116 protein-coding genes (2 of these 116 only partly in view) are annotated in these 110353 nt (G+C 72.2%); 58 read left to right on the top strand and 58 right to left on the bottom strand.

What is annotated here, in order from left to right; all coding sequences use genetic code 11:
- Both BM288_RS14450 and BM288_RS14445 read right to left on the bottom strand, forming a co-directional pair.
- On the bottom strand, window positions 1–94 hold the 5' end (the start) of the coding sequence (locus BM288_RS14450; protein WP_177220279.1) for an RES family NAD+ phosphorylase. It extends 452 nt beyond the left edge of the window; 94 of the gene's 546 nt are visible here — the first part of the coding sequence; the start codon lies at window positions 92–94; its stop codon lies beyond the left edge, outside the window.
- Window positions 94–459 carry a hypothetical protein gene (locus BM288_RS14445; protein WP_177220278.1) on the bottom strand — a complete coding sequence of 122 codons (366 nt, stop codon included), beginning with the start codon at window positions 457–459 and terminating at the stop codon, window positions 94–96. Before BM288_RS14445 ends, BM288_RS14450 begins: the two co-directional genes overlap by 1 nt.
- Before the next feature lie 98 nt (window positions 460–557).
- On the opposite strand from BM288_RS14445, the gene BM288_RS06305 reads away from it, so the two are divergent.
- Together BM288_RS06305 and BM288_RS06300 are read left to right on the top strand one after the other, a co-directional pair.
- Window positions 558–1097 carry a type 1 glutamine amidotransferase domain-containing protein gene (locus tag BM288_RS06305; protein WP_092917008.1) on the top strand — a complete coding sequence of 180 codons (540 nt, stop codon included), beginning with the start codon at window positions 558–560 and terminating at the stop codon, window positions 1095–1097.
- 28 nt (window positions 1098–1125) lie between these two features.
- Window positions 1126–1614 carry a pyridoxamine 5'-phosphate oxidase family protein gene (locus BM288_RS06300; protein WP_092917006.1) on the top strand — a complete coding sequence of 163 codons (489 nt, stop codon included), beginning with the start codon at window positions 1126–1128 and terminating at the stop codon, window positions 1612–1614.
- Between the two features lie 16 nt (window positions 1615–1630).
- Here the strand turns inward: BM288_RS06300 and BM288_RS06295 are convergent, their stop codons facing one another.
- Window positions 1631–2650: an LLM class flavin-dependent oxidoreductase gene (locus BM288_RS06295; protein ID WP_092917004.1), complete on the bottom strand. Its 1020-nt coding sequence runs from the start codon at window positions 2648–2650 to the stop codon at window positions 1631–1633.
- Between the two features lie 214 nt (window positions 2651–2864).
- Here BM288_RS06295 and BM288_RS06290 point away from each other — a divergent pair, with 214 nt between their 5' ends.
- The 5 genes from BM288_RS06290 to BM288_RS06270 all read left to right on the top strand — a co-directional run bounded on the left by BM288_RS06290 (window position 2865) and on the right by BM288_RS06270 (window position 9561).
- Window positions 2865–4382 carry a dicarboxylate/amino acid:cation symporter gene (locus BM288_RS06290; RefSeq protein ID WP_092917002.1) on the top strand — a complete coding sequence of 506 codons (1518 nt, stop codon included), beginning with the start codon at window positions 2865–2867 and terminating at the stop codon, window positions 4380–4382.
- Between the two features lie 262 nt (window positions 4383–4644).
- Window positions 4645–5082, top strand: coding sequence for an iron chaperone (locus tag BM288_RS06285; RefSeq protein WP_092917000.1), 438 nt, complete (start codon window positions 4645–4647; stop codon window positions 5080–5082).
- A 191-nt stretch (window positions 5083–5273) separates the two neighbouring features.
- On the top strand, window positions 5274–7877 hold the full coding sequence (locus tag BM288_RS06280; protein ID WP_092917772.1) for an ATP-dependent Clp protease ATP-binding subunit: 2604 nt from the start codon (window positions 5274–5276) through the stop codon (window positions 7875–7877).
- Window positions 7878–7973: 96 nt separating this feature from the next.
- Window positions 7974–8978 carry an NAD(P)/FAD-dependent oxidoreductase gene (locus BM288_RS06275; RefSeq protein ID WP_092916998.1) on the top strand — a complete coding sequence of 335 codons (1005 nt, stop codon included), beginning with the start codon at window positions 7974–7976 and terminating at the stop codon, window positions 8976–8978.
- Window positions 8971–9561 carry a uridine kinase family protein gene (locus BM288_RS06270; RefSeq protein ID WP_318255370.1) on the top strand — a complete coding sequence of 197 codons (591 nt, stop codon included), beginning with the start codon at window positions 8971–8973 and terminating at the stop codon, window positions 9559–9561. Before BM288_RS06275 ends, BM288_RS06270 begins: the two co-directional genes overlap by 8 nt.
- Here BM288_RS06270 and BM288_RS06265 read toward each other — a convergent pair.
- The 8 genes from BM288_RS06265 to paaA form a co-directional block, all read right to left on the bottom strand.
- Window positions 9546–10247: a DUF805 domain-containing protein gene (locus BM288_RS06265; protein WP_092916996.1), complete on the bottom strand. Its 702-nt coding sequence runs from the start codon at window positions 10245–10247 to the stop codon at window positions 9546–9548. The two genes, BM288_RS06270 and BM288_RS06265, sit on opposite strands and share 16 nt — an antisense overlap.
- A gap of 96 nt (window positions 10248–10343) precedes the next feature.
- Window positions 10344–11084: a maleylpyruvate isomerase family mycothiol-dependent enzyme gene (locus BM288_RS06260; RefSeq protein ID WP_092916994.1), complete on the bottom strand. Its 741-nt coding sequence runs from the start codon at window positions 11082–11084 to the stop codon at window positions 10344–10346.
- A gap of 40 nt (window positions 11085–11124) precedes the next feature.
- Window positions 11125–11898, bottom strand: a complete 774-nt coding sequence (locus BM288_RS06255; protein WP_092916992.1) for an enoyl-CoA hydratase/isomerase family protein — start codon at window positions 11896–11898, stop codon at window positions 11125–11127.
- Between the two features lie 36 nt (window positions 11899–11934).
- Window positions 11935–13083, bottom strand: coding sequence for a 1,2-phenylacetyl-CoA epoxidase subunit PaaE (paaE, locus tag BM288_RS06250; protein ID WP_318255424.1), 1149 nt, complete (start codon window positions 13081–13083; stop codon window positions 11935–11937).
- Between the two features lie 11 nt (window positions 13084–13094).
- Window positions 13095–13613: a 1,2-phenylacetyl-CoA epoxidase subunit PaaD gene (gene paaD, locus BM288_RS06245; RefSeq protein ID WP_092917766.1), complete on the bottom strand. Its 519-nt coding sequence runs from the start codon at window positions 13611–13613 to the stop codon at window positions 13095–13097.
- A 50-nt stretch (window positions 13614–13663) separates the two neighbouring features.
- Window positions 13664–14488: a 1,2-phenylacetyl-CoA epoxidase subunit PaaC gene (paaC, locus tag BM288_RS06240; protein WP_092917764.1), complete on the bottom strand. Its 825-nt coding sequence runs from the start codon at window positions 14486–14488 to the stop codon at window positions 13664–13666.
- Window positions 14489–14613: 125 nt separating this feature from the next.
- Entirely contained in the window at window positions 14614–14919 is a 306-nt protein-coding gene (paaB, locus tag BM288_RS06235; protein WP_092917762.1) for a 1,2-phenylacetyl-CoA epoxidase subunit PaaB, read from the bottom strand.
- Window positions 14920–14998: 79 nt separating this feature from the next.
- Entirely contained in the window at window positions 14999–16003 is a 1005-nt protein-coding gene (gene paaA / locus BM288_RS06230; protein WP_092916990.1) for a 1,2-phenylacetyl-CoA epoxidase subunit PaaA, read from the bottom strand.
- Window positions 16004–16128: 125 nt separating this feature from the next.
- Here paaA and paaI point away from each other — a divergent pair, with 125 nt between their 5' ends.
- From paaI to BM288_RS06210, 4 genes are all read left to right on the top strand, one after another.
- On the top strand, window positions 16129–16575 hold the full coding sequence (paaI, locus tag BM288_RS06225; RefSeq protein ID WP_318255369.1) for a hydroxyphenylacetyl-CoA thioesterase PaaI: 447 nt from the start codon (window positions 16129–16131) through the stop codon (window positions 16573–16575).
- A complete protein-coding gene (gene paaK, locus BM288_RS06220) occupies window positions 16572–17912 on the top strand; it encodes a phenylacetate--CoA ligase PaaK (RefSeq protein ID WP_092916988.1) in 1341 nt (446 codons plus the stop codon). The genes paaI and paaK overlap by 4 nt, the downstream gene beginning before the upstream one ends.
- Window positions 17913–18003: 91 nt before the next feature.
- Window positions 18004–18618 carry a TetR/AcrR family transcriptional regulator gene (locus BM288_RS06215; protein WP_092916986.1) on the top strand — a complete coding sequence of 205 codons (615 nt, stop codon included), beginning with the start codon at window positions 18004–18006 and terminating at the stop codon, window positions 18616–18618.
- A 250-nt stretch (window positions 18619–18868) separates the two neighbouring features.
- Window positions 18869–19558, top strand: a complete 690-nt coding sequence (locus BM288_RS06210) for a transglycosylase family protein (protein WP_092916984.1) — start codon at window positions 18869–18871, stop codon at window positions 19556–19558.
- A 136-nt stretch (window positions 19559–19694) separates the two neighbouring features.
- On the opposite strand, the gene BM288_RS06205 is transcribed toward BM288_RS06210, so the two are convergent.
- The 6 genes from BM288_RS06205 to BM288_RS14440 all read right to left on the bottom strand — a co-directional run bounded on the left by BM288_RS06205 (window position 19695) and on the right by BM288_RS14440 (window position 25643).
- Entirely contained in the window at window positions 19695–20093 is a 399-nt protein-coding gene (locus BM288_RS06205) for a nuclear transport factor 2 family protein (protein ID WP_092916982.1), read from the bottom strand.
- An 80-nt stretch (window positions 20094–20173) separates the two neighbouring features.
- On the bottom strand, window positions 20174–22249 hold the full coding sequence (gene paaZ, locus BM288_RS06200; protein ID WP_092917758.1) for a phenylacetic acid degradation bifunctional protein PaaZ: 2076 nt from the start codon (window positions 22247–22249) through the stop codon (window positions 20174–20176).
- Window positions 22250–22268: 19 nt separating this feature from the next.
- Entirely contained in the window at window positions 22269–23162 is an 894-nt protein-coding gene (locus tag BM288_RS06195) for a 3-hydroxyacyl-CoA dehydrogenase family protein (protein ID WP_092916980.1), read from the bottom strand.
- Window positions 23159–23896, bottom strand: coding sequence for an enoyl-CoA hydratase/isomerase family protein (locus tag BM288_RS06190; RefSeq protein ID WP_092916978.1), 738 nt, complete (start codon window positions 23894–23896; stop codon window positions 23159–23161). Before BM288_RS06190 ends, BM288_RS06195 begins: the two co-directional genes overlap by 4 nt.
- A 94-nt stretch (window positions 23897–23990) precedes the next feature.
- On the bottom strand, window positions 23991–25175 hold the full coding sequence (locus tag BM288_RS06185) for a thiolase family protein (protein ID WP_092916976.1): 1185 nt from the start codon (window positions 25173–25175) through the stop codon (window positions 23991–23993).
- 318 nt (window positions 25176–25493) lie between these two features.
- Window positions 25494–25643: a hypothetical protein gene (locus BM288_RS14440; protein WP_177220277.1), complete on the bottom strand. Its 150-nt coding sequence runs from the start codon at window positions 25641–25643 to the stop codon at window positions 25494–25496.
- Window positions 25644–25812: 169 nt separating this feature from the next.
- On the opposite strand from BM288_RS14440, the gene BM288_RS06180 reads away from it, so the two are divergent.
- From BM288_RS06180 to lepB, 5 genes are all read left to right on the top strand, one after another.
- On the top strand, window positions 25813–26337 hold the full coding sequence (locus BM288_RS06180; RefSeq protein WP_092916974.1) for a DinB family protein: 525 nt from the start codon (window positions 25813–25815) through the stop codon (window positions 26335–26337).
- A complete protein-coding gene (locus BM288_RS06175) occupies window positions 26338–27159 on the top strand; it encodes an HAD-IIB family hydrolase (RefSeq protein WP_318255368.1) in 822 nt (273 codons plus the stop codon).
- 170 nt (window positions 27160–27329) lie between these two features.
- Window positions 27330–27911: a hypothetical protein gene (locus BM288_RS06170; RefSeq protein ID WP_092916972.1), complete on the top strand. Its 582-nt coding sequence runs from the start codon at window positions 27330–27332 to the stop codon at window positions 27909–27911.
- A 50-nt stretch (window positions 27912–27961) separates the two neighbouring features.
- Window positions 27962–29572: a multicopper oxidase family protein gene (locus BM288_RS06165; protein WP_092916970.1), complete on the top strand. Its 1611-nt coding sequence runs from the start codon at window positions 27962–27964 to the stop codon at window positions 29570–29572.
- Window positions 29554–30051 (top strand): signal peptidase I, encoded by a 498-nt coding sequence (gene lepB / locus BM288_RS06160; RefSeq protein WP_092916968.1) that lies wholly within the window; start codon window positions 29554–29556, stop codon window positions 30049–30051. The genes BM288_RS06165 and lepB overlap by 19 nt, the downstream gene beginning before the upstream one ends.
- 10 nt (window positions 30052–30061) lie before the next feature.
- Here the strand turns inward: lepB and BM288_RS06155 are convergent, their stop codons facing one another.
- From BM288_RS06155 to BM288_RS06145, 3 genes are all read right to left on the bottom strand, one after another.
- The gene (locus tag BM288_RS06155; RefSeq protein WP_092916966.1) at window positions 30062–31219 is read right to left on the bottom strand and encodes an acyl-CoA dehydrogenase family protein; all 1158 of its coding nucleotides are present in this window, start codon (window positions 31217–31219) and stop codon (window positions 30062–30064) included.
- 105 nt (window positions 31220–31324) lie between these two features.
- The gene (locus tag BM288_RS06150; protein WP_092916964.1) at window positions 31325–31729 is read right to left on the bottom strand and encodes a type II toxin-antitoxin system VapC family toxin; all 405 of its coding nucleotides are present in this window, start codon (window positions 31727–31729) and stop codon (window positions 31325–31327) included.
- Window position 31730: 1 nt separating this feature from the next.
- Window positions 31731–31961, bottom strand: a complete 231-nt coding sequence (locus BM288_RS06145) for a hypothetical protein (RefSeq protein ID WP_092916962.1) — start codon at window positions 31959–31961, stop codon at window positions 31731–31733.
- 85 nt (window positions 31962–32046) lie between these two features.
- On the opposite strand from BM288_RS06145, the gene BM288_RS06140 reads away from it, so the two are divergent.
- A complete protein-coding gene (locus tag BM288_RS06140) occupies window positions 32047–33135 on the top strand; it encodes a C45 family autoproteolytic acyltransferase/hydrolase (RefSeq protein ID WP_092916960.1) in 1089 nt (362 codons plus the stop codon).
- A 62-nt stretch (window positions 33136–33197) separates the two neighbouring features.
- On the opposite strand, the gene BM288_RS06135 is transcribed toward BM288_RS06140, so the two are convergent.
- Entirely contained in the window at window positions 33198–35696 is a 2499-nt protein-coding gene (locus BM288_RS06135; protein ID WP_318255367.1) for an ATP-dependent DNA ligase, read from the bottom strand.
- A gap of 1 nt (window position 35697) precedes the next feature.
- Window positions 35698–36687 carry a non-homologous end joining protein Ku gene (gene ku / locus BM288_RS06130; RefSeq protein ID WP_318255366.1) on the bottom strand — a complete coding sequence of 330 codons (990 nt, stop codon included), beginning with the start codon at window positions 36685–36687 and terminating at the stop codon, window positions 35698–35700.
- Between the two features lie 84 nt (window positions 36688–36771).
- Between ku and BM288_RS06125 the strand changes: the two genes are divergently transcribed.
- Complete coding sequence (locus BM288_RS06125) at window positions 36772–37881, top strand: carboxylate-amine ligase (RefSeq protein WP_092916956.1); 1110 nt, start codon at window positions 36772–36774, stop codon at window positions 37879–37881.
- A gap of 53 nt (window positions 37882–37934) precedes the next feature.
- Here BM288_RS06125 and BM288_RS06120 read toward each other — a convergent pair whose 3' ends face one another.
- The 3 genes from BM288_RS06120 to BM288_RS06110 are packed head-to-tail and all read right to left on the bottom strand — an operon-like array spanning window position 37935 to window position 43912.
- Window positions 37935–38594: a dienelactone hydrolase family protein gene (locus BM288_RS06120; RefSeq protein ID WP_092916954.1), complete on the bottom strand. Its 660-nt coding sequence runs from the start codon at window positions 38592–38594 to the stop codon at window positions 37935–37937.
- Between the two features lie 27 nt (window positions 38595–38621).
- Entirely contained in the window at window positions 38622–41279 is a 2658-nt protein-coding gene (locus BM288_RS06115; protein WP_177220276.1) for an ATP-binding protein, read from the bottom strand.
- Window positions 41276–43912, bottom strand: a complete 2637-nt coding sequence (locus BM288_RS06110; RefSeq protein WP_318255365.1) for an ATP-binding protein — start codon at window positions 43910–43912, stop codon at window positions 41276–41278. Before BM288_RS06110 ends, BM288_RS06115 begins: the two co-directional genes overlap by 4 nt.
- Window positions 43913–44004: 92 nt before the next feature.
- On the opposite strand from BM288_RS06110, the gene BM288_RS06105 reads away from it, so the two are divergent.
- Complete coding sequence (locus BM288_RS06105) at window positions 44005–44850, top strand: DUF1206 domain-containing protein (RefSeq protein WP_092916948.1); 846 nt, start codon at window positions 44005–44007, stop codon at window positions 44848–44850.
- Window positions 44851–44891: 41 nt separating this feature from the next.
- Entirely contained in the window at window positions 44892–45737 is an 846-nt protein-coding gene (locus tag BM288_RS06100; protein WP_092916946.1) for a DUF1206 domain-containing protein, read from the top strand.
- Window positions 45738–45743: 6 nt separating this feature from the next.
- Here the strand turns inward: BM288_RS06100 and BM288_RS06095 are convergent, their stop codons facing one another.
- Entirely contained in the window at window positions 45744–46184 is a 441-nt protein-coding gene (locus tag BM288_RS06095; RefSeq protein ID WP_143103047.1) for a hypothetical protein, read from the bottom strand.
- A 158-nt stretch (window positions 46185–46342) separates the two neighbouring features.
- Between BM288_RS06095 and dcd the strand changes: the two genes are divergently transcribed.
- Window positions 46343–46936, top strand: coding sequence for a dCTP deaminase (gene dcd / locus BM288_RS06090; protein WP_092917754.1), 594 nt, complete (start codon window positions 46343–46345; stop codon window positions 46934–46936).
- A 3-nt stretch (window positions 46937–46939) separates the two neighbouring features.
- Entirely contained in the window at window positions 46940–47836 is an 897-nt protein-coding gene (locus BM288_RS06085) for a hypothetical protein (protein WP_092916942.1), read from the top strand.
- Window positions 47837–48056: 220 nt separating this feature from the next.
- On the opposite strand, the gene BM288_RS06080 is transcribed toward BM288_RS06085, so the two are convergent.
- The 3 genes from BM288_RS06080 to BM288_RS06070 all read right to left on the bottom strand — a co-directional run bounded on the left by BM288_RS06080 (window position 48057) and on the right by BM288_RS06070 (window position 52011).
- Window positions 48057–48275, bottom strand: coding sequence for a hypothetical protein (locus tag BM288_RS06080; protein WP_092916940.1), 219 nt, complete (start codon window positions 48273–48275; stop codon window positions 48057–48059).
- Window positions 48276–48519: 244 nt separating this feature from the next.
- Window positions 48520–51426 carry a helix-turn-helix transcriptional regulator gene (locus tag BM288_RS06075; RefSeq protein ID WP_177220274.1) on the bottom strand — a complete coding sequence of 969 codons (2907 nt, stop codon included), beginning with the start codon at window positions 51424–51426 and terminating at the stop codon, window positions 48520–48522.
- A 162-nt stretch (window positions 51427–51588) separates the two neighbouring features.
- Entirely contained in the window at window positions 51589–52011 is a 423-nt protein-coding gene (locus tag BM288_RS06070; RefSeq protein WP_143103046.1) for a hypothetical protein, read from the bottom strand.
- A gap of 119 nt (window positions 52012–52130) precedes the next feature.
- On the opposite strand from BM288_RS06070, the gene BM288_RS14610 reads away from it, so the two are divergent.
- Both BM288_RS14610 and BM288_RS06060 read left to right on the top strand, forming a co-directional pair.
- The gene (locus tag BM288_RS14610; RefSeq protein ID WP_318255364.1) at window positions 52131–52700 is read left to right on the top strand and encodes a MarR family winged helix-turn-helix transcriptional regulator; all 570 of its coding nucleotides are present in this window, start codon (window positions 52131–52133) and stop codon (window positions 52698–52700) included.
- 86 nt (window positions 52701–52786) lie between these two features.
- Entirely contained in the window at window positions 52787–53269 is a 483-nt protein-coding gene (locus BM288_RS06060; protein ID WP_092916934.1) for a nucleoside deaminase, read from the top strand.
- Between the two features lie 15 nt (window positions 53270–53284).
- Here BM288_RS06060 and BM288_RS06055 read toward each other — a convergent pair whose 3' ends face one another.
- Together BM288_RS06055 and BM288_RS06050 are read right to left on the bottom strand one after the other, a co-directional pair.
- Window positions 53285–54748 (bottom strand): MFS transporter, encoded by a 1464-nt coding sequence (locus tag BM288_RS06055; protein ID WP_092916932.1) that lies wholly within the window; start codon window positions 54746–54748, stop codon window positions 53285–53287.
- A gap of 61 nt (window positions 54749–54809) precedes the next feature.
- A complete protein-coding gene (locus tag BM288_RS06050) occupies window positions 54810–55349 on the bottom strand; it encodes an NUDIX domain-containing protein (RefSeq protein WP_092916930.1) in 540 nt (179 codons plus the stop codon).
- Between the two features lie 288 nt (window positions 55350–55637).
- Between BM288_RS06050 and dnaK the strand changes: the two genes are divergently transcribed.
- The 8 genes from dnaK to BM288_RS06010 are packed head-to-tail and all read left to right on the top strand — an operon-like array spanning window position 55638 to window position 63266.
- Entirely contained in the window at window positions 55638–57503 is a 1866-nt protein-coding gene (gene dnaK / locus BM288_RS06045; protein ID WP_092916928.1) for a molecular chaperone DnaK, read from the top strand.
- 2 nt (window positions 57504–57505) lie between these two features.
- Window positions 57506–58255, top strand: a complete 750-nt coding sequence (locus BM288_RS06040; protein ID WP_092916926.1) for a nucleotide exchange factor GrpE — start codon at window positions 57506–57508, stop codon at window positions 58253–58255.
- A 51-nt stretch (window positions 58256–58306) separates the two neighbouring features.
- Window positions 58307–59269 carry a DnaJ C-terminal domain-containing protein gene (locus tag BM288_RS06035; protein ID WP_092916924.1) on the top strand — a complete coding sequence of 321 codons (963 nt, stop codon included), beginning with the start codon at window positions 58307–58309 and terminating at the stop codon, window positions 59267–59269.
- Entirely contained in the window at window positions 59269–59703 is a 435-nt protein-coding gene (locus tag BM288_RS06030) for a heat shock protein transcriptional repressor HspR (RefSeq protein ID WP_092916922.1), read from the top strand. The genes BM288_RS06035 and BM288_RS06030 overlap by 1 nt, the downstream gene beginning before the upstream one ends.
- 47 nt (window positions 59704–59750) lie before the next feature.
- Entirely contained in the window at window positions 59751–60599 is an 849-nt protein-coding gene (locus BM288_RS06025) for a hypothetical protein (protein ID WP_143103045.1), read from the top strand.
- A 9-nt stretch (window positions 60600–60608) separates the two neighbouring features.
- Complete coding sequence (locus BM288_RS06020; RefSeq protein ID WP_143103044.1) at window positions 60609–61967, top strand: hypothetical protein; 1359 nt, start codon at window positions 60609–60611, stop codon at window positions 61965–61967.
- Window positions 61964–62569, top strand: coding sequence for a hypothetical protein (locus BM288_RS06015; RefSeq protein ID WP_143103043.1), 606 nt, complete (start codon window positions 61964–61966; stop codon window positions 62567–62569). Before BM288_RS06020 ends, BM288_RS06015 begins: the two co-directional genes overlap by 4 nt.
- 34 nt (window positions 62570–62603) lie before the next feature.
- On the top strand, window positions 62604–63266 hold the full coding sequence (locus BM288_RS06010) for a dihydrofolate reductase family protein (protein WP_092916913.1): 663 nt from the start codon (window positions 62604–62606) through the stop codon (window positions 63264–63266).
- Between the two features lie 64 nt (window positions 63267–63330).
- Here BM288_RS06010 and BM288_RS06005 read toward each other — a convergent pair whose 3' ends face one another.
- Entirely contained in the window at window positions 63331–63813 is a 483-nt protein-coding gene (locus BM288_RS06005) for an Hsp20/alpha crystallin family protein (RefSeq protein WP_092916911.1), read from the bottom strand.
- A 265-nt stretch (window positions 63814–64078) separates the two neighbouring features.
- Here BM288_RS06005 and BM288_RS06000 point away from each other — a divergent pair, with 265 nt between their 5' ends.
- Window positions 64079–64822: an ABC transporter ATP-binding protein gene (locus BM288_RS06000; RefSeq protein ID WP_092916909.1), complete on the top strand. Its 744-nt coding sequence runs from the start codon at window positions 64079–64081 to the stop codon at window positions 64820–64822.
- Complete coding sequence (locus BM288_RS05995; RefSeq protein ID WP_092916906.1) at window positions 64819–66111, top strand: ABC transporter permease; 1293 nt, start codon at window positions 64819–64821, stop codon at window positions 66109–66111. Before BM288_RS06000 ends, BM288_RS05995 begins: the two co-directional genes overlap by 4 nt.
- 75 nt (window positions 66112–66186) lie before the next feature.
- On the opposite strand, the gene BM288_RS05990 is transcribed toward BM288_RS05995, so the two are convergent.
- Window positions 66187–66798, bottom strand: a complete 612-nt coding sequence (locus BM288_RS05990) for a uridine kinase family protein (protein ID WP_092916904.1) — start codon at window positions 66796–66798, stop codon at window positions 66187–66189.
- A gap of 64 nt (window positions 66799–66862) precedes the next feature.
- On the opposite strand from BM288_RS05990, the gene BM288_RS05985 reads away from it, so the two are divergent.
- The gene (locus BM288_RS05985; protein WP_092916902.1) at window positions 66863–67411 is read left to right on the top strand and encodes a hypothetical protein; all 549 of its coding nucleotides are present in this window, start codon (window positions 66863–66865) and stop codon (window positions 67409–67411) included.
- Window positions 67412–67481: 70 nt separating this feature from the next.
- Here BM288_RS05985 and BM288_RS05980 read toward each other — a convergent pair whose 3' ends face one another.
- The 4 genes from BM288_RS05980 to BM288_RS05965 all read right to left on the bottom strand — a co-directional run bounded on the left by BM288_RS05980 (window position 67482) and on the right by BM288_RS05965 (window position 70842).
- The gene (locus tag BM288_RS05980; RefSeq protein ID WP_092916900.1) at window positions 67482–68261 is read right to left on the bottom strand and encodes an alpha/beta fold hydrolase; all 780 of its coding nucleotides are present in this window, start codon (window positions 68259–68261) and stop codon (window positions 67482–67484) included.
- Between the two features lie 10 nt (window positions 68262–68271).
- Complete coding sequence (locus BM288_RS05975; RefSeq protein WP_092917750.1) at window positions 68272–68907, bottom strand: Pr6Pr family membrane protein; 636 nt, start codon at window positions 68905–68907, stop codon at window positions 68272–68274.
- A gap of 205 nt (window positions 68908–69112) precedes the next feature.
- Window positions 69113–69835, bottom strand: coding sequence for a Pr6Pr family membrane protein (locus tag BM288_RS05970; RefSeq protein ID WP_177220273.1), 723 nt, complete (start codon window positions 69833–69835; stop codon window positions 69113–69115).
- A gap of 164 nt (window positions 69836–69999) precedes the next feature.
- Window positions 70000–70842, bottom strand: a complete 843-nt coding sequence (locus tag BM288_RS05965) for a hypothetical protein (protein WP_092916899.1) — start codon at window positions 70840–70842, stop codon at window positions 70000–70002.
- 230 nt (window positions 70843–71072) lie between these two features.
- On the opposite strand from BM288_RS05965, the gene BM288_RS05960 reads away from it, so the two are divergent.
- From BM288_RS05960 to BM288_RS05920, 9 genes are all read left to right on the top strand, one after another.
- Entirely contained in the window at window positions 71073–73325 is a 2253-nt protein-coding gene (locus tag BM288_RS05960; protein ID WP_092916897.1) for an ATP-dependent Clp protease ATP-binding subunit, read from the top strand.
- A 196-nt stretch (window positions 73326–73521) separates the two neighbouring features.
- Complete coding sequence (locus BM288_RS05955; protein WP_092916895.1) at window positions 73522–74496, top strand: tripartite tricarboxylate transporter substrate binding protein; 975 nt, start codon at window positions 73522–73524, stop codon at window positions 74494–74496.
- A 5-nt stretch (window positions 74497–74501) separates the two neighbouring features.
- Window positions 74502–75011 carry a tripartite tricarboxylate transporter TctB family protein gene (locus BM288_RS05950; protein WP_177220272.1) on the top strand — a complete coding sequence of 170 codons (510 nt, stop codon included), beginning with the start codon at window positions 74502–74504 and terminating at the stop codon, window positions 75009–75011.
- A complete protein-coding gene (locus BM288_RS05945) occupies window positions 75008–76513 on the top strand; it encodes a tripartite tricarboxylate transporter permease (protein WP_092916891.1) in 1506 nt (501 codons plus the stop codon). The genes BM288_RS05950 and BM288_RS05945 overlap by 4 nt, the downstream gene beginning before the upstream one ends.
- Window positions 76488–77435, top strand: coding sequence for a sugar kinase (locus BM288_RS05940; protein WP_318255362.1), 948 nt, complete (start codon window positions 76488–76490; stop codon window positions 77433–77435). Before BM288_RS05945 ends, BM288_RS05940 begins: the two co-directional genes overlap by 26 nt.
- A 4-nt stretch (window positions 77436–77439) precedes the next feature.
- Window positions 77440–78183 carry an IclR family transcriptional regulator gene (locus BM288_RS05935; RefSeq protein ID WP_092916889.1) on the top strand — a complete coding sequence of 248 codons (744 nt, stop codon included), beginning with the start codon at window positions 77440–77442 and terminating at the stop codon, window positions 78181–78183.
- Complete coding sequence (locus BM288_RS05930) at window positions 78171–78800, top strand: bifunctional 4-hydroxy-2-oxoglutarate aldolase/2-dehydro-3-deoxy-phosphogluconate aldolase (protein ID WP_092916886.1); 630 nt, start codon at window positions 78171–78173, stop codon at window positions 78798–78800. Before BM288_RS05935 ends, BM288_RS05930 begins: the two co-directional genes overlap by 13 nt.
- A gap of 8 nt (window positions 78801–78808) precedes the next feature.
- Complete coding sequence (gene mgrA, locus BM288_RS05925; RefSeq protein WP_092916884.1) at window positions 78809–79861, top strand: L-glyceraldehyde 3-phosphate reductase; 1053 nt, start codon at window positions 78809–78811, stop codon at window positions 79859–79861.
- Between the two features lie 11 nt (window positions 79862–79872).
- Window positions 79873–80352 carry a heme-degrading domain-containing protein gene (locus BM288_RS05920; RefSeq protein WP_092917746.1) on the top strand — a complete coding sequence of 160 codons (480 nt, stop codon included), beginning with the start codon at window positions 79873–79875 and terminating at the stop codon, window positions 80350–80352.
- 124 nt (window positions 80353–80476) lie between these two features.
- On the opposite strand, the gene BM288_RS05915 is transcribed toward BM288_RS05920, so the two are convergent.
- On the bottom strand, window positions 80477–80728 hold the full coding sequence (locus BM288_RS05915; protein WP_092916882.1) for a hypothetical protein: 252 nt from the start codon (window positions 80726–80728) through the stop codon (window positions 80477–80479).
- Window positions 80729–80862: 134 nt separating this feature from the next.
- Here BM288_RS05915 and BM288_RS05910 point away from each other — a divergent pair, with 134 nt between their 5' ends.
- Together BM288_RS05910 and map are read left to right on the top strand one after the other, a co-directional pair.
- Window positions 80863–82269, top strand: coding sequence for a sugar porter family MFS transporter (locus tag BM288_RS05910; RefSeq protein ID WP_092916880.1), 1407 nt, complete (start codon window positions 80863–80865; stop codon window positions 82267–82269).
- Window positions 82270–82300: 31 nt separating this feature from the next.
- Window positions 82301–83098, top strand: coding sequence for a type I methionyl aminopeptidase (map, locus tag BM288_RS05905; protein WP_092916878.1), 798 nt, complete (start codon window positions 82301–82303; stop codon window positions 83096–83098).
- A gap of 21 nt (window positions 83099–83119) precedes the next feature.
- Here the strand turns inward: map and BM288_RS05900 are convergent, their stop codons facing one another.
- Both BM288_RS05900 and BM288_RS05895 read right to left on the bottom strand, forming a co-directional pair.
- Window positions 83120–83563, bottom strand: a complete 444-nt coding sequence (locus BM288_RS05900) for a hypothetical protein (RefSeq protein ID WP_092916876.1) — start codon at window positions 83561–83563, stop codon at window positions 83120–83122.
- Window positions 83564–83636: 73 nt separating this feature from the next.
- Window positions 83637–84965, bottom strand: a complete 1329-nt coding sequence (locus BM288_RS05895) for a cytochrome P450 (protein WP_092916874.1) — start codon at window positions 84963–84965, stop codon at window positions 83637–83639.
- Window positions 84966–85377: 412 nt separating this feature from the next.
- Here BM288_RS05895 and BM288_RS05890 point away from each other — a divergent pair, with 412 nt between their 5' ends.
- A complete protein-coding gene (locus tag BM288_RS05890) occupies window positions 85378–87030 on the top strand; it encodes a DEAD/DEAH box helicase (RefSeq protein ID WP_177220271.1) in 1653 nt (550 codons plus the stop codon).
- A gap of 183 nt (window positions 87031–87213) precedes the next feature.
- Here BM288_RS05890 and BM288_RS05885 read toward each other — a convergent pair whose 3' ends face one another.
- On the bottom strand, window positions 87214–88248 hold the full coding sequence (locus BM288_RS05885; RefSeq protein WP_177220270.1) for an ROK family protein: 1035 nt from the start codon (window positions 88246–88248) through the stop codon (window positions 87214–87216).
- Window positions 88249–88305: 57 nt separating this feature from the next.
- On the opposite strand from BM288_RS05885, the gene BM288_RS14605 reads away from it, so the two are divergent.
- The gene (locus tag BM288_RS14605; RefSeq protein ID WP_318255361.1) at window positions 88306–89493 is read left to right on the top strand and encodes a pyroglutamyl-peptidase I family protein; all 1188 of its coding nucleotides are present in this window, start codon (window positions 88306–88308) and stop codon (window positions 89491–89493) included.
- Window position 89494: 1 nt separating this feature from the next.
- Here the strand turns inward: BM288_RS14605 and BM288_RS05875 are convergent, their stop codons facing one another.
- The 5 genes from BM288_RS05875 to BM288_RS05860 all read right to left on the bottom strand — a co-directional run bounded on the left by BM288_RS05875 (window position 89495) and on the right by BM288_RS05860 (window position 92163).
- A complete protein-coding gene (locus tag BM288_RS05875; RefSeq protein WP_092916872.1) occupies window positions 89495–90178 on the bottom strand; it encodes a YdeI/OmpD-associated family protein in 684 nt (227 codons plus the stop codon).
- A gap of 39 nt (window positions 90179–90217) precedes the next feature.
- Entirely contained in the window at window positions 90218–90541 is a 324-nt protein-coding gene (locus tag BM288_RS05870) for a transcriptional regulator (RefSeq protein WP_092916870.1), read from the bottom strand.
- Window positions 90538–90672 (bottom strand): hypothetical protein, encoded by a 135-nt coding sequence (locus tag BM288_RS14600; protein ID WP_318255360.1) that lies wholly within the window; start codon window positions 90670–90672, stop codon window positions 90538–90540. Before BM288_RS14600 ends, BM288_RS05870 begins: the two co-directional genes overlap by 4 nt.
- Window positions 90669–91037 carry a hypothetical protein gene (locus BM288_RS05865; RefSeq protein ID WP_092916868.1) on the bottom strand — a complete coding sequence of 123 codons (369 nt, stop codon included), beginning with the start codon at window positions 91035–91037 and terminating at the stop codon, window positions 90669–90671. The genes BM288_RS14600 and BM288_RS05865 overlap by 4 nt, the downstream gene beginning before the upstream one ends.
- 61 nt (window positions 91038–91098) lie before the next feature.
- Window positions 91099–92163 (bottom strand): threonine aldolase family protein, encoded by a 1065-nt coding sequence (locus tag BM288_RS05860; protein WP_092916866.1) that lies wholly within the window; start codon window positions 92161–92163, stop codon window positions 91099–91101.
- A 156-nt stretch (window positions 92164–92319) separates the two neighbouring features.
- Between BM288_RS05860 and BM288_RS05855 the strand changes: the two genes are divergently transcribed.
- The gene (locus tag BM288_RS05855; protein WP_092916864.1) at window positions 92320–92622 is read left to right on the top strand and encodes a hypothetical protein; all 303 of its coding nucleotides are present in this window, start codon (window positions 92320–92322) and stop codon (window positions 92620–92622) included.
- A 127-nt stretch (window positions 92623–92749) separates the two neighbouring features.
- Window positions 92750–93097 (top strand): hypothetical protein, encoded by a 348-nt coding sequence (locus tag BM288_RS05850; protein ID WP_092916862.1) that lies wholly within the window; start codon window positions 92750–92752, stop codon window positions 93095–93097.
- An 82-nt stretch (window positions 93098–93179) separates the two neighbouring features.
- Here the strand turns inward: BM288_RS05850 and BM288_RS05845 are convergent, their stop codons facing one another.
- The 3 genes from BM288_RS05845 to BM288_RS05835 are packed head-to-tail and all read right to left on the bottom strand — an operon-like array spanning window position 93180 to window position 95184.
- Entirely contained in the window at window positions 93180–93899 is a 720-nt protein-coding gene (locus BM288_RS05845; protein ID WP_092916860.1) for a hypothetical protein, read from the bottom strand.
- A gap of 11 nt (window positions 93900–93910) precedes the next feature.
- The gene (locus tag BM288_RS05840; protein ID WP_092916858.1) at window positions 93911–94828 is read right to left on the bottom strand and encodes an ABC transporter ATP-binding protein; all 918 of its coding nucleotides are present in this window, start codon (window positions 94826–94828) and stop codon (window positions 93911–93913) included.
- On the bottom strand, window positions 94825–95184 hold the full coding sequence (locus BM288_RS05835; protein WP_092916856.1) for a GntR family transcriptional regulator: 360 nt from the start codon (window positions 95182–95184) through the stop codon (window positions 94825–94827). Before BM288_RS05835 ends, BM288_RS05840 begins: the two co-directional genes overlap by 4 nt.
- 165 nt (window positions 95185–95349) lie before the next feature.
- Here BM288_RS05835 and BM288_RS05830 point away from each other — a divergent pair, with 165 nt between their 5' ends.
- The gene (locus tag BM288_RS05830) at window positions 95350–96738 is read left to right on the top strand and encodes an MFS transporter (protein WP_092917740.1); all 1389 of its coding nucleotides are present in this window, start codon (window positions 95350–95352) and stop codon (window positions 96736–96738) included.
- Window positions 96716–98227: a pyridoxal phosphate-dependent decarboxylase family protein gene (locus BM288_RS05825; RefSeq protein ID WP_092916854.1), complete on the top strand. Its 1512-nt coding sequence runs from the start codon at window positions 96716–96718 to the stop codon at window positions 98225–98227. The genes BM288_RS05830 and BM288_RS05825 overlap by 23 nt, the downstream gene beginning before the upstream one ends.
- A gap of 427 nt (window positions 98228–98654) precedes the next feature.
- Here BM288_RS05825 and BM288_RS05820 read toward each other — a convergent pair whose 3' ends face one another.
- Window positions 98655–99788, bottom strand: coding sequence for an ABC transporter permease (locus tag BM288_RS05820; RefSeq protein WP_092916852.1), 1134 nt, complete (start codon window positions 99786–99788; stop codon window positions 98655–98657).
- Window positions 99785–100666, bottom strand: coding sequence for an ABC transporter ATP-binding protein (locus tag BM288_RS05815; RefSeq protein ID WP_092916850.1), 882 nt, complete (start codon window positions 100664–100666; stop codon window positions 99785–99787). The genes BM288_RS05820 and BM288_RS05815 overlap by 4 nt, the downstream gene beginning before the upstream one ends.
- Window positions 100667–100791: 125 nt before the next feature.
- On the opposite strand from BM288_RS05815, the gene BM288_RS05810 reads away from it, so the two are divergent.
- Entirely contained in the window at window positions 100792–101469 is a 678-nt protein-coding gene (locus BM288_RS05810) for a hypothetical protein (protein WP_143103041.1), read from the top strand.
- 42 nt (window positions 101470–101511) lie between these two features.
- On the opposite strand, the gene BM288_RS05805 is transcribed toward BM288_RS05810, so the two are convergent.
- From BM288_RS05805 to BM288_RS05785, 5 genes are all read right to left on the bottom strand, one after another.
- Window positions 101512–101958: an SRPBCC family protein gene (locus BM288_RS05805; RefSeq protein WP_092916846.1), complete on the bottom strand. Its 447-nt coding sequence runs from the start codon at window positions 101956–101958 to the stop codon at window positions 101512–101514.
- On the bottom strand, window positions 101955–102386 hold the full coding sequence (locus BM288_RS05800) for an ArsR/SmtB family transcription factor (RefSeq protein ID WP_092916844.1): 432 nt from the start codon (window positions 102384–102386) through the stop codon (window positions 101955–101957). Before BM288_RS05800 ends, BM288_RS05805 begins: the two co-directional genes overlap by 4 nt.
- Window positions 102387–102461: 75 nt before the next feature.
- Window positions 102462–103049 carry a GNAT family N-acetyltransferase gene (locus BM288_RS05795; RefSeq protein ID WP_092916842.1) on the bottom strand — a complete coding sequence of 196 codons (588 nt, stop codon included), beginning with the start codon at window positions 103047–103049 and terminating at the stop codon, window positions 102462–102464.
- Between the two features lie 565 nt (window positions 103050–103614).
- On the bottom strand, window positions 103615–103797 hold the full coding sequence (locus tag BM288_RS05790) for a hypothetical protein (protein ID WP_092916840.1): 183 nt from the start codon (window positions 103795–103797) through the stop codon (window positions 103615–103617).
- A 137-nt stretch (window positions 103798–103934) separates the two neighbouring features.
- Window positions 103935–104285, bottom strand: coding sequence for an ArsR/SmtB family transcription factor (locus BM288_RS05785; protein WP_092916838.1), 351 nt, complete (start codon window positions 104283–104285; stop codon window positions 103935–103937).
- 234 nt (window positions 104286–104519) lie between these two features.
- Here BM288_RS05785 and BM288_RS05780 point away from each other — a divergent pair, with 234 nt between their 5' ends.
- From BM288_RS05780 to BM288_RS05765, 4 genes are all read left to right on the top strand, one after another.
- Window positions 104520–104936 carry an arsenate reductase ArsC gene (locus BM288_RS05780; RefSeq protein ID WP_092917738.1) on the top strand — a complete coding sequence of 139 codons (417 nt, stop codon included), beginning with the start codon at window positions 104520–104522 and terminating at the stop codon, window positions 104934–104936.
- Window positions 104937–104981: 45 nt separating this feature from the next.
- The gene (locus BM288_RS05775; protein ID WP_092916836.1) at window positions 104982–106064 is read left to right on the top strand and encodes a tellurite resistance/C4-dicarboxylate transporter family protein; all 1083 of its coding nucleotides are present in this window, start codon (window positions 104982–104984) and stop codon (window positions 106062–106064) included.
- Window positions 106065–106226: 162 nt separating this feature from the next.
- Complete coding sequence (locus tag BM288_RS05770; protein WP_092916834.1) at window positions 106227–106703, top strand: DUF2975 domain-containing protein; 477 nt, start codon at window positions 106227–106229, stop codon at window positions 106701–106703.
- Window positions 106703–106912 carry a helix-turn-helix domain-containing protein gene (locus BM288_RS05765; RefSeq protein WP_092916832.1) on the top strand — a complete coding sequence of 70 codons (210 nt, stop codon included), beginning with the start codon at window positions 106703–106705 and terminating at the stop codon, window positions 106910–106912. The genes BM288_RS05770 and BM288_RS05765 overlap by 1 nt, the downstream gene beginning before the upstream one ends.
- Window positions 106913–107003: 91 nt before the next feature.
- On the opposite strand, the gene BM288_RS05760 is transcribed toward BM288_RS05765, so the two are convergent.
- Entirely contained in the window at window positions 107004–107762 is a 759-nt protein-coding gene (locus BM288_RS05760) for a response regulator (protein WP_092916830.1), read from the bottom strand.
- Between the two features lie 104 nt (window positions 107763–107866).
- Between BM288_RS05760 and BM288_RS05755 the strand changes: the two genes are divergently transcribed.
- Window positions 107867–109588, top strand: a complete 1722-nt coding sequence (locus BM288_RS05755; RefSeq protein WP_092916828.1) for a cell wall-binding repeat-containing protein — start codon at window positions 107867–107869, stop codon at window positions 109586–109588.
- A 97-nt stretch (window positions 109589–109685) separates the two neighbouring features.
- Here the strand turns inward: BM288_RS05755 and BM288_RS05750 are convergent, their stop codons facing one another.
- Window positions 109686–110353: the 3' portion of a sensor histidine kinase gene (locus tag BM288_RS05750; protein WP_143103040.1), read on the bottom strand. Its footprint extends 562 nt past the window's final position; 668 of the gene's 1230 nt are visible here — the last part of the coding sequence; the start codon falls outside the window, past its right edge — the gene reads right to left on this strand; its stop codon occupies window positions 109686–109688.

Genomic DNA, 110353 nt, shown 5'->3' with positions numbered 1-110353 from the left:
CGGAGCCCTGCAGCGAACGCGCGACGAAGAGCGGATGGCCGGGCTCGCCGGCCGCCGCACCGCCGTCGAAGGGGAAGATGCGGAAGGCGCGCATCAGGCGTAGACGCCGGCCAGCTCGCCCTCGAGCGCGGCGAGGACGTCGGAGGCGCGTCCGGCGCGCAGGCACTCCTTGGGGCTCGCGCCCGCGAGGAACGCGTTGCTCCCGTCGAGCCAGTCTTGGAAGACCTCGGCCGGCCAGACGCGCACGAACTTCGTCGCGACCAGCGCGACGTCGTCGACCAGGCGCTGCGTGGCGGCGCTGGGCCGGCCTTGGTGCTTGAGCCACCGGGTCGGCTGCGACCGGTGGACGCCCGCCAGCAGCGCGAACGCTGCCGGTGAGCCGAGGCTGGCGACCGCGATGCGGAGGCGTGCGTCCTCGCTCTCGCGCACCGCGGCGTCGAGATCGAGCTGCATCGTCATGCAGCCAGGATACCGCGCGCAACAAATACGTTGCAAGAGCGATGATCAGGTGCAGCGAGTACCGTCGCCGGCGAACCCACAAGCAGAGGAGGTCAGCCATGACTGACATCACCGGCAAGAAGGTCGCGTTCGTGCTCACGGACGGCTACGAGGACTCCGAGCTCACCAGCCCCTGGGAGGCGGTGCAAGGCGCCGGCGGCAAGCCCGCGCTCATCTCGCCGAAGGACGGTTCGGTGGAGGGCAAGAAGGGCCACACGCAGACCGTGGACGCCGCGCCCGCGGACGTCGACGCATCCGCCTTCGACGCACTCGTGCTGCCCGGCGGCGTGGTGAACGCCGATCACCTGCGGATGGATGCGGATGCGGTGGCGCTCGTGCGCGGGTTCGTCGAGGCGGGCAAGCCGATCGGTGTGATCTGCCACGGCGCGTGGATCCTGATCGAGGCCGGCGCCGTCGAGGGGCGCACGATCACCAGCTACCCGAGCCTGAAGACGGATCTCGTCAATGCGGGCGCGAACTGGGTCGATCAGGAGGTCGCGACCGACAACGGGCTGGTCTCCAGCCGCACCCCCGACGACCTGCCGGCGTTCAACGCGAAGATCGTGGAGGAGTTCGCCGAGGGCGTCCACGGCGGCTGACGTCGGTGGCCGGCGCTAGCCTCGCCGCATGCGCGAGACCGATGCCGAGCTTGAGCACCTGCAGCGCCTGATCGACGCGTCCCACGCGGGCGGCACCAGCCACCTGCGCGAGATCATCAGCGGCGATCACGTGATGGATGCGCGTGCCGTGGTGGCGGCACTCGATGGCATGCGGGTGCTGAGCCTCGCCACCGTGACCGCTGCGGGTGAGCCCCGGGTGAGCGCCGTCGACGGGCACTTCCTGCACGGGGCGTGGACCTTCGGCACCGACGGCAGGGCCGCGAAGGCGCGCCACATCGCGGCGCGGTCGGCGGTGAGCGCCGCCCACGTCGACGGCGAGCGCATCGGCGTCTTCTGCCACGGGCGGGCGGTGCGGCTGACGCAGGATTCCGCCACGTGGGACGAGACGATCGCACACTGGAGCAGCCACTACGGGTCGGATCCGACGAGCTGGGGCGACGATGTGCGGATGTACCGGATCGAACCGCACTGGCTCGTCGGCTACCGCGGGGCTTGAGGCGACGAGGGGCGCATCAGTCGCGCCAGCCGAGCGCGCCGGCCAGGGCGCCGAGCGAGGCCAGCAGGTGCGCGTTGTAGTCGTAGCCGAGCTGGCTCGGCAGCGCGAACAGCACCGTGTCCGCCTCCTGCACCGCCTCGTCGGCGAGCAGGCGACGGGCGACATGCTCGGGCTCGCCCGCGTAGGTCGGGCCGCTGCGGGCCGCCCCGCCGTCGAGGTGGCCGACGCCGTCCCGCTGCTCGTCGGCGAGGCCGAAGTAGCGGCGGTCGTCGTCATTCACGATCGGGAAGGCGCTGCGCGTGACGGCCGTGCGCGGCTCGAGCGCGTGCCCCGCCGCGGCGTAGGCGTCGCGATAGGCGCGCACCTGCTCGGCCTGCTGCACGTGGAAGGGGCGGCCGTCATCCTGCAGCAGCAGCGTGGAGGAGAGCAGGTGGTAGCCGTGCTCGGCCGCCCACAGCCCGCTCGCGTGGTTGCCCGCGCCCCACCAGAGGCGATCGGCGAGACCGGGCGAGCGCGGCTCGACCGGCAGGTCGGGACGCTGGCCGAGCTGCATCGCGCGAGCCGAGCGCGCCTGCGGTTCACCCCGCAGCGCCCGGCGCACGTGCGCGGCGCGGTCGCGCGCCAGATCCGACCAATTCGCCCCGTCCGGCAGCGGCAGCCCGAAGCGCTCCTGGCCGTCAGCGGCGCGCTCGGGCGAGCCGCGCGAGATGCCCAGCTGCAGCCGGCCGCCGGTGATGAGGTCGGTGGCGCTCGCGATCTCGGTCATCGCCAGCGGCTGTTCGTAGCGCAGGTCGATCACGCCGGTGCCGAGCTCGAGCGTGGACGTGCGCGCCCCCATCGCGGCCAGCAGCGGGTACGGGGTGGCGAGCGACTGGTCGAAGTGGTGCACGCGCACCCAGGCGCCGTCCAGCCCCGCCTCCTCGGCCGCGACCGCCAGGTCGACGTGCATGCGCAGCGAGTCGCCGGCGGTCGGCACGCGCGAGCCGGGCACGTCGCGGTAGTGCCCGAAGGAGAGGAAGCCGATCCGTTTGCGCATGGTCGGTGGAACGGCCCCGCGCGCGCCGGCATTCCGCTGTGCGGGCGCGGGTCACGTTCACCGCCCTGCTGATCGGCCTTCGCGCGCGCCGATCGGCCGTCGGGCTCCATCGAATGTGACGAATCGTGTCGATATGGATGCAATGAGGCGTGATGGGAGGTATAACTGAATGAGCAACCGGGCGACGTGGCCCGGACACCCACCCACCGCATCCATGAGGAGCATTGTGTCCGCGACCACACAGCGCGCACCCGCGCGCGCACCGAAGAGCCGAGCCCGTACGCTGCTGGGCTCGTTCGGCTTCCAGATCACGCTCGCCCTCGTGCTGGGCGTCGTGCTCGGCCTCATCGCCCGCCAGATCGGCCCCGGCGCTGAGGATGCCCCGAACGCGCTCGCCGCGACGCTCGCCACGATCGGCTCGAGCTACGTGGCGCTGCTGAAGACCGCGGTCGTGCCGCTCATCCTGACGGCGATCATCGCCTCGATCGCGCAGCTGCGGAAGGTGCAGAACGCAGCGCGCCTCGCCGGTCAGACGCTGCTGTGGTTCGCGATCACCGCGGCCATCGCGGTCTCGATCGGCATCACGCTCGGCACCACGCTGCAGCCGGGCTCGCGCGTCGACACCGGCGCGCTCGAGACCGCTGAGCCCAGCCGCGTCGGCGGCTGGTGGGACTTCCTGATCGGCCTGGTGCCGCAGAACTTCCTCGGCCTGACCGTCTCGACCCGCGCATCCGACTCTGGTGACATCACCGCATCGGTCGGCTTCAACGTGCTGCAGGTGATCGTGATCGCCGCCGCCATCGGCATCGCCGCGCTCAAGCTCGGCAAGAAGGCCGAGCCCTTCCTCGACTTCACGCAGTCGGCGCTGAAGGTCATCCAGAAGGTGCTGTGGTGGATCATCCGGATCGCCCCGATCGGCACGGTCGGCCTGCTCGGCAACGCGGTCGTGCAGTACGGCTGGGAGAAGCTCGGCACGCTCGCCTGGTTCGTGGCCGCCATCTACCTCGGCCTCGCGCTCGTGCTGTTCGTCGTCTACCCGGTGCTCATCAAGACGCACGGGCTGTCGATCCGCAAGTACTTCTCGGGCGTCTGGCCCGCCGTGCAGCTCGCCTTCGTGAGCCGCTCGTCGATGGGCACGCTGCCGCTGACGCAGCGGGTGACCGAGCGCAACCTGGGCGTGCCGCGCGAGTACGCATCGTTCGCGGTGCCCTTCGGCTCGACCACCAAGATGGATGGCTGCGCCGCGATCTACCCGGCCATCGCCGCCATCTTCGTCGCGCAGTTCTTCGGCATCGAGCTCACGCTCATCCAGTACGTGCTGATCGCGTTCGTCTCGATCGTCGGCTCGGCCGCCACCGCCGGCACGACGGGCGCCACCGTCATGCTGACGCTGACGCTGTCGACGCTCGGCCTGCCGCTCGAGGGCGTCGGCCTGCTGCTCGCCGTCGACCCGATCGTCGACATGGGCCGCACGGCGATCAACGTCGCGGGCCAGGCACTGGTGCCGACCATCGTCGCCAAGCGGGAGGGCATCCTCGACCTCGGCCTCTACAACGCCGAGCGCGGCGACGTGCCCTTCGCGGACGACGCCGACGACCTCGACGAGGCGGCGCCCGCGGCGCCGACCGGTGCGAGTGCGTCAGGCGGTGCGGATGCCTCGGCCGACTCGGGCGCGGACGACCAGCCCGGCGCGGGTCGCGACGAGCGCCGGGAGCCGGTACCGGTCGCCTGACGCGGGTGGGCCGCCTGGCGCGGCCCACCGCATCCGCCCTTGGACCCCTTCGGAATCCGCGGACCCGTTCGATCGGGACCGCAGATCTCGGAGGGGTCCAGCGTTGGTTCGGGCATCTCGCGGCATTGTTCGGGCATCGCTCCGGCATCGCGCAGGATCGGAGAAGCGCGAGCAGGGCGCACGCGGCATGATCGATGGCAGCACACAGCGCGACCCACGCGTCGACGCGCGGCGCGCACACCCGACGAGAGGAACGGCACCCATGGCTGACGACGACGGCAAGCTCTCCGACTTCGAGAAGCAGGCGCTCAAGGAGCGCACCGCCGAGCTGCGCAAGCAGGCCGGCCGCAAGGGCGGCAGCAAGAAGGAGAAGGACCTGCAGGACGTGCTCGACACGATCGCCGGCCTGCCCGAGCCCGACAAGCAGATCGCCCAGATGATCCACGAGGTGGTCACCGAGGTCGCCCCCGAGCTCGACCCGAAGACCTGGTACGGCTTCCCCGCCTACGCGCGCGACGGCAAGGTGCTGGTGTTCTACCAGCAGGCCTCGAAGTTCGACGCCCGCTACGGCACGCTCGGCTTCCAGGACAACGCGGCGCTCGACGACGGCGACATGTGGGCGGTCTCGTACGCGATCGTGAACGTGACGGATGCGGTGCGCGAGCAGGTGGCGAAGCTCGTCAGGAACGCGGCCGGCTGAGCCGTCGGCGCCCCAGCGCGACCGCCGACCCGTCAGGACGTCATCCGACCGGACCATCCGGCCGTCGCCGCCTCTGTCGGGTTGCCGGCGCGGCGCGCTCGCCCTCGGCGAACGGGAATGCGCTCGCGGTCGGAGTGTTCTAACTTGAGTCAGAGACACTCAAGTTTGGAACGACCACGAGGGGTATGCACATGGCAGCCATCTACGGACCGGTCGGCGACGGATCGTTCGACGACCTCATCGCGCGACTGATGCAGCAGGGCGGGCGCACGCCCGCAGCGCGCTCGATCGACGTGTCGAGGCTGATCTCGCGCCGCACCGGATCGGTGATGGCCAGCGCGCTCGAGTACGCCCGCGAGCACAAGCACCCAGAGGTCGACGCGCTGCACCTGCTGCACGCGCTGCTCGAGCTGCCCGAGTTCGCCGCCGGGCTCCAGGGCGCCGGCGCCGACGTCGACCAGCTGCGCGAGACCATCGCCGATCGCCTGCCGGCCGAGGGCACGACGGAGGTCTCCGGGCCCCCGAGCCTCACCGCATCCGCTCAACGAGCACTGCGCGATGCCTACCAGCTGGCGCGCGCCAACGGCTCGAGCTACATCGAGCCGCAGCACCTGTTCTTCGCGTTCCTGCTGGCCGGCGACAGCGCCGCCGGCGCCGTGCTGCAGGAGGCCGGCGTCACGCAGGAGTCGCTGCAGCGCGGTGCGATGCAGGCGCAGCGGCAGGCCGCCGAGGCGCAGCAGGGCCGCACGCCGTCGAAGGCGATCGACCCGAACTCCACCACGCCCACGCTCGACGAGTTCGGCATCGACCTCACCCAGCGCGCCCGCGACGGCGAGCTCGACCCGGTCATCGGCCGGGCCGACGAGATCGAGCAGACCATCGAGATCCTCTCGCGCCGCACCAAGAACAACCCGGTGCTGATCGGCGAGGCAGGCGTCGGCAAGACCGCCATCGTCGAGGGGCTCGCCCGCGCGATCGTCGAGGGCTCGACCTCGGCCGGCACCGTGCCGAAGTCGCTGCACGGCAAGCGCGTCGTCGCGCTCGACCTGACCGCGATGGTCGCCGGCACGCGCTACCGCGGCGACTTCGAGGAGCGCATCACCAAGGCGATGGACGAGATCACCGCGCACAAGGATGAGCTGATCGTCTTCCTCGACGAGCTGCACACGATCCTGGGCGCCGGCGGCGGCGGCGAGGGCGGCATGGACGCCGCGAACATCCTGAAGCCGCGGCTGGCGCGCGGCGAACTGCACATGATCGGCGCGACCACGCTGGCGGAGTTCCGCCGCATCGAGAAGGACGCCGCGCTCACCCGCCGCTTCCAGCCGGTGCTGGTGGCCGAGCCGAGCGTCGAGGACGCCGTGCTGATCCTTGACGGGCTGAAGTCAGCCTACGAGGAGCACCACCGCGTCAGCTACACCGACGCCGCCATCAAGGCGGCGGTCGACCTCTCGCACCGCTACATCAGCGACCGCTTCCTCCCCGACAAGGCCATCGACCTGATCGACCAGGCCGGCGCACGCCTGCGCCTGCGCCTGGGCGCGAAGGTCGACGTGGATGCCCTGGTGAAGGAGAAGGAGCACCTGGAGGAGGAGAAGCGCCAGGCCGTCGCGGCCGAGGAGTTCGAGGAGGCGACCCGCCTGCGCGACCGCATCGGCGCCATCCAGGCGTCGATCGAGTCGGGCTCGGGCGAGGACGGCGTCGTCGACGAGGCGGCGATCGCCGAGGTCGTCGCGCGCGCCACCGGCATCCCCGCGTCGCGCCTGACCGAGGGCGACAAGCAGCGGCTGGCCGTGCTGGAGGACGAGCTGCACCAGCGGGTCGTCGGGCAGACGGATGCGGTGAGCGCGGTCGCGAAGGCCGTGCGCCGGTCGCGCTCGGGGCTGGGCGACGCCAGCCGCCCGATCGGCTCGTTCCTCTTCCTCGGGCCCACGGGCGTCGGCAAGACGGAGCTCGCGAAGGCGCTGTCGGAGAGCCTGTTCGGCTCGGAGGGCGCGCTCGTGCGCTTCGACATGTCGGAGTTCGGCGAGCGGCACACGGTCGCGCGGCTGATCGGCGCCCCTCCCGGGTACGTCGGCTACGACGAGGCCGGGCAGCTGACCGAGAAGATCCGCCGCCAGCCCTACTCGGTGGTGCTGCTCGACGAGATCGAGAAGGCGCACCCGGATGTCTTCAACCTGCTGCTGCAGGTGCTCGAGGACGGCCGCCTCACCGACGGCCAGGGCCGCACGGTCGACTTCCGCAACACGGTCGTCATCATGACCTCGAACCTCGGCGGTGAGTTCCTCGCCTCCAAGTCGGGGCCGATGGGCTTCCAGGCGGGAGACGCCGCCGGGGCTGCCGACGAGCTGCGCGCGAAGGTGATGGGCAAGCTGCGCGAGCAGATGCGCCCGGAGCTCATCAACCGCATCGACGAGATCGTGCTGTTCCAGAAGCTCGAGCGCGAGCAGCTGCAGCAGATCGTCACGCTGCTGCTCGACCGCGTCGGCGACCGGCTGCGGACGCAGGACATCGAGCTCGAGGTGACGGATGCGGCACTCGGCTGGCTGGCGGAGCACGGCTACGAGCCCGAGTTCGGCGCGCGGCCGCTGCGCAGGCTCATCCAGCGTGAGGTCGAGGATCGGGTCGCCGACCTGATCGTCGGCGGCCTCGAGTCGGGCACCGTGCGCGTCGACGTGGCGGACGACGCGATCGCGGTGACTGCCGCGGGCGCTGAGGCGCCCGCCGCACCGACCGTCGAGGAGCCCACCGCGTCCGCGCCCGAGGAGCCCACCGCTCTCGCGCCGGCCGAGTAGCCGCGCGCTCGCGCTCTTCAGACGGGCCAGTGGTTTGGCAACACGATTATCGGCGTCGCCCTACCGCTCGCCCGTCTGACGGACGAGGATGGGCGCATGAGTGAGCGGATCGCCGTCATCGGCGCCGGCGTGATCGGGCTGTCGATCGCGCACGAGCTCGCCGCCGCGGGCGCGCCCGGCCGCACGGTCACGGTGCTGACCGAGCTCGACTCGCTGGTCACCACCTCGGCGGCCGCAGGCGCCATCTGGTTCCCCTACGAGGCCGAGCGCTCGCCCGCCGTCGACGTCATGCTCGAGGCCTCGCTGCGCCGCTTCCGCGCGATCGCCGAGGATCCCGACGCGGGCGTCGACCTGCGCGAGGGCATCATCATCGAGCGCTCCGCCACGCCCGAGCGCTCGTGGACCCGGTGGGTCGACGCGCGCGAGGCCTCCGCCGCCGAGCTGCCCGCAGGCGCCACCGGCATGCGCACGCGGCTGCCGCTGGCGACCATGACGCAGTACCTGCCCTGGCTGCAGGCGCAGTGCCACGCGCTGGGCGTGCGCCTCGAGCAGCGGTCGGTGCCCGGGCCCGAGCAGCAGGGTGTGGATGCGCTGGCGCACGACTTCGACATCGTCGTCGTCGCCGCCGGGGTGCGCTCGGGCGCGCTGCTGGGCGACGACGACACGGTGGTGCCTATCCGCGGCCAGGTCGTGCGGGTGTCGAACCCCGGCTTCTGGGAGTTCCGCATCGACGACGAGGGGCCCGAGGGCATCACCTACGTGCTGCCGCGCCGCGACTGCCTGGTGCTGGGCGGCACGCACGAGGTGGGCGCCATCTCGCTCGATCCCGATCCCGAGATCGAGGCCGGCATCCTGGCGCGCGCCGCGGCGCTGGTGCCTGGGCTCGCCGGCGCCGAGATCCTCTCGCGCGCCGTCGGGCTGCGGCCCGCCCGTGCGACGCTCCGCATCGAGGAGGTGCCCGGCCGCGCCCTGCGGGTCATCGCCGCGTACGGGCACGGCGGCGCGGGCATGACGCTCTCGTGGGGCACCGCCGAGCGCGTCGCAGCGCTCGTGGGCCCGGCCCCCAGCTCCACCGCGCAAGACCAGGACCGACGTGGCTGAGACCGTGACGGGCGCCGACGAGCTGGCGCAGCGCATCCGTCAGCTCGGCGAGCAGGGCGCCGTCACCGTCGTCGGCATCGCCGGCTACGGCGGCTCGGGCAAGTCGACGCTCGCGAGGGCCCTGCAGGCGCTGCTGCCCGGGGCGGCGCGGGTGCGCGGCGACGACTTCCTCGACCCGCTCGGCAGCCGCGAGCGCAGCGACGAGTGGGCTGCGCTGCATCGCGACGAGCTCGCGTCGGTGCTCGAGGCGATGGGCGCCGGCCGGCCGGCGATGGTCCATCCGGTCGACTGGGCGACCGGCGGGCGGCAGCCGGCGCGCACGCAGGAGCCCGCGCCGATCGTGCTCGTCGATGCCGTCGGGCTGCTGCACCCCGTGCTGCTGCCGCTGCTCGATCTCACCGTGTGGGTCGATGTGCCGCTCGCCGAGTCGATGGAGCGAGGGATGCGTCGCGACCGTGAGGCGGGCGCCGACCACGACACGCTCTGGCGCGAGGTGTGGGCGCCGAACGAGCGCGGCTTCGATGCGCGTCACCGGCCGCGGGAGGCCGCCGACGTGCGCATTGTGCCTCAGGCGCCGGGCTGACCGGGCTGGTCGTAGGGCCCGCTCGACTGCTGCGGGTAGCCGCCGCTGTAGGGCTGGTCGCCGTAGGGCTGCTGGCCATACGGCTGCCCGTATGCAGGACCTGCTTGGCCGTGACCCTGCTGCAGCCCGTAGCCCTGCGGCTGCGCGTAGCCGGCGGGCTGCTGCCCGTAGGCCTGACCGTAGGCGGCGTAGGCAGCCGCCTGCTGCGCCCGGTATGCCGGGTCGAAGCGCACGCCGAGCGGATTCGACGGGAAGAAGCACATGATCAGCGGCACGATGCCGAGACTGATGAGCTGCAGCAGCGCGAAGGCGCCGTGGAAGTTCGCGTCCTGCAAGCGCCGCCACATCACCGCGAGGCTCGGCAGCACGACCGCCAGCGCGACGAGGAGCATCGGGATCATCCAGCCGAGCATCGCGAACATCGCGCTCATGATGGCGGTCGGGTCGCCGTTCGGATTGGTCGTGTCGAGCCGGATCGTCTCGACCATCAACGCGACGTATGCGATCCAGAACGGCACCTGCGCGACCAGCATGATCAGCGTGGTGAAGAGCGTCGCCCACCAGAACTCGCTCCGGCTCGCACGGCCCGAGAAGACGACGTAGCCCCTGAAGAAGCGCTGCACTGCGGTGCCGAACGAGACGCCGGGCAACGGCTGGCCGATGGGGATGACGCTCGGGTTGCTCATGCGCCCATTCTCCCGGACGCGGGGCGGTTGGCGCGCCGATCGCTTGGGTAGATCTGCCCCGTCGACCGGCGCAGCAGGCGAGGGCTCGGCGCTTCCTCAGGGCGTCAGCCCGGCCCGCACGACCGCCTCCGCCAGAATCCGGTCACCCGTCACCTCGACGCCCTCGGCGGCGAGCCGGTCGTCGTCCGGGACGCCCCGTCCCCAGGCCAGCAGCGCGAGCGACCGCGCGGGGCCCGCGATGACGACCTCCGGCGCGTCGTCGGCCGCACCGCCCAGCGTCAGCGACGCATCCGCCCCCTCCGGTCGGAACACGATGCGTGCCGCGGGCCGGGCGACGCGCTCGAGCCGCAGCTGCCGCGGGTGCATGACGGTGACGACCTCGTCGAGGCAGTCGACCCACGCCTCGTCGCCGGGCGCGAAGCCGTCGGCGGCGAGCGGCTCGCCGATCGCGGTGCGCAGATCCCAGAGGTGCACGAGCGTCTCGTGCGCCTGCCGCCGGTGCCAGAAGCGCACGGTGCCGGTCTGCTCGGCCCTCGGAACGCCGTCGTCGACGAGCGCCCAGGCGCGGGCGCCCGGGTCGAGCTCGGCGAGCGTCTCGCGCAGCTCGGCGGCGCACTCCGCGTACAGCTGCGGCACGTCGAAGGGGCCGCGACCGAGCGGCGTCTCCTGCGTGCGGCGCGCCTGCGCGGCGGCCCAGTGGTGGATGCGCGCGAGGTGCACGACGAGCTTCTCGACCGTCCACCGGCCGAGCCAGGGGATGGGCGTCGCGAGGTCGGCCCGCCGGGTGCTCGCGAGGAACTGCTCCTGGCAGTCGGCCAGCGCGCGCAGGTGATCCATGGCGGCAGGCTACGCCGTGCGGCTGGCCTGGCCGGCCGCCTCAGCCGCGGCCGGTGAAGCTCGGCTTCCGCTTCTGCTGGAAGGCCGCGAACCCCTCGCGGAAGTCCTCCGTCTGGGCCAGCGCGACCTGCGCCGCGTTCTCGGCCTCGACCGAGCGCCACAGCCCCTGCCGCTCGTCGCGCAGCCCGCGGAGGATCTCCTTGGTCGCCAGGAACGCGAGCGTCGGCCCCTGCGCCGCGTGCGCGGCCGCCGCCCGGGTCGCTGCCAGCACCTCGTCGTCGGGGAAGGCCTGCGAGAAGAGCCCGGCCGCGACCGCCTCGGCGCCCGACATGAGCCGTCCCGAGTAGATCAGGTCGAAGGTGCGGTGCGCGCCGAGCCGCTCGAAGAAGAGCGCGTGCCCGCCCGAGTCGAGCGTGGCGCCGAGTGCGGCGAAGGGGCTGCCGAGCTTCGCCGACTCGGCCACGTAGACCACGTCGGTCGCGATCAGCAGCCCGAGCCCGATGCCGAGGCACGCGCCGTGCGCGACCGCGAAGGTGGGTGCAGGGAAGGCCGCCATCTGCTCGAGCAGCGGCTGCAGCCTGCCGCGCAGGAAGCCGGAGGCGTCGTCGGTCACCGGGTCCACTTGCGAGATGTCGCGGCCGGCGCAGAAGGCCTTGCCCTCCCCGCGCAGCACGAGCGCGCGCACGCCCGCCTGCTCGGCCTGCCGGTACGCATCCGCCATCTCCTGCAGGGCGGATGCGTCGACCGCGTTGCGCTGCTCGGGCGCGTTCAGCACCACCTCGGCCACGTCGTCGGCGATGGTCAGCTCGATCATGGGACTCCTTCGTCTCTGCTCGATCACCGTAATGGTCTAGACGTCGTAGTCGACGACCACCGTGTCGGTCTTCGGGTGGGACTGGCAGGTGAGCACGTAGCCGCGCTCGAGCTCGTCGGGCTCCAGCGCGTAGTTCTCGGTCATGTTCACGCTGCCCGAGACGACCTTCGCGCGGCAGGTGCCGCAGACGCCGCCCGCGCACGCGAACGGCACGTCCGGCCGCACGCGCAGGGCGGCGTTCAGGATCGACTCCTGCGCCGCCACCGGGCTCTGCACCTGCGACGACTGCCCGTCGAGGGTGAAGTCGAGCGTCCAGGTGTCTTGGCCCTCCTCGACGACCACCGGCCTGCCCCGGTCGCCCGCGGCATCCGTCGGCCTGCCCGTGGTGAACAGCTCGTAGCGCACGTGCGAGGGGTCGACGCCGGCGCCCGCGAGCACGTCGCGGCACAGCTGCACGAGCTCGAACGGCCCGCACAGGAACCACTCGTCGACGCTCTCGGGGCGGATGAGCTCGGCGAGGATGCGCTCGAGCCGCTCCTGGTCGATGCGGCCCGACATCAGCGGCGCCGCGCGCTGCTCGCGCGAGAGCACGTGGTGCAGGGCGAGGCGCGCCGGGTAGCGGTCCTTGAGGTCGGCGAGCTCCTCGATGAACATCACATCGAGCGTCGAGCGGTTCGAGAACAGCAGCGAGAAGGTCGAGCTCTCGCTGCCCGAGAGCACCTCGTTGGCGAGCGCCATCATCGGCGTGATGCCCGATCCCGCCGCGATGCCGACCACGTGCACGCCGTCGACCCGGTCGAGCGACGAGGTGAACGAGCCCTCGGGGCTCATCACGTCGATGCGCTCGCCCGCCTGCAGCTCGCTGTTCGCCCAGGTCGAGAAGCGGCCGCCCAGGTCGCGCTTGATGGCGACCGAGATGCTGCCGGGGGTCGGCGGGCGGCAGATCGAGTAGGAGCGGCGCATCTCGTGGCCGTCGATGGTCTTGCGCAGCGCCAGGTGCTGGCCGGCGACGTAGCCGAACGCGTCGTGCAGCTCGTCGGGCACCGCGAAGGTCACCTCGACCGATTCGGCGGTCAGCGGCCGCACCTCAGCCACCTCGAGGGCGTGGAAGCGGCCGCGGCGGCGGGCGGATGCGGTGGCGCCGGGCGCCCCGCCGGTCGGCAGGCCCTGGCTGCCCAGGTTGATCGCGGCCACGCTCAGTGCACCTTGAAGTGGTCGAAGGGCTCGAGGCACGCCAGGCACTCGAAGTGGCTCTTGCAGGCGGTGGAGCCGAAGCGCGAGACCTCGCGGGTGCGCAGGCTCTGGCAGCGCGGGCACTTCACGCCCAGCATCACCGGGATCGGGCCGCCTCGCTCGCCCGCGCGGTGCGTGGGCGGGGCGATGCCGTAGGCCTCGAGCTTCGCCTTGCCGGCCTCACTCATCCAGTCGGTGGTCCAGGCGGGGCTGAGGGTGAAGTCGACGGTGATGTCGCGGTAGCCCTCGGCGGTCAGCGCCAGCAGCACGTCGTCGCGCATCTGGTCGATGGCCGGGCAGCCCGAGTAGGTGGGGGTGAGCGTGACGCGCACGCCGGATGCGTCGACCTCGACCGCGCGCAGCACCCCGAGATCCTCGATGGTGAGCACGGGCACCTCGGGGTCGGCGACCGCCGCGGCGACCTCCCACGCGCGCTGGAGCTCTGGAGCGGAGGCCCTTTCGGGCCTCCGCCGCGACGCCAGCGCCGAGGCCCGTCCCGGGCCTCGGTCGTCGCGCGCGGCCTCGGTGCGGCTCACCACGTCGCCCCCGGGTGGCGGCGCGCCAGCACCTGCATCTCGGCCAGCAGCGGGCCCAGGTGCGTCGAGTGGTTGCCGTGGCGGCCGCCGCCGGACGACGAGCCGATCTTGCGGCCGACGTAGTCCGCAGGCTCTATCTCGGCCTCGGCCAGCACCGCGTTCCAGATCTCGTCATAGCCGGCGCGCAGGCTCGAGGGCCGCGGCGCGATGCCGTCGAGGCGGTCATGCAGCTCGTCGTCGCGGAAGAGCTCGTCGGTGTACGTCCACAGGTCGGTGAGGCCTTCGAGCAGCCGGCGGCGCGACTCCTCGGTGCCGCCGGCCAGGCGCAGCGTCCACTGCACGGCGTGGTCGCGGTGGTAGGCCACCTCCTTGACCGACTTCGCCGCGATGGCCGCGAGCGACGCATCCGTCGACTGCGACAGCGCCGTGTAGAGCTCCTGCATCCAGATCGCGGCGATCAGGCCGCGCACGGTGGTGTGGGCGAAGTCGCCGTTCGGCTGCTCGAACAGCCACGCGCAGCGGAACTCGTGCTCGTCGCGGAAGTAGGCGAGGTCGTCCTCGGACTTGCCCGTCGCGCTGCCGGCGTAGTGCAGCAGGGATCGGGCATGGCCGAGCAGGTCGAGGGCGATGTTGCCCAGCGCCATGTCCTCCTCGAGCTCTGGCGCGCGCGAGATCCACCAGCCGAGCCGCTGGGAGAGGATCAGCGCGTCGTCGCCGAGCCGCAGCGCGTACTCGGCGATGTCGGCGGTGGCCTTGGCGGAGGGCACGCCCGAGAGCTCGGCGGCGAGGTCGAGCTCGTCGACGGTGACCTCGCCGTGCACGTCGGCCGCCTCGGCGTCGTACTCGGCGTTGACCGCAGCGGCGTCGCGCTGCTTCGGCTGCGCGGCGTCGCTCGGGTCGACGGGCTGCGGCTCGGCGGTGAGCTCGGCGTCGTTCAGCTGCGCGTTCACAGGTGCGGCACCTCCGCGCTCTTCTCGTAGTACTTCGCGTGCCGGTAGTTCTTGCCCGCCGGGCTCTCGAAGAAGGCGCCCTTCTGGTCGGGGTCGCTGGTGGTGATCGCGCTCGAGCGCACCACCCACACCGAGACGCCCTCGTTGCGGCGCGTGTAGAGGTCGCGCGCGTTGCGCAGCGCCATGTCGTCGTCGGGCGCGTGCAGCGAGCCCACGTGCACGTGGCTCAGCCCGCGGTTCGCGCGCACGAACACCTCGTACAGCGGCCAGCCCTCGCCGGCCACATCGCCTGGTGATGCCATGGTCACTCCATCTCGTCAGTTGAGGTTCTGCGTCCGAGTTGAGGCTGCGACGGGCGCAGAACCTCAACTCGGCAGATCATCATGCGGCCTGGCGCTCGCGCGCCGCCTGCTTCTCGGCGTACGCGGCGGCGGCCTCGCGCACCCATGCGCCGCTCTCGTGCGCGTCGCGGCGGTGCTGGATGCGCTGCGCGTTCGCGGGCCCGCGGCCGGCGAGCACCTCGTTGAACTCGGTCCAGTCGATCTCCGACATGTCCCACTGCTTGGTCTCGTCGTTCCAGCGCAGGTTCGGGTCGGGCAGCGTCAGCCCCAGCACCTCGGCCTGCGGCACGAGCATGCCGACGAAGCGCTGCCGCAGCTCGTCGTTCGAGAAGCGCTTGATCTTCCACGCCATCGACTGCGCCGAGTTGGGCGACTCGTCGTCCGGCGGGCCGAACATCATGAGCGAGGGCCAGTACCAGCGGTTCACGGCGTCCTGCGCCATCTGGTGCTGCTCGGGCGTGCCCTGGCTGAGCTCGAGCAGGATCTCGAAGCCCTGCCGCTGGTGGAACGACTCTTCCTTGCAGATGCGCACCATCGCGCGCCCGTAGGGGCCGTACGAGGCGCGGCACAGCGGCACCTGGTTGCAGATCGCGGCGCCGTCGACCAGCCAGCCGATCGCCCCCATGTCGGCCCAGGTGGGCGTGGGGTAGTTGAAGATCGACGAGTAGCGGGCGCGTGACTCGATCAGCTGCTCGGTCATCTCGTCGCGCGAGATGCCGAGCGTCTGCGCGGCCGAGTAGAGGTAGAGCCCGTGGCCGGCCTCGTCCTGCACCTTCGCCATCAGGATGGCCTTGCGCTTGAGGCTCGGGGCGCGCGAGATCCAGTTGCCCTCGGGCTGCATGCCGATGATCTCGGAGTGCGCGTGCTGCGAGATCTGCCGGATCAGCGTCTTCCGGTATGCCTCGGGCATCCAGTCGCGCGGCTCGATGCGCTGGTCGGCCTCGATGATCGCGTCGAAGGCGGCCTGCGCCGAGGCCTCCTCTGCCTCGGTCAGCTCGCGCTGGTCGTCAGGGCGAGCGGATGCGTCGGGTGCGGTGAGCGTCATCGTCGACTTCCTCCTGTGGTCGCGTGCGGCAACGAATTAGTGACCGAACGTTCAGTAAGTATAGACTCGCCCCGTGCGGGGCTGCAACGGCCCCCTGCCGAGAACGCCGACGCAATGGAGCGCGCATGCCGCAGGAGACGACCAGGGACGAGTCGTGGCTGGCCACGATCATGGCCGAGACCGACAACGCCAAGGCGGCGTTCGGCATCGAGATCGCCGAGCTCGAGCGCGGCCGCGCGGTGCTGACGATGACGGTCGCCGACTCGATGGTGAACGGGTTCGGCATCACGCACGGCGGGCTGGTGTTCACCCTCGCCGATACCGCCTTCGCCTACGCCTGCAACGAGGACGAGCACATGACGGTCGCCTCCGGCGCCGACATCACCTTCGCCAAGGCGACGCACGCCGGCCAGAGGCTCACCGCCACCGCCGAGCGCCGCTGGAAGGCGGGCCGCAACGGCATCTACGACGTGTCCATCGTCGACGAGACGGGGGAGACGGTCGCCGAGTTCCGCGGCCGCTCCTTCACCACCAGCCGCACCGCGCCGACCGGACCCGGAGGTCCCGCATGAGCACCGCATCCGACGACCTTCAGGGCAGCGCGGCCCTGCGCGACAGCGGCGACCTGCGCGACAGCGGCGAGCGGCTCTCGCTCGACGAGCTGCGCGCGCTGCAGCTGACGCGCCTGCAGGAGACGGTGCGCCACGCCTACGCGAACGTGCCCACCTACACGCGCAAGCTCGACGAGGCGGGCGTGCACCCCGGCGACATCCGTGAGCTCTCCGACCTCGCGAAGCTGCCCTTCACGACCAAGGAGGACCTGCGCGAGTCCTACCCCTACGGCATGTTCGCCGTGCCGATGGAGGAGGTCACGCGCATCCACGCCTCCTCCGGCACCACCGGGCGGCCGACGGTCGTCGGCTACACGCAGGGCGATCTCGACAACTGGGCCGACGTGGTCGCCCGCTCGCTGCGCGCCGCCGGGGTGCGACCGGGCATGAAGGTGCACAACGCCTACGGCTACGGACTCTTCACCGGCGGACTCGGCGCCCACGCGGGCATCGAGCGGCTGGGCGCGACCGCCATCCCGGTCTCCGGCGGGCAGACGGTGCGGCAGGTGCAGCTGATCCGCGACTTCGAGCCCGACGCGATCATGTGCACGCCCTCGTACCTGCTGACGATCGCGGATGCGTTCGAGGACGCCGGGCTCGACCCGCGCGAGACGTCACTGCAGGTGGCGATCTGCGGCGCCGAGCCGTGGACCAACGAGATGCGGGCAGAGCTCGAGCAGCGGATGGCCATCGACGCCGTCGACATCTACGGGCTGTCGGAGGTCATGGGGCCGGGCGTCGGCAGCGAGTTCGCCGCGACGAAGGACGGCCCGACCATCTGGGAGGACCACTTCCTGCCCGAGATCATCGACGGCGACACCGGCGAGGTGCTGCCCGACGGGGAGCAGGGCGAGCTGGTGTTCACCTCGCTGACGAAGCGCGCGTTCCCGGTGCTGCGCTACCGCACCCGCGACCTCAGCCGGCTGCTGCCGGGCAGCGCGCAGCCGACGATGCGCCGCATCGAGAAGATCACCGGCCGCAACGACGACATGATCATCCTGCGCGGCGTGAACCTCTTCCCGACCCAGATCGAGGAGATCGCGCTCGACATCGAGCACCTCACCCCGCACTTCATCCTCGAGCTGACCCGCTCGGGCCGCATGGACGAGATGACCGTGAAGATCGAGCCGACGCCGCACGTGCCGCACGAGGTCTCGGAGGCGGCCGCGCACATCCTGCGCGTGCGCATCAAGGACCGCATCGGCACCTCGGTGCGCGTGCAGATCGTGCCGTGCGGGTCGTTGCCTCGCTCGGAGGGCAAGTACAAGCGCGTCTACGACCTGCGCGGTGGAGCGTGAAGCGGAGGCCCTTTCGGGCCTCCGCCGCGACCCCAGCGCCGAGGCCCGTCTCGGGCCTCGGGACCGCTGACGGCGCTGGGAGACTGGTGAGATGACCACCACGACCGAGCCCGCCGGGCGCCGAGGCCGCCCCGGCTACGACCGCGACTCGATGCTCGAGGTGGTCGTCGAGGCGTTCAACGAGCGCGGCTACGACGCCACCTCCCTCGGCGTGCTCGCGGCGAGGCTGGGCCTGTCGAAGTCGGCGATCTACCACCACTTCGACTCCAAGGAGCAGATGCTCGAGGTGGCGCTCGCGAACGCGCTCGACGCGCTCGAGGCCGTGTTCGACGCACCCGAGGCGACGACGGGGGCCGTCGTCAGCCGCATCCGCTTCGTGATCCGCGGCGCGGTGCTGGTGCTGTGCGAGCGCAAGCCCTACGTGACGCTGCTGCTGCGGCTGCGCGGCAACACCCCGATCGAGCTTGAGGCGATGGCGCGGCGGCGGGCGATCGACCGCAAGCTGCGCACGCTGTTCGAGCTCTCGCGCGACGAGGGCACGCTGCGCGCCGACATGGAGCCGCAGGTGGCCGAGCGGCTCACCTTCGGCATGGTCAACTCCATCGTCGAGTGGTACCGGCCGGACGGCCCGATCACGCCCGAGCAGCTGGCCGACTCGGTGCTGCAGCTGGTGCGCACCGGGCTGCGGGAGCCCGCCTCGCTGTGACCATGCCTTCCGAGGAGGTCGTCCGACGGGCGCGGCGACGCTGCTGAGGATCTGCCGTTCGAGCAACCGCGTTCGCCGGGAGCGCAAATCGTTACCGAACTGTGATGTTCGTGTAGTCTCGACGGCTTGAACGCGAAGGACGGCCGTCGAATCCGCCCCACGAGTCCTTCGTTCCATCGAATCGATATCTCCGGCCGGGCGGACGCATGCGCGGATCGCGCGTCGAGACGGGACCGCGGAGTTCAATGTGATGAAGAAGCAGACCACCACCGGCGTGAGCCGAACGAAGCGCGTCGCACTCGGCGGGCTCGTCGCGGGCGTCGCCACGGTCGCCACCGCCGTGCTCCTGCCGACCGCTGCGAACGCCGCGTCGGAGTCCACCTGGGACGCGCTCGCGCAGTGCGAGTCGGGCGGCAACTGGTCGATCAACACCGGCAACGGCTACTACGGCGGCCTGCAGTTCTCGCTGTCGACGTGGCAGGCCTACGGCGGCTCGGGCAACCCGGCCGACGCCTCGCGCGCCGAGCAGATCCGTGTGGCCGAGAACACGCTCGCCGGCCAGGGCTGGGGCGCATGGCCCTCGTGCTCGGCGCAGATCGGCGCCAGCGGCTCGGCCAACCCGAGTAGCACCCCGGTCGACGCGGCACCCGCGCAGCAGGCCGCACCCGCGCAGTCGAGCGGCGCGAGCAGCCAGGCCTCGAGCCAGGCCGCCCCTGCGGCGGCAGCGGCGCCCGCCGCGCCGAGCTACGAGCTGCCCGACGTCGAGCCCGGTGACGAGACCATCACGGTCGAGTCGGGCGACACGCTCTTCGAGCTCGCCGAGTCGAACGAGGTCGAGAGCGGCTGGCTGGGCATCTTCGCCGTCAACCAGGACACGCTGAGCGACCCGGACCTGATCATGGCCGGCCAGGAGCTCATCCTCCCCGCCGAGACCGAGTAGGCGACAGCCTCGACGGTGTGCGGTTGCTGCTGCCTGGACGTGTTCCGGCCGCAGCAACCGCACACTCATGTGCAGGGGCGGGCGCCGCAGACGTCCTCCGACCGGCAGTGGCGGCCCGCCCCGCGGGCGCCTCGAGTCACGCGGACGCCACCTCGACCCACTGCGAGCGCCAGGCGGGCGCATCGAAGGGCTCCGCCCAGTAGGCGGTCTCGCGCAGGATGCGACCGCCGGTCAGCTCGAAGATGAACACCGTCGCGTAGACCGCGCCGCCGCCGTAGTCGAGGCTCGCCTCGGCCACCACGAGGTCACCCGCGCTCAGCATCCGCCTCGGCGTGATCGTCGGCAGCTGCGGGAAGGCGCCGTAGACGCCGCGGCGGTTCTCGCCGCCCACCACCCGCTCGCCCGACTGCGGCCAGTCCATCACCGCATCCTCGTGGAAGAGCTCGTCCATCGCCTCGATGCGGCGGTCGTTGATGCACGCGATCAGCCGCTCGATGACCGCCTCGTTCTGCTGTTCGCGCGCCGCCTCGGCCATGGTGCGCCTCCCTCGTCAGGGACGGTGTACACCCGTGGCGGCGCGCGCGCCAGATGTCGTTTCGATGCGGCCTTACGGGCCTACTCGACGACCGGCTGCTGCGTCTTCGCCACGTAGGTCAGCAGGTCGTACTGCGCGACGACCTCGTCGTTCTGGTTGGTGAGCACCGCATCCCACCGCACCTCGCCGTACTCGTCGGTCTCGCGCGGCGTGATCTGCTTCGCGGTGAGCGTCACACGCATCGTGTCGCCGGGGGAGACGGGCGTCATGAAGCGCAGGTTGTCGAGGCCGGTGTTCGCGAGCACGGGGCCGGGCGCCGGCTCGACGAACAGGCCGGCGGCGAACGACAGCAGCAGGTAGCCGTGCGCGACGCGGCCCGGGAAGAACGGGTTCGCCTCGGCCGCCGCCTGGTCCATGTGGGCGTAGAAGGTGTCGCCGGTGAACTCGGCGAAGTGCTCGATGTCGTCGAGCGTGATCTCGCGCCGCTCGCTGACCACCTGGTCGCCGATCTCGAGCTCCGCGAGCGACTTCCGGAACGGATGCGCGCCCTCGGTCGACGAGGGAGCGCCCTGGTGCCAGACCCCGGTGACCGCCGTCAGCATGGCGGGCGAGCCCTGGATGGCGGTGCACTGCATGTGGTGGAGCACCGAGCGGATGCCGCCGAGCTCCTCACCGCCGCCCGCGCGGCCGGGCCCGCCGTGCACGAGCATCGGCAGCGGCGAGCCGTGGCCGGTGGAGGCGCGCGCGTCGTCGCGGTCGAGCAGCAGGATGCGGCCGTTGTGCGCGGCGATGCGGCGGGTCAGCTCCGCCACGAAGACGCCGTCGTGCGACGCGACAGAGGTCACGAGCGATCCGCCGCCGCGGGCCACCAGCTCGGCGGCCTGCTCGGGGGAGCCGTACTCGACCAGCGACGAGACCGGGCCGAACGCCTCGACCGAGTGCAGCGCATCCGCCTCTGCATCGGTGAACGCCAGCAGGGTCGGCGCGACGAAGGCGCTGCCCTCGGGCGCCTCGGCCAGCGTGCCGTCGGCGAGCGTGACGTGGCCGGGGTCGCCGCCGACCACGATCTGTCCGCCGCCCTCGCGCAGCTTCATGACCTGCTGCAGCACCTCGTCGCGCTGCTCGGTGGAGGCCAGCGGCCCCATGGTGACGCCCTCGCCGCGCGGGTCGCCGACGACCACCTTCGCGGCGATGCGGTCGCGCACGGCCGACGCCACCGCATCCGTCATGCCCGTGGGCACGATCGCGCGCCGGATCGCCGTGCACTTCTGGCCGGCCTTCGAAGTCATCTCGGTGACCAGGCCGCGCACGAACGCGTCGAACTCGGGGGTGCCAGGCGCCGCGTCGGGGCCGAGCACGGATGCGTTGATCGAGTCGGTCTCGGCGGTGAACCTGACGCCGCGGGCCTGCACGGCGTCGTGGCGGCGCAGGCTGTCGGCAGTCGTGGCAGAGCCGGTGAAGCCGACGGTGTCGCCGAGCTGCAGGTGGTCGAGCAGGTCGCGGGCCGAGCCGTTGACGATCTGGATGGCGCCGGCGGGCAGCAGGCCCGACTCGGCGAGGATGCGCACCATGTGCTCGGCGACGAAGCCGGTGGGGGTCGCGGGCTTGATGATGGTCGGCATGCCGGCGAGGAACGCGGGCGCGAGCTTCTCGAGCGAGCCCCAGACGGGGAAGTTGAAGGCGTTGATCTGCACCGCGACGCCGGGCAGTGTCGTGCAGATGTGGCGGGCGAGGAACGAGCCGTCCTTCGAGAGTGGCTCGACCGGGCCGTCGAGGTAGATCGTCGACTGCGGCATCTCGCGGCGGCCCTTCGACGAGTAGGTGAACAGGACGCCGATGCCGCCGTCGATGTCGACCCAGGAGTCCTGCTTGGTGGCGCCGGCCCGATAGCTGAGCTCGTAGAGCTCCTGCTTGCGCTCGGTGAGCGCGAGCGCGAACTGCTTCAGCAGGATCGCGCGCTGGTGGAAGGTGAGCGGCGCGAGGCTGTGCTGGCCGATCGTGCGGGCGTGCTCGAGCGCGGCCGCAGTGTCGAGGCCGCTGGCGCTCACGCGCACGACCTCGTCACCGGTGGATGCGTCGCGCACGACGGTCGCGTCGCTCGCGTCGGCGGGCTCCCACCAGGCGTCCTGGATGTAGCTGGGCAGCAGTCGGGTCATCGTCGTCTCCATCTGGCGTTCAGTCGTCCCACGTGTAGAAGCCGCGGCCGGCCTTCTTGCCGAGGCGGCCCTCGGCGACCATGTCGCGCAGCAGCTGCGGCGGCGCGAAGCGGGGGCCCAGGTGCTCGTGCAGCTGCTCGGCGATGCCGAGCCGCACGTCGAGCCCCACGATGTCGGTGGTGCGCAGCGGGCCCACCGGGTGCTTGTAGCCGAGCTCCATGGCGGCGTCGATGTCACCGGGGCTCGCGACGCCCTCCTCCACCATCCGGATCGCCTCGAGCCCCAGCGCGACGCCGAGCCGCGAGCTGGCGAAGCCGGGCGCGTCGTGCACCGTCACGGGCGTCTTGCCGATCGCCTCGACCCATGCGCGCGCGTCGTTGGCCAGCCGCGGCTCGGTGGCCTCGCCCAGCACGATCTCCACCAGGGCGGATGCGGGCACCGGGTTGAAGAAGTGCAGGCCCAGGAAGCGCTCGGGCCGGGCGAGACCCGCCGCCAGCCGGTCGATGGAGATGGAGGAGGTGTTGCTCGCCAGCGCCGCGCGGTCGGACAGGACGGCCTCGACGCGCGCCAGCGCATCCGTCTTCAGCCCCTCGTCCTCCGGCACGGCCTCGATGACGAGGCCGCTGTCGGCGAAGGCGGCGGTCTCGAGGGCGACGCTGATGCGGCCCTCGAGCTCGCCCAGCGGCTCGGACCAGCCGCGCTCGACGCTCTTCCTCAAGCTCGCGGTCATGCGCTCGCGGGCGGCGTCGGCCGCCGCCTCGTCGCGCTCGACGATCACGACCTGGCTGCCGGCGAGCACGAAGGCGTGCGCGATGCCGGCGCCCATGCGGCCGCCGCCGAGCACGCCGACGCGCTCGGGGGCGCCCGCGCCGACCACGGCGTCGGTGTCGTCTGCCTGCGTGGTGTCGGTCATCGCTTGCGCCTCTCGAGGAACTCGGTCATGCGGCGCTGCTTCTCGTCGCTCTCGAACAGCACCGACTGCTCGCTCAGCTCGATCGCCGGGTGGGCGCTCGCGGGCGCGAGCAGCGCGCGCTTGGTCGCCTGCGTGGCGGCGGGGTCGAGCGTCGCGATGCGCTCGGCCAGCTCGGTGGCCCGGGCCAGCGCAGCCGCTGGCTCGAGCACAGCGCTGACGAGGCCGGCGGCGAGCGCCTCGTCGGCGCCCAGGATGCGGCCGGTGAGCAGCATCTCGCTGGCGAGCGCGCTGCCGACGATCTCGGGCAGCCGCCAGGTGGCGCCGGCGGCGGCGATGATGCCCAGGCCCGTCTCGGGGTTGCCGATCGTGAGCGTCGGCGTGCCGATGCGGATGTCGGCGGCGTAGGCGAGCTCGGCCCCGCCGCCGAGCGCGTAGCCGTCGAGCACGGCGATCACGGGCATCGGCAGGGCGCGGATGCGCTGGAAGCAGCGGGTGTTGATGCCCTCGAGCGCGTCGGCGGCGCGGCGCGCGCGCAGCTGCGCGATGTCGGCGCCCGCCGCGAACGAGCCGCCGGCGCCGGTGAGCACGAGCGTGCGGCGCTCGACCTCGAGCCGGGCGCAGAGCGCGTGCAGCGCGTCGACCAGCTCCTGGTCGATGGCGTTGCGCTTCTCGGGCCGGTCGAGGGTGGCGAGCACGTGCGTGTCGTGCTCCTCGATGCGCAGGGTGGCGCTCATCGCCCCGCCCCGATCTCAACGTGTGAGGCGGTCGATAGGCGCATATATCGCGGCGAGCGACCACCTGACACGTTGAGATTCGCAGCCGGGGCGATCACACGCGCTCCAGGATGATCGCGGTGCCCTGGCCGACGCCGACGCACATGGTCGCCAGGCCCCGGCCGGCGCCCTCGCGCTCCATGCGGCCCAGCAGCGTCACCACGAGGCGCGAGCCCGAGGAGCCCAGCGGGTGGCCGAGCGCGATCGCGCCGCCGTCGGCGTTGACGAGCGAGTCATCGAGGCCGAGCCTGCGGATCGTGCCGATCGACTGCGTCGCGAAGGCCTCGTTGAGCTCCACCGCGCCCAGGTCGCTGATCGACAGCCCGGTGCGCGCGAGCAGCTTCTCGGTCGCCGGCACGGGCCCCAGCCCCATGATCTCCGGCGCGATGCCCGCGCTCGTGCCGCCGACGACGCGCGCTCGCGGCGCGAGCCCGAGCCGCTCGACGGCCGCGTCGCTGGCGACGATGATCGCCGATGCGCCGTCGTTGAGACTGGATGCGTTGCCCGCGGTGACCACGGAGCCACCAGTGACGACGGGGCGGAGGCGCGCCAGCGCATCCATCGTCGTCTCCCGCCGCGGGCCCTCGTCGTCCGTCACCTCGCCGGCGCGGGTCGGCACCGCGACGATCTCGTCGTCGAAGCGTCCCGCGTCGATCGCTGCGATCGCGCGCTCGTGCGAGCGCAGCGCGAAGGCGTCGGCCTCCTCGCGGGTGATGCCGTCGACGCGCGCGACCTCCTCGGCGGTCTCGGGCATCGAGAAGGTGGCCTTGTCGCGCTCGAGCAGCCGGGGGTTCGTGAATCGCCAGCCGATCGAGGTGTCGAAGGCTTCGCCGGGCTTGGCCCAGGGCTTCGCGGGCTTCGCCTGCACCCAGGGGGCGCGCGTCATCGACTCGACGCCGCCGGCGATGACGATGTCGGCGTCGCCAGCGCGGATCATCTGCGAGGCCATGATGATCGCCGACATGCCGCTGGAGCAAAGCCGGTTGACGGTCATGCCCGGGATCTCGTCGGGCAGGCCCGCGAGCAGCGTGGCCATGCGGGCGACGTTGCGGTTGTCCTCGCCGGCCTGGTTGGCGCCGCCGAGGATCACCTCGTCGATCGCGCCCGGGTCGACGCCGGCGCGGCGCACGGCCTCGGCGACCACGAGGGCGGCGAGGTCGTCGGGGCGCACACCCGCGAGCGCGCCGCCGTAGCGGCCGACGGGAGTGCGCACGCCGCCGACGAGAAGGGCCTCTGGCATGGGACTCCTGACTGCGTCATCGCGGTGACGATCGCTGGGATCGCGAGCGGACCGGAATTAGTGACCGATCGTTCAGGAATACAGTACGGGCGAGCGGATGCGCGTGCAAGCGCGCACCGTCGCCGTACGTCGCGTCGGCTGCTGGCGCACGACCGGCGGCGCCCGTCCGCCGGCGCTCGTCGCGTCGGTCGCGCCGCTCTCTCACCGGTCGCCGCCGGTCAGACGGGCAGGTGGTACCGCGAGCCCGATAATCGTGTTGCGGAACCAAGGAGCCGTCTGAAGCGCGGCAGCGCGGCCGGGAGGAGGCCGCCGGCGCGCTCAGCTCTGGCGCAACCGTCGGGCCAGAGCGCCGAGACTCCACGCGCCGACGATCACGGCGCCGCCGAGCACCACGATCGTCGCGGTCGCGAGCGCCAGGGTGGCGAGCGCGGCGTTCGCGATCGTGCCGAGCAGGTCGAACATGTCCATGGTGGGCTCCTCACACCTCTGCGGTCGGCCGCCCTCCGTGCGGGGGCGATCCGTCTGCCTTCGACGCTACGAATCGCGGGCCGGCCGCCGCATCCGCCCATCGGTCAGAGCGGGTCATCCCTGCGGATGATCCGTGCGGCGGCGGCCGGCCGCGTGGGATGGTGGAGGCATGCCGATCGAGCCCGACACCAAGGACTGGACATGGGTGCTGCACGAGCGCTGCCCCGAGTGCGGGTTCGACCCGCTGGAGGTCGATCGCGACGACCTCGGCCGCCGCATCCGGCACGCCGCCGCCGCGATGCACCAGCGGCTGCACGGCGAGGCCGTCGCCGAGCGTCCCGACGACGCCACCTGGTCGCCGCTCGAGTACGCGGCGCACGTGCGCGACGTGTGCGGCGTCATGGAGACGCGGCTGCACCAGCTGCTGCACGAGGACGACCCCGAGTTCGCGAACTGGGATCAGGATCGGGCCGCCGTCGATGGCGACTACGCGAGCCAGGACCCCGAGCACGTGGCCGCCGCGCTCGACCTCGCCGCCGCGAGCCTGGCCAATGCGGCGGATGCGGTACCCACCGACGCGTGGGATCGCACAGGCAGGCGGTCCAACGGCTCGGTCTTCACGGTGCGCACGCTGCTGGAGTACGCGCTGCACGACCTCGAGCACCACGCGTTCGACGTCACGCGGGCCCGCTGAGTGGCCGCTGACTGGCGGGAGCTGCCGCGGAACCTCGACATCCGGCTCGTCGTCGCCGACATGGACGGCACGCTGCTCGACGCCGACGGCCGCGTGCCCGACACCTTCTGGCCGCTGCTCGAGCGCATGCACGAGCGCGGGATCGCGTTCGCGCCCGCGAGCGGGCGGCAGCTCGCGACGCTCGAGCATGTCTTCGAGCGCGCCGGCACCCTCTCGTCGATCGCCGAGAACGGCGCGATCGTCACGCACGACGGCGAGGTGATCGGAACAACCACGGTCGAGGCGGATGCGCTGCGGCAGATCGTGCACCGCGTGCGGGAGACGGAGGGCGAGCTCGGCCTCGTGGTGAGCCGGCGCGAGGTCGCATCGATCGAGTCGCGGGATGCCGAGTTCGTCGAGCAGGCGCACAAGTACCACGTGGCGCTCGAGTCGGTCGATGACCTGCTCGCGCACACCGACGACGTGCTCAAGCTCGCGATGTACGCGCTGCGCACGGATTCGACGAGCGCCGCCGCGCACTGGATCGAGCCGGCGCCCGCGGGGCACCGGATCATGATCGGTTCGCCCCACTGGGCCGACATGACGCGTGACACGGTCGACAAGCGACTGGGCGTCGAGGCGCTGCAGCGCGAGCTCGGTGTGACGCCCGCGCAGACCGTGGTCTTCGGCGACTACCTCAACGACCTCGGCATGCTCGCCGACGCGGACTGGACCTTCGCGATGGCCAACGCGCACCCCGATGTGGCCGCGGTCGCCCGCTACCGCGCGCCCAGCAATCGCGAGCACGGCGTCGTGCAGGTGCTCGAGCACCTGCTGCGGTAGCTGGCGCTCCTGCCGCCGTGCCCTCCGGGGAGGCGCTGGACCGCTGAGGCGCTGAACCTCTGAGGCGCTGAACCTCGAGGCGCCGCCTGACGATTCCGTGCGCGAGATCCTGCGGGAACGCTGACGCTGGTGCGCGCTCGTTCGAAAGGCTGGTGCGTAACAGTGTTCGCGTGGCGATCTCCGCTCCTCAGCAGGAGCTTCCGAATCCCCCGAGACCCCCGAAGCAGCGGGCCCCGCAGTCTCTGAGCGCGCGGCTCCGCCAGCCCCGCATCCTGCTCGCGGCCGCCCTGCTCATGGTGATCGGCGCAGGCTCGGGCATCCTCGTCGGTCACATGGCGAACAGCGAGCCGGCCGCGCACCTCGGCGCCGCGGCTGTCGTGCCCGGCGGACTCGCGCGCGTCAACGGGGTGATCCCGCTCGAGAGCGACGGATGGCTCCCGGTCGATGCCGCCGCGGTGCTCATGGAGCCCGTTCCAGCCGGCAGTCACCTGGTGCGCGTCGAGCTGGAGCTGACGGCGATGGACGCCCAGGGCATCGCCTTCTCCGCTGACGACTACACGATCCTGGGACTCGGGTCGGATCGCCTCGACGTCCTCTGGGCCTCTCCCGAGGTGGCCGAGGCGCGGCAGGGCAGCGTCGTCAGCGCCACGCTCGTCTACGAGATACCCAACACGGCGGTGGCCTTGACGCTCGAGGGCGAGCACGGCGGCCGCCTGGCGCTGGGGACGGCGCACCACCTACCGGAACGTTGATGTCGGCGGCAGAGGGCCGCTGACGGCTGTCGGAGTGCAAGGAGGCACGCATGACACTCACTCGGCGTCAGTTCCTGCTGTTCGGCGGGCTCGGCGCGCTCGGCGCAGCGGCTGCGGTGACCGTTCCGCTCAGCAGCGTCGATGCGAAGTCCGCCAGCCGCCTGCGCGATGCGGACATGCCTCGCCCGTTCCGCACGGCGTTCGCGCAGGCGCCCATCCTGCGGCCCCGGTCGACGGGCTTCGACCCGATCGACGGTGCCCCGGTCAACTACTACACCGTGACGCAGATGGCGGCCGTCGCGGCCATCCTGCCTCGGCTGACGACGCCCATCCTGGGCTACAACGGGATCTTCCCCGGCCCGACGATCAGCATCGAGCGGGGCACGCGGGCCGTGCTGCGCGTGCGGAACCAGCTTCCCGCGAGGCACCCGATCGACGGCCACGTGCTCTCCACATCCACGCACCTGCATGGCTCGGCGTCGCTGCCGCAGTTCGACGGCTACGCGAGCGAGGTCGTGAACCAGGGGTTCAGGAAGGACTACCACTACCCGAACGGCCAGCAGGCGAGGACGCTCTGGTTCCACGACCACGCGGTCCACAAGACGGCGATGAACGTCTATGCGGGGCTCGCGGCGCAGTACCACGTGCACGACCCGTTCGAGCGGCAGGTCCTGCCGCAGGGGCAGTTCGACGTGGCGCTCACGATCAGCGATGCGATGTTCGCCTCGAACGGCTTCCTGGCCTACGACGACCGGGACCATTCCGGCCTGTGGGGCGACGTCATGCTGGTCAACGGCAGGGCTTGGCCGGTGATGCAGGTGCAGCGCCGCGTCTACCGGTTCCGCATCCTCGACGCATGCGTCTCGCGCTCGCTGCGGCTGGCGCTGAGCACCGGAGACGCCATGACGGTGGTCGCGACCGACGGCGGCCTCGTGCCCGTCGCGCAGCCGGTCTCGAGCTTCCGCCTCGCCAGCGGCGAGCGCTACGAGGTGCTCATCGACTTCCGCAAGTTCAGCCCCGGCCAGCGCATCGTGCTGCGCAACCTCTCCAACGAGAACAATCGCGACTACGACCACACGGACAAGGTGATGGCCTTCGACGTGGTCGATGCGGCGGTGAACACCGGTGATCCCACCTGGAACACCATCCCGACGACGCTCCAGCGCAGCGAGATCATGTCCCTCACCCCTGCCCAGTCGACGAAGACCCGCAGGTTCCGGCTCAAGCACCACGACGTCACCAACGAGTTCAGCATCAGCGAGGAGACGTGGGCGGATGTGGTCGCAAGCGGCTTCCGCAGGGTGATCGCCAACCCCGCTCTCAACGCGGTCGAGACGTGGGAGTTCGAGAACAGCTCGGGCGGCTGGCACCACCCGATGCATCTCCATCTGGTCGACTTCCAGATCCTCAGCCGCAACGGCAAGGTCCCCTTCGCGCACGAGAAGGGACCCAAGGACACGGTCTACGTCGGCGAGGAGGAGACCGTGCGGCTGCTCGTCAAGTTCGGCCCGCATCGCGGCAAGTACATGCTGCACTGCCACAACCTGCCGCACGAGGACTTCGACATGATGGCCCAGTTCAGCGTCGGCCTGGTCGACGGCCAGTACGACCCGAACGACCCGATGACGGCGGCCCCACCCTCATGGGACGACGGACGCTGAGCACGTCGACGCCGGTCAGGATCACCGCTGCGGTGCTGCTGGGAGCGGTCGCGGTCGTCGGCCTGCGGCTGTGGGTGATGGAACCGCTGACGGTCTCCTCCGACAGCATGGAGCCGACCGTGATGCAGGGCAGCACCGTGCTGGTCTCGCGGTGGCAGCCGCCGCCGGTCGGTGCCGATCCCGGCCAACTGGTGGTCTTCCGCAGCCCTGAGGACGGGCACAGCATGCTCAAGCGGGTCGTCGCAGTCGCAGGTCAGACCGTGGCTGTGCAAGACGGCGTGCTGTACGTCGACGGGGTCGCCGTGCGCGAGCCGTACGTCGACCACGGGCACGTCGACGGCACGTTCTTCGGGCGGCTGCGCGTCCCCGCCGATCACGTCTTCGTCCTCGGCGACAACCGGGAGTTCTCGACGGACTCTCGCGACTTCGGCCCCGTGCCCCTCGAGGCCGTCATCGGCGCTGTGCTGTGGACGGGCTGATCGGGCGCCGTCACCCGCGGAAGGCCGCCAGCCCCGTCAGCGCCTGCCCGATGACGAGCGTGTGCACCTCGTCGGTGCCCTCGTAGGTGCGCACGCTCTCGAGGTTGGCGGCGTGCCGCATGGGGGAGTGCTCGAGCGAGACGCCGTTGCCGCCCAGGATCGCGCGAGCCTCGCGGCAGATGTCGATCGCCGTGCGGCAGGAGGCGAGCTTGCCCATCGAGATCTCGTGCGGCCGCAGCTGCCCGGCGTCCTTGCGGCGGCCCAGGTGCAGCGCGAGCAGCTGCGCCTGCTGCAGCGACAGCACCATCTCGGCCAGCCGCGCCTGCGTCAGCTGCATGGCCGCGAGCGGGCGGCCGAAGACCTCCCGCTCACCGGCGTAGGCGAGCGCCGTCTCGAGCGCATCGCGCCCGGCGCCCAGCGCACCCCAGGCGATGCCGAAGCGCGCCTCGTTCAGGCACTCGAACGGCGCTCGCAGCCCGCGCGCCTCCGGCAGCCGCATCGACTCCGGCACGCGCACGCCCTCGAGCGCGATGTCGCACTGGATCGACGCCCGCATCGACAGCTTCGGCTCGATCGGCGTCGCCGTGAAGCCGGGCCTCGAGGTCTCCACCAGGAACCCCCGCACCCCCTCGTCGGTCTGCGCCCAGATGACGGCCACGTCGGCGATCGACGCCAGGCCGATCCAGCGCTTCGCGCCGTCGAGCACCCAGTCGTCGCCGTCGCGGCGCGCGAAGGTCTGCATCGCGCCCGGGTCGCTGCCCGCGTTCGGCTCGGTGAGCCCGAAGCAGCCGATCGCCTCGCCGCGCGCCATCCGCGGCAGCCACGCCTGCTTCTGCGCCTCCGAGCCGTGCTTGAAGATCGCCGTCATCGCGAGCGAGCCCTGCACCGACACGAACGTGCGGATGCCGCTGTCGCCCGCCTCGAGCTCCTGCATCGCGATGCCGTACTCCACGGCCGAGCGCCCTTCGCATCCGTACCCGGTCAAGTGCATGCCCAGCAGCCCCTCGGCCGCGAGCTTCGGCACCAGCTCACGCGGGAAGTGCGCCCGCTCGAACCAGTCGGCGATGTGCGGCCTGATCTCGCGATCGACGAGCCCGCGCACGCGCGTCCGCGTTGCGCGCTCCTCGTCGGTCAGCAGCGACTCGAGATCCAGCAGGTCGGTGGTCATGCGCACATCCTGCCGCAGGCGGCGGGGTGATGACGGCCTCGACCGCTGCGCGACGCGGTCGCGGACGGCGAGGACCAGGTTCGCACGGATGCATCCTGCTCGTGCCTAGGGCCAGGTCTCGATCACGGCCGTCTGGCCCGGGGCTCTCTCAAACTTCCGATCGTCTGTGAGCAGCGGCATGGTGAGCGACTCCGCGAGCGCCAGGTAGAACGCGTCGTACGCGGTGAAGTTGTCTCGCAGGGCGAGCACCCGTCGTTGGTGCGGCTGCATCGGGTAGCGCAGTAGAGGCAGATCAGCGAAGTCGTCGAGCATCTGCTGCGCGCGCTCGACGGTGATCTGGACGAGAGGCTTGGAAGTCATCAGCAGACCGCGGACCGCCGAGGTCACCTCTGCATCGATGAGCGCCGGCGCATGGATGTGCCGCTGTCGGCTGAAGCGGTTGCGCAGCTCGACGTCGTCGCGCCGGTTCTGCAGCAGGCGCACGACGATCGAGGCGTCGACGACCGTCATCTCACCGCCGGCCGTCGTCGATGAACGACCGGACGTCGTCGCCGCTGGCCTCGATGTGGTCGCGGGCCGTGATGCGCGCCAGCACCTCGCTCATCACTGGGCGGGACGCATCATCGTGGATCAGATCCCGCAGGTAGCTCGACAGCGACATGTTGCGGGCGGCCGCGCGTGCGCGCAGCGCTTGCGCGTCCTCGGCCGGGACATCGCGGACCTGGATGATCTCGCTGCTCATGACCCGAGGCTACCGCAGATGCATGAAAGATGCATGAAGCGCGGTGGTCTCGACCGCTGCTCGGCGTGGTGGCACCATCAGTGGCATGCGGGTGATCGAGCTGAGACTGACGGATGCGTCGCCGCAGTCACGCGGGGAGGCCTACGGCACCTCCGTGGCCGTCCACGTGCGCGACGTGATCGAGCGCTATCGGCAGGCGTACGCGACGCTCGGCGTGCCGGCCGGTGTCGCGGAGGAGATCGCCGCCGCCTCGATCGCGCCGACGAGAGTATGGGCGCCCGAGCAGGCGGCCGAGCTCGACGGCATAGCCGCAGGCGCCGGTGTGCCGCTGCTCGACCTCATGCTGCTCAACGCCCGCACCGAGATCCTCTCGCATGCCCCGGCACCGCCGACGGAGTGCTCGACCGTCGTCGCGTTGCATCCCGGCCGGCACCCGCAGACGCTGCAGACCTGGGACTGGAACGGCGACCTCGTGCCGACCGCCGTACTGCTCGAGGGGCTCGTCGGCGGCCGCGTCGTGCGCACGTTCGCCGAGGCCGGCATGCTGGGCAAGATCGGCGTCGCCCGCCAGCCGGGCTCACCAGGCCTCGGCGTGCACTTCAACATCCTCCACCACCGCTCCGACCGTTCAGCGGTGGGCGTTCCGGTGCACGTGGTCATGCGCCGCATCCTCGACGAGGCGCGCGATCTCGACGAGGCGATCGCCATCGCGCGCAGCGCGCCGCTGGGCGCCTCGACCGTGCTGACGGTCATCGAGGGCGAGAGCGAGCGCAGGCACGCGCGGGCCGCGAGCCTCGAGCTCTCGCCCGCCGGTGTCGGCGTCGTCGAGCCCGACGGCGGCTTCCTCGCGCACACGAACCACTACCTCGACCCTGCGCTCGCCGAGGGTGAGGCGGCCCGGGCGAGCTCGACCACCTGGCGGCGGCTGCTGCACACGCTCGTGCAGCGTGAGCCGATCATGGCGGCGACGGATGCGGTGGCGATGGCCGGCGCGATGTGCGGCTCCGCGGGCGCGGACGCCCCCGTGTGCGTCGTCGCCGCGCCCGACGCGGCGTTCGCCGAGCGCTGGTCGACGCTGCTGACGGCGTCGCTCGACGTCGAGGCGGCGGCGATCGACTGGTTCGCCGGCCCGCCCAGCGGCCTGACCGCCGCGACCGTGCGCCGCTTCCCCTGAGCGCGCCGCACCCTCCTTGAGCGCCTCGCCGCTCCCTGAACGTGCGGCGCCCGCCCGAGCGGCTACTCCGGGTTGAGATCCGCCAGCGACTTGTCGGGCCGCAGCCCGCGCCAGACCGGATGCCGCAGCGCGCCGGCGGCGGTCTGCTCGGTGTGCTCGACCTCGCCGACGGCCGCCCGCACCCAGCGGGCCTTCCGCGCCACATCGGCCGGCAGCCCGTCGATCGCAGGAACGGTGGTGCGGGCCCGCAGCTGGTCGCGCAGCCGATCCCGGTCCGCGCTCGAGAAGCCCGTGCCGACGCGGCCGGCGTAGCGCATCCGCCCGCCCTCGCCCGGCAGCGCGAGCACGAGCGAGCCGACGGTGCCGGCGAGCGAGCCGTTGCCCTCGAGCCAGCCCACCACGACCACCTCGCGCATCAGCTGGTGCTTCAGCTTGAGCCAGTCGGTCGAGCGGGCGCCGGGCCGGTAGCGGCTGTCGTGCCGCTTGGCGATGACGCCCTCGAGGCGGCGCTCGGCGGTCACCTCGAGGATGCGCTCGAGCGAGCCGCGCAGCGGCTTCGAGATCTTCACCCGCGCGCTCTCGTGCACGAGGTCATCGAGGTGCGACTGCCGCTCGTCGAGCCGCTGCTGCACGAGCCGCTCCCCGCCGACCTCGAGCAGGTCGAACAGCATGATGGTCGCCGGCGACTCCTTCGCGGCACGTGCCGCCTGCCGGCCACTGAGCCCGGCGCGATCCTGCAGCGCCTCGAAGCTCGCCGCGCCGCGCGCGGGTCCGGAGCGGTGCAGCACCACGATCTCGCCGTCGAGCACCGCGTCGCCGGTGCGCACGCCGTTCGCGAGCGCCTCCACCAGCTCGGGGAACGCCGCCGAGAGGTCGCGACCGTTGCGGCTCAGCAGCCGCAGCGAGCCACCGCTCGCCGGGTCGCCGACCTTCTGCACGATCGCCCGCCAGCCATCCCACTTCACCTCGAACGACCACTCGCGCTCGTCATCGATGTCGGATGCGTCGCCGGCGGCCGCGAGCATCGGCCGCAGGTCGGTCGGGCGGTCGCCCTTGGCCCCCGCCTTCTTGCCCGCGAGCCGCTTGCCGCCCGCCGCCTTGCCGCCCGCTGCCTTGCCGCTCGCCGCCTCGCCGTCCGCAGCCCCCGCCGCGCCGGAGCCGGCCGGCGGCGCATACCCCTTCTTGCGCGCATCGCGCACCGGGTCCTGCTCCTTCATGCGGTGCACGAGCCACTGCCGCTTCGCCGCGTCGGTGCGGATGAGCGCGAAGCGGTAGGGCTCGCCGCCGAGCCCGCCGTCGGGTCGCCCGCGCAGCGTGCCGATCACCTCGTCGTCGCGCCACTTCTCGAGCTCGTAGTCGCCGGCGTCCCAGATCTCCACCTTGCCGGCGCCGTACTCGCCCTTCGGGATGGTGCCCGCGAACGAGCCGTACTCGAGCGGGTGGTCCTCGGTCTGCACCGCGAGCCGGTTCTGCTTCGCGGTGGCCGGCAGCCCCTTCGGCACCGCCCATGACACGAGCACGCCCTCCTGCTCGAGGCGGAAGTCGTAGTGCAGCCGGCTCGCCTGGTGCTTCTGGATCACCCACGAGGTGCCCTCGCCCGGGGTCGCGGGCTCTGCGGGCACGGGCTCCGGGGTGCGGGCGGCCGAGCGCATGCCGCGATACTTCGCGAGCCGATCCGGCGGCGGGTCGAGCGAGGCGATGATGTCGCCGTCGCGCTCCAGTCGCGCGAGCACCTCCTGATACTCCAGCTGCTCGAGCCCGCCCGCCTCCACCTCGTCCCATGTGCGCGGCGCCGCGACGCTCGGCCGCAGCCGCCCGCGCAGCGAGTACGGCGCGACGGTCGTCTTCGAGGCCGAGTTCTGGCTCCAGTCGATGAGCACCTTGCCGCGCCGCAGCGACTTCTTCATGTCGCTGACGATCTCGTCCGGGTGCATCTGCTCGAGCGAGCGCGCCAGCTGGTGCGCCACCTCGCTCGCCTGCTCGCTCGTCACCGTGCCGTCGAGCCGCGCGTAGAGGTGGATGCCCTTCGAGCCGCTCGTGAGCGGGAACGGCTCGAGCCCGATATCGGTCAGCAGCTCCCGCACCCACAGCGCCACCCGCGCGCAGTCGTCGAGGTCGGCGCCCTCGCCCGGGTCGAGGTCGAGCACCAGCCGGTCGGGGTTCGCCTTCTCGCCGTCGACCATCCGCCACTGCGGCACGTGCAGCTCGAGCGCTCCCATCTGCGCCATCCAGGCGAGCGTCCCGGCCTCGGTCAGCAGCGGGTACTGCTTGGGCCCGGTCGAGTGCCGCTGCTCGACGGTCTCGATCCAGTCGGGCGCGCCCTTCTCGAGCGTCTTCTGGAAGAACAGGTTGCCGGGCTTGCGCGCCGTGCCGACCCCGTCGGGCCACCGCTTGCGGGTGACGGGGCGGCCGGCCGCGTGGGCGATCAGGGGTTCGGATGCGCGCAGCACGTACTCGAGCACGTCGCGCTTGGTCGTCCCGGTCGCCGGGTACAGCACCTTGTCGCCGTTCGTGAAGCGCAGCGTGCGCCCGCCGACGGTGATGCGCTCGGCCGCCGCCACGTCAGGCGGACTTCTTCTTGGCCGCCGGCTTCTTCTCGGCGGACTTCTTCGCGGTCGACTTCTTGGCGCCCGACTTCTTCGATGCCGGCTTCTTGGTCGCGACCTTCTTCGTCGTCGACTCGCCGTCGGCGGCCGCCTGCTTGGCCGCCTTCTGCTTGGCCGTGCCCTTCGCGGCCGAGCCCGACGCATCCGCCTCACCCTTGCCGCCCGAGCGCTTCTTCTCGACCGAGCGCTGCAGCGCCTCGAGCAGATCGATCACCTCGGCGCCCTCGCCCTCCTCGGCCTCGCCGAAGGTGGCGGCGGTGTCGAGCGCGTCGCCCTGCTCGAGCTTCGCCTCCACCAGCTTGTGCAGCTGCTCCTGGTACTCGTCGACGTACTGCTCGGGCTCGAAGTCGGCCTCGAGGTCGCGCACGATCGAGCGTGCCAGCTCCATCTCGCGCTTGCCGACGGTGATGTCGGCGTCGAGGCTCTCGAACTCGGCCGCGCGCACCTCATCGGACCACCGCATGGTCTGCACCGTCAGCACGCCGTCGCGCACCCGCATCGAGGCGAGCCGCGTGCGCTGCCGCAGCGAGAGCTTCACGACGGCGGTGCGCTCGGTCTCCTCGAGCACCTGCCGCAGCAGCATGTAGGCCTTCGGACTCTTCGAGTCGGGCTCGAGGTAGTAGCTGCGCTCGAACAGGATCGGGTCGATCTGCTCGTTCGGCACGAACTCCATCACCTCGATCTCGCGGCTCTTCTCGGCCGGCAGCGCCTCCATGTCCTCGTCGGTGAGCACCACCGTCTGCTCGCCGTCGTCGTAGGCCTTGTCGATGTGCGCGTACTCGATCTTCTTGCCGCACACCTCGCACTTGCGCTGGTACCGGATCCTGCCGCCATCGGCGTCGTGCACCTGGTGCAGCTGCAGGTCGTGCTCCTCGGTCGCCGAGTACAGCTTCACGGGCACGTTGACCAGCCCGAAGGTGATCGAGCCCTTCCAGATCGCTCGCATGCGCCTACTGTCTCCCACGCGGCCACCGGGCGCCAGGGGCGGATTCTCAGCCTCGCGCGAGGGAGGTCGGGGACAATCCAGGGCATGATCGACCCCCGGCCGACCCAGGCCAGCCCTCGCACGATCGGCGTCGAGGAGGAGGTCATCCTGCTCGAGCCCGACACGCTCTCGCCGATCGACGTCGCCGACGAGGTGATCGGCGAGCTCGTCGACCTCGACGCGAGCGCGAGCTGGATCACGCACGAGTTCCTGCGCGCGCAGCTGGAGTTCTCGTCGCCGGTGCTCGCCGACGGCGACGCGGCCGAGCGGGTCGTGCGCGCGTTCCGCGACGTGCTGAGCCAGGCGGCGGCCCGACGCAGCCTCATCCCCGCGAGCGTCGGCACCGCCCACGGCCGCGGCGCCTCGAGCACCGCCGAGGGCGATCGCTACCTGCGCTTCGACACCGAGCTGGGCGCCATCCGGCCCGACCACCAGATCCAGGGCCTGCACGTGCACGTCGCGATCGCCTCGCGCGAGGAGGGCGTCGCGATCATGCGGGCACTGCGCCCCTGGCTCGCGCCGCTGCTCGCGCTGACCGCCAACTCGCCGAGCTTCGCCGGCGCCGACACCGGCTTCGCCAGCTGGCGCACCATGATCGGCCGCCGCTTCACGACCGCCTCGGCGCCGCCGATCTTCGCCGACGCCGAGGACTACGAGCGGCGCATCCTGGCGCTGGTGGGCGTCGGCACCACCTTCGACACGGCCTCGCTCGCGTGGATGATGCGGCTCGCCGAGCGCTGGCCGACGATCGAGTTGCGGCTGTTCGACGCGCAGCTCTCGGCGGGCGAGACCGTCGCGACGGCGCTGCTGTCGCGGGCGCTCGTCGAGGTCGCCGCGGCGGGCGGGCTGCCGCACGCGGAGGCCGCCGCCCAGCCGGAGCTCGTCGACGCGGCCATCTGGCACGCCGCCCGGCACGGCCTCGACGATGGGCTCGTCGACCCGACCACCGCCCGGCTCGCGCCCGCGTGGGAGGTGATCGACCGCATGGTCGAGGCCGCGCGGCCGGCGCTGCGCGCCGCGGAGGACGAGCAGCGGGTGGATGCGCTCCTGGCGCGCGTCCGCACCGAGGGCAACGGCGCGACCCGGCAGCGCGCCGCGCTCTCCGGCGGTGACGCCGCGCTCGGCCGCATGCTGCGCGAGAGCTTCATCGCGTAGGCGGCCCGGTCATCAGCTCGGGACCGCCTCGAGCGCGTGCGCCCGCCCGGACGTCAGCTCGCGACCGGGCCGAGCAGGTGCGCGCGCAGGAACGCGAGTGTCGCCTCCCAGGCCGCGGCCGACGCATCCGCACTGAACTTCTGAGCCACCTGCTCGTTCTGGAAGCCGTGCACCGCGCCCGCGTAGTGGCGGATCTCGACCCCGTCGAAGCCCTCGCCGGCCAGCCGCTCCCGCATCGCGGTGGGCGACTCCCTGCCGCGCCAGGAGTCGCGCTCGGCGAGCTGGAACAGCACCGGCACCCGCAGCGGCACGCGCACGTCGCGCGCCGAGCCGTAGTAGGCGACCACCGCATCCACCGAGCCCTGCGCCGCGTACTCGAGCGCGATCATGCTGCCCATCGAGAAGCCGACCAGCGCGGCCGCCGGACTGCCGAGCGCGCGGGCCTCGCCGATCGTCTCGCTCACGATGCGGTGCGCGCCATCCATGTCGGCGGTGCGCTCCTTCAGCAGCACCCGCGCGTCGGCGTCGGCGGTCGAGCTGCGGCCGTCGTAGAGATCGGGCACGGCGACCCGGAATCCCTCCGCCGCCAGCCGAGCGCCGAAGGACTCGGCCCAGGGCAGGCGCCCGTTCCAGTCGTGCAGCACCACCACGACCGGGTCGCCCTCGGTGCCGTGCCAGCGGGTCGCGGTGTCGTCGCCCGTGCTGATCGCCATGCTGCTCCTTCGCTCGTCGCGGCCACGCTAGCCGGTGCTGCCCGTGCGCCCGGTCAGTGCGTAGTCGGCGGCCTCGAAGGCGCCGTATTCGCGGCCGCGCTTCTCAGCGACGCGCAGCCGGTCCGGATCCACCCGCTCGGCGAGCTCCGCGAGGTAGCGGGTGTGGAAGACGAAGGCGGGCGCATCGAACATCGCGGTGCGCTTGCGGATCGCCGCGGCGGCGCCGGCGAGCACACCGGCCCGCTCGACGTCGTCGCGCGTCGCGGCGGTCGCGGCGAGCCCCTCGAGCCCGTACGCGATGCCCTCCTCGTGGCGCAGCGCCACCGAGCCGGCGACCGCATCGAGCAGCATCCGCTCTGCCTCCTCGACGCGGCCCACGAACAGGTGCATGCGAGCGAGGTGGTGCGTCGCGACGGTGGCGGCGAAGCGATCGCCGCTGCCGACAGCGGCCTCGACGGCGCGCTGCGATTGCGTGGTGGCCGACGCGAGGTCGCCGGTGAGCGCCGAGATGCGCGCGAGCGCGACGAGCGCGAGGCTCTCGCCCCATCCCGCGCCGAGCTCGTGGAACCGCCGTGTGCCCTCGTGCAGCCACGCGCCGGCCTGCTCGATGTCGGGATCGGCGGTGTTGATCTCGGCGAAGCCAGCGGTGGCGATGCACATCGCGGCGCCGAGGTCGTCGCCATCGGCGGCGAAGTCGGCGGCCGCGGCGAGCAGCCCGGTGGGGATCTCATGCGATGGCCGCAGCCACATGTCGCGCCAGGCGATGAAGAACGCCGCGGTCGCCCGCGCGCGCGGCGACACCGTCTCGGCGGGCCGCGCGAGCACCTCCTCCATCCACAGCGCGACCTCCATCAGGTACGCGCCCATCCACCAGTAGAGGAACAGCCGCCAGGCGACATCGGCGGCCATCTCGACATCACCGGCGCTCGTGAGGTGGCGCACCGCGGCTCGCAGGTTAGAGCGCTCGAGGTTCAGTCGCTGCACGGCCGACATCTGCTGACTGAAGCCGAGCCCTCGCCCCTCGCGCCGTGCCAGCTCGGCGTAGACCGCCGCGTGCGCGCTGCGCGCGGCGTCCTCCTCGCCCGTCTCGCTCAGCCGCTCGATCCCGTGCTCGCGCACGGTCGCCAGCATCGAGAAGACCGCTTCGCCATCGATGTCGGCCTGCTCGACCAGAGAGCTGTCGACGAGGGCCTCGAGCGCCGCGACCACGTCGACATCCCATCCGCGCGCTGCGGCGAACGCCTCGACCGACTCGAGCGTGAAGCCGGGGGCGAAGACGGCGAGCTCCCGCAGCACGCGGCGCTCGGACTCGGCCAGCAGCCCCGTCGACCACTCGATCGTCGAGCGCAGCGTGCGCTGCCGCGGCGGCAGGTCGCGCGAGGCGTCGACGAGCAGCGGCAGCTGGCGATCGAGCCGCTGCAGGATGGCCGCGGGGGTGAGCACCCGCATGCGCGCAGCGGCGAGCTCGATCGCGAGCGGCAGGCCCTCGAGCACCCTGCAGATCCCGACGATCGCCTCGATGTTGGCCTCGGTCACCTCGAAGTCGGGCTTGACGGCGTGCGCGCGCTCGACGAGCAGCTCGACGGCAGGGGCCGTGCGCGCGCGAGCGACCGAGTCCGGCGACGCCGGGTCGTGCGTGGCGAGCGGCGGCACGTCGACGACCCGCTCGCCGCGCACGCGCAGCACCGCACGGCTCGTGACGAGGAACGTCGCGTCGGGCGCGATCGTGAGCAGCCGCACGAGGATCGGCGACGCGGCGACGAGCTGCTCGAAGTTGTCGAGCACGAGGAGCATGCGCCTGCCCTCGAGCGCGATCGCGAGGCGCTGCTCGATCGGCAGCTCGCCGCTGTCGCGCACGCCGATCGCGTGACCGATCGTCGGCAGCAGCAGCTCGGGCTCGAGCACGTTCTCCAGCGGCACGAACGCCGTGCCGTCGGGGAAGTGCGCGCCGGCGGCCTCCGCGATCGCGATCGCGAGGCGGCTCTTGCCGATGCCGCCCGGCCCCAGCAGGGTCACGAGCCGGTTGTCGCGATCGGCCAGCAGCGCGAGCACGGCGGCGAGCTCTCGGTCGCGGCCGACCAGCCGCGTGTAGGCCGAGGGGATGCGGGCGGCCAGCAGGTCGGGCCGGCCTTCGGCGGTCGCGGGGCCGGCTACCGAGCGCGCGCTGTCGAATCGTTCGGCGAGCAGCGTCGCGAGGTCTGCCTCGACGAGCTCCGCGAGCTCCTCCGGCGATGCGTAGGCCTTGTAGGAGGCGGCGTCGTCGCGCTCGATGCGGTCGACGAGCTCGTCGAGGCGCGGCTCCCGCTCCGCGCCCGCCAGCAGGTAGATGAGCCGCGGCATGCCGGCCGGCGCGAGCCGGTACTCGTCCTCGAGGCCGGAGATCGTCTCGTCCGGCGCGATCCAGCCGTAGCGCTCGCCGTAGATGCCCACGAACACGTCGCTCTGCTCGAGGTAGGCGCGGTAGAGGTCGCGTGGCGGATGCGGCCGCGCGCCCAGCTCGAACATCACCGGCGCGAGCCGCAGCCGTTCGATCGCGGCGCGCACGGCACGGCGCTCGGCCTCGAGCTCGCGGAGCGTCGACGAGACGAACACGCGCAGGCGCTGGTCGGGGGTGCGGATGCGTGTGCCCGCGTCGTGCGCGGTGGTCGCGCGGGCGGGTGCGCGCGGCTCCTTCGCGGCGCTCACCATCCCACCAGCGAGGCGGCGATCCGCTCGAGCTCGGGGGCGGGCAGCGCGAGCGCGATCGCCTCGGGCACTGTGAGCTCGGCACCGCGCAGCTCGCCGGCGGCCACCGCGCGGGGGTCGGCGGCGCGGATGCCGTCGAGCTGCGGCGTGTGCACCGTGAAGACCTCGGCGTCGAACACCCCGATGCGCTGGCGGATGGTGTCGGCCGCCGCCGCGAGCGTGCCCGCGCGCTCGGCGTCGCCGCGCGCGGCCGCGACCGCGCAGAGCCCCTCGAGCCCGTAGGCGACGCCCTCCTCGAAGTGCAGCCTGGTCGAGACGAGCAGCGTGCGGATGCAGCCGCTCTCGGCCGCGTCCACCTCGCCGCGCACCAGCTGCAGCCGGGCCTGGTGGTTGCCGGCCACCGAGAGCGTGAAGAGGTCGCCGCTCGCCTCGGCGACCTCGGTCGCGCGGTCGAAGTGCGACTGCGCCTCGTCCTGCTTGCCGCGCAGCCACGCAAGCCTGCCGCGCGAGACCTCGGTGATCGCCTCCGCCCATCGGTTCTCGAGCGCGCGGAGCCGTTCGACCGCCTCGCCGAGCTCGCGCTCGGCGGCGTCGAGCTCTGGCAGCGGCAGCTGCAGTCGCGCCGTGGCGCGCGCGGCCACGCTCATCGCCGCGGCGTCCTCGTCGCCGCTCTCGGTGAACAGCCGCACGCACTCGCCCAGTCCGGCGACGACCTGCTCGGTCGGCCGCTGCCACATCTCGCTCCAGAGGGCGAAGAACCACGCGACGGCGCGCGTGTGCGGGGTGATCGGCTGCTCCTTGTCGAGCAGCTCGAGCATCCACACGCGCACCTCGCCGAAGAAGCCGGCGATCCACCAGTAGACGAGCAGCCGCCAGGCGAAGTCGCCCGCGTCGTCGAGCCGGTCGATGTGCACGAGGTGGCGCACGGCCGCGCGCAGGTTGGGCAGCTCGAGTCCGAGCTGCACCACCGACTCGGCCTGGCCGGGTCCGCGCAGGCCCGGCGCGACGCGGGCGACGAGCGCGCTGTAGTGGTCGGCGTGCGCGGCGCGCATGCGCCCGGCCTCGCCGCGCTCCTTGAGCCGGCCGAGGGAGTGCTCGCGCACGACCGCCAGCAGCGACAGCACCGAGCGCCCGCCGAGCTGCGCCTGCTTGACGAGCGAGGCATCGACGAGTGCGGCGACCCCCTCCATCGCGCGGCCCTCCCACGCCCGGCCCGCTCCGAGCGCCTCGACCGCCTCGAGGGTGAACTGGCGGGCGAAGACGCCGAGGTCCTCGAGCAGCCCGCGATCCTCGTCGCCGAGCAGGCTCACGCTCCAGTCGATGGTGGCGCGCATCGTCTGGTGCCGGTCGGGCAGATCCCGCGCCGCGGCCGTGAGCATCGGCAGGCTCTGCTCGAGCCGCTCGGCGATGCCCTGCGGGGTCAGCATGCGAGCCTTCGCCGCGACCAGCTCGATCGCGAGCGGCAGCCCCTCGAGCCGGCGGCAGATGTCGGCGATGGCCGCCGCGTTCTCGTCGGTGAGCGCGAAGCCGGGGTTCACGGCCCGCGCACGGTCGACGAAGAGGCGGCACGCCGCCGACCGCTCGGCGCGCGCGGCGCCCGCACGACCGCGCGCCGCATCCGGTACCCCGAGTGCCTGCACGTCGTAGACGCGTTCGCCGCGGATGCGCAGCACGACGCGGCTGGTCACGAGGAAGGTCGCGCTCGGTGCGAGCGAGAAGAGCCGCACGAGCAGCGGCGCGGCGTCGATGATCTGCTCGAAGTTGTCGAGCACGAGCAGCACGCGCCGGCCCTCGAGCGCCCGGGCGACGCGTTCCTCGAGCACCGCCTCGCCGTTGTCGCGGATGCCGAGCACGTACGCGATCGTGGGCAGCAGCAGGCCGGGCTCGAACACGCCCTCGAGCGGCAGGAAGTAGCGCCCGTCGGGGAAGAGGTCCTCGGTCGCTCGCGCGATCTCGACCGCGAGCCGGCTCTTGCCGATGCCGCCCGGGCCGATGAGGCTGATCACCCGATCGCTGCCGGCGGCGAGCAGCTCCCGCACCTCGCCGAGCTCGCGCTCGCGGCCGATCGTGGAGGTGTACGGCACGGGGAGGCGCAGGTCGGGCGTCGGCGGGATCTCGTCGGCGCCGCCCGAGGCGTGGCTCGGGGTCGGGCGCGATTCGTCGAAGCGCTCGGCGAGCAGGGTCGCGAGGTCGCTTATCACCTGCTCCTGCAGCTCGGCTGCGGAGCCGAACGGGAGGTAGGCGGCGGTGTCGTCCTGCTGGATGCGCTCGATGAGCGCCTCGAGCCGTGGTTCCCGCTGCTCGGAGGCGCGGATGTAGATGAGCTTCGGCATCTCCGGCGGCGCGAGCCGGTACTCGTCCTCGAGGCCCGAGAGCTCCTCGCCGGCCGCGACCCACCCGTAGCTGTCGCCGTAGATGCCGAGGAAGACGTCGCTCTGCGCGAGGTACGAGCGGTAGAGGCTGCGCGGCGGATGCGGCCTGGCGCCCAGCTCGAACATCACCGGCGCGAGCCGCAGCCGCTCGATCGCGGCACGTACGGCGCGGCGCTCGTCGGCGAGCTCGCGCAGGGTGGAGCTGACGAAGACCCGCACGCGCTGATCGGGGGTGCGGATCACGGGTCGGCGCCCACTCATTGCCACATCTTCGACCCAGCAGGCACTGCTGCGCCACGATCTTCTGCGAATCCTGGGACGATCACAGGGGGACAGGGCCATAGGGTGGCCACGTGGTCGACGGAGATGGTGCGCGCATCGCGGCGTCGCGGGCGAAGGATGCGGCAGGTCGCGCGAGCGACGGGGCGCAGGATGTCGCCGAGCGGGCAGGGCGGCATCCCGCCGCAGACTGGGTCGAAGGCGTCGGCCAGGTCGCCAACGGCGTCGTGCACCTCATCATCGGCGGCATCGCCCTGGGCGTCGCGCTGGGCTCGGGCGGCTCCGCCGACCAGTCGGGCGCCATGCGCGCGCTGCAGCAGACCCCGCTCGGCGGCATCGCCCTGTGGGCGGTCGGCATCGCGATGGTGCTGCTCGCGCTGCACGCCTTCGTCAGCGCCATCGCCGCCTCGCGGCGCGACGGGAAGGATGCGCTGAAGCACGCCGGGCGCGGCATCGCCTACGCCGCGGTCGGCTCGACGGCACTCGTCTACGCGGTCGGCGGCTCGTCGAACAGCGAGCAGAGCACGGACTCCATCTCCTCGCAGCTGATGGCCACGCCCGTCGGTCCGTGGCTGGTCGGCGCGGTCGGCGTGGCGATCGCCGGCATCGGGATCTACTTCGTGGTCAAGGGCGTACGGCGCACGTTCCGCGAGGACGTCTCGCCGCCGCGCAGGTTCCGCCGGCTGGTCGATCTGCTCGGCACCGTCGGCTACGTCGCCAAAGGGCTGGCGGTGGTCGTCGTCGGGGTGCTGTTCCTGACCGCGGCCGTGCAGCACGATCCCGAGGAGGCCGGCGGCCTCGATGCGGCGCTGCAGTCGCTCACCACGGTGCCCGGCGGCGTCTTCGCGCTGGTCGGCATCGCCGTGGGGCTGATGCTCTACGGCATCTACTGCTTCGCCCGCGGCGCCTGGTCGCGCTGAGGCCCCAGGCGATCCCTGGCCGGCGCGACTAACGTTGGCCCATGGCGTCGAGCGAGGGGCTGCAGGAGCCGCTGTCGGACGCGGCGGATGCGGCCTCGCATGCCGCGCACAAGGCGCAGCGCGCCGCCGCCGGGGCCGAGGAGCATCGCGCGACCTCCTGGGTCGAGAGCGTCGGCCAGTCGGCGAACGGCGTCGTGCACATGGTGATCGGCGGCATCGCGCTCGGCATCGCGTTCGGCGCGGGAGGACCCGCCGACCAGTCCGGCGCCATGCGCGCGATCGAGCGCACGGCGGTGGGCGGCGTCGCGCTGTGGGTGGTCGGCATCGCGCTCGTCGCGCTCGCGCTGCATGCCTTCGTCATCGCGATCGCCGAGTCGCGTCGCAGTCGGCGCGACGCCCTGCGCGCGGCGGGTCGCGGCATCGGTCACGCGGTCGTCGGCGGCACGGCGCTGGTCTTCGCGCTCGGCGGCGAGGTCGACGGCGAGCAGGCGACCGAGACGGTCTCCTCTGCCGTGATGGCGAGCCCGGCGGGGCTGTGGGTCATCGGCGCCGCGGGCCTCGTGATCGTCGGCGTGGGGGTGGCGTTCGTGCTGCGGGGGCTGCGCAGGAAGTTCTTCGAGGATGTGGCCCCGCCGCGACGATTCCGGCGGCTCGTCGAGGCGCTCGGCATGCCGGGCTTCGTCTCGAAGGGGGTCGCGATCGGCATCGTGGGCGTGCTGTTCGTGCTCGCCGCCGTGCGGCACGAGCCCGATGACACCGGCGGGCTCGACGGCGCGCTGCAGTCGCTGACCACCGTGCCGGGCGGCGTGATCGCGCTGGTCGCGATCGCGATCGGCCTCATCGTCTACGGCGCCTACTGCGTCGTGCGCGGCATCTGGGCGCGCTGAGCGCTCCTACACGCCCCGCCCGCGCCGCGGGTGGGGGAGGACCGGGTTGCGCAGCCGCGCGAGCTTCCTCGCCAGCTCCGCAGGCGTCAGGTTCGCGCGCTCGTGCGCGGGCAGGTCGGCGAGGGTCGGCTCGGGATTCCGCTCGACCGCAGCCGGCGCCGCATCCGCTCCCATCACATCGTCCGGAGGCTCCGGCACGTGCGGATGCTGCTCGACGTGCCCGGCGCGCAGCCGGGCGTCGAGCGCCGAGAGGTCGGGGCCGGTCGACTGCAGATCGCGGCCCATCGTGCGCAGCACGCGCACCACGACCTCGTAGTCCTCGTCGGTCACACCGGCGTCGACCCGGCGGGCCACCTCGTCGTCGCCGATCGAGCGGCGCGCGCGCTCGACGGCGGCAGCCGCGAGCTCGACCCAGTCCTCGAGCCGGCGATCACGCTTCCCGTCCACGGCCACCTCCCCTGCGACCTCAGGCCACGACCCGACACCCGGGCCTGCCTGCACCCATCGTCCTCCCTTCGGCTGTGAACGCGGCCAGCGCATCCGCTGTGTCGGATACCGACGATGGCACCGGCGGCGGGCGCGCGCCGAGCGATACGCTCGCACTCGTGCTGCTCAGTGATCGCGACATCCGTGCCCGGCTCGAGTCGGGCGAGCTCGCCCTCGACCCGCTCGAGATGGCGATGGTGCAGCCGGCGAGCGTCGACGTGCGGCTCGACCGCGGCTTCCGGCTGTTCGACAACCACAAGTACCCGTTCATCGACCCGGCGGAGGATCAGCCCGAGCTCACCCGGCTGGTCGAGGTCGACCACGACGAGCCGTTCATCCTGCACCCGGGCGAGTTCGTGCTCGGCGCCACCTACGAGCGGATCACGTTGCCCGACGACGTCGCCGCGCGCCTCGAGGGCAAGTCGTCGCTGGGGCGGCTGGGACTGCTGACCCACTCGACCGCCGGCTTCATCGACCCGGGCTTCTCCGGCCATGTCACGCTCGAGCTCTCCAACGTCTCGACGCTGCCGATCAAGCTGTGGCCGGGCATGAAGATCGGGCAGGTCTGCTACTTCCAGCTCTCCTCGCCCGCCGAGACGCCCTACGGCCAGGGCGCGAACCTCAATCGCTACCAGGGGCAGCGCGGCCCCACCGCCTCGCGCTCCTTCCAGAGCTTCCACCGCACGGTGCTCGACGCGCCCGAGACCGAGTAGCCCGTGGCAGGCCCGCTGCGCGTCGAGCGCGACGTCGGTCTCGCCCGCTGGGTGCAGGAGTCGCTGAGCGATTTCGGCTCGGTCGCCGCCAACGTGCCGCCGATCTTCGAGGCCTACGCGCGCATCCTGCACCCGGCGACGCTCGAGACGCCGACGTCGCAGACGGATGCGTGGGGCAACGTCCAGTACGCCGCGCGCGAGATCACGTGGGCAGAGGCCGCCGAGCTGATCGGCGATCGGGTGGGGGAGCGCGAGCCCTCCACCGTCTGGCAGTCCCGCTTCGGCGACGACTCGATCGATCTGCCGGACGGGCGTCGCGTGTTCGGCGCGCACGGCCTCGACATCCCCGTGCCGCTGCTGGCGACACTCACCGAGCTGCTGCTCGAGAGCCACGGCGACGCCGAGGTGCTCGCGGCGGTGTGGGAGGGCAGCGGGCTCGACCCGCGCGGCTCGAGCGTGTTCCTGGCGTTCCCCGAGGCCGCGAGCTGGTGGGAGCGGCGACGCGAGACGCGGCGAGCGCAGGCCGAGCACCGCGCCGAGCAGACCGCTGCCGTCGACCCTGAGGTGCTGGCCGCGATGCGGGCGCAGCACGTGCTCGGGCTGCCGCGCGAGCAGCAGGGCCGCGGCCACGTGCTGCTGCGCGCGCAGCTCGCGGCCTTCGCCGACCCGTCGTGGGTCGAGTCGGCGGGCCTCGGCTGGCGAGCCGATCGCCCGCTCGAGTACCGCACGCCCAACGCGATCTGGCCGGTCGAGCCGCACGGCGCCCCCGCCTGGTTCGTCGCGACCGACCTCGACCTCGACGTCACGCTGATCGGCGGCAGCGCCCACCTGGTCGGACGCGTGCTGGGGCATCCCGCGATCGAGGCAGAGCGCATCCGCCCCACCGATCCTGTGCTCTGAGCCTCGCCGACCCGCCGGGTTGAGCCATCTCGCCGCAGATATACGTCGGTTTGCTCAACCCGATGTCCTGCCGGAGCGAACAGTCATACATCTGTGACAGCGCCGCTCGCGGGTGGCGACCGCGCTGGCCGGCACGCACGCGACAAGGCGCACCGTCCATGGATCGGTGCGCCCCTGTGCCGAAAGCTGTCGACTGTGCGGTTCTGGATGGCTCGCCGCCTCACGTCAGGGCCGGGCGGCGGTGCGCGAGGTGCAGCCGCTCGGCGAGGCGGACGAAGATGCTGGCACGGGCAGGAGCCGGTGCGGCTGCCGCGGGGGTGCTGATGGTGCCGGCGGCGCGGCGCTCGGCCAGCATGCGGCGGGTCTCGGCGTCGCGGACGACCTGGGCGTGACGCTCGCGGAGGATGCTCTGCGTCGCCTCGAGGTTGATCTGTTCCATGATCTGCTCCTGATGCTGCTGGTGCCGTGCTGGGTGCTTCGGCTGATGTCTTCGAGAGTGCTCGCTGAGGGGTGGGCCGCGGATCGGGCGGATGCCCAGTCTTCGGCGCCGATCTCGCGGTCTGAGGTGCGGGGCGGATGCCTCAGGTGGGCCAGTGGGCCACCTCAGTCGCGTGCATGGTCGCCTCAGGCGCGCACCGCAGGCCCGCGTCGGCGCTGAGGCCCTCAGATCGCCTGCGGGCGGCTCAGACGAGCAGCTCGGCGGCGCGCGCCGCCGCCTCGGCGCGGCCGGAGGCGCCGAGCTTGCGCAGGATCGCCGAGACGTGCACGCTCGCGGTCTTGTCGCTGATGAAGAGGCGCTCGCCGATCTGCCGGTTGGTGAGGCCCTCGGCGACCAGCTGCAGCACCTGCCGCTCGCGGCTCGTGAGCGTGCGCCCGCCGGCCGGCGCGGCGCGACTGTCCGCCGCGGGCGGTCCAGCGAGCGCCAGCCCGGCTTGCTGGGCGAGCTCTGCAGCGAGCCGCCCGGCACGCCGCAGGTCGTGCGCCTCGGCGAGCGCGGTCACTTCGTCGAGCGCACCGCGCGCCCCGTCGCGGTCGCCCCTGCCGAGCCGCGATTCCGCCAAGCGCTGCAGCGCGTGGGCGCGGACGGCGACGGGGAGCCGGCCGCGCGCTGCCGCGTCGGCGGCGTCGCGCCAGAGCGCCGGGTCGTCGCCGGTTCCCGCGCCGCCGCCGAGCTCGGCGTCGATGAGGGCTCGCCAGTCGTCGGCGACCTCCCAGATGGCGATGCGCTCGAAGGTCTCGCGCAGCTGCCGCTCGGCATCGTCGTCCGTCGTGCCCTGCGGCGCGAGCCCTGCGCCCCGCAGGCTCGCGAGCGTCCGGGCGCCCATGGCGATGAGGCTGAAGGCCGCGCCGGGCGCCGTGTGCGGCTGCTGCCAGATCATCGCGACCTGCGCCCACGCGGCCGCGAGGTCGCCGTCGTCGTAGGCGCGCTCTGCCCGCACGCGCGCACCCCACAGGAGGTCGTTGGGATCCGTCGCGAGCAGCGACGTGATCGAGTCTCGGGCGGCGTGCAGCTCGGCAGCGGCGACGCTGCCCTCGTCACGCAGCATCGCGAGCTCGGCGGCCAGCACGGCGCTGTAGGTGTCGGTGAGCACAGGTGGGCGGCTGCTGCGGATGCGCCGCAGGATGGCGGCGGCCGCTGCGAGCTCGCCACCGCCCAGGTGCGCCAGCGCCCCGATGATCGAGATCAGCGCGCCCCAGCCGCGCTCCGTGCCGATCGCCGTCTGCGCGTCGCGCGAGTCGCTCGCGACGCGCGCGGCTTCGGCGAACCGGCCGAGGTGCAGCAGCAGGAACGAGCTCTGCTCCGCGTGCCGCAGCCTGGCGTGCGCATCCCCGCGCGAGATGGTCAGCGCCTCGTCCAGCACCGCGAGGCCCCCGTCGACGTCCCCCGCGAACGCGCGCGCCGATCCCAGGCTGGTGAGACCGCGCACGAGCTCGAAGCGCGCCCGCTCCTCGATCTCGGGGTCGGCGGTGCGCTCCATCAGCGCGCGGCTGATCGCGACCGCGTCCTGCAGCATCGCGTCGGCAGCGGGCTGCAGCTCGAGCATCTGCAGCACGGCCATCCCCGTGTGCACTCGCGCGCGCACTGCCTCCGCCTCGTCGTCGAGGTCGGCGGGCAGCGAGGCCAGCACCGCGAGGTGATCCGCCTGCTCGCCGGGCACGCCCATGTCGTGCCGAGCCACGACGAGCTCGTGCTGCAGCAGCGCGCGGCCGAGCACGTCCTCCGGCGGCACCTCCCCGAGCGCCTCCTCTAGCAGGCCGATCGCGCGCACGTCAGCGGCATCCTCGTAGGCCGTGGCGACCTCGAGGAACAGCCGTGCCCGCGTGCACCCGCTTCGCTCCTCGGCATCGGCCACGTGCGGCCACAGCTCGAGCGCCTGCTCGCCGAGCTGACCCGCAGCGCCGGGAGCACCGGCGGCGTGGGCTTCGCGCGAAGCGGCCACGAGCGCGCCCAGCGCCTTGGGCTGGGCATGCGCCTGCAGCCAGTGCCCGGCGATCTCGGCCCAACGGCCGGGTCGATCGTCATCGGCTTCGAGCGCCTCCGCGTAGCGCGCGTGGAAGCGGCTGCGCTCACCGGGCAGCAGCTCGTCGTGCACCGCCTCCTGCGTGAGCGCGTGGCGGAAGCTGTACGCCGAGCCGTGCACGAGCAGCACCTGGCCGGCGATCGCCTCGCGCACCCCGGCGTCGAGCGAGTCGCGGTCGCCGCCGTGCACCCACTCGACCAGCGCGTGCTCGACGGTCACGCCGCCGGCGGCCACGAGGCGCAGCACCGCCTGGGTCGCCTCGCCCAGCCGCGCGTAGCGCGCCAGCACGAGCTCGCGCAGGGTGCTCGGCAGCGGGTCCTCGGGGCCGGTCTCGAGGGCCAGCAGCTCTTCGACGAAGAAGGGGATGCCGTCGCTGCGGTCGATGAGCGCCGCGACCGCGCCGGCCTCGGGGACGGTGCCGCGGATCAGTCGCACCTGTTCGAGCGTCTCGTCGCTGCTGAGGCGAGTCAGCTCGACCTTCGCGACGCTACGGGCCCGATCGAGCTCGACGAGGAACGGCTGCAGCGGATGCCCACGGCCCACGTCGTCGGTGCGGTAGCTGAGCACCACCAGCACGCGCCCGCGGCGCAGGGTGTGCAGCAGGCTGCGCAGCAGGTCGAGGCTCGGCACGTCGGCCCAATGCACGTCCTCGACGATCACCACGAGCGGGCTCGACGCGGAGAGCCCCTCGAGCAGCAGGCTGACCGCGTCGTGCAGCTGCTCCTGGCTGATCTCACCGGCCGGTCCCTCGGCGAGCTCGGGCAGCACCGCGGGCAGCAGGCGGCCGGCCGGCCCGGCGGCGGTCAGCAGCGCGTCCGCGCCGAAGTGCGCCACCAGGTCGCGCAGCACGCCGCGCAGCGGCGCGAACGGCGAGGCGATCGAGCCCATCGCGACGCACTGGCCGCGCGCGACGACGACGTCGTCCGGCAGCGTGCGGGTGAAGTCGTCGAGCAGCCGCGTCTTGCCGATGCCGGCCTCTCCCGCGATCACCACGCCGTGCGGAGTGCCTGCCTCGACGGCGGCGCGCGACTGCCGCAGGGCGGCCAGTTCGCGGGCTCGCCCGACCATCGAAGGGCTCGTCGCCGGCGAGAGCATGTCGTCCAGCGTGGCACCGAACCCGGCACCGGCGCCGCTTCTTGTGCTCGCACTGCGTGCCTCTTGAGTCGCGCCGGATGCAGAGCGCGCCCGCTGCCGCAGCAGTGGACGCGCTCTGGCTGGTGCCGCTCGCTGTCAGCGCGCGGTGTGGTCGCCGGCAGCGGCGCCGGGCTGCGTCGACCGCAGCTCGATGCCGATGCGCCGCAGGGTGCGCAGGGTGGTGAGGTAGTCCGCGTGGCTGACGGTCGCCGCGATGCGGCGGTGCAACTGCTCGGGTGCGAGGCCCGACCGGCGGATGCGTCGGGCCGACTTCATGATGCTGCGCTCGAGGGTGGGCCGACGGTGGGTGCCGCCGCGCGGGTGGCGTCCGGGCTGGCCGTACTCCTCGTGGCCCTCCCGCGTCGGGACGTGACCCTCGTGGCCGCGGCCCTCTCGTCCCGGGCCGTGGCCCTCGTGGCCGCAGCCGTGGCCGCGGGAGTGACCGCCGCGCTCGGGCTGCTCGCCCTCGTGCGACTGGGAGTGGTCGGTGTGCTGGTGGAAGTGGTCGGGGTGTCGCATGGCGATCGTCCTTTCGTCTGTGGCAGCGGGAGTGCTGCGGTCCGCGCGGTCGGTGGTCGGCGGATCCATGTCACTCGACATATCCATGTCAAGAAGCATGTACATGTAGAGTGACATGCATGAGCGCTTCGCGTCAAGCCCCAGATCCTGAGATCGCCCAGATCGCCGCTGCGCTCGACCGCATCGGCATGCGGCGACCGCCAGGTTCCGGCAGCCCCGGTCGACGTGACGGCGCTCCCGGCCACGGTCCGCACGGCGCCGGTCACGGCGACCCGCATGGCCACGGCCGGGGCGGCCGACGCCACCCGCACGGGCTCGGCGATGGCGCGGGGGAGGGCGGCACGGGCCGGCGCGGCGCCATGGGTGCGAGGCGCATGCTGCACGCGATCGTGCACACGGAGCAGCCCCGCTCGATCACCGATCTCGGGCACGCGATCGGCGTCGACCAGCCGCGCGCCTCCCGGTTGGTGCAGTCGCTCGCCGACGCGGGACTCGTGCGACGCATCCCCGATCCCTCGGACGGGCGCCGGGTCGTGATCGAGGCGACCCGGGCGGGGCGGTCGCGCTTCGAGGCCCACGTGGAGGCGCGTGCCGCGGAGGTCGCTGCCGCCGCCGAGGCGCTCACCGTGGCGGAGCGGGCCGAGCTCGCTCGGCTGCTCGCGAAGCTGGCCGACGCGTGGCCCGCATAGCGACGCTGTGCACACCGGCCAGCTGCTGCAGCGAGCCTGGGTCAGACGGCCAGCCGGGCGTGGTTCGCTGAGCGGGGAGGCACCGCATGCAGCAAGCAGCAGCGCACGACGACCGAGCGCCGCTGGCGCGCGCTATCGCGCTGGCGACCGAGAGCGCCGGAAACGGCGGGGGGCCCTTCGGCGCCCTCGTCGTCACCGCCGACGGCCGCGCGTTCGAGGGCACGAACCAGGTGACTGCCGCGAACGACCCGACCGCGCACGGCGAAGTCATGGCCATCAGGACGGCGTGCGCCGAGCTCGGCGTCTTCGAGCTGAGCGGCGCCGTCCTCTACACGAGCTGCGAGCCATGCCCGATGTGCCTCGCGGCAGCGCTCTGGGCGCGCATCGAGCGCGTCGTGTTCGCGGCCGACCGGCACGACGCCGCGGCTGCCGGCTTCGACGACGCGGCCTTCTACGCCTACTTCGAGACGGCCGACCGCTCACGCATGCCGGTGCGCCAGCAGCCGCTCGAGTCGCGCGTCGCGCCCTTCGACGCCTGGCGCGAGAACGCCTCCCGCATCGACTACTGACCGAGCCGACCCGCGTCAGTCGCGGTCGTCGATCTTCGTCGGCCTGGGGGTGACCGGCAGCACCAGCAGCAGGCCGGCGATGAGCACGACCACGATGCCGAGGATGCCGAAGCGCGTGTCGCCGGTCAGGCCGACGAACGCGCCGAACAGCGAGGCGGTGAGGAACGACACCGAGCGGCCGGTGGTCGCGTAGAGGCCGAACATCTCGCCCTCGCGGCCCTCCGGCGTGATGCGCGCCATGAACGAGCGGGACGCCGACTGCACCGGCCCGACGAAGGTCGCCAGCGCCAGGCCGCAGACCCAGAACATCGCCTTGGTGCCGATGAGCATCACGGCGCTGCCGGAGATCGCCAGCGCCGCCAGCGAGATGATGATGACGGTCTTCGGCCCGAAGCGGTCGTCGGCCCAGCCGCCCACGAAGGTGCCGATGCCGGCGGTGACGTTCGCGGCGATCGCGAACAGGATGACCTCGGTCGAGGTGAAGCCGAACACCTGCGCGGCGATGATGGCGCCGAAGGTGAACACGCCCGAGAGGCCGTCGCGGAAGACCGCCGAGGCGATCAGGAACAGCAGCGTCTTCGGCGCGCGACGGCCGATGCGGACGATGGTGCGGAAGAGGATGCGGTACGACTCGACGATGCCGACGCGCTTCGGCACGGCACCGGTGGGCGGCAGCTCCGGCACCGTGAACAGCAGCGGCAGCGCGAACACCAGGAACCAGCCGGCGCTCGCGAGCACCGCGAAGCGCACGTCGAGCCCGCCGCCGTCGCGGCCGAAGGGCACGTTCAGGATGCCGTGGCCGGCGTCGTCGCCGGGCAGCAGCGGGAAGATGAACAGCACCAGCAGCAGCCCCAGCAGCACGATGCCGCCCACGTAGCCCATGCCCCAGCCGAAGCCGGAGGTGCGGCCGAGCGACTCCTTGGTCGAGACCTGGTGCAGCATCGCGTTGTAGTTCACGCCCGCGAACTCGAAGAAGAGGTTGCCGGCGGCCAGCAGCAGCGCGCCGAGCCACAGGTACTCGGGCACCGGCGCGACGAAGAACATGCCGACCATCGCGAGGATCGTGACCCCCGTGTTCACCGCGACCCACAGCTTGCGGCGGCCGCCGCCGTCGGAGCGCTGCCCCACGATCGGGGCGATGAGGGCCACCAGGATGCCTGCGATCGCGACCGCCCACGCGACGATGGCGGCATTGTCGGCGAGCGCGCGAGTGAGCTCGGGTGACCCGTCCTCGCCGGCGGCATCGACGATCGCCGGGTCGACGAACAGGCCCGACGCCAGGTAGGTGCTGAAGATGAAGGTCGTGACGACCGCGTTGAACGAGGCGGAGCCCCAGTCCCACATGGCCCACGCCCGCGCGCGGCGGCCGAGCTCGCGGCGGGTGATCGGCTCGATGCCGGCCTGCGCCGGCTGCACCAGGTCGTCCGGCGACGGCTTGGTGGTGACGGATGCCGCGGGCGGCTCGTGAGGGACGCTCATGGCTTGAGCGTAGGGCGAGAAGGCGAGCAGCGGGTGACGCGCGAGGGAGTGGCGCCGGGTGTCAGCGCAGGCGGCCGAGGCGGATGGCGGCGAGTGCGAGCGCGGCGACGCTCTCGCCGTCGGTGATGCGGCCGTCGCCGCACATCGCGAGCGCCTCGCCGAGCGGCACGCGCCGCACAGCCGAGATGCCCTCCTCCTGCTGCGAGTCGGCCGCATCCTCAGCGGCGGTCAGCCCGCGGGCGATGAAGACGTGCTCGGCCGCGCTCGCGACGCCGTTGAGGGCGTTGATGCTGCCCAGCGGCGTCCACTCCGCCGCCTCGAGCCCGGTCTCCTCGAGCAGCTCGCGCCGCGCGGCCACCAGCGGATCCTGGTCGTCGCCGCCGCCGGCGGGCACCTCGATCGACGTGCCGGTGGTGTGCCGGTCGACGGTGATGAGCACGACGCGCTCCGCCTCGTCGAGCGCGACGACGAAGACGGCGTCGCGCACCTCGAGCACTCCGTACAGCCCCGGCTCCCCGTCGGGGCGGACGACGGCGTCCTCGCGGATGCGGATCCACGGGTTCTCGTACGCGATGCGGGTGTCGGTGACGGGCCAGGCCATGCCCCGAGCGTACGGGGATGGGCCTCGGCAACGGGCTGGACGCATCCGCTCGCATTCTCAGTGGATGCACAGGCATCAAACTTGACACGACTCGACTCAAGGTGAGAAAGTTGAGTCATCGCGACTCAAGTCGGGCGCCCAGCCGGGCGCCGGTCGCGGCACGGTTCCGGGGGACGAGTCCACCGCCAGACAGTGCGTCCGCACGGGCGCGCATGGGGGCTGTCGGTGGCCTCCTCCGCCGGAATCAGGCAGAGCGCAGCAGAGCTGCGAACTAGGAGGCAAGAGCATATGGCACGAGCAGTCGGCATCGACCTCGGCACCACCAACTCCGTCGTCGCGTTCCTCGACAACGGAGAGCCCACCGTCATCGCGAACGCTGAGGGCTTCCGCACGACCCCCTCGGTCGTCGCATTCGTCAAGGAGGGCGAGACCCTCGTCGGCGAGCCGGCCAAGCGCCAGGCCGTCACGAACGTCGATCGCACCATCTCGTCGGTCAAGCGCCACATGGGCACCGACTGGAAGCAGGAGATCGACGGCAAGCAGCTGACGCCGCAGGAGATCTCGGCGCGCATCCTCGGCAAGCTCAAGCGCGACGCCGAGACCTACCTCGGCGAGAAGGTGACGGATGCGGTGGTCACCGTGCCCGCGTACTTCAACGACGCGGAGCGCCAGGCGACGAAGGAGGCCGGCGAGATCGCAGGCCTGAACGTGCTGCGCATCATCAACGAGCCCACCGCCGCCGCGCTGGCCTACGGCCTCGACAAGGGCAAGGAGGACGAGCTCATCCTCGTCTTCGACCTCGGTGGCGGCACCTTCGACGTCTCGCTGCTCGAGGTGGGCAAGGACGACGACTTCTCCACCATCCAGGTTCGCGCGACCGCCGGCGACAACCGCCTCGGCGGCGACGACTGGGACGACCGCGTCGTCGAGTGGCTGAAGAAGCGCTTCAAGGAGCAGTCGGGCGTCGACGTCTCGAACGACAAGATCGCGATGCGCCGCCTCAAGGAGGCTGCCGAGCAGGCCAAGAAGGAGCTCTCGTCGTCGACGACCACGAGCATCCAGCTGCCCTACTTCTCGCTCACCGAGGCCGGCCCCGCCAACCTCGAGGAGACGCTGACGCGCGCGCAGTTCGAGAACATGACGAAGGATCTGCTCGACCGCACCAGGAAGCCCTTCGAGGACGTCATCCGCGAGGCCGGCATCAAGGTGGCCGACATCGCCCACGTGGTGCTCGTCGGCGGCTCGACCCGCATGCCCGCGGTCACCGAGCTCGTCAAGGAGATGACCGGCGGCCAGGAGCCCAACAAGAGCGTCAACCCGGATGAGGTCGTCGCCGTGGGCGCCGCGCTGCAGGCCGGCGTGCTGAAGGGCGAGCGCAAGGACGTCCTGCTCATCGACGTCACGCCGCTCTCGCTCGGCATCGAGACCAAGGGCGGCATGATGACGAAGCTCATCGACCGCAACACCGCCATCCCGACGAAGCGCTCCGAGACCTTCACGACGGCGGAGGACAACCAGCCCTCGGTCGCCATCCAGGTCTTCCAGGGCGAGCGCGACTTCACCCGCGACAACAAGCCGCTGGGCACGTTCGAGCTCACCGGCATCGCGCCGGCGCCGCGCGGCATCCCGCAGGTCGAGGTCACCTTCGACATCGACGCGAACGGCATCGTGCACGTCTCCGCGAAGGACAAGGGCACCGGCACCGAGCAGTCGATGACCATCACGGGCGGCTCGAGCCTCTCGAAGGAGGACATCGACCGCATGGTGAAGGACGCCGAGGAGAACGCGGCGGCCGACCACGCCCGGCGCGAGACCGCCGAGCTGCGCAACTCCGGTGAGCAGCTGGTCTACTCGGTCGAGAAGGTGCTGACCGACAACGCCGACAAGCTGCCCGAGGATGTCAAGACCGAGGTGCAGGCCGACGTCGACGCCGTGAAGGCGGCGCTCGCGGGCGACGACGACGAAGCAGTCAAGACCTCGGTCGAGAAGCTGCAGCAGTCGCAGTCGAAGCTGGGCGAGGCGATCTACCAGCAGACCCAGGCCGAGCAGCCCGCCGGCGAGGCCGGCGACGAGCCGCAGGCCGAGGAGAGCACCGACGACGATGTCGTCGACGCCGAGGTCGTGGACGACGAGGACGAGAGCGAGAACAAGTAGCTGTGACAAATCACGAGGAGTTCGAAGAGCCGCGCGTCAACGACAAGCGACGCATCGACCCCGTGACGGGTGAGCCCCGCGAGCCGGCCAAGGCCGACTCCGGGGCTCAGCCCGCAGCGGAGCCGACCGGTCACGTCGACCTGGGCGGCCAGGCGGTGCCCGCGGATGCGTCCACGACGCCCGTCGTGCCGGCCGACAGCGACGGGGCCGAGAGCGGCGCTCCGTCGGACGCCCAGCCTGCTCCGCAGGCGGAAGCCGATGAGCTGAGCGCCGAGGACCGCGCCCTGCTCGAGGGCGAGGCATCGAAGGTCGAGGCCGAGCGCGCCGCGCTGGAGGCGAAGTCTGCCGCCCAGCTCGACGAGCTGCAGCGGCTGCGCGCCGAGTACGTCAACTACCGCAACCGCGTCGAGCGGGAGCGGGCGGGCGACCGCGAGGCGACCACCGCATCCGTCATCAAGGCCATGCTGCCGGCGCTCGACGACCTCGACCTGGCCGACAAGCACGGCGACCTGGTCGAGGGCCCGCTCGCGATCGTGGCCGCGAAGCTGCGCGGCTCGTTCGATGAGCTCGGCGTCGTCAAGCTCGGCGAGGTCGGTGAGGCGTTCGACATCGACAAGCACGAGGCCGTCGCCCAGCTGCCCAGCGCGGAGGTGACCGAGATGGTCGTCGCCGACGTGATCCAGTCGGGCTACCGCGTCGGCGAGCGCGTGCTGCGCGCCGCCAAGGTCGCGGTCTTCGTTCCGGCAGAGTGAGCCCGAGAGGGATGGATGCAGCGCCGATGAGGCAGGAGGAGGTGACGCCGCATGGCCAGCAATGACTGGTTCGACAAGGACTTCTACGCTGTGCTGGGCGTCGCCAAGGATGTCTCGGCCGCTGATCTGAAGAAGCAGTACCGCAAGCTCGCGCGGCAGTTCCACCCGGATTCGAACCCGGGCGACGCTGCCGCCGAGGCGCGCTTCAAGGAGATCTCCGAGGCGCACGCGGTGCTCGCCGACCCCAAGCAGCGGCAGGAGTACGACGCGGTGCGCGCGATGGCCGGCGGCCGTCCGCGCTTCGCCCCGGGCGGCTCCGGCGGCTTCGAGGATGTCTTCGGCGGCTTCGGCGGCGGCCCGCGGGTGCAGTACTCGCAGGGCGACTTCGACGACCTGCTGGGCGGCATGTTCGGCGGCGGCGGTGCTGGTGGCTTCAGCGGCTTCGGCGGCGCGCGGCGCCCCGCGAAGGGCCGCGACATCACGGCCCGCGCGGCGCTCGACTTCACCTCGGCGGTGCAGGGCGACACGCTCAAGCTCACCGTCGGCGGCAAGACGATGACGGTGAAGATCCCCGCCGGCGTGCACGACGGCCAGAAGATCAAGCTGGCCGGCAAGGGCGACGCGTCCACCACCGGCGGCCCGCCCGGCGACCTCATCCTGACGGTGCAGGTGCGACCGCATCCGGTCTTCACGATGGACGGCCTCAACCTGCGCCTCGACGTGCCGGTGACCTTCGCCGAGGCGGCCCTGGGCGCGACCATAGAGGTGCCGACGCTGGGCGGCAGCCCGGTGCGCCTGAAGGTCGCCCCCGGCACCCCGAGCGGCCGCGTGCTGCGCGTCAAGGGCCGCGGCGTGGCCGGCAAGAAGGGCACCGGCGACCTGCTTGCCAGCATCCAGGTGGTCGTGCCGGCGCACCTCACCAAGGAGCAGGTCGAGCACCTCGAGGCCTTCGTCAAGGCGGGCCCGAACGAGTCGCCGCGCGCCGACCTGGTGGCGAAGGCCAAGGCGAACTGATGCTCGGGCAGCCCGCTGGACTCGACGAGTCGTCGCCGATCTTCTCGATCGCGGCGGCCGCCGAGCTGGCGGGCCTGCACGCGCAGACGCTGCGCCAGTACGACCGGCTCGGCTTGGTCGAACCGGCCCGCACCGCCGGCAACACCCGCCGCTACTCGATGCGCGATGTCGGCCGGCTCAAGCAGGTGCAGCTGCTCTCGGGCGAGGGCGTCTCGCTCGAGGGCATCCGCCGCATCCTCGACATGAGCGACGAGAACCGCGAGCTGCGCGAGCGCGTGCGCGAGCTCGAGGGTGCACTGGCGGATGCGGTGATGCAGCAGACGGGCCGGCGCGTGTTCGCGGCCGGGCACGGGGGCATCACCTCGATCCGCGCGGGCGCCCGCCCATCGAGGCCGGGCGCCGTGGTGCTCTGGCGCCCGCACCGGCGCGACTGACCCGCCGCCGTCGGCCGGCGCGCTGGCTCCGGTGCCATGATGAGCGCGTGGAACAGACCCCGAAGCCCCGTCCCGTGCGGCGCGACGACTCCGCGCCCATCCCGCTGCCGACCGACGACGGCGAGACGAGGCTGCGGCGCTCGACCGCGCGCGAGGCCGCGCCGGTCGCGGCTGCACCGGCGAGCGATGCGCCCACCGCGGTCGCGACCAGACCGCTCGGCGACGCGGACGCGGCCGAGCGCATCCGTCATGGTGACGTGCAGATCGAGACGGTGCAGGTGCATCGACCCGGGCTCGGCAAGCGCGAGCGCCGCGGGGTGATGATCGCCGGTGCGCTCGGGCTGCCGCTGGTGACGCTCGGGCTCATCACGCTGGCCGTGCCGATCGGCGCCTGGTACGCCACGACGGTGTTCAAGTCGGTGATCATGGCCGTCGCTGCGCTGTTCGCGAGCGAGGCGCAGGTGCGCGAGCTCGACCGGTCGATCACGCAGGTCGACCCCACCTCGTTCGGCAACGTGTCGTTCTGGCTGATCGTGATCGGTGCCGTGCTGCTGCTGGGCGGCTTCGTGCTGTCGTGGTTGGTGCTGCGGGCGCACGGGGTGTTCCACCCGGTGCTGGTGACGCTCACGGCCGTGCCGATGGCGCTGGGGCTGTCGGCGATCCTGCAGGCGGGCGCGGGCGCGCTGGCCGGCCTGGTGTTCCAGCTCGGCGACGGCGGCATCTCGGCGGTGATCGCGAACGCGCTGTTCGCGCTGCTGCTGTTCCTGGTCGCCTCGGTGGTGATCGCGGTCATCGTGGGCGTGCTCGTGTGGCTGTGGATGGGCTCGGTCTTCCGGGCGACGGTCGTGACCGGCGTGCCCGGCAGCGCGACGGCACCAGCGGGCGCGAAGGGCTGATCCGGCACCGTGGCTGAGCGACCCGAATCCGGCGACCCGAGCGCGGCCGTCGGTGGCGCGCCGCCACCGCCCGGAGCGGACTCACCGGTGCCCGCGGATGCCGCCGCCCGCGCCGCAGCCGCCGGGCGCGCCAAGCGGATGCCGGCGCCTTCCGCACCGCGCGCCGACGCGCTCGTGCCGACCACGGCGATCGAGAACCGCGCGCAGGATCGCGCTCGCGCCCGGCGCGCCCGGCTCGGGCTGGGCGGGCAGGAGCACGAGCAGGCGGTCGCGAATCCCGGCGCCGGCATGCCGGGACAGCTCATGCCGCCGGGCCTCATGCCGGCGGTGGCCGAGTCGATGCCGCAGCGCCTCGTGCCGACCGGCTGGCAGCAGCCGGCGGCCCACAGGCAGCACGTGCAGCCGATGGGGCCGTACCCGGGTCCTCCACCGCGCCCGGCGCCGTATGCGGCGAACCCCTCCGCGGTCGCCCCCTACGGTCCGGCGCCGGGTGCGGCACCGGCGCAGCCCAGGGCGATCTACGAGCAGCTGTACCCCGGATTGCCCTACCCCGGCACTGTCGGCACGAGTCCGATCGTCGCGTACCCGGCCGGCGCGGCGCCAGCCTACGCATCCGGGCCCTACCCGTACATGCAGCCGGTGGCCTATGCACCCGGCTCGTATGCCCCGATGCTGCCGCCGCGCGTGGCGTGGAGCAAGCGGCAGCGCTCGGCGGCGCTGCTGAGCTCGTGGCTCGGGCAGACGCTGATGGCGTTCGCGACCCACCTGCTGACCGCCTTCACGCTCATCGTCACCTGCGCGTTCCTGCTCCACGTCTCCGGCGACTCGATGAGCGACTTCGAGGCCGACTCGTTCACCGCGGTGATCGCCCGCTGGACGATGCCCGACCGCGTGTGGGCGACCGCCATCATCGGCGCGCTCGTCGGCGGCGGACTGCTCGCCGCCGGCTGGCTGCTGCACGCTCTGTGGGCGCGATCGGCCGGCCTCGCGAAGCCGCACCGCTCCACCTGGCTGGCGTGGCTGTGCACGACCGCCGCGACGGGGCTGATCGGCATGGTGGTGTGGCCGTTCGCGCTCATCGGCGGATTCATCGTGGTGCTGATGGGTGCCGACGCCTCCCTCACGACCGGCACCATGTGGGAGGTGCTGTTCTGGGAGCTGGGTCTCGCCGTGCTGCTCACCGGCGGCGTCGGCATGCTGTTCGGCTGGCTGTTCCTCTCGCAGGCGCGGCCGCGCGTCGACTACCGGGCGATCGCCGAGGCCGAGGAGGCGGCGGCCCGCGCTCGCGACGAGGCAGAGCTCACCGCGGTGCAGCTGCGCGGCGAGCCCTCGAGCGCGGCAGACCCGTGGGGCCGCGACCCGCGATGAGTCCGCGAGGCGCCCGCCGGCCCAAGCCGACCGATCCGCTCGACGCGAGGCAGCGCGCCGCCGTGACGTCGGCGGGCGCCATCGGCCTCTCGCTGGTCGCCGCGGGCGCGGGACTGGTGTGGGGCCTGCTGGTGGCCGCCCTCGTGCTGGCGGTCATCCGCTCGGTGATCATCGATCTCTTCGACGACGTCGAGTGGGGGCGCAGCGTCATCGCGTGGATCGAGCAGCTCGATCCCGGCTGGCTGGTGCCGCTCGTGCTCGGGCTGGTGCTGCTCGCGGTCGCCGCGATCGCGCTCGGCTGCTGGCTGAGCGTGCGGCGGATGCGGACGGCCGGTGTGGTCGGCGCGACCGCCGTCACCGTGCGCGGCGCAGCGATAGGCACCGGCCTGCAGGCCGTGCTCTCGACGCTGTCGAGCTGGCTGCTCGGACTGCTCGTGCTGCTGACCGGCGTGGTCGGCTTCTGGATCATCGCCTCGATCTGGGTGGTGGCCTCGATCGCGCTCTCGGCGCTGATCGGCTGGCTCGCCGGACCGCGCACGTGGCTCGCGATCGCGCGCCGCGAGGCGCGACGCGTCGGCCCGCCCCTTGCGGCGGACGGCTGACGGGAGCACGCTTCCACGAGACGGAGGAGGAGCGATGCGACTGGTCGCGCACGAGTTCATGACCCTCGACGGCGTCATGCAGGGCCCCGGCGGCGCCGAGGAGGACACGACCGGCGGCTTCCGCGGGGGCGGCTGGGGCGCCACGATCTTCGACGACGTGGTCGCCAAGACCGTCGACGGGTGGTTCGGCGGCACCACGGCGCTGTTGTTCGGCCGCACGACCTACGACATGATGGCCGACTACTGGTCGCGGGTGACCGACCCTGACGACCGCGTCGCCGCCAGGCTCAATGCGGCGCCGAAGCACGTGGTCTCGACCACGATGGGCGGCTCGGGCCCGATGGCGGGCGACGGGCCGTGGGCCTCGACGACGTCGGTCGTCGCCGACGACGTGCTTGCACGCATCCGCAGCCTGAAGGACGAGGGCGAGGGCGAGCTGCAGGTGCACGGCTCGTGGCAGCTGCTGCAGACGCTGCTCGCCGAGCGGCTGCTCGACGAGCTGCGGCTGATCGTGGTGCCGGCCGCGATCGGCTCGGGCAAGCGCGTCTTCGAGCAGGCGAGCCCGACCGGGTTCGACGTGACGGATGCGCGGGTCGCCACGAACGGGTGCGTCGCGATGACGCTCATTCCGGCCCCGTTCCGCACCGCGGCCTTCGAGGTGGTCGACGGCAAGGAGCGGCTGGTCGAACAGGGCTGACGCACGGCGGCGCCCCGTCGGTCCGCGGGGGAGCGCAGCCCGACGGGGCGCCGTGCAGGTCGGCTCAGGCGCCCTCTGCGACCGCCCCCGCTGTCGCGCCGGCCTCGGAGCCGGAGCCGGCGTCGATCGAGGTCTGCCGGCCGCGCTGCTCGACCGTGATCCTGCGCGGCTTCGCGCGCTCGGCGATCGGGATCGTGAGCATCAGCACGCCGTGCTCGTAGTTCGCCTGGATGCGCTCGAGGTCGACATCGGCGCCGAGCCCGAGCTGGCGGATGTAGCGGCCGGCCGGTCGCTCCTGCGCGAGCCACTGCGCACCGTCGGCGGCACCGATGGTGCGCTCGGCCTGGATCGTGAGCGTGTTGGCGTCGACGTCCAGCTCGATCGAGCCCGGATCCACGCCCGGGAGGTCGACGTTCACGACGTAGTGATCTCCGGACCGGTAGAGGTCCATCGGCATCCAGCTCGCCGATCGCTGCGTGCCGCCGCTCGTCAGCAGGCGTGCGGCCATGCGATCCATCTCGCGGAAGGGATCGAAGGTCAGTGCCATGACAACCACCTCCTCGTTCGCGAGCCGCCGCCCCGTGCGGCGGCCCCGGTGTCTGTGGCAGCCCCGCGGCTACCGCGGGGACGGCTCCATTGTTGGCACTCTTGCCTGGAGAGTGCCAAAAATCTGCTGACAGGATTCTGAGCGTCGGGCAGCCGGGGGAGAAGCGTAGGGTCAGCCCCCTGTCCGACCCGCCATCGCCGGGGCAGGCTCGAATCGCTGCTGCGGCTTCGGTCGCGCATCGCAGCCCGACCCTCATGGAGCCACCATGCCCGATCTCGTCCTGGACGCATCCGCCATCCAGAAGTCCTACGGCCGCGGCGACGGCCGCTTCGACGCGCTCAAGGGGGTGTCGATGCAGGTGCGCAGGGGCGAGTCGCTCGCGATCATCGGCAAGTCGGGCTCCGGCAAGTCGACCCTCATGCACATCCTCGCGCTGCTGGATGCCCCCGACGCCGGCACGCTGGCGATCGAGGGCGTCGACTCGGCGAGCCTGAGCCAGACCGACATCCACCGGCTGCGCAACCGCGACTTCGGCTTCGTCTTCCAGCAGTTCTTCCTGGTGCCGGATGCCACGGTGCTCGAGAACGTCGTGCTGCCGCTGAAGATCGCCGGCGTCGGCGCCCGCGAGCGCACCGAGCGCGGCATGGCGGCGCTGCGCGCGCTCGAGCTCGACGACAAGGCGAAGAACAGGGCGACGGCGCTCTCGGGCGGCCAGAAGCAGCGAGCGGTCATCGCTCGCGCGCTCGTGAACAGCCCGACCGTGATCTTCGCCGACGAGCCCACCGGCAACCTCGACACCGTCACCGGTGGCCTGGTCGAAGACATCCTGTTCGACCTCAACCGCGAGCAGGGCATCACGCTCGTGATCGTCACGCACGACGAGGAGCTCGCCGCCCGCTGCGACCGGCAGATCCATCTGCGTGACGGCCTCGAGATCGACGCGCCCGAACCCACCGCATCCGCCCCCTCGCGCACCGTCGCGAGCGCTGTCCAGGAGGTCTCGGCATGAAGACCCGCGACGTCATCGCCTCGGCGGTGCAGAACACCTTCCGCAGCAAGCTGCGCACCTCGCTCACCGTGATCGCCATCTTCATCGGCGCGTTCACGCTCACGATGACGAGCGCGATCGGCGCCGGCGTCTCGAGCTTCATCGACAGCCAGGTCGGTGCGATCGGCGCCCCCGGCGTGCTCGCGGTCACGCCCGCGCCCGCCGACGGCCCGGTCGCCGACGGCCCCGCCGTCTACGACCCCGAGCGCGCCACCGGCGGCGCGAGCATCGACGGCCCTCCCGGCATGGCCGCGGGCGGCATGAATGAGGCAGACCTTGAGCGCATCGCCGAGGTCGAGGGCATCACCGGCGTCTCGCCCATGGTCTCGATGCCGGTGGACTACATAGCAGCGGCGGGCTCCCAGCAGTACGAGCTGCCGATCGACCTCGCCTCCGGAGCGTTCATCCCCGATCTGGCCGCAGGCGCGGCCGTCGACGACCGCGCCGAGAGGCAGGTGCAGCTGCCCGCCGACTACGTCGAGGCGCTCGGCTACACCGACGCTGAGGCCGCCATCGGTCAGCCGGTCACCCTCGGGGTGACGGATGCGGTGGGCGAGCACCACGAGGTCGGCGCGGTCATCGCAGGGGTCACGAATCCGGGGCTGCTGAGCCTCGGCGCCGAGGGCAACCAGGCGCTCGCCGATGCGGTGCAGGAGGCGCAGCAGAGCGGCATCACCGGCGACGTCGCACCCGTGTACCTCGCCACCAACGCGACCATCGACCCGGCGTCGACCCCCGAGCAGATCGCCGCGATCAAGGTCGACCTGCTCGAGGCGGGCTTCCAGGGCCAGACGACGGCCGACCAGATCGGCGCGTTCAAGACCGTGATCGACGTGGTCACGGGCATCCTGAACGCGTTCGCGGTGATCGCGCTGCTGGCTGCCGGCTTCGGCATCGTCAACACGCTGCTGATGAGCGTGCAGGAGCGCACCCGCGAGATCGGCCTGATGAAGGCGATGGGGATGCGCTCGGGCAAGGTCTTCGGGCTGTTCTCGATGGAGGCGGTGTTCATCGGCTTCCTCGGCAGCGCGATCGGCGCGGGCGTCGCCATCCTCACCGGGCTCATCGCGGCGCCGCTGCTGGCCGAGGGGCTCTTCGCCGAGCTGCCGGGGCTCGAGATCGTGCGCTTCGAGCCGCTCTCGGTGGCCGTCATCATCGCGGTGGTGATGGCGATCGCGTTTCTCGCCGGCACGCTGCCCGCCCGCCGGGCGGCGCGCCAGCACCCGATCGAGGCGCTGCGCTACGAGTAGCGCGGGCGCGCCGCGCCGGCCGGCACAGAGATAGGGCGATGTGCTCTCACCGATGACTGGCGGGAGCACACCGCCCTATATCTGCCGCTGCGGGGCGTGCGCGAGCATGCGCAGCGCCGAGCGCACGCGCACGGGCCGGCACCCCGCATCCGTCAGCGCGCCCACGATCGCGGGCTCGCGCCGGGCGAGCAGCAGCCCGCGCTTGACGAGGAACGCTGGGCTCTTGCGGTGCTCGCGCAGGTCGCGGGCGAAGCGCAGCGCCATCGTCACCCAGCGCGAGCGGTGCACGCACAGCGCGTCGTCGAGGATGCCGCGGCGACGCGCCTCTGGGATCATCTGCGCGACGAAGATGCCCTCCGCGACGAACAGGGTCGCGCCGTCGAGCGTGATCTCGCGACTGCCGACGGATGCGCTGCGCGAGATGTCGTAGATCGGCGCGGTCGTGCGGCCGGTGCGCGCGAGCTCCTCGAGGGCATCGGCTGCCCGGTCGAGGTGCCAGGAGCCCGGGTGGTCCCAGTCGACCTCGCCGGACTCGAGCCGCGGCAGCGCCGGGTCGTCATGCTCGCGGTAGAAGTCGTCGAGCCGCAGCAGCGGCAGGCCCGAGTGCTCGGCGATGCGCGACTTGCCAGAGCCGGAGGCGCCGCCGATGAGCACGACGCGCGCGAGTGGCTCGTCGGTCGCAGGCATGCAGACGATTCTGCCGGATGCGCGGGGTGCGGCGCGCACGTCGGCCCCCGGTAGCGTCGAGGGCGTGAGCGAGACCACGAGATCGACCATCCTCCGGGGTGCGAACCCGGCCGTGCAGCTGCTGGACGGCGAGGAGACGGTGGCGCTGGCCTCCGTGTGGCGCGTCGACGAGTCGGCGATGGGCTCGGGCACGGCGCTCATCCTGTGGCACGCGGGCCGCGTGCGCGTGATCGGCGCGGACCCCGGACTGAGCTCGTGGCTGTCGGGCCGCTTCGTGCGGCACTTCCCCGAGGCCGAAGGGCTCGACTGGTCGCAGGTCGAGGTGCGCACCGAGGAGGTCGAGATCGAGCTCGACATCGAGACCGGGCTCGTCGCGCGGGCCGGCGACATCGAGGTGCGGATCGCCGAGCCGATCGGGCAGCGCGAGGTGTCGGTCGACGACTTCGCACTCGACGGCGTCCCGCATCACCTGTCGCTGCGGCGCGCGCCGTGCCGGCAGGCCATGATCACGGTCGGCGGGCGGCTGCTCGCCGGTGAGCCGCGCGTCGACGAGTCGGGCGAGCGCCCGCAGTCGACCGCGTTCCTGGCCGTCGACGAGGTCTGGAGCCGCTGAGGCTGGCGCGCTCGTGAGGCCGAGCAGTCCGAGAAGCGATCGCCGGGGCTGGGCGCCAGGGGGCTATCGGTCAGCCGGCGTCCTCGAGGAATCGCTGCAACAGGCCGATCGTGACCGCCGGCTGCTCGGAGTGCACCCAGTGGCCCGCGCCTTTGACGGTCACGCGGCGCACGTTCGGGAAGCGCGCCTCCATCGCCTCGCGGAACTCGTCGCGCACGTAGCCCGAGTCGGCGCCGCCGATCCACAGCACCGGTCCCTCGTAGACGGCGTCGGTCTCGGGGAATCCGCGCAGCACGTCGAGGTCGCGGCGCAGCACGTCGAGGTTGGGCAGCCAGCGCCACCCGCCGCCCTCGGCGCCGCTCTCGCGGCGCAGGTTCGTCAGCAGGAAGGCGCGCACGCCGGGGTTCGGCACCGCGTCGGCGAGTGCCGCGTCGGCCTCGCCGCGCGAGCCGAGCGCGCCGAGGTCGATGGCCTGCATCGCGTCGATGAAGCCGCGGAACTCGTCGGCCGACCGGTACTGCACCGGTGACACGTCGACCACGACCAGCCGCTCGACCTTCTCCGGATGCCGCAGGGCCGTCAGCATCGCTGCCTTGCCGCCCATGGAATGGCCCACGAGCGTGGCGGGCTCCTCGATGACGTCCGCCACCGCATCCGCCATCTCGACGTAGTCGAGCCGCTCCGTCCAGGCCGACTGGCCATGGTTGGGCATGTCGACGAGCATGACGCGGTGCTCGGGTGCGAGCGCCTTGCCGATCTGCGTCCAGTTCTTGCCCTGGCCGAACAGTCCGTGGCAGAAGACGACGGGCGAACCGGCTTCGCCGAGGCGCGTGGTGTGGAGGTCGCTCACGCCGCCAACCCTAGCGACGGGCGCGGCGCCGTCGGCGGTCGATGGCGAGCTGGCCGGCGGCCACCACGAGCAGCGTGGCGGCGACCGCGAGGCAGGCGCCGATCACGCCCAGCACGCCGATGTCGTAGCTCGCCGGGTCGAGCATCGGGTACCAGTAGGGCGTCTCGCTCGCCTGGACCGTCGTCTTCGGTGCGCGCAGGAAGGTGAGGCCGAGCCAGATGAGCGGGAAGATGAGCACGGTGCCGACATCGCGCCAGTGCAGCTGGCGCCTGCGCGGGCAGAGGATCCAGTCGAGCAGCATCCACAGCGGAGCGACGAGGTGCAGCACCTCGTTCGACCAGTCGAGCGTGGCGCCCTGCGGCAGCTCGACGTCGCGCATGGTCGCGTTGTAGACGATGCCGGTGACCAGCATGAAGCTCGTCACGCACAGCAGCACCACGTCGAAGCGGCGGCCGATGCGCGGCAGGCCGAAGTGGGCGGCGATGAGGATGCCGAGGGTCGCCACGGCCAGGATGTTCGACTCGACCGTGAAGAACGAGAGGTAGTTGGTGACGTTGCGCGGCACGTCGCCGTAGCCCTGCTGGCCCCAGAAGGTGAGGCTCGTGGTCAGCTGGCCGGCGATCGCCGCGACGATCAGCGCAGCCATCACGGCTCGGCCGACGAGCAGGGCTCGAGAGCCTCGAGAGACCGTGCTGCGCTGCATTGCGTCGCGGGCCGTGACTGCCTGGACCATCCTTCGACCCTAGGCGTGACCGTGCACGATGCGCGAACTCGCGGCCTCAGTGTCAGCCGAAGATTGCCGGAAGAGCAGAGTGCGCCTCCGGGCCGATCTGGGCGATGGCCGCGTGTCGTCAGGCGGCGACGGGCTGCGCCTCGCCGGCTCGCCGACGGGCGCGCGAGATCGCGATCATGCCCCAGGCCGCCAGCACCACGGTCGCGGCGATGATCACGCACATGATGGCGACGCCGACGTAGCCGTTCGCGTGGGTGGCTGGGTCGAGGAACGGGTAGGGGTACCACCAGTCGCGGCCCGTCGCCTGGTCGCGGGTGAACGGCCCGCGCAGCAGCGTGTAGGCGAGCCACACGAGCGGGAAGATCACGACGACGCGCAGGTCGCCGAAGCGCAGCTCGCGCTTGCCCGAGCTCAGCAGCCAGTCGGCGAGCATCCACAGCGGGGCGATGAGGTGCAGCACCTCGTTCGACCAGCCGAGGGTCGCGCCCTGCGGCAGCTCGATGCCGCGCAGCAGCGTGTTGTAGACGATGCCGGTGACGACCATGTACGTCGAGACGCAAAGCAGCAGCACGTCGAAGCGGCGGCCGATGCGAGGCCGGCCGAGTTGCGCGGCGACCAGCACCGCGAGCACCATCACGGCCAGCACGTTCGACTCGATGGTGAAGAAGCTGAAGAAGTTCAGCACGTTGAGCGGGATCGACTCGTCGCCACGCGCCGTCCAGAACGTGATGCTCGTGATGAGCTGCCCGACGACTGCGGCGAGGATCGCGATCGCGATGACGGCACGGCCTACGAGGAGAAATCGGCGGATGGGTGAGGCCTGCGTCGGCGTGGTCGACATGCGTGCTCCTGGGCTCGGCGCATCCGGCGCTGGAGCGGGCGCCCAAGCGGTCACGGCGATCCTACGCACGGGTGTGCGGTGCAGAGCGCGCAGACCCGCCCGCGCCGTCGCCCCGCTGGGGCGGGCGAGGCGGGCGGGGTGCCGGGCGGAAGCGTCGCTGCGGCCTATCGACGCACGTCCGTGTCGTCGACCTCGAAGCCCGCGCGGTCGACCCTGCGGTGGAAGCGCATGCCCGCGAGGCCGCCGAGCACGGCGCCGACGAGTGCCACGATCGCGACCACGACGCCGGAGATGATCGTCGCGGTCGTCGCCTGATCCTCAGGCAGCGGCAGCGTCGGCATGGAGCCGGGCGGGAGCGCGAAGTTCTGGCCGACGGCCAGTCCGATGACGGCCGCGATGATCGCGATGACCACCGCCCACACCCAGACGGCGACGCCCTGCTTCACACCGTCGAACCGCGCCATGCGCCCGGCCACGTAGCCGCCGCAGAAGTAGCCGACGAGCCAGATGACGAGCAGGATGACGATGCCCCAGATGCCGGTCGACTCCAGGTTCTGCTGCGCTCCCTCGACGGCGTCGTCGATGCCGCCGGTGAGCGAGGCGATCAGCGTGGCGATGGCGGCGGCGAGCGCGGTGAGCAGCACGACGGCACCCGTCGCAGTGAGCCAGCCGAAGAACGCCGCGCCCACCTTCACGCCGCCGAACCGCTCGCGCTCGCGTGCTACGACGACGTCGCGGTCGCTGGCGACGACGTCGCGGTCGACGACGCCGGCCCGATCATGCCGTCCGTCGTCGACGACGCCGGCCCGGTGCCGTCCGTCGTCGCCGACGTACCTGTCTCGGTCGCCCACCGTGCTGTCCCGATCCGCGACGGGGCGTCGTCGCTCGGGGTCGTCGACGATGTCATCGCGTCGGCCGGTCGGGTCGGGTGCGTCTGTCCGACGGTCTGCGTCGGCGCTGTGCGGCTGGTTCCGAGGAACCGAGCCACCGGGGCCTGTGGCGGTCATCTCGCTCTCCTCACATTGCTCACGTCGTCGTGCGCGCAGCGCCGCGATCGACGTCTTGTCCCCCAGTATCCGCCGCGAGGAGCCGCCGTGACCGTTTTCGGAGGCCACGTCCAGGAAGACCGCTGTAGCGAATCTTCAGCATTCGGAGTAAACTTGAGTCAACACCACTCAAGTTTGATGATGGGTGCGGATGCGTCGGGGGAGACGCCAGCACCCGGCAAGGGGGATACATGGCAAGGATGGGCGGCATGATGCCGGGTCAAGAGGAGCAGCAGTCGGCGCTCGAGCAGTTCGGCACCGACCTCACCGCGATCGCGCGCGCCGGCAAGCTCGATCCCGTGATCGGTCGCGACAGCGAGATCCGGCGCATCAGCCAGGTGCTCTCGCGGCGCACGAAGAACAACCCGGTGCTCATCGGCGAGCCCGGCGTCGGCAAGACCGCCGTCGTCGAGGGCCTCGCGCAGCGCATCGTCGCCGGCGACGTGCCCGAGAGCCTCAAGGGCAAGACCCTCATCGGGCTCGACGTCAACGCGATGATCGCCGGCTCGAAGTACCGCGGCGACTTCGAGGAGCGCATGAAGAACGTGCTCGCCGAGATCGCCAAGGCCGAGGGGCAGATCGTCACGTTCATCGACGAGCTGCACATCATCATGGGCGCCGGCGCCGCCGAGGGCAGCCAGGGCGCTTCCAACATGCTCAAGCCCATGCTCGCGCGGGGCGAGCTGCGCCTGATCGGCGCGACCACGCTCGACGAGTACCGCGAGTTCATCGAGAAGGACGCGGCCATGGAGCGCCGCTTCCAGCAGGTGTACGTGGGCGAGCCGAGCGTGGAGGACACGGTCGCGATCCTGCGCGGGCTCAAGGAGCGGTACGAGGCCCACCACAAGGTCACCATCGCCGACAGCGCGCTGGTCGCAGCCGCATCCCTCTCCAACCGCTACATCACCGCGCGCCAGCTGCCCGACAAGGCCATCGACCTGATCGACGAGGCCGCCAGCCGGTTGCGCATGGAGATCGACTCGGCGCCGACCGAGATCGACCAGCTGCGCCGCACGGTCGACCGCATGGAGATCGAGCGCCTGGCGCTGAAGCGCGAGCGCGATGAGGCCTCGCAGGAGCGCCTCGCGCTGCTCGAGACCAACCTCGCCGAGCACCGCGCGCAGCTGGCCGAGCTCGACGAGCGCTGGCAGGCCGAGCGCTCGAGCCTGAACCGCATCGGCGGCCTGCGCGAGCAGCTCGACGAGCTGCGCGGCCGGGCAGAGCGGGCGCAGCGCGAGGGCGACCTCGAGCGCGCCAGCCGGCTGCTCTACGGCGACATCCCGAAGGTCGAGAAGGAGCTCGCCGAGGCCGAGTCGACCGCCGCCGAGTCCGGCGCGCGCATGGTCGGCGACCAGGTCTCGAGCGACGACATCGCCTCGGTGGTCGCCGCCTGGACCGGCATCCCGGTCGGGCGACTCATGCAGGGCGAGACCGAGAAGCTGCTGGCGCTCGAGGACGAGCTCGCGAAGCGCGTCGTCGGCCAGCGGCAGGCCGTGGGCGCGGTGGCCGATGCGGTGCGCCGCACCCGCGCGGGCGTCTCCGACCCCGACAAGCCCACCGGCTCGTTCCTCTTCCTCGGCCCCACCGGCGTCGGCAAGACCGAGCTGGCGAAGGCGCTCGCCGAGCTGCTCTTCGACGATGAGAAGGCGCTCGTGCGCATCGACATGTCGGAGTACGGCGAGAAGCACTCGGTCGCGCGCCTGGTCGGCGCCCCTCCCGGCTACGTCGGCTACGAGCAGGGCGGGCAGCTGACCGAGGCGGTGCGCCGCCGCCCCTACTCGGTGATCCTCATGGACGAGGTCGAGAAGGCCCACCCCGAGGTCTTCGACCTGCTGCTGCAGGTGCTCGACGACGGCCGCCTCACCGACGGGCAGGGCCGCACGGTCGACTTCCGCAACACCATCCTCATCCTCACCTCCAACCTGGGCTCCGCGTTCCTCACCGACCCGACGGTGCCCCAGGCGCAGGCCCACGAGCAGGTGATGGGCGCGGTGCGGGCGGCGTTCAAGCCCGAGTTCGTGAACCGGCTCGACGACATCGTCATCTTCGACGCGCTCTCGCCCTCGGAGCTCGGCTCGATCGTCGACATCCAGATCGGCGGCCTCGACCGCCGCCTGCACGAGCGGCGCCTGGTGGTCGAGGTGACGGATGCTGCCAGGCAGTGGCTGGGGGAGCGCGGCTACGACCCCATGTACGGTGCGCGACCGCTGCGCAGGCTCATGCAGCGCGAGATCGACGATCGGCTGGCGCGCGCGCTGCTGGCGGGCGAGGTGCGCGACGGCGACACCGTCGTGGTCGACGTCGCCCCCGGCGGCTCGGGGCTCTGGGTCGGCCGCGCCGACGCCGAGCGGCCGGCGCAGTGGTCGTTCGACACCGACGCGCGTCCGAGCATCCAGCCCGACGCATCCAACGTCGTGGAGGGGGAGCCGCTCGACGACCTCTAGTCGTAGGCAATCGCGGGCGGCCCACGGGCCGTGCTCGAAATGGCCATCCAGCGCTGCGCTGGGTGGCCATTTGCGATGCTCGGGCGAAATCCTCCTGCGCGGGAGGTTGCGATGCTGCCTCCACCAGGAGTAACGTCTCCATGTTATGCACCACTGTTGCGCATACTGCAACACATACTGAATTGGATGGACGAAGATGTCCCGTTTCCGTACTGCAACCATTGGCCTGACGGCTGCGGCAGCTGCCGCGGTCCTTCTCACCGGATGCGTCGACCGTGCTGGCGCCGATACGGCACCTGACGCGTTCCCGACCGGCGACATCACCTTCTACACGCCGACGCAGGCCGGCGGTGCGACCGACCTGACGGCTCGCACCCTGGCGACAGCGCTCGAGTCCGAGCTGGGCGTCTCCGTCATCGTCGACAACCGCCCCGGGGGCGCCGGTTCGGTCGGCATGGAGCACGTCGCCGGTCAGGCGGCCGACGGCCACACCATCGCGGTACTGCCCGTCGAGGTCGCCATGCTCGGCCACCTCGACTACGACACGGATCCTGCGGACTACGACTTCCTCGCGCAGGTGAACTCGCAGCCCGGCACGATCGCGGTGCCGGCCGACAGCCCGTACGAGACACTTGGCGACCTCGTCGCTGCCGCGGAGGCCGCGCCCGGCACCATCACCATCTCCAATGCAGGTGCGGGATCCATCTGGGAGGCTGGCGCGCTCGAACTCGGCTCGGCTGCAGGCGTCGAGTTCCAGGGCGTGCCCTTCGACGGCGGCGCTCCCGCAGTGACCGCCGCAGTCGGTGGCCAGGTCGATGCAGTCGTGGCCGGTATCGGCGAGACGGCGCCCGCACACGAGGACGGACGGCTGCGCGTGCTCGCGGTCTTCACTGAGGAGCCGGCGCCAGCCCTCGACGGCGTCCCGACAGCGACGGAGCAAGGCTTCGACGTCGTCATCGGCAGCTGGGCCGTCGTCGCGGCACCGGTAGGCCTTGACGCCGCAGTGCGCTCCACGCTGGAGGATGCTCTGCAGGTCGCCGCGGAATCCGCCGCGTACATCGAGTTCATCGAATCCAGCGGCAACATCCCGCTCTTCCTCGGCGCCGAAGAGACCACCGCCTTCGTCAGCGCCGAGCATGAGCGCTTCGGCACGCTGCTCGCCGGACGATGACCGCGATGGTCGAAGAGCGCACCGTGCAGGCGACAGAGGTGAATGATCTAGAGCAGGCACCGGATCAGCCCGCGCAGTCGACCAGGCTGCGCGAGATCCTGATCGGCGCCGGGGTCGTGGCGGTCGGCGCCACGGTGCTCCTGCTCGCACAGCAACTCCCGGCCGAGGCGGCCAACAGTGAGTTCGGCAGCCGTTGGTGGCCGAGCCTCATCGGGGGCGCGATCACCCTGCTCGGACTCGCCGTCGCGATCGTCGGCGCTCTTCGACCTCCGGTCCGCGACTGCGAGGAACCGGGTGCGACCGGCATCTGGCAGCTCCTCGCGATCCTTGGGCTCATCGTGGTCTACGGCATCGCGTGGCGGTTCGCGCACTTCCTCGTCGTCACCCCGCTGCTGGTGCTGGGCATCATGACGCTGCTCGGCGGACGGGGCTGGCGATCGCTCGTACTGGTCCCCGTCGTGGTGACCGGCGCGCTCTACGGCGTGTTCGGGCTGCTCCTGCGGGTTCCGCTGTGAGCGACGTCATCGCTGGCGTCGGCGCCCTCCTCGATCCGACGGTGTTGCTGTGCCTGATCATCGGCACGCTGCTCGGCACCCTCGTGGGTGCCGTGCCCGGCATCACCGCCACAATGGCCGTCGCGCTTGCAACTGGCTTCACCCTCACCCTGGAGCCGATCCAGGGACTCGCGGTGCTGCTGTCGATCTATGTCGCGGCACAGTTCGGCGACCGTGTGCCGGCCATCCTCGTGAACACTCCTGGCACACCCGCATCCATCGCGACGACGTTCGACGGGTTCCCGCTCGCGAAGGCGGGCCGTGCAGGTGTCGCACTCACCAGCTCTGCGCTCGTCTCTGCCGTCGGCTCGCTCGCCAGCATCCTCATCCTCGTGTTCCTTGCGCAGCCGATCGCTCGGATCGCGCTGAGCTTCGGCCCGATCGAGCTCTTCGCGCTCGTCGTGTTCGGCATGACGATGATGGTCGGCGTCTCGAACGGACGGATCGCGAAGGGGCTCGCTGCCGGCGCCGTCGGGCTGCTGCTCGGCGCTGTCGGGCGCGACCCGATCACCGGCGATCACCGGTTCACCTTCGGTTTGCCGGAACTCACGTCCGGCCTCCCGTTCATCGCCGTGATCATCGGCGTGTTCGGGCTCGCCGAGATCTTCAATCAGATCATCGAGGCGCGCCGCGGCGGGACGGCGTCGCCGATCGAGCAGCTCGGGCGCTGGTGGCCGGATCGTGCCGAGCGGCGCACCCTCGTCAAGCCGACGGCGATCGGCACCGGCATCGGCGCGGTCGTCGGCGTCGTGCCCGCTGCGGGCGGCGACATCGCCGGCATCATCGCCTGGGATCAGGCGCGCAGGGCGTCCCAGCACCCGGAACGGTTCGGCAAGGGCTCACTGGAGGGTCTCGCCGCGCCCGACAGCGCCAGCACCGCAACCATGGGCGGCTCGGTCACGACGACCCTGGCGCTGGGAGTCCCCGGCGACTCGGTCATGGCGGTGATGCTCGGCTCGATGATCGTCTGGGGGCTCCAGCCCGGGCCGTCGCTGTTCGTGGAGAACCCCGACCTGGTGTTCAGCATCTCGGGCATCATGATCGTCGCGACCCTCGCCGCACTGGGGCTCGCGCTGGTGCGCATGCAGGGCGTCGTGAAGCTGCTCAAACTGCCGCTCAACGCCCTCGCCGTCGTCATCATCACCTTCTGCATGGTGGGCACCTATGCGGTGCAGAACAGCGTCTTCGATGTGATCGTGATGCTCGTGTTCGGCATCGTGGGCCTCGGCATGAAGCGGTGGGGCTTCCCCGCAGGCCCCCTGGTGCTCGGGCTCATCCTGGGACCGCTCGCTGAGAGCAACCTCCGTCGAGGTCTGCTCATCGACGGCCCGTTCGCGGCCTTCCAGAGCCCGATCGCCGCATCGCTCATCGCGCTGAGCGTGTTCGCGCTCATCGCGCCCGCCGTGCTCCGCACCCTGAAGAGAAGGTCGAAGCCCCGTGCCGACGCTGCTGCCCCCCGCTGATCGTGACCGGGTGCTGTGCATCGGGGAGAGCATGGCGTTGGTGACGCCCGTCACCGCAGAGCCGCTGCGGACTGCCGAAGGGTTCGCGATCCGGGTCGGCGGCGCCGAATCGACCGTTGCCCTCTACCTCGCTGATGCCGGCCACCGAGCCTCCTGGACGAGCAGGCTCGGCGACGACCCGCTCGGCCAACGACTGCTCGACGAGGTCGAAGCCCACGGTGTCGATGTGTCATCGACGGTGCTGGTCGAGGGCGAGCCGACCGGTGTCTACTTCAAGGATCCGGGCGGCGACGGGACGGCAGTGCACTACTACCGCTCTGGCTCGGCGGCGTCTCGGATGGGGCCCGACCTGCTGGATGGCCTCGATCTCGACGACGTCGCGATCATCCATGTCTCGGGCATCACGGCAGGGCTGTCGGTGAGCTGCGCCGCGCTGCTCGAGGCCACGTTCGATGTTGCGACGCAGCGCGGCATCTTCGTCTCGTTCGATGTCAATCACCGTCCGGGCCTCTGGAGCGCCGCCAAAGCTGCACCCGTGCTGGGACGATTCGCCAGCCGAGCCGATCTCGTGTTCGTCGGTCGAGACGAGGCGGAGTCGTTGTGGGGCACCGGCGAGGCCGCGCCGGTGGCTCGGCTGCTGGGGCTGCGGGGGACGCTCGTCGTCAAGGACGGCCCGATCGGTGCCATCGAGCTGGATGCCGACGGCTCACAGACCTTCGTGCCCGCCCACGTGGTGGATGTGGTCGAAGTCGTCGGCGCCGGCGATGCGTTCACGGCGGGCTATCTCGGCGCACTGCTGCGCGGCGCCGATGCGGCCGGGCGGCTGCAGGAGGGCCACGACATTGCGGCTCGCGCGCTCAGCAGCACGCAGGACTTCGTCCCCCGCGCTGCCGTGCCCATCACCGTCGCGATGGGATCCTGACGCCATGTCACAGACCATCCAGCGCGCCGCCACGGTGCTCGAGCTCGTCAGCATCCGGCCAAGGACTCAGTCCGAGGTTGCCGAGGTCCTGGGTGTCCACCGGTCGACCGCGCTTCGCATCCTCGGCACCCTCGGCGAGAGCGGCCTGGTGCGCCGCCGACCGGACGGCACCTACGGTGTGGGCTATCGCCTCACCTGGTTCGCCAGCCTCGCGTCGGAGCAGTTCGAACTGCGCGACCTCGCGCGACCCCGCATCGCGGAGCTCGGCGCCGAGTGCGGTCACACCGTGCACCTCGCTGTGCTCGAGGACGATCGCATCGTCTACGCCGACAAGATCGACCAGCCAGGCACGGTGCGCATGTACTCGCAGATCGGGCAGCCGGTGAGGCTCCACACCTCGGGGGTCGCCAAGGCGATCCTCGCGCACGTCGACGCAGAGGTGCTCGAGCGGATGCTCGACGGGTATGCGTTCGAGCGCTTCACCTCGACGACGCTCACGTCGCGCGGTGACTTCGACGACGATCTCGCCGCGGTCCGCCAGCGCGGCTGGGCGAGCGACGACGGCGAGTTCGAGGATTTCATCAACTGCGTGGCGATGCCCGTTCGAGGCCCCGACAGCAAGGTCATCGCGGCCGTCTCGATCACGGCGCTGCGCGCACAGGCGGAGCTCGACGAGCTCGAGGGCCTGCTTCCCCGGCTCGCACAGGTGTGCGAGGGAATCTCGAAGAGCATCGGATGGAGACCATGAGCGAGTGGTTCGAGGCGTCGTTCACGCGCAGCCCAGTGATGGCGATCCTTCGCGGCTACAGCCCGGAGCAGACGGTCGCGCTGGCAACGCGAGCGTGGGAGCTGGGCATCGAGACCGTGGAGGTGCCGATCCAGGATGAGCTCGGTGTCGCTGCCCTCACCGCTGCCGTCGAGGCCGGTGCGCGGCGTGACAAGACCGTAGGTGCGGGTACCGTGACCTCGATCGAGCGCGTCGAGCGCGCGGCCGCGCTCGGGGCGTCGTTCACCGTCGCGCCCGGGATGAGGGCCGACGTCGCGTCGGCCAGCCTCGCGAACGGTATGCCGCATCTGCCAGGAGTCGCGAGCGGCACCGATGTGCAGATCGCCCTCGAACTCGGCATCGACGTGGTCAAGGCGTTTCCGGCCTCGGTGCTGGGCGCCGAATGGATCACCGCGATGCGCGGCCCCTTCCCGACGGTGCGATTCGTCGCCACCGGCGGGATCAATGCCCGCAACGCGCGCTCCTTCCTCGCTGCCGGAGCCGCCGTCGTCGCCGTCGGCTCCGCTCTCGATGACGAAGAGCAGCTGCCGCTGCTCGCAGCACTGACCGACCGCGACGCATCAGTCGTCACCCACTAAGGAGACCCATGCCCGCCCAGATCCAGCCCGTATACGCGCCCGCAGAGGACCGCTTCGACCGCATGCAGTATCGCCGCGTCGGCACCAGCGGGCTCAAGCTGCCCGCCATCTCGCTCGGCACCTGGCACAACTTCGGCGACGACACCCCATTGCAGCGGCAGCGCGAGCTACTGCGGCATGCCTTCGACCTGGGCATCACGCACTTCGACCTCGCCAACGGCTACGGCCCGCCCGCCGGGTCGACGGAGAAGAATGTCGGGCGCATCCTCGCCGAGGACTTCGCCGGCCTGCGACAGCAGCTGATCATCTCGTCGAAGGCCGGCTATCCCTTCGTGCCTGGCCCCAATGGCACAGGCGGCGGCCGCAAGACGCTGCTCGACAGTCTCGATATCTCGCTCGAGAGCCTGCGGCTCGATTACGTCGACATCTTCTATAGCCACCGCTTCGATCCTGAGACGCCCATCGAGGAGACCGCGTCTGCGCTCGACGAGGCAGTGCGCTCCGGTCGCGCCCGCTACATCGGCATCTCCTCCTACTCCGCTGAGCGCACGCGGCAGATCGCCGCCGAGATGCGCCGTCTGGGCACGCCGCTGCTCATCCACCAGCCCTCCTACTCGATGCTCAACCGCTGGATCGAGGAGGGTGAGCCCTCGCTGCTCGAGACGACTGCGGCCGAGGGCGTCGGGGTGATCGCGTTCTCCGGCCTGGCACAGGGGCTGCTGACGAACAAGTACCTCGATGGTGTGCCCGAGGGTTCGCGCGCGACCCAGGGCAAGACGCTGCGCGACGGCATGCTGAGCGATGAGAACCTCGAGCGCGTGCGAGCGCTCAACGCGATCGCTGAGCGACGCGGCCAGACGCTCGCGCAGCTGGCTCTGACGTGGGTGCTGCGCGATGAGCGCATCACCTCCGCACTCATCGGCGCGAGTCGACCCGAGCAGCTCGACGACACGGTGCGCTGCTTGCAGAGCACGCCGCTCACCGACGCTGAACTCGCCGAGATCGACGAGCACGCGCAGGACGGTGGCCTCAACATCTGGGCCGCCTCGTCGGAGGGGTGAGCGCTGTGAGCATGCCGCCGCTCGGCACCCCCGAGCTCTTCGCACAGGTGCAGGCTGAAGAGCGCGAGCTCGTGTTCGACGCCTTCACGCGCGACGACGCCTGGATGCTCGGCAGCAGGCTGCGCACCGCTGCACTCGAGCGCGGACTGCCGATCGTGATCGGCATCGTCTTCGCGGGCCAGCGGCTCTTCCACACCGCGCTGGAGGGGGCGACGCCCGACAACGACGCGTGGCTGGAGCGCAAGACGCGCGCCACGCTGCAGTACCACCGCTCGTCGTTGGGCGTCGGTGAGCAGTTCCGTGCTCGCGGGGGCAGTTTCGAGTCGGATGCACGACTCGATCCGCGCGAGATCGCCGGCAACGGTGGGGTGCTGCCGATCACCGTGCACGGCCTCGGCGTCGTGGGCGCTGTCGGGGTCTCCGGGCTCCCGCAGCTCGAGGACCACGCGTTCGTCGTAGAGCAGCTGCGGGCGCACCTGCGTGGCCTCTGAGGGATCCGTCACTCGATTGCGCACCGGCTCGCGGCGTTCCGCGCGCGGCAGTTGAGCGGTCGCAAGCGGCACGATCCTCGGCCGGCGCCGAGCGGCCCGCGCAGTGGCCCGCGCCGACGCAGTGTCACGCCCTGCGCGCGCTGAGCCTCGCTCTGCGCTGCGCGAATCGCTCGTCCGCATCGATGAGCTCGGTGGCGCCATGCAGATGGACTTCGACACGGCGGTGGAGCTCGACGCGCCCGGCCTCAGCGATCTCGGCCTCCGGCGCGTCGTCGACATCCTCGAGGCTGAGCAGCCCGCGCTCGATGACAGCTGCTCGGGTATCGGGGGCGAGCGAGGGCAGCGCCTGCTCGATCTCTGCCATGTCAAGCGCCATGGTCTGATCGTACGGACGGCTGCTGACGCAGGCCATGATCCAGATGCGGGCTCTGGAGAGACATACGCTGAGCGGATGTCCGTGATCGCGGACATGACGATTGCCAGACTGACGGACACCGCGGGAGGAAGACGATGGCCTCCGCCCTGCCCCCGCTGACGCCCGGCCCGCACCGCGCGCGGCTCGGGGTCATCTCGCTCGTCGCATGCTTCGGCGGGCTGCTGTTCGGCTACGACACCGGCGTCATCAACGGTGCGCTGCGGCCGCTGAGCGCAGAGCTCGGCCTCGAGGCCCTCACGCAGGGCATCGTGACCAGCTCGCTCGTGTTCGCCGCCGCGATCGGGGCGCTCGCGGGCGGCAGGCTGTCGGATGCGTTCGGTCGCCGCACGATGCTCGTCGCGCTGGCCGTGCTGTTCTTCGTCGGCACGCTCGTGCTGGTGCTCGCGCCCGGGTTCGCGGTGCTCGTGATCGGTCGCGTGCTGCTGGGCCTCGCCGTCGGCGGCGCCTCGACGGTGGTGCCGGTCTACCTGGCGGAGCTGGCGCCGTACGAGATCCGCGGCTCGATCTCGGGCCGCAACGAGGTCGCCGTCGTCGGCGGCCAGCTCGCGGCGTTCATCGTCAACGCGATCCTCGGCATCGCGCTCGGCCACCTCGACGGCGTGTGGCGCATCATGTTCGCGGTGTGCGCGCTGCCGGCGATCGCCCTGTTCGCCGGCATGCTGCGGATGCCCGAGTCCCCGCGCTGGCTCGTCCGCCACGGCCGCCGCGAGGAGGCGCTCGCGGTGCTGCGCACGGTGCGCGCAGAGGATCGGGCAGTCGCCGAGCTGGCGCAGATCGAGCTCGTCGCCGGCGACCGCCACGAGCGACTGGCGCTGTCGGCGGTGCTGCGCAGCCGCTGGCTGCGGCGCATGCTGCTGGTCGGCATCGGCGTGGGCGTCGCGCAGCAGCTCACCGGCATCAACTCGATCATGTACTACGGCCAGAGCGTGCTGGTCGAGTCGGGCTTCGACGAGCAGGCGGCGCTGATCGCCAACATCGCGCCCGGCGTCATCGCCGTGCTGGGTGGCTTCATCGCGCTGTGGATGATGGATCGCGTCGACCGCCGCACGACGTTCCTGCTCGGCTTCGGCCTCACCACGGTGTGCCACGTGCTCATCGGCGTCGCGTCCATCGCGCTCGAGCCAGGGCACCCCATCCGCCCCTTCGTCATCCTGGCGCTCGTCGTGGCATTCGTCGGCTCGATGCAGACGTTCCTCAACGTGGCGACGTGGGTCTACCTGTCCGAGATCTTCCCCCTGCGGATGCGCGGGCTCGGCATCGGCATCGCGGCCTTCGCGAACTGGGTGGCGAACGGCGCGCTGGCGCTGTGGTTCCCGACGCTCGTCGAGGCGACCGGCATCACCGGCACCTTCTTCCTGTTCGCCGCGGTCGGCGCGCTCGCGCTCGTGTTCGTGGCGACGCAACTGCCCGAGACGCGCGGCCGCACGCTCGAGGGGCTCGAGACCGGGCTGGCGAGCGGCAGCGTCTTCGCCCGGCGGTGATGAGCCCGGCGGCCTGCGCCAGGATGGAGGCATGATCGAGATCCTGAGCCCGGCCGAGGTGCAGCGCGGGCGCGCGACGGGTGCGCTCGTCGGCGGCATCCTGCAGACCCTGAAGCAGCGCAGCGTCGCCGGCACGAATCTGCTCGAGATCGATCGCTGGACGCGGCAGCTCATCGACGAGGCAGGCGCCACCTCCTGCTACATCGACTACGCGCCCGTGTGGGCCGACGGTCCCTTCGGCCACGCCATCTGCACGGGCGTGAACGACGGGGTGCTGCACGGCAAGCCCTACGACTACCGGCTGGTCGACGGCGACCTGCTGAGCCTCGACCTCGCGGTGCTGCTCGACGGCATTGCAGCGGATGCGGCCATCAGCTTCGTCGTCGGGGGCGAGGGGGCTGCAGGGTCGGCAGACGCCGAGAGCCTCGCGCTCATCGACGCGACCGAGCGCGCGCTCGCCGCCGGCATCGCGGCAGCCAGGCCGCGCGGGCGCACGGGGGACATCTCGCACGCGATCGGCACCGTGCTGCGCGAGGCCGGCTACCGGGTCAACACCGACTTCGGCGGCCACGGCATCGGCACGGTCATGCACCAGGAGCCGCCCATCCCGAACGACGGCCGGCCCTCGCGCGGCTACGAGCTGCGCACCGGCATGCTGCTGGCGATCGAGCCGTGGGTGATGGCCGACACGGCCGAGCTCGTCACCGACGAGGACGGCTGGACGCTGCGCAGCGCCACCGGCTGCCGCACCGCGCACACCGAGCACACGATCGCGATCACCGAGGACGGCGCCGAGATCCTGACGCTGCCGAGCGCGCCGCGCAGCTGACGCCGCGCGTTCGCGCCGCCGTCAGTAGCCGCTGCCGGCGCCGATGTTGTTGAGGACGGCGTTGGGCGAGTTCGCCTGGTGCACGCCGGCGAGTGAGGGCCCGTCGTCGGTCACCCGGCGGTAGCCCAGCCAGGCGACGACCACCGCGACCGGCACGAGCACGATGAGGGCGATCACCAGCACGAGCTCGCCGACCGAACCGGCGGTGCCCATGAAGAAGTAGGTCGCCGCGTCGCCGCCGGTCTCGCGCGCGGCCACGAACGCCGGGAAGATGCGGGTGCCGAGCGCGATGAGCGCCGCGAGCGCGGCGATGAGGCCGAGCACGAGCATCCCGATGCCGACGGCGGCGTTGCGGCGGGAGCCCCAGCCGGTCGCCCGCCCCGCCACCATGGGCGCCGCCTCGGGCGCGGTGCGGTGCATGATCGGCCCGCGCTCGCGGGCGCCGCTGCGGGGATCGTGCTGCATGTCGACCTCCTCGTCGTCATTCCACGCTATCGCCGCGGGCTGGATGCGGGGCGGGAATCTTCGCGACCGCGCCTCAGTGGAACGGGCAGCGCGCGGCGGAGGAGGGGGCGGATGCGCTGCGCACGAGACCGCCCGACGCGGGCTTGGTGGGCAGGCGGCGCCGGTTCACCTCGAGGCCCTCGCCGAGGATGGTCACGCGCGGGTCGCTGAGGGCCGCGACCGCCGCGGCGAGCCCGGCGATGGCGAGCTTCTCGCCCGGGCAGCGGTGGCCCGTCGCCGGGTCGCCGCCGCCGTGCGGGATGAAGGCCGCGATCGACTCCCAGTCGTCACGGCCGACGAAGCGCTCCGGGTCGAACTCGTGCGCACGCTCCCACGACTCGGCGTCGGTGTTCGTGCCGAGGATGTCGAGCAGCACGCGGTCGCCGGCCTTCGCGCGCTCGCCGTCGAGCTCGACGTCGACGGTCGCCTGCGCGGGCAGCATCGGCACGAAGGGCGCGGTGCGGCGCAGCTCCTGCGCGAAGGCGGTCGCGAGCGGCCCCTCGGTGAGGGCGCCGCGCCCCGCCGTCTCGGCGGCGATGCGCTCGCGCCACTCCGGTCGCTCGTGCAGCTGCTTGGCCGCGAAGGCGACGAAGCGGGAGACGGCGATCGTCGGCCGCAGCACGTTCTGCAGCTCGACGCCGGCGAGCTTCGCCTCGAGCAGCGCGCCGTCGGCGTCGCGGTGCCACGCCCAGGCGTGCAGGGCGGTGCCCTCGGTGGCCTCGAGCGTGCCGGCCCGCACCGCCTCGATCAGCTCCTTCGCGTGCCGGTCGCACCACAGCCGGTTGAGCCCCGCCAGCAGGAACTCGGGCGAGTAGGGCACGCCGAAGCCGTCGACGATCTGCGCCTCGCGAGCGGCCCAGCGGGTCTTCGCCGCCGCCGTGCCGGGCAGCCCCGCCCAGCGCATGATCGCGCGGCCGAGCGCACCGACCGCCGCGTCGTACGCCGAGCGCTCGCCGCCGGCGACCCACGCGTCCAGCTCTGCCCGCCACTCGCGCTCCAGGTGGGGCAGCAGCCGCGCCACCTGCTCGTCCTCGTAGGCGACCTCGAGGAAGGTCGCCTTGCGGTGGCGGTGCTCCGCGCCGTCGAGCGAGTGCACCGAGGCGTGCCCGAAGAGCGTCTCCTGGATGAACGCGGGCATCGCACCGTGCCGACGCATCCGCCCCTGGTCGTAGAAGAGCTCGACGCCCTCGGCGCCGCGCACCAGCAGCGAGTCGCCGCCCAGCAGCCGCAGCGGCACCGCGCGCGAGGTCGCGCTGCGGGCGCGGCGCCAGATGTGGCGGCCGAAGCCGTAGCCCTTGCTGAGGAACGCGAGCGTGTCGTCGCGCAGGAGCGCCGTGCCGTCGGGGGTCGCAGCTGTCGCCATGGGGTTCGTCCTTCCGTCGCCGCCGACGCTAACCCCTCCGCCTGAACGGCACGGCCCGGCAGCGGTGCCGCATCGCCGTCCGCGGCGGCTCGAAGCGGCAAGTCGTTGCGGGAACCGCGGCGCGCACCAAGCAGCGGTCGAGACCGATCGCTAGGTGATGTCAGACCCCTCCTGCTAGGCTGGGGTCACTGTGTGAGCAGGGCGTAGAAGCCAGCTCGCCTGCGTCGTTGAACGCTCCTCTCTCCGTCCGGAATCTCCGGGCGTCGATGAACCTTCCACGGCGAACGATCGCGGCCTCCGCCGCGCTCGCCGAAACTGCGTCGACGCATCCACCCATCCCGTGGCCAGCACCGGCCCGCCCGCACGAGTGTGCGGACCCGGATGCGCGCGCACGCTCACAGAAAGAGCAACCTTGACTGACACCATCACCACCCCCGAGGTCACCACGACCTTCGCCCAGCTGGGCGTTCCCGCCAAGCTGGTCGCCGCGCTGCGCGAGGCGAACCGCGAGACCCCGTTCCCCATCCAGGCCGACACCCTGCCCGACACGCTCGCAGGCCGCGACGTGCTGGGCCGTGGCAAGACCGGCTCGGGCAAGACCCTCGCCTTCTCCATCCCGCTGGTCGCGCGCCTCTCCGGCGAGCTCGCCGGCGGCGGCCGCCGCAAGGGCCTGCCGCTGGGCCTGGTGCTCGCGCCGACGCGCGAGCTCGCCACCCAGATCGCGACCGAGATCGCGCCGCTGGCCAAGGCCGCCGGCCTCACCGTCACCACCATCTTCGGCGGCGTCTCGCAGCGCCCGCAGGAGACCGCGCTCCGCAACGGCGTCGACATCGTCGTCGCCTGCCCCGGCCGCCTCGAGGACCTCATGAAGCAGGGCATCGCCTCGCTGCAGGCGATCGAGATGACCGTCATCGACGAGGCCGACCACATGGCCGACCTCGGCTTCCTGCCGGTGGTCACGAAGATCCTCGACAAGACCCCCTCGTCCGGCCAGCGCCTGCTGTTCTCGGCCACGCTCGACAACGGCGTGGACAAGCTCGTCAAGCGCTTCCTCACCAACGAGGTCATGCACTCGGTCGACGAGGCCAACTCGCCCGTCGCGGCGATGACGCACCACGTCTTCGAGGTCGCCCCCGACGACAAGAACCTGCTCGTTCGCCGCCTGGCGTCGGGCATGGGCCGCCGCATCCTCTTCACCCGCACCAAGCACCAGGCGAAGAAGCTCGCGAAGCACCTCACCGCATCCGGCATCCCTGCCGTCGACCTGCACGGCAACCTGTCGCAGAACGCCCGCGACCGCAACCTGGCGCAGTTCTCCGACGGCACCGTGCGCGTGCTGGTGGCGACGGATGTCGCCGCTCGCGGCGTGCACGTCGATGACGTCCAGCTCGTGGTGCACGTCGACCCGCCCATGGAGCACAAGGCCTACCTGCACCGCTCGGGCCGCACGGCTCGTGCCGGCTCGGACGGCGACGTCGCGACGGTCATGCTGCCCGCGCAGCGCCGCGACACGATGACGCTGCTGCGCAAGGCCGACATCAAGGTGCAGCCGCAGATCGTCGTCGCCTCCTCGGATGCGGTCGATGTGCTGGTCGGACCGTACGCGCCCCACGTGGCTCCGGTGCCCGGCGGCCCCGGCTCGGGCAACGAGCTGCCGCAGCCGCGAGGCGGCGGCAAGTCCACCGGCGCGAACGCGCGCCGCAAGCGCAGCGCCCGTGATGGCGTGGCCGGCTCGGGCGCCCACGGCGCCGGTGACTCGGCTCGCGCCGAGCGTCCCCGTCGCGACCGCTCGGGTCGCCCCGAGGCCAAGCAGGGCGGCGGGGCCGGTGGCCGCGGACAGCAGTCCGAGGGCGGTCGCGGTCGCGGCGGTGCCTCGCGCGGCCAGGGCGGCGCCCGCTCGGGTCAGCCCGCGCGCCAGGGCGGCCGCGGTGCCGCGCCGCGCGGCGGCTCGGCTGTCGCCTGGTCCTCGACCGGCGGCGGCTCGATGCAGGGCGGCGACGCCGGCGGCCGCTCCGGCGGTCGCTCGGGCGGCGAGCGCCGCGCACCCCGCCGCGCCCAGGGCTGAATCCCGCCCCGCCTTTCGAGAGCGCCGTTCCGGTACGCCGGGGCGGCGCTCTCGCGTTGCCGCGCCCGTCGCGCTGCGCGAGGCGTCCGCTCCATGAAAATGGGTCACCAATCGTCGCGTCCGCCGGCGCGATACGACCGATAGCGACCCACTTCCCCTGGAGTGGCGATGATCGGGCGCGGGTCAGCGCGCGGCGAGCACCGCCGCGCCGATCGCGGCCGCGTGGCCGCCGAGCTGCGCGAGCACCAGCCGCCGCGGCTGCGGCACGCCCTGCAGCGGCGCGTGCTCGGCGAGCTCGCGCTCGATCACCGGCAGCAGCAGGTCGGCGCAGGAGAGCATCACGGTGCCGCCCAGCACGACGACCTCTGGGTCGAACGCCGGCAGCAGGCGCCGCAGCCCGGCCGCGACCGCCCGACCCGCACCCTCCATCACGCCGATCGCCGCTGCATCGCCCGCGCGGGCGGCAGCCGCGAGGTGCTCGGCTCGCGGAGCGACGTCGGTCGCGGGCGCCGCCGGCGCTGACGCTGCGGCGGCCTCCTTGGCCAGCGCCACCGCGGCCGCCACCCCCGCGGCCCCCCGCGCGAGCGCCACCGCGGCCGGCACCCCCGCGGCTTCGCGCGCGAGCGCATTGCCGCCCGCGAACGCCTCCAGGCAGCCGTAGGCCTCGCACGAGCAGCGCGGACCCTCCTCGTCGATGGTGACGTGGCCGAGCTCGGCGCCCAGCCCGTTGGCGCCGATGAGCGGCCGCCCGTCGGCGACGTACGCGCCCCCGACCCCGGTGCCGAGCGCGATCAGGATCGACGTGGACGCATCCGCCGCCGCACCCATGGCGTCCTCGCCGAGCAGGTAGCCGTCGGCATCGTTGTCGAGCACGATCGGCAGCCCGAGTCGCTGCTCGAGCATGGCCTTCACGGGCGCGTTCCGCACGCCCAGGTGCGCGGCCCAGATGACCGTCTCCCGATCGCGCGTCATCCACGCGGCGAGCGCGAGCCCGACCGCGCTGATCGGCGGGTGGCCGTCGGCGGCGAGCTGCTCGCCGAGCTCGCGCACGTTGGCCGCGACGGCGTCGACGAGCGACTCCGGCCCGTGGATGCTGTGCGGCCGGTGGCTGCGCACGAGCACGTCGGCGAGCGTGTGGCGGTCGGCGCCGGCGCTGGGCGCGGCGAGGGCCACCCCGGCGATCTTGGTGCCACCGATGTCGAAGCCTGCCACTGTCACGCGACCATCTTGCCGCCTCGCAGGCGCCTGTGATCGCGCGGGTGCAGGATGGAGCGCATGAAGATGCTGGTGACCGGCTTCGAGCCGTTCGGCGGGGATCCCGAGAATGCCAGCCACGAAGCGGTGCGGCGGCTTGCGGATGCGTGGGCGGCCGACCCGCAGGCAGGCGTCGAGCTGGTCACGGGCGTGCTCCCGGTCGCGTTCGCCGCCGCCGGACCGGCGCTGACGGCGCTCGTCGACGAGCACGCTCCGGATGCGGTGCTGGCGGTCGGGGAGGCCGGCAGCCGATCGGCGATCACGCCGGAGCGATGGGCGGTGAACGCGGATGACGCGCGCATCCCCGACAACGGCGGCGACCAGCCGCGCGGCACCGTGATCGACCCGGAAGGCCCGGCGCGACGCGAGTCGGCGTTCGACGCCGATGCGCTCGCGAGCGCGGTGCTCGCCGTCGGCCTGCCCGCCGATGCCAGCGAGGATGCCGGCCGGTTCCTCTGCAACCACGTCGCCTACCTGGTCGCGGGGCTGCGGCGCGACGGCGCCCCGATCCCCGGCGGCTTCGTGCACGTGCCCGCGGTGCGCTCGAGCGGCACCGCCACGGTCGGCGCGGAGACCGATGCCCCTGCCGCGCGCTCGGCTCTCGCGACCGAGACGGGCACGGATGCGTCGAGGGACGCATCCGCCCTCACGCACGACGGCGAGGCGCTCACCTTCGACGACCTCGCCCTGGGGCTGGCCGCCATGGTGCGGGCGGTCGCGAGCGGCGACGCGCAGCGGGCATCGACGCGCGAGACGGGTCGCGTCGACCGGGCGTCGACCGTGATCGACGCGGCGCCGGAGGTGGTCTACGAGGCGCTGCTCGACCCCGTCGCGCTCGCGGCGTGGCTGCCGCCGGAAGGCGCGACCGGCACGATCGAGCACATGGATGCGCGCGAGGGCGGCGGGTTCCGCGCCGTGTTGCGCTTCGCCGATCCGGCCGACACGAAGACCGATGCCACGACCGACGTCTCGCAGGTGCGGTTCGTCGAGCTCGTGCCCGGCTCGCGGGTCGAGCAGACGGTGACGTTCGATTCGGGCGAGGAGCGCTTCCGCGGCGAGATGCGCATGACGTGGCGGCTCGAGCCGGTCGAGGCTGGCACCCGCGTGACGGTTGCCGCGACGGATGTGCCGGCCGGCATCTCGCAGTCGGATCACGAGCTCGGGCTCGGTTCGTCGCTCGCGAACCTGGCACGCCACCTCGCGCGGTAGCTCAGCGCGCTCGTGCAGCGGCTACGGCGGCGCGCTCCACCCACTTCGGCGTCTCGCCGTAGCGCTGCGGCGGGATGAGGCGGCCGGCGGCTGAGTCGTCGGCGAGCTGCTTCGCACGCTGCTCGCGGGTGGTCTCGCGCTTGGCGCCCAGCACCCAGCTGATGGCCGCCCTGCGGTAGCTCGCCGTGGCCTCGGCGAGGAACGCCTGCGCCGACGGCGACGCCTCGACGTGCCGCTGCAGCTCGGGCGGCAGCGCCGTCGGCGCGGTCTCGTACGAGTAGCCGGCGCCGGTGCCGGCGGGTCGCGCCTCGAACGCGGCCAGGCCGGCCGGCCGCATCCGCCCCTCATCCGTCAAGCGCTTGACGTGGGCGATGTTCACGGCCGACCAGACCGAGGTGCGCTTGCGGGGCGTCCAGCGCTGGCGGCGGCTGTGGTCGTCGATCTTCTGCGAGAGCGAGTCGATCCAGCCGAAGCAGAGCGCCTCGGGCACCGCCTCGGCCCAGGTGAGGCCGCGCGGCTCGACGTGCTTGGCGTTGAGGCCCATCCAGAGCTCGCTCGCGCTGTCGTGGTTGACCTCGAGCCATGCCCGGAACTCGTCGGCGTCGCGGAAGAAGACTGCGGGGCGGTCGGCGCTGCCGCCGGGCGTGCCCGGTCGGGTCTCCGCGTTCGCGCGCTTGGTCGCCATGCGGACAGCGTCCCACGGGCCGCCGACGCGGCCGCATCCTCAGCCGTCGGTGGTCGCGCCGTCTGCGATCTGCGTGAGCGCCGCCAGGTGACCCTCGACGGCCGACGCTCCGGATGGGGTGAGGGCGACCCAGGTGAGCCGCCGGGCGTCGTCACGGCTCGGGGAGCGCTCCTTGCGCACCTCCACGAGCCCTGCATCGGAGAGCACCTTGAGGTTCTTCGACAGGTTCGCATCGGCGACGCCCAGGGTGTCGCGCAGCACCGCGAACTCGAGCTCGGTCCCGCGTCGCAGCAGCCCGCAGATGCGCAGCCGGACGGGGGAGTGGATCACCTCGCTGAACGCGGGCGCAGCCTTGGCTCTCATGCCCGCGCGCCGTCTCCGCGGATCTCGCCGCGGAGGGCCGCGTCGTAGCGCCGCCCGAGCACCACGGTCAGCACCATCGCGAGCAGCGCCGGCGCAAGCATCCACCACACCGGCAGCTCGGCGAGCTTCACGACCAGCTGCCGGCCATGCCAGCCATCAGCACCGCCACGGCAGCCGCCAGCAGTCGTCGGCTGCGCGGACCGGCGGGCTGCGTCGTGAGCACGCCGTAGCGCCGCCGGTACGCGAGCGCGAGCAGCACCATGCCGATCAGGCCCAGTGCCAGCAGGATCGGGGAGGCGGCGCCCGGCAGTGCCGTCGCGACGACGATCGCCGCGACCAGACCGCCGAGGATCGGGTGGTACCAGGCCGGCGTCACGATGCGCTCAGCGAGCGCGGCGCCGTCGCCGTCGAGTCCCTCGAGGGCGGCGCGCGCATCGTCGGCCGTGAGCCGCGCCCCCGAGTCATCGCGCTCGCCCGAACCGAAGTTGTTTTCCATGCCGGCAAGTCTATGCATGAGTTGCCAGATTGGCAAGCGTGTCGATCTGGGCGGCTGGGGGCTACTCGGCGAGCTGCGGCGCGCCGACCGCCTCCCGCACGGCGGCGGCGAACGCATCCACGTCGCCCTCCGTGGTGTCCCAGGTGCACATCCATCGCACTTCCCGGGCGGATGCGTCCCAGTCGTAGAAGAAGAAGGCGTCACGGACGCGGTCGGCCACGCCTTCGGGCAGTCGGGCGAAGACGCCGTTCGACTGCGTCGGGTAGGCGAAGCCGACGCCCTCGAGGGGCTCGACCGCGGCGCGCAGCCGCGCCGCCATCGCGTTGGCGTGGCTGGCGTTCTCGCGCCACAGCTCACCCTCGAACAGCGCGATCAGCTGCGCCGAGATGAAGCGCATCTTCGACGCCAGCTGCATGTTCAGCTTGCGCAGGTAGACGAGGCCGTCGCCGGCGCCCTCCGAGAGGACGACGACGGCCTCGGCGCCCATCGCCCCGTTCTTCGTGCCGCCGAGCGAGAGGATGTCGACCCCCGCATCCGTCGTGAACGCGCGGAACGGCTGGCCGAGCGAGACCGCCGCGTTCGAGAGCCGGGCGCCGTCGACGTGCAGCAGCATGCCCTTGGCGTGCGCGTGGTCGGCGATCGCGCGGATCTCCTCCGCTGTGTAGAGGGTGCCGAGCTCGGTCGACTGCGTGATGGAGACCGCGAGCGGCTGCGCTCGGTGCTCGTCGCCGTAGCCCCAGGCCTCCTGGTCGATCAGCTCGGGGGTGAGCTTGCCGTCGGGTGTTGGCACCGTGAGCAGCTTCATGCCGCCGACCCGCTCGGGCGCGCCGCCTTCGTCGACGTTGATGTGGGCGCTCTTCGCCGCGACCACGGCGCCCCAGCGGGGCAGCAGCGACTGCAGCGCAACGACGTTCGCGCCCGTGCCGTTGAAGACCGGGAACGCCTCGGCCTGCTCGCCGAAGTGGCCGTGCACCACCTGCTGCAGGCGGGCGGTGTAGTCGTCGGCGCCGTAGGCGGTCTGGTGGCCCTCGTTGGCGGCGGCGATGGCCGCGAGCACCTCGGGGTGCACGCCGGAGTAGTTGTCGGAGGCGAAGCCGCGGATGGCCGGGTCGTGGAGCGTCTGCACCCGACGATCCTCGCAGACGAGCGCGGCCGCCGACGATGCGCGTCGCAGAAGTGCGGGGTACAGCTGGGCGACGAGGCGCGCCACAATGCGAGTGGGGAGACCCCGCGGAGCCAGCGGCGCCCACCGGTGCCCACCGCGAGACGATCGGAGGAGCAGATGTCCGACACTTCGCACGACTTCGAGGAGGCCGCCGTGCCCGAGCACGCGCGGCCCGTGCATCCCGACGGCCAGGTCGACGAGCCGGTCGACGACGTCGGCGTCCCGGAGGGCAGCCCGCAGCACGGCGGCACCACCGGCGCCGAGCACGACGGCGGCGCCGAGCAGATCGCCGCCGAGGCGCAGGACGCCACCGATGCGCTCGACGGCGCCTCCCCGCAGGGCGCCTCCGAGCCGGTGGACGGCGCCGCGGGCGATCCGGTCGCCGGCAGCGGCTCACCGGTCGAGGGCGCGGGCTCCTGATCGCGGGGCCGGCGCGCTCGGTGCGCCGATTCCCAGGAGATCCAGGGTGGAGTAGTTGGCGCGCCCCGGGCAGGATGACGGCACAGGCACGACGGCGTGCGCGCATCGCGCAGGAGCGGAGGAGCAGATGAACCACCACACATCAGAGCCCGGCGAGCACGAGGACGAGGCACCCGAGAGCGCCCGGCCGGTGCACCCCGACGGTGAGGTCGATGACCCGCAGGTGCAGGAGCACATCCGCTCGTCGCCTGCCGAGGGCCTCGGCGCATCCGCCGCCGGCGGCGCGCCCGTGCACGAGGCCGACTCGCCGGTCGACGGACTGGGCTCGTCGGCAGCGAGCGGCTCGGCGGTGCGCGAGGCCGAATCGCCCCGCGAGGGTCTTGGCGGAGCGCCGGAGTCGGCGGGCCCCTCGGAGTCGCCCGAGCGCGGCACCGGCGCCTCGGCGCACGGCGACGAGCGCGACGCAGAGCGCTGACGGCAGCACGACAGCGGCGGCCGCCCGAGAGGGGCGGCCGCCGCTGGTCGTGGTGGCGGATGCGGCGGGTGCCGCAGGCGGGCTACCGGGCCTGGGCGCGGCGCACGAGTGCGAGCCAGGTACCGCCGCCCACCACGGCGAAGCCCAGGATGACGCCCATCCACGGCACCCACCCCATGGCGCCGACCTGGCCGGCGAAGGCGCGGAAGTCCTCCGAGAGCAGGAAGCCGGCCACCACCGGCAGGATGAGCAGCGCCAGCGCGATCCAGAAGATCCACAGGAACGACTGCCCCCAGCGGTGGAACGCGGTGGTGATCGCGGCGCCCACGAGCATCACCATGAAGATCAGCAGGAAGGTCTGGATGAGCGTCTGCCACCACTCGCCCAGGCCCGTGTAGACCACGTCGAAGAAGCGCACGCTCAGGCCGAAGCCGCCGGTGGCGACCTCGATCACCTTGCCGATCGTGACGATCACGGCGTAGAACAGCGCGTTGCCGAGGAAGACCAGCAGGGTGCCGGCCGCGAACTCGCGGCGGGTGAGGCCGAAGCCCAGCGCGAGCGGGAAGTACTGCCCCATCGCCGTGAAGCCGAAGCCGATCAGCGGCCCCAGCAGCGCGAAGATCGCGCCGCTGTACTGCATGCCCTGGTTCATGCCCTCGCGGGCCCCGGCGCCGCCGACGTTCACGATGAGCGCGCCGATGACGAGCACGAGGGTGAGCGACAGGCTCATGATGATGAGCGGCCAGCCGAAGGCCTGCAGCTTGTTGACGGTGTGGAGCTGGACGACGTTGCGGATGCGCATGACGACTCCTCTCAGACGATCGCGCGGTCGGACGCGCGGCGGATGTCGGTCGCCTCGGCGGCCGAGGCCGCGTTGGCGGTGGTCAGGTGCACGAAGAGCGCCTGCAGGGAGACCGGGGAGAGATCCAGGCCGGCCTCGCGAGCGGCGAGCTCGTCGCCGTCGCGGGGGGTGAAGGTGGCGGTGGCCAGCGTGCCCAGCGCCTTGCGGTCGAGCACCTCGCGGCCCGACAGGAACGCATCCACTGCCGTCGCCTTCCCGGACACGGTGATGGCTGCGTCGTGCAGGTCGTCGGTGTCGGCCTCGAGCAGCACCTTGCCCTGATCGAGGATGACGACGTGCTCGAGCAGGTTCGCGACCTCGTCGATGTGGTGGGTCGAGAGCACGATCGTGCGCGGGTGCGCGGTGTAGTCGGCGAGCAGGTCGTCGAAGAACATCTGCCGGGCGACCGCGTCGAGGCCCAGGTAGGGCTCGTCGAAGAAGGTCAGCGGCGCCCGCGAGGCGAGCCCGATGACGATGCCGATGGCCGAGAGCTGGCCGCGGGAGAGCTTCTTGATGAGGCGCTTGGTCGGCAGTCGGTACTGCTCGACCAGCCGGTCGGCGTAGGCCTGATCCCAGTTGGGGTAGGCGCCGGCGGCGATGCGCAGCACGTCGACGGCACGGAAGGTGTCGGGGTACTTCTGGCTCTCCTGGATGAAGACGGTCTGCGAGAGCACCTCGACGTTTTCGACCGGCGTGCCGCCCAGCACCTGCATCTCGCCCGAGGTCGCGAAGACCTGGCCGGTGAGCAGCTGCATGAGGGTCGTCTTGCCGGCGCCGTTGCGGCCCAGCAGGCCGTGGATGCGGTTCTCATCGAGGCGCACGGTGACGCCGTCGAGGGCGGCGACCTCCGGGTAGCGCTTGGTGAGGCCGCGGGTGTGGATGGCGGTCATCGGACGACTTCCTTCGTGATCATGCCCGCGAGCTCCTCCGGCGTGATGCCGAGCTGGGCTGCCTCGCGGAGCAGCGGTGCGATGTACTGGTCTTCGAACGCGAACTTGCGGCGGTGACGGAGCGCCTCGCGGGCGCCGGGGGCGACGAACATGCCGATCCCTCTCCTCTTGATGAGCACCTCCGCGTCGACGAGGAGCCCGAGGCCCTTGCCGGCGGTGGCGGGGTTGATGCGGAGGAACGCAGCCAGCTGGTTGGTCGAGGGCACCGGGTCGTCCTCGGCGTAGGTGCCGTCGAGGATCCCGTCCTCGATCTGCTCAGCGACTGCTTGGAACAGCGGCTTGCTCTCATCGAGCATCACTGCCTCCTTGGGGTCTGGGGCGAGCTGCGCATCTCGCTCCGTTGGTTCATTACTCGACTAATGAACCACGCAACCCACCAACCTGTCAAGCGCGTGTCGCGCATCCGCATAGGATCGGGCCATGGCAGTGCTGTGGCTGCGGGCGATCGTCGGGCTCGATCGATGAGCACGTCGAGCGATGCCGCCGTGCCGGCCGCGCCGCTGCCGCGATCGACGATCTGGCGCTACGCCATCGGCTCGCTCGGCACCGGCGGCTTCTCGACGCTCCCCGGCCTGGTGCTGGTCTACTACCTCACCGACACGCTCGGCGTCTCGGCACTGATCGCCGGCGTCATCCTCACGCTCGCGAAGGTCTGGGATGTGGTGGTCGACCCCGTCATCGGCGGGTTCAGCGACCGCGCCCTGCAGCGTGACGGCTCGCGCCGGCGCTCCATGCTGCTGGGCGGCGTCGCGCTGCCGCTGTGCTTCGTGCTGACTTTCGCGGTCGTCCCGGGCCTCGGGGCTGGGGCATCCGCCGCCTGGGTCGCGCTCGCGTTCATCCTCTGCGCGACCGCGTTCAGCCTGTTCCAGGTGCCCTACATCGCGCTGCCCGCCGAGCTCACCGCCCGCTACGACGAGCGCACGCGGCTGCTCACCTGGCGCGTGGTGGTGCTGGCGATCGCCATCCTGCTGTTCGGCGCCGGCGGGCCGCTGCTGCGCGACTTCTTCCCGGCTGACCCGCACCGCGGCTACCTCGTCATGGCGATCGTCGCGGCGGTCGTGCTCGGTGTCGCGCTGCTGCTGTCGTCGACGGTCGCGCCGCGGGGCCCGGCCGCGACTGCGGCAGCGCCGCCGGTCGCGCTCGCGCAGCACTACCGCAGCGGCATCCGGGCGCTGAGATGCAGCCAGCCGTTCCGTGCGCTGCTGGCGACCTACATGCTGCAGGGGCTCGCGACCGGCATGATGCTCGCCGGGGCCCAGTACGTCGCCACCTGGGTGCTGCAGGACCAGACCGCCGTGACGCTGCTGTTCGTCGCGCTCATCGCGCCCGCCCTGCTGCTGGCGCCCGTCTGGGGCCTGGTCGCGAAGCGGATCGGCAAGGAGCGCGGCTTCCGCATCGCCAGCGCCGTCTTCCTCGTCGCGGCGGCCTCGCTGGTGCTGCTGCTGTGGGCCCCGGGGCCCTGGGCGTACCTGCCCGTCGCGGTCGCCGGCGCGGCCTACGCGGGCATGCAGTCGCTGCCGCTGGCGATGCTGCCCGATGTGATCTCCGACGACGCCGCCCGCCACGGCGAGGGTCGCGCCGGCACCTTCGGCGGCCTGTGGACGGCGGGCGAGACGACCGGGATGGCCTTCGGCGCGACGGCGCTGACCGTGGTGCTCGCCGTCACCGGCTACCGGGAGTCGGTCGGCGCCGCGGTGGTCGAGCAGTCCGGCGCCGCGGTGATCGGCATCGTGCTGAGCTTCAGCGTCGTGCCGGCCATCGCGATGCTGCTCAGCCTGTTCACGCTGCGCCGCTACCGGCTGCGCCGCGCGGACATCGAGCCGGCGGATGCCGCAGCGGCGGGCGCCTGAGGTGGTGCGGCTGAGCGACCGGTCGACCGCGATCCTCGAGCGGCTGGCGCAGTTGCGCGCCGCCGATGCCGCCACCCACGGCGGGCGGGTGCTGTCGTACGTCTACGACCCCGGGCTGGCCGAGCTCGACGAGCTCGCGGGCCAGGCGATGCGGCTGATGCAGCCGGTGAACGGGCTCGACCCGACGGTCTTCCCCTCGGTCGCGGTGCTCGAGCGCGAGCTGGTCGGCTTCGCCACGCGGATGCTGCACGGCGACGAGACCACGGTCGGCACCGTCACCAGCGGCGGCACCGAGAGCTGCATGCTGGCGGTCAAGACCGCGCGGGACGGCTGGGCCGCCCGAGCCGCGCAGCCGCCGGCCTCGCGGGCGCGCATCGTCGCGCCGGTCACCGTGCACGCCGCGTTCCACAAGGCAGCGGCATACTTCGGCCTCGACCTCGACCTCGTTCCGGTGGACGCCGACGGCGTCGTGGCGGCCGCCGACATCATCGCCCGCTTCGGCGCCGACGTCGCGCTCGTGGTCGTCTCGGCCCCCGGCTACCCCTTCGGCATGCTCGATCCGATCGCCGAGGTCGCCGCGGCAGCGGCGGATGCCGGCATCCCGTGCCACGTCGACGCGTGCATCGGCGGCTTCGCGCTGCCCTGGTGGGGCGGGGTGCCCGCGTGGGATCTCGCGGCCGCAGGGGTGACGAGCATCTCCGCCGACCTGCACAAGTACGGCTACGCGCCCAAGGGCGCATCCGTGCTGCTGCAGCGCGATCGCGACCGCCAGCGCCGCCAGTACTTCGCCACCGTCCGGTGGCCGGGCTACCCGGTGGTCAACCCGACGCTGCTGGGCTCGAAGTCGGCCACGGCGCTCGCGGCCGCGTGGGCGATCGTGCAGCACCTGGGCGACGACGGCTTCGCCGGGCTGGTCGCCTCGTGCCGCCGCTCGACCGAGCAGCTGCGCGCGGGCATCGACGGCGTCACCGGGCTGCGCGTCGTGGGCGAGCCCACCGGGCCGCTGCTGGCAGTCGCCACCGACCTCGCAGTGCCGAAGCGAGCACGCGTCGACCCGCATCGCTGGGCCGATCGCGTCGCGCAGCTCGGCTTCACGCTGCAGCTGCAACCGGGCTTCGAGCAGCCGGACGGCACCCGCCTGCCACCCACGACGCACCTGACGATCACGCCCGTGACCGAGCAGCGGCTGCCGGAGCTCACCGAGGCGCTGACGCGCGCCGCCGACGACGTGCGGGGCAGGGCGCCGGCCGATATGCGGCTGGCGGTGCGGGCGCTGCGGCTGACGGGCGCCTTCCGCCGCGAGCTGACGGCCCAGCGGGCGCAGGCCCTGCTGCGGCGCTTCGGCGTCGGCCGGCCGGGCGACGGCAAGACGCTGCCGGCGCGGATGGCGCCGCTCATGGCCCTGCTCGAGCAGCTGCCGCCCGAGTTCGCCGAGCGCCTGCTGATCGAGGTGCTCGCCCGGCAGGTCGAGCCGGCGGCCCGCCGATAGCCGCAGTCACCAGCCAGAGCCTGCAGGCCTCCAGCGGTGCGCTGAATGTTGCGGTGCGCGCAGAACGCCTGCAGCACCGGTTACCCACCAAAGGTTCAGGAGAGCCTGGTTACCTGCAGTCAGGTCGATCGCTGGCCATCGCGGCACCCCTGCCGCGATGGTGGCGATGACCACTACACACAGGAGGAGTCAACATGCGTGGAAGCGGCCTTGTCTGGACCATTGTGGGCGTGCTGGCGGCCATCGCCCTGGTCATCTGGATCGTCTCGGCGCTCTAGGACCAGTTCGGGGCATCGGGGTCTCGCCCCGGCTCCCTTCACGACCCGTGACCGGGTGGGCCGATCCGCTGAAGGATCCGCCCACCCGGTCCTGTCTTTCCTGGAGACGAGTCGCTGCGGCCTGCGCTGTGCCTGGCCGCGGCGCACGGTCAGCCCTTGAGCGCGTCCTTCCACTTCACCATCGAGCCGGTCTTCAGCAGCGAGCGCTCGTACACCTTCGCCGCGAAGGCGATCACCAGCACCGTGAAGGCGGCGAGGATCGCCAGCGACAGGAACGGCTCCCACCACGCCTGCGACTGCAGGTAGACCCGCATCGGCACCGCCACCGGCGCCGAGAACGGCACGTACGACATGATCTGCAGCGCGACCGGGCTGTTGTTGAAGATGATCACCGCGAAGTACGGGATCATGATCAGCATCATCACCGGGCTGGTGGCCGTGCCGAGATCCTCGGCCCGCGAGACCAGCGCGGCAGCCGCGGCGTAGAGCGCCGCGAGCATCACGAAGCCCACGGTGAACAGCACCACGAACCACACGATCGGCATGCCCAGCCCGTCGAGCACCAGCTGCGAGCCGGTGATGGCGCCGCCGATCATCACCGCCGCAGCGATCAGCAGGATCTGCCCGAAGGCGAGCACCGAGTTGCCGACCACCTTGCCGGCCAGGATCGCGCGTGCCGGCACTGCGGCGAGCATGATCTCGACGATGCGCGACTGCTTCTCCTCCACCACCGACTGCGCGATGGTGGTGCCGAAGGTCATCGCCGACGAGAAGAAGACGATGCCGAATGCGATGCCGATGTAGTAGGTGAGCATCGGGTCGGGCGCGTTCGCGTCGAGCAGCTCGAGCTCGGGCGCGACGCTGAGCATCTGGATGAGGCTCGAGGGCGCCTCGCGGTCGGCCAGCACCAGCAGCCCGCTGGGCCCGCTGCCCGGCACGACCCCGGCGTCGACCGCACCCGACTGCACGGCTTGCCGCACCGCATCCGCAGTGCCGAGCACGCTGAGGTCGAGGCCGCTGAGCCCTTGCAGCGCGGGTGCGACGGCGGCGACCGTCGCGACCGCGGTGTCCTCGTCGAACAGGGCGGGCCCGACCGACGCGAAGATGACGCCGCCGAGGATGAGCGCGAGCATGATCGCGGTCGAGATGATGAACGACTTCGAGCGCAGCCGGGTCATGATCTCGCGCTGCGCGACGATGCCGGTCGCGGCCCAGAAGCCCGTGCGGCCCCGGTGGTTGGTGGCGGATGCGGTGCTGCCGGTGCGTGCGGCGGTGGCGCTCATCGCACGACCTCCTGGAAGATCTCGTTCAGCGGGCGGATGGAGGGGGTGAAGCTGCGCACGGCGCCGCGCTCGATCGCCTCGCGCAGCACGCGGTCGGCCGCGCCGTCGCTGGCCGCGCTGAAGCGCACGTGGCCGCCGTCGAACTCGAGCACCTCGATGCCGCCGATGCCGCGCACGAAACCGGCGTCATCGGTCTCGAGCACCCACTCGGGGCGCGTGTGGGCGGCACGGATCTGCTCGCGCGTGCCGGCCGCTCGCACCTCGCCGTGGGCGAGGATGACGAGCGAGTCGCAGAGGCGCTCGACGACGTCGAGCTGGTGGCTCGAGAAGAGCACCGGGGCGCCGGAGCGGGCGACGTCGCGCAGCACCTCGAGGGTGGTCTCGACGGCCATCGGGTCGAGCCCCGAGAAGGGCTCGTCGAGCACCAGCGCGGTGGGCTCGTGCACGAGGGCGGCGGCGATCTGCGCGCGCTGCTGGTTGCCGAGGCTGAGCGACTCGAGGGTGTCGTGCCGGCGCTCGCCGAGGCCGAGCTGCTCGAGCAGCGCGTCGGCGCGCGTGCCGGCGGCGGCGGTGGTCATGCCGTGCAGTCGGGCGAGGTAGACGAGCTGCTCGTGCACCTTCATCTTCGGGTACAGGCCGCGCTCCTCTGGCATGTAGCCGAACTGGGCGCGGTCGTCGGCGGTGATGGGGCGGCCGTCGACGCGCACCTCGCCGCTGTCGGCGGCGAGCACGCCCAGGATGATGCGCATGGCGGTGGTCTTGCCGGCGCCGTTGGCACCGACGAAGCCGGTCATCAGGCCGTCGTGCACGTCGAAGGAGACGTCCGTGAGCGCCCGGTGCCCGTTGAAGGAGCGACTGATCGCGTGGATGGAGAGCATGCTTCGAATCTAGGGATCCGCGTGCGGCGCGCGCCTCCGTCGTGCGGCTGGACTTCGTCCTCCCCCGAGCGGGGGAGCGGATGCGGTGCTGGTGCCGCGCGGGCCGGCGCGGCAGGGTGGGGAGCATGATGGGGAGTTTGGGGCACGGGGAGCCCGACGGGCCGCTGCCCGAGATCCCGTCGCTCGATGAGGTCGGGGCCGCGTTCCCCGTGCTGCTGGCGACACTCGTGCCGCAGCCGAGCATTCGCGAGATCGGGGTGAACACGTTCGTCTCGAGCGGCGACGGCGTCGTCGACGCGCAGGCCGCGGCCATCATGTACGCGATCTTCTGGAACCCCGACGACCTCGACGACCCGATCAACCACGTCGTCCTGACGCCCGAGCTCGAGGCGGCGCTCGCGAATCCCTCGCCCAGGCTCCCGGCCTCGGCCGTCGAGTGGATACGGTGGTTGCGGTTCCCCGTCGCCTACGAGGCGGTGCAGACGCAGGTGCCCGGGCGCGGCGGCCAGGCGCTGCCGGAGCGGCTCGCCCTGCACATGCGCAACGTCATCGGCAACACGTTCCGCGAGCAGCGCCGCCCCGACCCGCACGAGCCGTGGACCTTCGTCGACCCGCCGTCCGCGCACGAGGCGGCCGAGGCATCCGTCATCGTGGACGGCGCAGCGCTGCCGGCGATCTCGATCGACGACGAGCACGTGCTGGGCCTCGGCGTCGAGCTCGACGACGCGGTCGCGCTGATCGTGTGGCCGAAGCACCTGCTGCCGCTCGTGCGGCTCGAGCTGACCCGCCGGCCGCGCGCCTGACGCCGCCCGTGCGCTGCGGGCGGCGTCAGGGCCCAGCCGCGGTCAGGCCTGCACGAGCACGCCGTCGAGCTCGTCGAACGCCTCGGCCCAGCCGGTCGAGACGCTCTGCTCGCTGACGCGGTCCTCGTCGACGCCCTCGAGGTGGAAGGTCATCTCGCAGCGCTCGCCGGGCAGCTCGCGCAGGTCGACGGTGATGCGCATGGCATCGGCGACCGCGTCGCCCGGGTCAGCCCACGAGAACCGCAGCCGCTCGGGCTCGCGCACCTCGAGGTACTCGCCGCCGGTCGGCCACCGGCCGCCATCGGGATCGACCATCAGGTACTCGTACGTGCCACCGACGCGCAGGTCGATGCGCACCGACTCCGGCGGCGTGACCACCTCGTGCGGGTGCCACCACTGAGCCGCGATCGCGGGGTCGGTCCATGCCCGCCAGAGCGCCGCCCGCGGCGCATCGAACTCGCGCGTGATCGTGAACTGCTTCGTCGTCATCTCTCCTCCTTCTGCTCGCCGACGGATGCGTCGGCCTGGTCTGCGTCGTCGGTCGCTGTCGCGCTCCCGGGCCCGGTGGTGCCGGCGGGGGCGCCGCGGTCGCCCGTGAGGTTCGCGAGCGCGTCGTCGAGCCGGTCGAAGCGCGACTGCCATGCCGTGCGGTGCTCGGCGACCCAGCGCTCTGCGTCGTCGAGGCCCTCCGGCCGCAGCGCGCAGCTGCGCCACTGGCCCTGCCTGGTGCGCTCGATCAGGCCGGCGTCCTCGAGCACGCCGAGGTGCTGCGAGACGGCCGGACGACTGATCGGGAAGGGCTCGGCGAGCTCGCCGACCGTCGCGGCGCCCGCAGAGAGCCGCTCGAGCATCGCGCGCCGGGTGGGATCGGCGAGGGCGAAAAAGATGCGGCTGAGCGGGTCGGTCGCGATAGGCATGTCGGCACTTCCTTACGTAAGCAACTGCCTACATGTTGCACCTCGACCTGACGGTCGTCAACCCCTGCGCGCTGGTCAGGGCAGCTCGCGGCGCATGAGCCAGCGCTGCAGGCCGGCCGACTTCGAGTCGGTCGCGACGATGCGCTCGAAGCCGACCGACGCGAACAGGCCGGTGGTGCCGACGTACGCGAGCGCCGGGCTGACGCGTGCGCCCTCGGGGTCGACCGGGTATGCCTCGAGCATGGGCGCACCGGCGGCGCGCGCGTAGTCGATCGCGCCCTCGAGCAGGCGCCGCGCCATACCCTGCCGCCGGAACTGCGGTCGCACGACGATGCAGACGATGCTCCACACCGGCACGTCGTCGACCACCGGGATCGTGCGCGAGTGCGTGAGCCGGTGATGACTCGTGCGCGGGGCGACCGAGCACCAGCCGGCGGGCTCGCCGTCGACGGTGGCGACGACGCCGGGCGGGGTGCCCTCGTCGGCGAAGCGCCGCAGCCGAGCCAGCGCGGCAGGCCCGTGCATCTCGCGGAACTCGGCGTTCGGGAGCCGGTAGCTGAGGCACCAGCACGCCCTCCCGTCGGCGCTCTTGGGCGCCAGGATCGCGCCCACCGCCTCGAATCGATCGGCGGTCGCGGGATGCACCTCGACGTCGAGCTCCATGGATGCACGCTAGCCCGGGCCGCCCACACCGGCACTGGTGAGGTGCCGGGCGCGGGTGGACAATGAGCCATGGCCGAGGACCCGGCCGATGCCGCGCTGCAGCCCGGCACCGACAGCGTTGACGATCCGACCACGCGACGCGCGGCGGAGTCCGACGCTGTGCTCGCCAGACGGGCGCAGATCCTCGCCACCGAGCACTGGGGCATGCTCGCCGCTCGCGGCACGGCCCAGAGCGAGGTGCTCACGCGCATCACGATCTTCCTGACGCTCGTGTCGGCCGGGCTCGTGACGATCGGGCTGCTCGGCCAGGCCTCGCGCTACGAGGGCTGGTTCTCGCCGGCGATGCTCGCGATCCTGGGGTTCCTGGCACTGATCGGCGCGATGACGCAGCAGCGGGTGATGGCCGTCGGCGAGGAGGATCTGATGTACGTCGTCGCCATGAACCGGCTGCGCGGCGGCTACGTCGACCTCGATCCGCGGGTGCAGCAGTACTTCCTCGCCGCGCGTATCAGCCGCGGCGGCCCACCTACGCCCAGGGCGACGCACCAGCGACGTAGCGCGGCGCCTACTCGAACTGCTCCGTGTTGCGACGCTCGTTCGCGCGCGCCAAGGCCGCGTTCAGCGCGTCGACGTCGGTGTCCTCGGGCAGGTTGTCCAAGTCGAAGCCCTCGACCGCCAGCAGCGGCGCGATCTCCCGCAGGTGCTCGGTGCCGGCTCCGGAGCGACGGGCGACACCGTGCTCGGCCATCGCCGCGACGATCTCGGGATCGTCGAACGGGTGGTAGCTACGGACAGCAGGCTGGCGTACTCGGTGGCGACATCGCTGCCCGGCGATCCATGACCAGGACAGGCCCACCGACCCGCCGGCCGCGCGGGACGCGGTCGTCAGCCCTCGGTCAGCAGCGCGGAGACCTGCCCCAGCGACTCCGGCACCAGCCGGTAGTACGCCCAGGTGCCGCGCTTCGAGCGGGTGAGGAATCCGGCGTCGACGAGCACCTTCAGGTGGTGCGAGACGGTCGGCTGCGAGAGGCCGAGCGGCTCGGTCAGATCGCACACGCACGCCTCGTCGTCCTCGTGGGCAGCGATCATCGACAGCAGCCGCAGGCGCGCCGGCTCGGCGAGCGCCTTCAGCGTGCGGGCCAGGCTCGCGGCGTGCTCGGCGCTCATCACCTCGCCTGTGACGGGCGAGCAGCACGCCTGCAGATCGCGCAGCGGCAGCAGCTCGAGCGTCGACATGGCTCCAGCATGCCACGAACATTGACAGTCGTCGATGCTTGCGAGCAGACTGCATATCGATGACCATCGATGCAAAGCGAGAGGAGGTGAGACGATGAACGCCGACGCGACATGCTTAGAGCTGGGCTGCCCGCCCGAGCTCGACGAGCAGTGCTGCACGACGAGCTGCTGCTGACACCATCCGGGTCGCTCCCGGTGATGCCGGGAGCGACCGACCCGCCGCGAGGAGCGCCGATGCCCGACCAGAAGCCCACCGTCCTGTTCGTGTGCGTGCACAACGCCGGCCGCTCGCAGATGGCCGCCGGCTATCTGCAGGCGCTCGCCGGCGACCGCATCGACGTGCGCTCCGCAGGCTCCGCGCCGAAGGAGAGCGTCAACCCCGTCGCCGTCGAGGCGATGCGGGAGGAAGGCATCGACATCGCGGCGAACGCGCCGAAGCTGCTGACGACGGATGCGGTGCGTGCGTCGGACGCGGTCGTCACGATGGGCTGCGGTGACGCGTGCCCGATCTTCCCCGGCAAGCGCTACGAGGACTGGGAGCTCGACGACCCGGCCGGCGCGGGCATCGAGGCAGTGCGCGAGATCCGAGACGAGATCCGCGGGCGGGTCGAGGCCTTGATCGCCGAGCTGCTGCCGGAGCGCGCCGGCTGAGTCGGTCCCGCCGGGCCCCGACCGTGGCGCGCTAGCCTCGCGAGCATGGCAACCACCGCCGCGGGGGAGCCGGGCACCCGGCTGCCCGGACGCATCCGCGGCATCGTGCGCGATCTCGCGCCCGGCTACTTCGCGCTCGTGATGGGCAGCGGCATCATCTCGGTCGGGCTGCACCTGGTGGGCTTCGAGGTGCTCTCGATGGTGCTCGCGTGGATCTGCGGCATCGCTTACGCGCTGCTGGTGGTGCTGCACGTCTGGCGGCTGCTCGCCTTCCGGGCCGAGTTCTTCGACGAGTTCAACGACCCGCGCCGCGGCTTCGGCTTCTTCACGTTCGTCGCCGGCACCAACGTGCTGGGCGTGCGGCTGGCGCTGGAGGGCTGGATGGCCGCGACCGCCGCGCTGCTGGTGATGGCGCTGCTGGCCTGGCTGCTGCTGGGCTACGTGGTGCCGTGGACTGCGGTGCTCGGGCGCACCGAGCGGCCGGTGGTCGCGCTCGCCAACGGCACGTGGTTCATCTGGGTGGTCGCCAGTCAGTCGATCGCCGTCGCGTCGGCGTCGCTGCAGCCGGCGGCGGGGCCGCAGCTGGCCGACTGGCTCGCGGTGCTGGCGGTGGTGAGCTGGTCGGTGGGCATCTTCCTCTACGCGCTCGCCGGCGTGCTGGTGGCGCTGCGGATGATGCTCTACGAGCTGCGGCCGGTCGACCTGAACGCGCCCTACTGGGTGGCGATGGGGGCGTGCGCGATCACGGTGCTGGCCGGCGCGCGCATCCTGGAGATGGCGGACGCGCCCATGATCGCCGCCACGCGTGGCCTCATCTCGGGCGTCTCGGTCGCCTTCTGGGCGTTCGCGACCTGGCTGATCCCGCCACTGGTGGCGGCCGGCTGGTGGCGGCACTGGCACCACAAGGTTCCGCTCGAGTACGAAGCCACCCTGTGGAGCATCGTCTTCCCGCTCGGCATGTATGCGGTGGCCGGCATCTACCTCGGCCAGGCCGATCAGCTGCCGGTGGTCGGCATGATCGGCGCCGCGGAGCTGTGGGTGGCGCTCGCGGTCTGGGCGCTGGTGTTCGTCGCGATGGCCGTGCACGAGGGGCGCCGGCTCAGCGGCCGCACTCGCGCCGCCGCCTGAACGGTCGCACTCGCACCGGCGGATGGCCGCCCGCACTGGTGCCGGCGGCTGACCGGACGCACTCGTGCCGCAGCCTGACCGGTTGCGCCCGCGTTGACGCGGGCGCGCGCCCGCTGTATCGTTTTTCGATAGTAAAAGATCGATCAACGATAGGAGCGGCGCATGCAGCGCATCGCCACCATCGGCGCGAAGACCGTCATCGTCGTGGCACTCGTGCTGTCGCTCGCGGGCCAGGTGTTCTTCGTGCCGCTGCTCGCCGCCGAGGCCGTGCGCGAGCTGCCCGCGGCCGAGGGACTGCGCTGGCCGGGCATCATCGGCTGCTGGGCGATCATCCTCTGCGCGCAGCTGGCGCTGGTGTGCATGTGGCGGCTGCTGTCGATGGTCGCGCGGCAGCGCATCTTCGATCGCCGCGCCTTCCGCGTCGTCGACGTCATGACCGGCAGCGCGATCGGTGCGACCGCGCTGTTCGCGATCGCGTTCGCGATCCTCATGGCCGCGAACGCGATGCCGCCGGTGGTCGGCATCTTCCTCATCATGGGCTTCTTCGGCGCCGCCGGCATCGGGCTGCTGCTCGTGGTCATGCGAGGGCTGCTGGCGAAGGCGACCGCGCTCGAGACCGAGATGGCGGAGGTGGTCTGATGCCGATCGTGCTCAACCTCGACGTCGAGCTCGCCAAGCGCAAGCTGAGCGTCGCTGAGCTGGCCGAGCAGATCGGCATCACGCCCGCCAATCTGCACGTGCTCAAGAGCGGCCGCGCGAAGGCCGTGCGCTTCACCACCCTCGAGGCGATCTGCCGGGTGCTCGAGTGCCAGCCGGGCGATCTGCTGGCCTACGAGCCCGACGTCTGACGCGCGGCTTCTGCGAGCACCCAGAGATCCAACGTGTCAGCTGTCGACTCGCCGCACTGGGTGCGCCGAACGAGCACCTGACACGTTGAGATCAGGAGTGGGGCGCGATCACCCCGTGCTCGTACGCCCAGATGACGGCGTGGATGCGGTCGCGGATGCCGAGCTTCATCAGCACGTTCGACACGTGCGTCTTCACCGTCGCCTCGCCGACGAAGAGCTGCGCCGCGATCTCGCCGTTCGAGCGACCGCGCGCGAGGTGCAGCAGCGTCTCGCGCTCCCGCTCGGTGAGCTGCGCGAGGGCGGGGTCGGGCGCGGGGGCGATGGCGGCTGCGTCCGGCCCGGGCGCGACGCCGGTGCTGTGGCTGGCGGTGCTGTGGATGCCGGTGCGGTGGGTGCCGGTGCCGGAGGTATCGGCGCCGTGGGCACCGGGCGCGGCCGCGAAGCGCTCGATCACGCGCCGCGTCACCTCGGGGGAGAGCAGCGCGTCGCCGCGGGCGAGCGCGTGCACGGCGTCGATGAGGTGCTCGGGCTCGGCGGTCTTCAGGAGGAAGCCGGAGGCGCCGGCCGAGAGCGCCTCGAACAGGAAGTCCTCGCGATCGAAGGTCGTGAGCATCAGCACCGCCGCATGTGAGGGGCCGGCGACGATCTCCCGGGTCGCCGCGAGCCCGTCCATCACCGGCATCTGCACATCCATGCAGATGACATCGGGTGCGAGCTCGCCCGCGAGGCGCACGCCCTCGGCGCCGTCCCTCGCCTGCCCGACGACCTCGAAGCCCGGCTCGGTCGTGAGAATCGTCTCGAAGCCTGCGCGCACGAGCGCCTGATCGTCCACCAGCAGGATCCGCGTCACGCGTCCACGCTAGCGGCGGCCGGCCCGCACAACTGCCTCTGGTCGCGCGGCCCCCGCAGCGCGTACGCTGAGCGCGTCCGTTGCCCCGATCGAATGGTTGCAGGATGCGCTCGCGCTCTCGTCTCGTCGTCGCCACCCTGCTCACCGCGCTCGTCGCCTCGCTGCTGGCGGTGATCCCCTCGGCCGGCATCAGCGGCCAGGCAGCCGCCGCCGACGCCGCCCTCTTCGACCCGGGCTACCTCGTCTCCGACGAGCAGTTCTACGACGGCGACGCGATGAGCGCCGCGCAGGTGCAGGCGTTCATCGACGCCCAGCACCCCGGCTGCAGCGCGGGCTACACGTGCCTCGACACGTACCGGCAGAGCACGGCGGCGATCCCGGCCGATGGGTACTGCGGCGCGCTGCCCGCCACCGCGAACGAGCGGGCATCGAGCATCATCGCGCGCGTCGGCGCCGCGTGCGGCATCTCGCAGCGCGTCCTGCTGGTGACGCTCCAGAAGGAGCAGTCGCTCGTCACCCACACGGCTCCGAACGCGGTCCGGTACGCGCGCGCGACCGGCTTCGCCTGCCCCGACACCGCGCCATGCAACAGCGAGTTCGGCGGCTTCTACTACCAGCTGTACTTCGCCGCCCGGCAGTTCAACCGCTATGTGGCGCTGCCGCAGAACTACAACCACCAGGCGGGCGAGACCAACCAGGTGCTGTTCCACCCGAACACCGCGTGCGGCTCGAGCCCGGTGTTCATCCGCAACGCCGCCACCGCGGGCCTCTACAACTACACGCCCTACCAGCCCAACGCCGCGGCGCTCGCGAACCTGTACGGCGAGGGCGACTCCTGCTCCGCCTACGGCAACCGCAACTTCTGGCGCATGTGGACCGACTGGTTCGGCGACCCCACCGTCTCCGGCCCCGGCATCGCGCTGCCCACGCCCTCGCGCCTGGCCGGCGGCAACCGCTTCGAGACCTCGGTCGCGATCGCGCAGCGGGCCTACCCGAGCGGTGCGCCGGTGGTCTACCTCGCCAGCGGCCAGGACTTCCCCGACGGCCTCGCCGCCGGGCCCGCCGCCGCGCACCAGGGCGGGCCGGTGCTGCTGACGCCGCGCGCGACCGCGCCGGAGGCGGTGCTGGCCGAGATCAGCCGGCTCGCCCCCGCCCGGGTCGTCATCGTCGGCGACACCCCGTCCGTCTCGGCAGAGGTCGAGGCGGCCGTGCGAGCGCTCGACCCCGCGCGCGAGGTGCTGCGGCTCGGCGGCGTGAACCGCTACGAGACCAGCCGGCTCATCGCCGAGCATGCCTTCGGCGCCGGCGCCGCCTCGGTGTTCGTCGCCACGGGCGCCCGGTTCCCCGACGCGCTCGCCGCCGGCCCCGCCGCCGCCTTCCTCGACGGGCCGGTGCTGCTGCTCGACGGCAGCGCCGACGCGCTCGATGACGCCACCCGCGCCACCCTGGGGGCGCTGGGGGCCGGATGGGTCGGGGTCGTCGGCGACGTCGCCTCGGTGTCGGGGCCGCTCGGCACCGACATTCGCGACAGCGGTATCACGGTGCGCCGCTACGCCGGTGCCAACCGCTTCGCGACCGCCGCGGAGCTGCGGGGCGTGTTCGGCGCGGTGAGCACCGTCTACGTCGCCAGCGGGCAGGGCTTCGCCGATGCGCTCAGCGGCGCCGCCGCTGCCGGCGCCGAGGGTGCGCCGATGCTGCTCACGCGCCAGTCCTGCGTGCCGCAGGTGACGCTCGACACGATGCTCGCCGCCGACCCCGCCGAGGTGCTGCTGCTGGGCGGCCTGCCCACGATCAACGCGGTCGCCACGCGCTACGCCACCTGCTGACTCGCGTTCGGCCGTGACGGCTGAGCTGCGCGGCGACGGCGTGGTCGGGCGGCGGCGGCGTGGTCGGGCGGTGGCGGCGCGGTCGGGCCGTGACCGCTCAGTCGCTCGGCCGCGCTGCCGCCGAGGGCACCCGCGCCCGCACCAGCCAGCCGCCGCGCGAGCGCGGCCCGAGCTCGAGCTCGCCGCCGAGCGCGGAGACGCGTTCGCGCATGCCGAGCAGGCCGGCGCCCGCGCCGTGCTCGCCGGCACCGGAGCCGTGCCCGTCGTCGGCGACCTCCACCTCGAGCTCGTCCACCAGGTAGCGCACCCGCACGTCGACCTGCGCCATCGGTCCGGCGTGCTTGCGCGCGTTGGTGAGCGCCTCCTGCACGACGCGGTAGGCGGTCAGCCCGGCCATCGGGGTGACCGGGCGCGGCGTGCCGATCTCGGTCAGCGTCACGCGCTGGCCGGCCGCCTGGGCGGCGGCGACCAGCGGCGGCAGCGCGTCCAGATCCGGCGCCGAGGCGGTGGCGTCCTCGTCGGAGCGCAGCGTCACCACGAGCGACCGGAGCTCCCCGATCGCGTCGCGCGCCGACTGCTCGACGTGCCGCAGCGCATCCGCCGCCTTGTCCGCATCGGTGGTCAGCACGCGCCGGGCGGCACCGGCCTGCACGCCCATCGCCGAGACGTGGTGGGCGACCACGTCGTGCAGCTCGCGCGCGATGCGCACCCGCTCGAGCGAGACGGCCTGCTCGGCCAGCTGCGACTGCTGCGCCTCGATCTCTG

This window comes from Agrococcus baldri (assembly GCA_900114805.1).
Classification (GTDB): domain Bacteria; phylum Actinomycetota; class Actinomycetes; order Actinomycetales; family Microbacteriaceae; genus Agrococcus; species Agrococcus baldri.
Note: the sequence above shows the minus strand (reverse complement) of the source record. Positions and strands in the feature narration are given on the sequence as shown.

Coding starts and splice junctions, on each gene's coding strand:
- BM288_RS14445 (WP_177220278.1), bottom strand. CDS start 459: ATGACGATGCAGCTCGATCTCGACGCCGCGGTGCGCGAGAGCGAGGAC.
- BM288_RS06305 (WP_092917008.1), top strand. CDS start 558: ATGACTGACATCACCGGCAAGAAGGTCGCGTTCGTGCTCACGGACGGC.
- BM288_RS06300 (WP_092917006.1), top strand. CDS start 1,126: ATGCGCGAGACCGATGCCGAGCTTGAGCACCTGCAGCGCCTGATCGAC.
- BM288_RS06295 (WP_092917004.1), bottom strand. CDS start 2,650: ATGCGCAAACGGATCGGCTTCCTCTCCTTCGGGCACTACCGCGACGTG.
- BM288_RS06290 (WP_092917002.1), top strand. CDS start 2,865: ATGAGGAGCATTGTGTCCGCGACCACACAGCGCGCACCCGCGCGCGCA.
- BM288_RS06285 (WP_092917000.1), top strand. CDS start 4,645: ATGGCTGACGACGACGGCAAGCTCTCCGACTTCGAGAAGCAGGCGCTC.
- BM288_RS06280 (WP_092917772.1), top strand. CDS start 5,274: ATGGCAGCCATCTACGGACCGGTCGGCGACGGATCGTTCGACGACCTC.
- BM288_RS06275 (WP_092916998.1), top strand. CDS start 7,974: ATGAGTGAGCGGATCGCCGTCATCGGCGCCGGCGTGATCGGGCTGTCG.
- BM288_RS06265 (WP_092916996.1), bottom strand. CDS start 10,247: ATGAGCAACCCGAGCGTCATCCCCATCGGCCAGCCGTTGCCCGGCGTC.
- BM288_RS06260 (WP_092916994.1), bottom strand. CDS start 11,084: ATGGATCACCTGCGCGCGCTGGCCGACTGCCAGGAGCAGTTCCTCGCG.
- BM288_RS06255 (WP_092916992.1), bottom strand. CDS start 11,898: ATGATCGAGCTGACCATCGCCGACGACGTGGCCGAGGTGGTGCTGAAC.
- paaB (WP_092917762.1), bottom strand. CDS start 14,919: ATGGCATCACCAGGCGATGTGGCCGGCGAGGGCTGGCCGCTGTACGAG.
- paaA (WP_092916990.1), bottom strand. CDS start 16,003: ATGACGCTCACCGCACCCGACGCATCCGCTCGCCCTGACGACCAGCGC.
- paaI (WP_318255369.1), top strand. CDS start 16,129: ATGCCGCAGGAGACGACCAGGGACGAGTCGTGGCTGGCCACGATCATG.
- paaK (WP_092916988.1), top strand. CDS start 16,572: ATGAGCACCGCATCCGACGACCTTCAGGGCAGCGCGGCCCTGCGCGAC.
- BM288_RS06215 (WP_092916986.1), top strand. CDS start 18,004: ATGACCACCACGACCGAGCCCGCCGGGCGCCGAGGCCGCCCCGGCTAC.
- BM288_RS06210 (WP_092916984.1), top strand. CDS start 18,869: ATGAAGAAGCAGACCACCACCGGCGTGAGCCGAACGAAGCGCGTCGCA.
- BM288_RS06205 (WP_092916982.1), bottom strand. CDS start 20,093: ATGGCCGAGGCGGCGCGCGAACAGCAGAACGAGGCGGTCATCGAGCGG.
- paaZ (WP_092917758.1), bottom strand. CDS start 22,249: ATGACCCGACTGCTGCCCAGCTACATCCAGGACGCCTGGTGGGAGCCC.
- BM288_RS06195 (WP_092916980.1), bottom strand. CDS start 23,162: ATGACCGACACCACGCAGGCAGACGACACCGACGCCGTGGTCGGCGCG.
- BM288_RS06190 (WP_092916978.1), bottom strand. CDS start 23,896: ATGAGCGCCACCCTGCGCATCGAGGAGCACGACACGCACGTGCTCGCC.
- BM288_RS06185 (WP_092916976.1), bottom strand. CDS start 25,175: ATGCCAGAGGCCCTTCTCGTCGGCGGCGTGCGCACTCCCGTCGGCCGC.
- BM288_RS14440 (WP_177220277.1), bottom strand. CDS start 25,643: ATGGACATGTTCGACCTGCTCGGCACGATCGCGAACGCCGCGCTCGCC.
- BM288_RS06180 (WP_092916974.1), top strand. CDS start 25,813: ATGCCGATCGAGCCCGACACCAAGGACTGGACATGGGTGCTGCACGAG.
- BM288_RS06165 (WP_092916970.1), top strand. CDS start 27,962: ATGACACTCACTCGGCGTCAGTTCCTGCTGTTCGGCGGGCTCGGCGCG.
- lepB (WP_092916968.1), top strand. CDS start 29,554: ATGGGACGACGGACGCTGAGCACGTCGACGCCGGTCAGGATCACCGCT.
- BM288_RS06155 (WP_092916966.1), bottom strand. CDS start 31,219: ATGACCACCGACCTGCTGGATCTCGAGTCGCTGCTGACCGACGAGGAG.
- BM288_RS06150 (WP_092916964.1), bottom strand. CDS start 31,729: ATGACGGTCGTCGACGCCTCGATCGTCGTGCGCCTGCTGCAGAACCGG.
- BM288_RS06145 (WP_092916962.1), bottom strand. CDS start 31,961: ATGAGCAGCGAGATCATCCAGGTCCGCGATGTCCCGGCCGAGGACGCG.
- BM288_RS06140 (WP_092916960.1), top strand. CDS start 32,047: ATGCGGGTGATCGAGCTGAGACTGACGGATGCGTCGCCGCAGTCACGC.
- ku (WP_318255366.1), bottom strand. CDS start 36,687: ATGCGAGCGATCTGGAAGGGCTCGATCACCTTCGGGCTGGTCAACGTG.
- BM288_RS06125 (WP_092916956.1), top strand. CDS start 36,772: ATGATCGACCCCCGGCCGACCCAGGCCAGCCCTCGCACGATCGGCGTC.
- BM288_RS06120 (WP_092916954.1), bottom strand. CDS start 38,594: ATGGCGATCAGCACGGGCGACGACACCGCGACCCGCTGGCACGGCACC.
- BM288_RS06110 (WP_318255365.1), bottom strand. CDS start 43,912: ATGAGTGGGCGCCGACCCGTGATCCGCACCCCCGATCAGCGCGTGCGG.
- BM288_RS06100 (WP_092916946.1), top strand. CDS start 44,892: ATGGCGTCGAGCGAGGGGCTGCAGGAGCCGCTGTCGGACGCGGCGGAT.
- BM288_RS06080 (WP_092916940.1), bottom strand. CDS start 48,275: ATGGAACAGATCAACCTCGAGGCGACGCAGAGCATCCTCCGCGAGCGT.
- BM288_RS06075 (WP_177220274.1), bottom strand. CDS start 51,426: ATGGTCGGGCGAGCCCGCGAACTGGCCGCCCTGCGGCAGTCGCGCGCC.
- BM288_RS06070 (WP_143103046.1), bottom strand. CDS start 52,011: ATGCGACACCCCGACCACTTCCACCAGCACACCGACCACTCCCAGTCG.
- BM288_RS14610 (WP_318255364.1), top strand. CDS start 52,131: ATGAGCGCTTCGCGTCAAGCCCCAGATCCTGAGATCGCCCAGATCGCC.
- BM288_RS06060 (WP_092916934.1), top strand. CDS start 52,787: ATGCAGCAAGCAGCAGCGCACGACGACCGAGCGCCGCTGGCGCGCGCT.
- BM288_RS06055 (WP_092916932.1), bottom strand. CDS start 54,748: ATGAGCGTCCCTCACGAGCCGCCCGCGGCATCCGTCACCACCAAGCCG.
- BM288_RS06050 (WP_092916930.1), bottom strand. CDS start 55,349: ATGGCCTGGCCCGTCACCGACACCCGCATCGCGTACGAGAACCCGTGG.
- dnaK (WP_092916928.1), top strand. CDS start 55,638: ATGGCACGAGCAGTCGGCATCGACCTCGGCACCACCAACTCCGTCGTC.
- BM288_RS06035 (WP_092916924.1), top strand. CDS start 58,307: ATGGCCAGCAATGACTGGTTCGACAAGGACTTCTACGCTGTGCTGGGC.
- BM288_RS06030 (WP_092916922.1), top strand. CDS start 59,269: ATGCTCGGGCAGCCCGCTGGACTCGACGAGTCGTCGCCGATCTTCTCG.
- BM288_RS06015 (WP_143103043.1), top strand. CDS start 61,964: ATGAGTCCGCGAGGCGCCCGCCGGCCCAAGCCGACCGATCCGCTCGAC.
- BM288_RS06010 (WP_092916913.1), top strand. CDS start 62,604: ATGCGACTGGTCGCGCACGAGTTCATGACCCTCGACGGCGTCATGCAG.
- BM288_RS06005 (WP_092916911.1), bottom strand. CDS start 63,813: ATGGCACTGACCTTCGATCCCTTCCGCGAGATGGATCGCATGGCCGCA.
- BM288_RS06000 (WP_092916909.1), top strand. CDS start 64,079: ATGCCCGATCTCGTCCTGGACGCATCCGCCATCCAGAAGTCCTACGGC.
- BM288_RS05995 (WP_092916906.1), top strand. CDS start 64,819: ATGAAGACCCGCGACGTCATCGCCTCGGCGGTGCAGAACACCTTCCGC.
- BM288_RS05990 (WP_092916904.1), bottom strand. CDS start 66,798: ATGCCTGCGACCGACGAGCCACTCGCGCGCGTCGTGCTCATCGGCGGC.
- BM288_RS05975 (WP_092917750.1), bottom strand. CDS start 68,907: ATGGCTGCGCTGATCGTCGCGGCGATCGCCGGCCAGCTGACCACGAGC.
- BM288_RS05970 (WP_177220273.1), bottom strand. CDS start 69,835: ATGTCGACCACGCCGACGCAGGCCTCACCCATCCGCCGATTTCTCCTC.
- BM288_RS05965 (WP_092916899.1), bottom strand. CDS start 70,842: ATGACCGCCACAGGCCCCGGTGGCTCGGTTCCTCGGAACCAGCCGCAC.
- BM288_RS05960 (WP_092916897.1), top strand. CDS start 71,073: ATGGCAAGGATGGGCGGCATGATGCCGGGTCAAGAGGAGCAGCAGTCG.
- BM288_RS05955 (WP_092916895.1), top strand. CDS start 73,522: ATGTCCCGTTTCCGTACTGCAACCATTGGCCTGACGGCTGCGGCAGCT.
- BM288_RS05950 (WP_177220272.1), top strand. CDS start 74,502: ATGGTCGAAGAGCGCACCGTGCAGGCGACAGAGGTGAATGATCTAGAG.
- BM288_RS05935 (WP_092916889.1), top strand. CDS start 77,440: ATGTCACAGACCATCCAGCGCGCCGCCACGGTGCTCGAGCTCGTCAGC.
- BM288_RS05930 (WP_092916886.1), top strand. CDS start 78,171: ATGGAGACCATGAGCGAGTGGTTCGAGGCGTCGTTCACGCGCAGCCCA.
- mgrA (WP_092916884.1), top strand. CDS start 78,809: ATGCCCGCCCAGATCCAGCCCGTATACGCGCCCGCAGAGGACCGCTTC.
- BM288_RS05920 (WP_092917746.1), top strand. CDS start 79,873: ATGCCGCCGCTCGGCACCCCCGAGCTCTTCGCACAGGTGCAGGCTGAA.
- BM288_RS05915 (WP_092916882.1), bottom strand. CDS start 80,728: ATGGCGCTTGACATGGCAGAGATCGAGCAGGCGCTGCCCTCGCTCGCC.
- BM288_RS05910 (WP_092916880.1), top strand. CDS start 80,863: ATGGCCTCCGCCCTGCCCCCGCTGACGCCCGGCCCGCACCGCGCGCGG.
- map (WP_092916878.1), top strand. CDS start 82,301: ATGATCGAGATCCTGAGCCCGGCCGAGGTGCAGCGCGGGCGCGCGACG.
- BM288_RS05900 (WP_092916876.1), bottom strand. CDS start 83,563: ATGCAGCACGATCCCCGCAGCGGCGCCCGCGAGCGCGGGCCGATCATG.
- BM288_RS05895 (WP_092916874.1), bottom strand. CDS start 84,965: ATGGCGACAGCTGCGACCCCCGACGGCACGGCGCTCCTGCGCGACGAC.
- BM288_RS14605 (WP_318255361.1), top strand. CDS start 88,306: ATGAAGATGCTGGTGACCGGCTTCGAGCCGTTCGGCGGGGATCCCGAG.
- BM288_RS05875 (WP_092916872.1), bottom strand. CDS start 90,178: ATGGCGACCAAGCGCGCGAACGCGGAGACCCGACCGGGCACGCCCGGC.
- BM288_RS05870 (WP_092916870.1), bottom strand. CDS start 90,541: ATGAGAGCCAAGGCTGCGCCCGCGTTCAGCGAGGTGATCCACTCCCCC.
- BM288_RS05865 (WP_092916868.1), bottom strand. CDS start 91,037: ATGGAAAACAACTTCGGTTCGGGCGAGCGCGATGACTCGGGGGCGCGG.
- BM288_RS05855 (WP_092916864.1), top strand. CDS start 92,320: ATGTCCGACACTTCGCACGACTTCGAGGAGGCCGCCGTGCCCGAGCAC.
- BM288_RS05850 (WP_092916862.1), top strand. CDS start 92,750: ATGAACCACCACACATCAGAGCCCGGCGAGCACGAGGACGAGGCACCC.
- BM288_RS05845 (WP_092916860.1), bottom strand. CDS start 93,899: ATGCGCATCCGCAACGTCGTCCAGCTCCACACCGTCAACAAGCTGCAG.
- BM288_RS05840 (WP_092916858.1), bottom strand. CDS start 94,828: ATGACCGCCATCCACACCCGCGGCCTCACCAAGCGCTACCCGGAGGTC.
- BM288_RS05835 (WP_092916856.1), bottom strand. CDS start 95,184: ATGCTCGATGAGAGCAAGCCGCTGTTCCAAGCAGTCGCTGAGCAGATC.
- BM288_RS05830 (WP_092917740.1), top strand. CDS start 95,350: ATGAGCACGTCGAGCGATGCCGCCGTGCCGGCCGCGCCGCTGCCGCGA.
- BM288_RS05825 (WP_092916854.1), top strand. CDS start 96,716: ATGCCGCAGCGGCGGGCGCCTGAGGTGGTGCGGCTGAGCGACCGGTCG.
- BM288_RS05820 (WP_092916852.1), bottom strand. CDS start 99,788: ATGAGCGCCACCGCCGCACGCACCGGCAGCACCGCATCCGCCACCAAC.
- BM288_RS05815 (WP_092916850.1), bottom strand. CDS start 100,666: ATGCTCTCCATCCACGCGATCAGTCGCTCCTTCAACGGGCACCGGGCG.
- BM288_RS05810 (WP_143103041.1), top strand. CDS start 100,792: ATGATGGGGAGTTTGGGGCACGGGGAGCCCGACGGGCCGCTGCCCGAG.
- BM288_RS05805 (WP_092916846.1), bottom strand. CDS start 101,958: ATGACGACGAAGCAGTTCACGATCACGCGCGAGTTCGATGCGCCGCGG.
- BM288_RS05800 (WP_092916844.1), bottom strand. CDS start 102,386: ATGCCTATCGCGACCGACCCGCTCAGCCGCATCTTTTTCGCCCTCGCC.
- BM288_RS05795 (WP_092916842.1), bottom strand. CDS start 103,049: ATGGAGCTCGACGTCGAGGTGCATCCCGCGACCGCCGATCGATTCGAG.
- BM288_RS05790 (WP_092916840.1), bottom strand. CDS start 103,797: ATGGCCGAGCACGGTGTCGCCCGTCGCTCCGGAGCCGGCACCGAGCAC.
- BM288_RS05785 (WP_092916838.1), bottom strand. CDS start 104,285: ATGTCGACGCTCGAGCTGCTGCCGCTGCGCGATCTGCAGGCGTGCTGC.
- BM288_RS05780 (WP_092917738.1), top strand. CDS start 104,520: ATGCCCGACCAGAAGCCCACCGTCCTGTTCGTGTGCGTGCACAACGCC.
- BM288_RS05775 (WP_092916836.1), top strand. CDS start 104,982: ATGGCAACCACCGCCGCGGGGGAGCCGGGCACCCGGCTGCCCGGACGC.
- BM288_RS05770 (WP_092916834.1), top strand. CDS start 106,227: ATGCAGCGCATCGCCACCATCGGCGCGAAGACCGTCATCGTCGTGGCA.
- BM288_RS05765 (WP_092916832.1), top strand. CDS start 106,703: ATGCCGATCGTGCTCAACCTCGACGTCGAGCTCGCCAAGCGCAAGCTG.
- BM288_RS05755 (WP_092916828.1), top strand. CDS start 107,867: ATGCGCTCGCGCTCTCGTCTCGTCGTCGCCACCCTGCTCACCGCGCTC.